Annotated in this window: 104 protein-coding genes, 2 tRNA genes and 1 riboswitch (1 of these 107 running past the window's edge); of the genes, 74 read left to right on the forward strand and 32 right to left on the reverse strand. The window is 69.1% G+C overall.

What is annotated here, in order from left to right; genetic code table 11:
- Positions 1-205: 205 nt before the first annotated feature.
- The 3 genes from C5B99_RS04835 to C5B99_RS04845 all read right to left on the reverse strand — a co-directional run bounded on the left by C5B99_RS04835 (position 206) and on the right by C5B99_RS04845 (position 3,297).
- A complete protein-coding gene (locus C5B99_RS04835) occupies positions 206-1,114 on the reverse strand; it encodes a deoxyribose-phosphate aldolase (protein WP_104240669.1) in 909 nt (302 codons plus the stop codon).
- The gene (gene iolC / locus C5B99_RS04840; protein ID WP_104240670.1) at positions 1,107-2,075 is read right to left on the reverse strand and encodes a 5-dehydro-2-deoxygluconokinase; all 969 of its coding nucleotides are present in this window, start codon (positions 2,073-2,075) and stop codon (positions 1,107-1,109) included. Before iolC ends, C5B99_RS04835 begins: the two co-directional genes overlap by 8 nt.
- A 118-nt stretch (positions 2,076-2,193) precedes the next feature.
- Positions 2,194-3,297: a glutamate--cysteine ligase gene (locus C5B99_RS04845; RefSeq protein WP_181064944.1), complete on the reverse strand. Its 1,104-nt coding sequence runs from the start codon at positions 3,295-3,297 to the stop codon at positions 2,194-2,196.
- Positions 3,298-3,417: 120 nt separating this feature from the next.
- On the opposite strand from C5B99_RS04845, the gene C5B99_RS04850 reads away from it, so the two are divergent.
- The 5 genes from C5B99_RS04850 (at position 3,418) to trmD (ending at position 5,920) form a co-directional block, all read left to right on the forward strand.
- Positions 3,418-3,627, forward strand: a complete 210-nt coding sequence (locus tag C5B99_RS04850; protein WP_104240672.1) for an LPXTG cell wall anchor domain-containing protein — start codon at positions 3,418-3,420, stop codon at positions 3,625-3,627.
- A gap of 144 nt (positions 3,628-3,771) precedes the next feature.
- A complete protein-coding gene (gene rpsP, locus C5B99_RS04855) occupies positions 3,772-4,185 on the forward strand; it encodes a 30S ribosomal protein S16 (RefSeq protein WP_104240673.1) in 414 nt (137 codons plus the stop codon).
- Between the two features lie 2 nt (positions 4,186-4,187).
- On the forward strand, positions 4,188-4,418 hold the full coding sequence (locus C5B99_RS04860) for an RNA-binding protein (RefSeq protein WP_068484100.1): 231 nt from the start codon (positions 4,188-4,190) through the stop codon (positions 4,416-4,418).
- A gap of 1 nt (position 4,419) precedes the next feature.
- Entirely contained in the window at positions 4,420-5,073 is a 654-nt protein-coding gene (rimM, locus tag C5B99_RS04865; RefSeq protein WP_258063072.1) for a ribosome maturation factor RimM, read from the forward strand.
- Between the two features lie 73 nt (positions 5,074-5,146).
- Positions 5,147-5,920 (forward strand): tRNA (guanosine(37)-N1)-methyltransferase TrmD, encoded by a 774-nt coding sequence (trmD, locus tag C5B99_RS04870; protein ID WP_104240674.1) that lies wholly within the window; start codon positions 5,147-5,149, stop codon positions 5,918-5,920.
- Between the two features lie 12 nt (positions 5,921-5,932).
- Here trmD and map read toward each other — a convergent pair whose 3' ends face one another.
- The gene (gene map / locus C5B99_RS04875; protein ID WP_104240675.1) at positions 5,933-6,700 is read right to left on the reverse strand and encodes a type I methionyl aminopeptidase; all 768 of its coding nucleotides are present in this window, start codon (positions 6,698-6,700) and stop codon (positions 5,933-5,935) included.
- Between the two features lie 75 nt (positions 6,701-6,775).
- Between map and C5B99_RS04880 the strand changes: the two genes are divergently transcribed.
- The 9 genes from C5B99_RS04880 (at position 6,776) to dprA (ending at position 15,495) form a co-directional block, all read left to right on the forward strand.
- Positions 6,776-7,339 carry a hypothetical protein gene (locus C5B99_RS04880; protein ID WP_104240676.1) on the forward strand — a complete coding sequence of 188 codons (564 nt, stop codon included), beginning with the start codon at positions 6,776-6,778 and terminating at the stop codon, positions 7,337-7,339.
- Between the two features lie 169 nt (positions 7,340-7,508).
- Positions 7,509-7,859, forward strand: coding sequence for a 50S ribosomal protein L19 (gene rplS / locus C5B99_RS04885; RefSeq protein ID WP_068484112.1), 351 nt, complete (start codon positions 7,509-7,511; stop codon positions 7,857-7,859).
- Between the two features lie 101 nt (positions 7,860-7,960).
- Positions 7,961-8,839, forward strand: coding sequence for a signal peptidase I (lepB, locus tag C5B99_RS19580; RefSeq protein WP_258063073.1), 879 nt, complete (start codon positions 7,961-7,963; stop codon positions 8,837-8,839).
- Positions 8,836-9,489: a ribonuclease HII gene (locus C5B99_RS19585; RefSeq protein WP_258063074.1), complete on the forward strand. Its 654-nt coding sequence runs from the start codon at positions 8,836-8,838 to the stop codon at positions 9,487-9,489. Before lepB ends, C5B99_RS19585 begins: the two co-directional genes overlap by 4 nt.
- A gap of 12 nt (positions 9,490-9,501) precedes the next feature.
- Complete coding sequence (locus tag C5B99_RS04900) at positions 9,502-9,825, forward strand: DUF2469 family protein (protein ID WP_068484088.1); 324 nt, start codon at positions 9,502-9,504, stop codon at positions 9,823-9,825.
- A 73-nt stretch (positions 9,826-9,898) separates the two neighbouring features.
- Positions 9,899-11,986, forward strand: a complete 2,088-nt coding sequence (locus tag C5B99_RS04905; protein WP_104240677.1) for a RecQ family ATP-dependent DNA helicase — start codon at positions 9,899-9,901, stop codon at positions 11,984-11,986.
- 171 nt (positions 11,987-12,157) lie between these two features.
- Complete coding sequence (locus tag C5B99_RS04910) at positions 12,158-12,517, forward strand: YraN family protein (RefSeq protein WP_104240678.1); 360 nt, start codon at positions 12,158-12,160, stop codon at positions 12,515-12,517.
- Positions 12,514-14,145 (forward strand): YifB family Mg chelatase-like AAA ATPase, encoded by a 1,632-nt coding sequence (locus tag C5B99_RS04915; protein WP_104240679.1) that lies wholly within the window; start codon positions 12,514-12,516, stop codon positions 14,143-14,145. The genes C5B99_RS04910 and C5B99_RS04915 overlap by 4 nt, the downstream gene beginning before the upstream one ends.
- A 6-nt stretch (positions 14,146-14,151) precedes the next feature.
- Complete coding sequence (gene dprA / locus C5B99_RS04920) at positions 14,152-15,495, forward strand: DNA-processing protein DprA (RefSeq protein ID WP_146081941.1); 1,344 nt, start codon at positions 14,152-14,154, stop codon at positions 15,493-15,495.
- 38 nt (positions 15,496-15,533) lie between these two features.
- Here dprA and C5B99_RS04925 read toward each other — a convergent pair whose 3' ends face one another.
- Positions 15,534-16,004 (reverse strand): MarR family winged helix-turn-helix transcriptional regulator, encoded by a 471-nt coding sequence (locus tag C5B99_RS04925; protein WP_104240681.1) that lies wholly within the window; start codon positions 16,002-16,004, stop codon positions 15,534-15,536.
- Between the two features lie 65 nt (positions 16,005-16,069).
- Here C5B99_RS04925 and C5B99_RS04930 point away from each other — a divergent pair, with 65 nt between their 5' ends.
- Together C5B99_RS04930 and C5B99_RS04935 are read left to right on the forward strand one after the other, a co-directional pair.
- Complete coding sequence (locus C5B99_RS04930; RefSeq protein ID WP_104240682.1) at positions 16,070-18,211, forward strand: MMPL family transporter; 2,142 nt, start codon at positions 16,070-16,072, stop codon at positions 18,209-18,211.
- 55 nt (positions 18,212-18,266) lie between these two features.
- Positions 18,267-19,172 carry a tyrosine recombinase XerC gene (locus tag C5B99_RS04935; protein WP_104240683.1) on the forward strand — a complete coding sequence of 302 codons (906 nt, stop codon included), beginning with the start codon at positions 18,267-18,269 and terminating at the stop codon, positions 19,170-19,172.
- A 179-nt stretch (positions 19,173-19,351) separates the two neighbouring features.
- Here C5B99_RS04935 and C5B99_RS04940 read toward each other — a convergent pair whose 3' ends face one another.
- Both C5B99_RS04940 and C5B99_RS04945 read right to left on the reverse strand, forming a co-directional pair.
- Complete coding sequence (locus C5B99_RS04940; RefSeq protein WP_146081942.1) at positions 19,352-20,959, reverse strand: hypothetical protein; 1,608 nt, start codon at positions 20,957-20,959, stop codon at positions 19,352-19,354.
- 41 nt (positions 20,960-21,000) lie between these two features.
- Positions 21,001-21,543, reverse strand: a complete 543-nt coding sequence (locus C5B99_RS04945; RefSeq protein WP_104240685.1) for a murein hydrolase activator EnvC — start codon at positions 21,541-21,543, stop codon at positions 21,001-21,003.
- A 305-nt stretch (positions 21,544-21,848) separates the two neighbouring features.
- On the opposite strand from C5B99_RS04945, the gene rpsB reads away from it, so the two are divergent.
- The 11 genes from rpsB to C5B99_RS05000 all read left to right on the forward strand — a co-directional run bounded on the left by rpsB (position 21,849) and on the right by C5B99_RS05000 (position 30,513).
- Complete coding sequence (gene rpsB, locus C5B99_RS04950) at positions 21,849-22,751, forward strand: 30S ribosomal protein S2 (protein WP_104240686.1); 903 nt, start codon at positions 21,849-21,851, stop codon at positions 22,749-22,751.
- Positions 22,752-22,778: 27 nt separating this feature from the next.
- The gene (gene tsf / locus C5B99_RS04955) at positions 22,779-23,609 is read left to right on the forward strand and encodes a translation elongation factor Ts (RefSeq protein WP_104240687.1); all 831 of its coding nucleotides are present in this window, start codon (positions 22,779-22,781) and stop codon (positions 23,607-23,609) included.
- 150 nt (positions 23,610-23,759) lie between these two features.
- Positions 23,760-24,485, forward strand: a complete 726-nt coding sequence (pyrH, locus tag C5B99_RS04960; RefSeq protein WP_104240688.1) for a UMP kinase — start codon at positions 23,760-23,762, stop codon at positions 24,483-24,485.
- 124 nt (positions 24,486-24,609) lie between these two features.
- A complete protein-coding gene (gene frr / locus C5B99_RS04965; protein WP_104240689.1) occupies positions 24,610-25,164 on the forward strand; it encodes a ribosome recycling factor in 555 nt (184 codons plus the stop codon).
- Positions 25,165-25,170: 6 nt separating this feature from the next.
- Entirely contained in the window at positions 25,171-26,355 is a 1,185-nt protein-coding gene (locus C5B99_RS04970; protein ID WP_258063075.1) for a phosphatidate cytidylyltransferase, read from the forward strand.
- 56 nt (positions 26,356-26,411) lie between these two features.
- On the forward strand, positions 26,412-26,972 hold the full coding sequence (locus C5B99_RS04975; RefSeq protein ID WP_374953083.1) for a DivIVA domain-containing protein: 561 nt from the start codon (positions 26,412-26,414) through the stop codon (positions 26,970-26,972).
- A gap of 94 nt (positions 26,973-27,066) precedes the next feature.
- Positions 27,067-27,675, forward strand: coding sequence for a hypothetical protein (locus C5B99_RS19765; protein ID WP_104240691.1), 609 nt, complete (start codon positions 27,067-27,069; stop codon positions 27,673-27,675).
- Positions 27,676-27,754: 79 nt separating this feature from the next.
- On the forward strand, positions 27,755-28,411 hold the full coding sequence (locus C5B99_RS19460; RefSeq protein WP_219819618.1) for a transglycosylase family protein: 657 nt from the start codon (positions 27,755-27,757) through the stop codon (positions 28,409-28,411).
- Positions 28,412-28,541: 130 nt separating this feature from the next.
- Entirely contained in the window at positions 28,542-29,291 is a 750-nt protein-coding gene (locus C5B99_RS19465; protein ID WP_219819619.1) for a transglycosylase SLT domain-containing protein, read from the forward strand.
- Between the two features lie 110 nt (positions 29,292-29,401).
- A complete protein-coding gene (locus C5B99_RS04995) occupies positions 29,402-29,758 on the forward strand; it encodes a hypothetical protein (protein WP_104240783.1) in 357 nt (118 codons plus the stop codon).
- Positions 29,755-30,513 (forward strand): alpha/beta hydrolase, encoded by a 759-nt coding sequence (locus tag C5B99_RS05000; RefSeq protein WP_104240692.1) that lies wholly within the window; start codon positions 29,755-29,757, stop codon positions 30,511-30,513. Before C5B99_RS04995 ends, C5B99_RS05000 begins: the two co-directional genes overlap by 4 nt.
- On the opposite strand, the gene C5B99_RS05005 is transcribed toward C5B99_RS05000, so the two are convergent.
- From C5B99_RS05005 to C5B99_RS05015, 3 genes are all read right to left on the reverse strand, one after another.
- Positions 30,485-31,510 (reverse strand): putative zinc-binding metallopeptidase, encoded by a 1,026-nt coding sequence (locus C5B99_RS05005; protein ID WP_258063076.1) that lies wholly within the window; start codon positions 31,508-31,510, stop codon positions 30,485-30,487. The genes C5B99_RS05000 and C5B99_RS05005 overlap by 29 nt on opposite strands.
- A gap of 58 nt (positions 31,511-31,568) precedes the next feature.
- Positions 31,569-32,615: an AI-2E family transporter gene (locus C5B99_RS05010; RefSeq protein WP_104240694.1), complete on the reverse strand. Its 1,047-nt coding sequence runs from the start codon at positions 32,613-32,615 to the stop codon at positions 31,569-31,571.
- Positions 32,616-32,699: 84 nt separating this feature from the next.
- Positions 32,700-34,196, reverse strand: a complete 1,497-nt coding sequence (locus C5B99_RS05015) for a DivIVA domain-containing protein (RefSeq protein ID WP_181059445.1) — start codon at positions 34,194-34,196, stop codon at positions 32,700-32,702.
- Positions 34,197-34,529: 333 nt separating this feature from the next.
- Here C5B99_RS05015 and C5B99_RS05020 point away from each other — a divergent pair, with 333 nt between their 5' ends.
- Complete coding sequence (locus C5B99_RS05020; protein ID WP_104240696.1) at positions 34,530-36,881, forward strand: hypothetical protein; 2,352 nt, start codon at positions 34,530-34,532, stop codon at positions 36,879-36,881.
- Complete coding sequence (locus C5B99_RS05025; RefSeq protein ID WP_104240697.1) at positions 36,874-37,857, forward strand: tetratricopeptide repeat protein; 984 nt, start codon at positions 36,874-36,876, stop codon at positions 37,855-37,857. The genes C5B99_RS05020 and C5B99_RS05025 overlap by 8 nt, the downstream gene beginning before the upstream one ends.
- 78 nt (positions 37,858-37,935) lie before the next feature.
- Here the strand turns inward: C5B99_RS05025 and glgB are convergent, their stop codons facing one another.
- The 3 genes from glgB to glgX (C5B99_RS05040) form a co-directional block, all read right to left on the reverse strand.
- Positions 37,936-40,140, reverse strand: a complete 2,205-nt coding sequence (gene glgB, locus C5B99_RS05030) for a 1,4-alpha-glucan branching protein GlgB (protein ID WP_104240698.1) — start codon at positions 40,138-40,140, stop codon at positions 37,936-37,938.
- A 57-nt stretch (positions 40,141-40,197) separates the two neighbouring features.
- Positions 40,198-42,264 (reverse strand): alpha-1,4-glucan--maltose-1-phosphate maltosyltransferase, encoded by a 2,067-nt coding sequence (locus C5B99_RS05035; protein WP_104240784.1) that lies wholly within the window; start codon positions 42,262-42,264, stop codon positions 40,198-40,200.
- Between the two features lie 267 nt (positions 42,265-42,531).
- Positions 42,532-44,664, reverse strand: a complete 2,133-nt coding sequence (gene glgX / locus C5B99_RS05040) for a glycogen debranching protein GlgX (RefSeq protein ID WP_104240699.1) — start codon at positions 44,662-44,664, stop codon at positions 42,532-42,534.
- Between the two features lie 120 nt (positions 44,665-44,784).
- Here glgX (C5B99_RS05040) and C5B99_RS05045 point away from each other — a divergent pair, with 120 nt between their 5' ends.
- Together C5B99_RS05045 and C5B99_RS05050 are read left to right on the forward strand one after the other, a co-directional pair.
- Entirely contained in the window at positions 44,785-45,996 is a 1,212-nt protein-coding gene (locus C5B99_RS05045; RefSeq protein ID WP_104240700.1) for a cysteine desulfurase family protein, read from the forward strand.
- Between the two features lie 71 nt (positions 45,997-46,067).
- Entirely contained in the window at positions 46,068-47,945 is a 1,878-nt protein-coding gene (locus tag C5B99_RS05050; protein ID WP_104240701.1) for an ABC transporter ATP-binding protein, read from the forward strand.
- A gap of 1 nt (position 47,946) precedes the next feature.
- Here the strand turns inward: C5B99_RS05050 and C5B99_RS05055 are convergent, their stop codons facing one another.
- The gene (locus C5B99_RS05055) at positions 47,947-49,215 is read right to left on the reverse strand and encodes a CynX/NimT family MFS transporter (protein WP_181064945.1); all 1,269 of its coding nucleotides are present in this window, start codon (positions 49,213-49,215) and stop codon (positions 47,947-47,949) included.
- Positions 49,216-49,291: 76 nt separating this feature from the next.
- Between C5B99_RS05055 and C5B99_RS05060 the strand changes: the two genes are divergently transcribed.
- From C5B99_RS05060 to C5B99_RS05105, 10 genes are all read left to right on the forward strand, one after another.
- Positions 49,292-49,906: a TetR/AcrR family transcriptional regulator gene (locus C5B99_RS05060; RefSeq protein WP_181064946.1), complete on the forward strand. Its 615-nt coding sequence runs from the start codon at positions 49,292-49,294 to the stop codon at positions 49,904-49,906.
- Positions 49,903-51,537, forward strand: coding sequence for an MDR family MFS transporter (locus C5B99_RS05065; RefSeq protein ID WP_104240704.1), 1,635 nt, complete (start codon positions 49,903-49,905; stop codon positions 51,535-51,537). The genes C5B99_RS05060 and C5B99_RS05065 overlap by 4 nt, the downstream gene beginning before the upstream one ends.
- Positions 51,538-51,592: 55 nt before the next feature.
- Positions 51,593-52,783 carry a tRNA 2-thiouridine(34) synthase MnmA gene (gene mnmA, locus C5B99_RS05070; protein WP_258063077.1) on the forward strand — a complete coding sequence of 397 codons (1,191 nt, stop codon included), beginning with the start codon at positions 51,593-51,595 and terminating at the stop codon, positions 52,781-52,783.
- Positions 52,780-53,256 (forward strand): hypothetical protein, encoded by a 477-nt coding sequence (locus C5B99_RS05075; protein ID WP_104240706.1) that lies wholly within the window; start codon positions 52,780-52,782, stop codon positions 53,254-53,256. Before mnmA ends, C5B99_RS05075 begins: the two co-directional genes overlap by 4 nt.
- Positions 53,253-55,631, forward strand: a complete 2,379-nt coding sequence (ligA, locus tag C5B99_RS05080; protein ID WP_104240707.1) for an NAD-dependent DNA ligase LigA — start codon at positions 53,253-53,255, stop codon at positions 55,629-55,631. Before C5B99_RS05075 ends, ligA begins: the two co-directional genes overlap by 4 nt.
- Before the next feature lie 118 nt (positions 55,632-55,749).
- Positions 55,750-58,179: a DUF6882 domain-containing protein gene (locus tag C5B99_RS05085; RefSeq protein ID WP_146081943.1), complete on the forward strand. Its 2,430-nt coding sequence runs from the start codon at positions 55,750-55,752 to the stop codon at positions 58,177-58,179.
- 75 nt (positions 58,180-58,254) lie between these two features.
- Positions 58,255-58,554 carry an Asp-tRNA(Asn)/Glu-tRNA(Gln) amidotransferase subunit GatC gene (gatC, locus tag C5B99_RS05090; RefSeq protein WP_104240709.1) on the forward strand — a complete coding sequence of 100 codons (300 nt, stop codon included), beginning with the start codon at positions 58,255-58,257 and terminating at the stop codon, positions 58,552-58,554.
- Positions 58,551-60,077: an Asp-tRNA(Asn)/Glu-tRNA(Gln) amidotransferase subunit GatA gene (gene gatA / locus C5B99_RS05095; protein ID WP_104240710.1), complete on the forward strand. Its 1,527-nt coding sequence runs from the start codon at positions 58,551-58,553 to the stop codon at positions 60,075-60,077. The genes gatC and gatA overlap by 4 nt, the downstream gene beginning before the upstream one ends.
- Positions 60,077-61,591: an Asp-tRNA(Asn)/Glu-tRNA(Gln) amidotransferase subunit GatB gene (gene gatB / locus C5B99_RS05100; RefSeq protein WP_104240711.1), complete on the forward strand. Its 1,515-nt coding sequence runs from the start codon at positions 60,077-60,079 to the stop codon at positions 61,589-61,591. The genes gatA and gatB overlap by 1 nt, the downstream gene beginning before the upstream one ends.
- Before the next feature lie 86 nt (positions 61,592-61,677).
- Positions 61,678-63,228: a hypothetical protein gene (locus tag C5B99_RS05105; RefSeq protein ID WP_146081944.1), complete on the forward strand. Its 1,551-nt coding sequence runs from the start codon at positions 61,678-61,680 to the stop codon at positions 63,226-63,228.
- A 51-nt stretch (positions 63,229-63,279) separates the two neighbouring features.
- On the opposite strand, the gene C5B99_RS05110 is transcribed toward C5B99_RS05105, so the two are convergent.
- Positions 63,280-65,058 (reverse strand): long-chain-fatty-acid--CoA ligase, encoded by a 1,779-nt coding sequence (locus tag C5B99_RS05110; protein ID WP_104240713.1) that lies wholly within the window; start codon positions 65,056-65,058, stop codon positions 63,280-63,282.
- 62 nt (positions 65,059-65,120) lie between these two features.
- On the opposite strand from C5B99_RS05110, the gene C5B99_RS05115 reads away from it, so the two are divergent.
- Positions 65,121-66,416, forward strand: coding sequence for a DNA polymerase IV (locus C5B99_RS05115; protein ID WP_104240714.1), 1,296 nt, complete (start codon positions 65,121-65,123; stop codon positions 66,414-66,416).
- A 28-nt stretch (positions 66,417-66,444) separates the two neighbouring features.
- Here the strand turns inward: C5B99_RS05115 and C5B99_RS05120 are convergent, their stop codons facing one another.
- The 4 genes from C5B99_RS05120 to glgX (C5B99_RS05135) form a co-directional block, all read right to left on the reverse strand.
- Complete coding sequence (locus C5B99_RS05120; protein WP_104240715.1) at positions 66,445-66,753, reverse strand: DUF2277 domain-containing protein; 309 nt, start codon at positions 66,751-66,753, stop codon at positions 66,445-66,447.
- Between the two features lie 256 nt (positions 66,754-67,009).
- On the reverse strand, positions 67,010-68,800 hold the full coding sequence (gene treZ / locus C5B99_RS05125; protein ID WP_104240716.1) for a malto-oligosyltrehalose trehalohydrolase: 1,791 nt from the start codon (positions 68,798-68,800) through the stop codon (positions 67,010-67,012).
- 49 nt (positions 68,801-68,849) lie between these two features.
- Positions 68,850-71,174 (reverse strand): malto-oligosyltrehalose synthase, encoded by a 2,325-nt coding sequence (gene treY / locus C5B99_RS05130; protein WP_104240785.1) that lies wholly within the window; start codon positions 71,172-71,174, stop codon positions 68,850-68,852.
- A gap of 46 nt (positions 71,175-71,220) precedes the next feature.
- Positions 71,221-73,416 (reverse strand): glycogen debranching protein GlgX, encoded by a 2,196-nt coding sequence (glgX, locus tag C5B99_RS05135; RefSeq protein ID WP_104240717.1) that lies wholly within the window; start codon positions 73,414-73,416, stop codon positions 71,221-71,223.
- A gap of 139 nt (positions 73,417-73,555) precedes the next feature.
- On the opposite strand from glgX (C5B99_RS05135), the gene C5B99_RS05140 reads away from it, so the two are divergent.
- The 5 genes from C5B99_RS05140 (at position 73,556) to C5B99_RS05160 (ending at position 77,697) form a co-directional block, all read left to right on the forward strand.
- Entirely contained in the window at positions 73,556-73,888 is a 333-nt protein-coding gene (locus C5B99_RS05140; protein WP_104240786.1) for a hypothetical protein, read from the forward strand.
- Between the two features lie 24 nt (positions 73,889-73,912).
- A riboswitch (TPP riboswitch) is annotated at positions 73,913-74,022 on the forward strand.
- Positions 74,023-74,073: 51 nt separating this feature from the next.
- The gene (locus tag C5B99_RS05145; RefSeq protein WP_104240718.1) at positions 74,074-74,727 is read left to right on the forward strand and encodes an ECF transporter S component; all 654 of its coding nucleotides are present in this window, start codon (positions 74,074-74,076) and stop codon (positions 74,725-74,727) included.
- Between the two features lie 5 nt (positions 74,728-74,732).
- A complete protein-coding gene (locus tag C5B99_RS05150; protein ID WP_258063078.1) occupies positions 74,733-76,259 on the forward strand; it encodes an ABC transporter ATP-binding protein in 1,527 nt (508 codons plus the stop codon).
- The gene (locus C5B99_RS05155) at positions 76,256-77,128 is read left to right on the forward strand and encodes an energy-coupling factor transporter transmembrane protein EcfT (protein ID WP_146081945.1); all 873 of its coding nucleotides are present in this window, start codon (positions 76,256-76,258) and stop codon (positions 77,126-77,128) included. The genes C5B99_RS05150 and C5B99_RS05155 overlap by 4 nt, the downstream gene beginning before the upstream one ends.
- Positions 77,125-77,697 carry a cobalt ABC transporter gene (locus C5B99_RS05160; RefSeq protein WP_104240720.1) on the forward strand — a complete coding sequence of 191 codons (573 nt, stop codon included), beginning with the start codon at positions 77,125-77,127 and terminating at the stop codon, positions 77,695-77,697. Before C5B99_RS05155 ends, C5B99_RS05160 begins: the two co-directional genes overlap by 4 nt.
- A 27-nt stretch (positions 77,698-77,724) precedes the next feature.
- Here C5B99_RS05160 and C5B99_RS05165 read toward each other — a convergent pair whose 3' ends face one another.
- On the reverse strand, positions 77,725-78,336 hold the full coding sequence (locus tag C5B99_RS05165) for a hypothetical protein (protein ID WP_104240721.1): 612 nt from the start codon (positions 78,334-78,336) through the stop codon (positions 77,725-77,727).
- A gap of 37 nt (positions 78,337-78,373) precedes the next feature.
- Complete coding sequence (locus C5B99_RS05170; RefSeq protein WP_104240722.1) at positions 78,374-78,721, reverse strand: metallopeptidase family protein; 348 nt, start codon at positions 78,719-78,721, stop codon at positions 78,374-78,376.
- Positions 78,722-78,859: 138 nt separating this feature from the next.
- Between C5B99_RS05170 and C5B99_RS19595 the strand changes: the two genes are divergently transcribed.
- Both C5B99_RS19595 and C5B99_RS19600 read left to right on the forward strand, forming a co-directional pair.
- Positions 78,860-79,900, forward strand: coding sequence for a hypothetical protein (locus tag C5B99_RS19595; protein WP_258063079.1), 1,041 nt, complete (start codon positions 78,860-78,862; stop codon positions 79,898-79,900).
- Entirely contained in the window at positions 79,897-80,268 is a 372-nt protein-coding gene (locus C5B99_RS19600) for a GntR family transcriptional regulator (protein WP_258063080.1), read from the forward strand. Before C5B99_RS19595 ends, C5B99_RS19600 begins: the two co-directional genes overlap by 4 nt.
- 45 nt (positions 80,269-80,313) lie before the next feature.
- On the opposite strand, the gene C5B99_RS05180 is transcribed toward C5B99_RS19600, so the two are convergent.
- The gene (locus C5B99_RS05180; protein ID WP_104240723.1) at positions 80,314-80,754 is read right to left on the reverse strand and encodes a cytidine deaminase; all 441 of its coding nucleotides are present in this window, start codon (positions 80,752-80,754) and stop codon (positions 80,314-80,316) included.
- Between the two features lie 72 nt (positions 80,755-80,826).
- On the opposite strand from C5B99_RS05180, the gene C5B99_RS05185 reads away from it, so the two are divergent.
- The 3 genes from C5B99_RS05185 (at position 80,827) to C5B99_RS05195 (ending at position 82,683) form a co-directional block, all read left to right on the forward strand.
- Positions 80,827-81,594, forward strand: a complete 768-nt coding sequence (locus tag C5B99_RS05185; RefSeq protein ID WP_258063081.1) for a class I SAM-dependent methyltransferase — start codon at positions 80,827-80,829, stop codon at positions 81,592-81,594.
- A gap of 65 nt (positions 81,595-81,659) precedes the next feature.
- The gene (locus C5B99_RS05190) at positions 81,660-82,022 is read left to right on the forward strand and encodes a hypothetical protein (protein WP_104240725.1); all 363 of its coding nucleotides are present in this window, start codon (positions 81,660-81,662) and stop codon (positions 82,020-82,022) included.
- A gap of 55 nt (positions 82,023-82,077) precedes the next feature.
- Positions 82,078-82,683 (forward strand): phosphoribosylanthranilate isomerase, encoded by a 606-nt coding sequence (locus tag C5B99_RS05195; protein ID WP_104240726.1) that lies wholly within the window; start codon positions 82,078-82,080, stop codon positions 82,681-82,683.
- A 95-nt stretch (positions 82,684-82,778) separates the two neighbouring features.
- Here C5B99_RS05195 and C5B99_RS05200 read toward each other — a convergent pair whose 3' ends face one another.
- Entirely contained in the window at positions 82,779-83,705 is a 927-nt protein-coding gene (locus C5B99_RS05200; RefSeq protein WP_104240727.1) for a LysR family transcriptional regulator, read from the reverse strand.
- A gap of 72 nt (positions 83,706-83,777) precedes the next feature.
- Here C5B99_RS05200 and C5B99_RS05205 point away from each other — a divergent pair, with 72 nt between their 5' ends.
- Entirely contained in the window at positions 83,778-84,773 is a 996-nt protein-coding gene (locus C5B99_RS05205) for an EamA family transporter (RefSeq protein ID WP_104240728.1), read from the forward strand.
- Between the two features lie 150 nt (positions 84,774-84,923).
- Here the strand turns inward: C5B99_RS05205 and C5B99_RS05210 are convergent.
- Positions 84,924-84,999: transfer RNA gene (locus C5B99_RS05210), tRNA-His, on the reverse strand.
- A gap of 49 nt (positions 85,000-85,048) precedes the next feature.
- Positions 85,049-85,669, reverse strand: coding sequence for an oligoribonuclease (orn, locus tag C5B99_RS05215; protein WP_104240789.1), 621 nt, complete (start codon positions 85,667-85,669; stop codon positions 85,049-85,051).
- A gap of 79 nt (positions 85,670-85,748) precedes the next feature.
- Here orn and C5B99_RS05220 point away from each other — a divergent pair.
- From C5B99_RS05220 to C5B99_RS05230, 3 genes are all read left to right on the forward strand, one after another.
- Positions 85,749-85,821 (forward strand) — tRNA-Arg (locus C5B99_RS05220).
- 52 nt (positions 85,822-85,873) lie between these two features.
- Positions 85,874-87,031 carry a GDSL-type esterase/lipase family protein gene (locus C5B99_RS05225; protein WP_104240729.1) on the forward strand — a complete coding sequence of 386 codons (1,158 nt, stop codon included), beginning with the start codon at positions 85,874-85,876 and terminating at the stop codon, positions 87,029-87,031.
- A 43-nt stretch (positions 87,032-87,074) separates the two neighbouring features.
- Positions 87,075-88,241 (forward strand): hypothetical protein, encoded by a 1,167-nt coding sequence (locus C5B99_RS05230; RefSeq protein ID WP_146081946.1) that lies wholly within the window; start codon positions 87,075-87,077, stop codon positions 88,239-88,241.
- 24 nt (positions 88,242-88,265) lie between these two features.
- Here the strand turns inward: C5B99_RS05230 and C5B99_RS05235 are convergent, their stop codons facing one another.
- Complete coding sequence (locus C5B99_RS05235; RefSeq protein ID WP_104240731.1) at positions 88,266-88,988, reverse strand: CPBP family intramembrane glutamic endopeptidase; 723 nt, start codon at positions 88,986-88,988, stop codon at positions 88,266-88,268.
- Between the two features lie 67 nt (positions 88,989-89,055).
- Here C5B99_RS05235 and C5B99_RS19470 point away from each other — a divergent pair, with 67 nt between their 5' ends.
- The 7 genes from C5B99_RS19470 to nadE all read left to right on the forward strand — a co-directional run bounded on the left by C5B99_RS19470 (position 89,056) and on the right by nadE (position 96,497).
- Entirely contained in the window at positions 89,056-89,640 is a 585-nt protein-coding gene (locus tag C5B99_RS19470) for a TetR/AcrR family transcriptional regulator (protein WP_219819620.1), read from the forward strand.
- 164 nt (positions 89,641-89,804) lie between these two features.
- On the forward strand, positions 89,805-92,465 hold the full coding sequence (locus C5B99_RS05245; protein WP_228497161.1) for an aminotransferase class I/II-fold pyridoxal phosphate-dependent enzyme: 2,661 nt from the start codon (positions 89,805-89,807) through the stop codon (positions 92,463-92,465).
- A gap of 136 nt (positions 92,466-92,601) precedes the next feature.
- On the forward strand, positions 92,602-92,811 hold the full coding sequence (locus C5B99_RS05250) for a heavy-metal-associated domain-containing protein (protein WP_104240733.1): 210 nt from the start codon (positions 92,602-92,604) through the stop codon (positions 92,809-92,811).
- Position 92,812: 1 nt separating this feature from the next.
- Entirely contained in the window at positions 92,813-92,992 is a 180-nt protein-coding gene (locus C5B99_RS05255; RefSeq protein WP_104240734.1) for a hypothetical protein, read from the forward strand.
- The gene (locus C5B99_RS05260) at positions 92,989-95,268 is read left to right on the forward strand and encodes a cation-translocating P-type ATPase (RefSeq protein ID WP_104240735.1); all 2,280 of its coding nucleotides are present in this window, start codon (positions 92,989-92,991) and stop codon (positions 95,266-95,268) included. Before C5B99_RS05255 ends, C5B99_RS05260 begins: the two co-directional genes overlap by 4 nt.
- The gene (locus C5B99_RS05265; protein ID WP_104240736.1) at positions 95,265-95,579 is read left to right on the forward strand and encodes a metal-sensitive transcriptional regulator; all 315 of its coding nucleotides are present in this window, start codon (positions 95,265-95,267) and stop codon (positions 95,577-95,579) included. Before C5B99_RS05260 ends, C5B99_RS05265 begins: the two co-directional genes overlap by 4 nt.
- Positions 95,580-95,675: 96 nt before the next feature.
- Entirely contained in the window at positions 95,676-96,497 is an 822-nt protein-coding gene (gene nadE, locus C5B99_RS05270) for an ammonia-dependent NAD(+) synthetase (protein ID WP_104240737.1), read from the forward strand.
- A gap of 44 nt (positions 96,498-96,541) precedes the next feature.
- Here nadE and C5B99_RS05275 read toward each other — a convergent pair whose 3' ends face one another.
- Positions 96,542-96,826, reverse strand: coding sequence for a hypothetical protein (locus tag C5B99_RS05275; RefSeq protein WP_104240738.1), 285 nt, complete (start codon positions 96,824-96,826; stop codon positions 96,542-96,544).
- A gap of 96 nt (positions 96,827-96,922) precedes the next feature.
- On the opposite strand from C5B99_RS05275, the gene msrA reads away from it, so the two are divergent.
- From msrA to C5B99_RS05300, 5 genes are all read left to right on the forward strand, one after another.
- A complete protein-coding gene (gene msrA / locus C5B99_RS05280; RefSeq protein ID WP_104240739.1) occupies positions 96,923-97,444 on the forward strand; it encodes a peptide-methionine (S)-S-oxide reductase MsrA in 522 nt (173 codons plus the stop codon).
- A 172-nt stretch (positions 97,445-97,616) separates the two neighbouring features.
- A complete protein-coding gene (locus tag C5B99_RS05285) occupies positions 97,617-98,150 on the forward strand; it encodes a single-stranded DNA-binding protein (protein WP_104240740.1) in 534 nt (177 codons plus the stop codon).
- A 49-nt stretch (positions 98,151-98,199) separates the two neighbouring features.
- Positions 98,200-98,655: a DUF6993 domain-containing protein gene (locus tag C5B99_RS05290; RefSeq protein ID WP_104240741.1), complete on the forward strand. Its 456-nt coding sequence runs from the start codon at positions 98,200-98,202 to the stop codon at positions 98,653-98,655.
- Positions 98,656-98,701: 46 nt separating this feature from the next.
- Positions 98,702-100,384 carry an energy-dependent translational throttle protein EttA gene (gene ettA, locus C5B99_RS05295; RefSeq protein ID WP_104240742.1) on the forward strand — a complete coding sequence of 561 codons (1,683 nt, stop codon included), beginning with the start codon at positions 98,702-98,704 and terminating at the stop codon, positions 100,382-100,384.
- A 115-nt stretch (positions 100,385-100,499) separates the two neighbouring features.
- Positions 100,500-100,997: a thioesterase family protein gene (locus C5B99_RS05300; protein WP_104240743.1), complete on the forward strand. Its 498-nt coding sequence runs from the start codon at positions 100,500-100,502 to the stop codon at positions 100,995-100,997.
- Between the two features lie 47 nt (positions 100,998-101,044).
- Here C5B99_RS05300 and C5B99_RS05305 read toward each other — a convergent pair whose 3' ends face one another.
- Positions 101,045-102,019, reverse strand: a complete 975-nt coding sequence (locus tag C5B99_RS05305) for an acyl-CoA thioesterase II (RefSeq protein ID WP_104240744.1) — start codon at positions 102,017-102,019, stop codon at positions 101,045-101,047.
- A gap of 53 nt (positions 102,020-102,072) precedes the next feature.
- On the opposite strand from C5B99_RS05305, the gene C5B99_RS05310 reads away from it, so the two are divergent.
- A complete protein-coding gene (locus tag C5B99_RS05310) occupies positions 102,073-102,789 on the forward strand; it encodes a hypothetical protein (RefSeq protein ID WP_104240745.1) in 717 nt (238 codons plus the stop codon).
- A gap of 77 nt (positions 102,790-102,866) precedes the next feature.
- Positions 102,867-104,213, forward strand: a complete 1,347-nt coding sequence (gene gdhA / locus C5B99_RS05315; RefSeq protein WP_104240746.1) for an NADP-specific glutamate dehydrogenase — start codon at positions 102,867-102,869, stop codon at positions 104,211-104,213.
- Between the two features lie 40 nt (positions 104,214-104,253).
- On the opposite strand, the gene C5B99_RS05320 is transcribed toward gdhA, so the two are convergent.
- Together C5B99_RS05320 and C5B99_RS05325 are read right to left on the reverse strand one after the other, a co-directional pair.
- Positions 104,254-104,706 (reverse strand): globin, encoded by a 453-nt coding sequence (locus C5B99_RS05320; protein ID WP_104240747.1) that lies wholly within the window; start codon positions 104,704-104,706, stop codon positions 104,254-104,256.
- Positions 104,706-105,632, reverse strand: coding sequence for a mechanosensitive ion channel family protein (locus tag C5B99_RS05325; protein ID WP_104240748.1), 927 nt, complete (start codon positions 105,630-105,632; stop codon positions 104,706-104,708). The genes C5B99_RS05320 and C5B99_RS05325 overlap by 1 nt, the downstream gene beginning before the upstream one ends.
- A 108-nt stretch (positions 105,633-105,740) precedes the next feature.
- Between C5B99_RS05325 and C5B99_RS05330 the strand changes: the two genes are divergently transcribed.
- On the forward strand, positions 105,741-106,220 hold the full coding sequence (locus tag C5B99_RS05330; protein WP_374953225.1) for a glutathione peroxidase: 480 nt from the start codon (positions 105,741-105,743) through the stop codon (positions 106,218-106,220).
- A gap of 82 nt (positions 106,221-106,302) precedes the next feature.
- On the opposite strand, the gene pepN is transcribed toward C5B99_RS05330, so the two are convergent.
- Positions 106,303-108,858, reverse strand: a complete 2,556-nt coding sequence (pepN, locus tag C5B99_RS05335) for an aminopeptidase N (protein ID WP_104240750.1) — start codon at positions 108,856-108,858, stop codon at positions 106,303-106,305.
- 83 nt (positions 108,859-108,941) lie between these two features.
- Here pepN and C5B99_RS05340 point away from each other — a divergent pair, with 83 nt between their 5' ends.
- From C5B99_RS05340 to C5B99_RS05350, 3 genes are read left to right on the forward strand one after another with little or no spacing between them, the layout of a single operon-like run.
- Complete coding sequence (locus tag C5B99_RS05340) at positions 108,942-109,550, forward strand: DsbA family protein (RefSeq protein ID WP_104240751.1); 609 nt, start codon at positions 108,942-108,944, stop codon at positions 109,548-109,550.
- Positions 109,550-110,095, forward strand: coding sequence for a ribose-5-phosphate isomerase (locus C5B99_RS05345; RefSeq protein WP_104240752.1), 546 nt, complete (start codon positions 109,550-109,552; stop codon positions 110,093-110,095). Before C5B99_RS05340 ends, C5B99_RS05345 begins: the two co-directional genes overlap by 1 nt.
- Positions 110,088-111,050, forward strand: coding sequence for an Fpg/Nei family DNA glycosylase (locus C5B99_RS05350; protein ID WP_104240753.1), 963 nt, complete (start codon positions 110,088-110,090; stop codon positions 111,048-111,050). The genes C5B99_RS05345 and C5B99_RS05350 overlap by 8 nt, the downstream gene beginning before the upstream one ends.
- Before the next feature lie 29 nt (positions 111,051-111,079).
- Here C5B99_RS05350 and C5B99_RS05355 read toward each other — a convergent pair whose 3' ends face one another.
- Positions 111,080-112,790, reverse strand: the 3' portion of a protein-coding gene (locus tag C5B99_RS05355) for an SCO7613 C-terminal domain-containing membrane protein (protein WP_146081947.1). Its footprint extends 3,785 nt past the window's final position; the window shows 1,711 of its 5,496 coding nt (coding positions 3,786-5,496); the start codon falls outside the window, past its right edge — the gene reads right to left on this strand; it ends in the stop codon at positions 111,080-111,082.

Below are 112,790 nucleotides of genomic sequence, written 5' to 3' on the forward strand. Positions count from 1 at the left end.
CTGCTTGGTGGCGACGCCAAGTGCGGGGTTGAAGACCGGCGAGGTGCGCGCGGGCGTCGAGGTCGAGCAGGCGCCGTCGATCCAGTGCTGGATCGTGGGCAGAGCAGTGTCAGTCATTGATCTTCCTTCGCTGTGGTGCGCCGGCCAGGAGCGGCGCTGGTGGATGCGGCAGCTGCCGCGACGAGAGGGTGTTGGGGGGCCGAGCTCAGCTCGGGGTGTGCACGAGGCTCGCGGCCGTGTCGACGGCGGCAGCGACGTCGCCATCGGCGGGGTAGAGGAGCGTGCGGCCGACGACGAGCCCGCGGACACCGGGGAGGGCGAGGGCGTCGGCCCACTTGGCGTACACCGCCTCCTGGTCGCCGTTCGGCTCTCCGCCGAGCAGCAGCGTCGGGAGTGTCGTCGCCGCCATGACGCGTTCCATCTCGGGGACGACGGGCAGCTTCATCCAGGTCGAGCCCGAGCTGTTGCCGAGGCCGGAGGTGATGGCGATCGAGTTGATGACGGCATCGGGGGAGAGGTCGTTGACGATCCGACCGTCCTTCCACTCGCTCATGAACGGCTCGAGCATGATCGGGAGGGATGCCGCCGCTGCGTCGTCGACGGCGCGGGCGTTGGCCTCGAGCGTCGAGACGGTGCCCGCATCCGCGAGATTCACCCGGACGAGCGTCTTCGCGAAGTCGATGCCGTCGCGAACCATCGAGTCGACGTCGTATCCCGTGAAGCGGTCGTCCATCTCGAAGCTCGCGCCGCGGAGTCCGCCACGGTTCATGGAGCCGACGATGAGCTTGTCGTCGAGCACGCCGAGCAGGGCGAGGTCGTCGATGATGTCGGGCGTGCCGAGCACGCCGTCCACGCCGGGGCGGGACAGGGCGAGCGCGAGCCGGTCGAGCAGGTCGTAGCGGTCGGCCATCGCCATGGCGTCGTCACGGACGCCGAGGGCACCACGTGCCGGATGGTCGGCGGCGACGAAGAACAGTCGGCGATCCTCGGGGAGCAGCGACGAGCGCCGGACGCGATTGGCGAGGGCCGCCCGCAGCGCGGAGGGGCCGTCGGCTCGAGCGTCACGGAGCCGCTCGAAGGCCGCGTCGTCAAGGATCCGGTAGTGCTCAGGCAAGGGAGTTCTCCTTCAGGATCTCGTCGACCTCCGCCGTCGAGGGCATCGCGGTCGAGCATTCGAGTCGCGACGCCACGATGGCTCCCGCGACGTTCGCGAAGCGCAGGATGTGCTCGAGGTCCCACCCGGCGATGAGCCCCTTGCAGAAGGCCCCGCCGAAGCTGTCGCCGGCTCCGAGGCCGTTGACGACGTCGACGAAGTGCGTCGGCACCTCGATGGAGCCCTCTCGGGTCTTCGCCAGCACGCCGCGGGGGCCCTGCTTGACGACCGCGATGTCGACGCCTCGCTCGAGGAGCGCATCAGCGGCGCGCTGCGGCTCGGTCTCGCCGACCGCGACCTCGCACTCCTCCTTGTTGCCGATGGCGATGGTCGACTGCGCGAGGATGGGCTCGATGGCGGCCGTCGCCGTGGCCGCGTCCGGCCAGAACATGGCGCGGTAGTCCAGATCCAGGATGGTGTGGTCACGGCGAGCGCGAGCTGCGAACGCCGCGTGGTGGGCCGCGCGGCTCGGCTCCTCGGAGAGGCCGGTCACGGTCGCCCAGAAGATCCTGGCGTCACGGATCGCGTCGAGATCGAGCGTCTCGGTCTCGATGTTGAGGTCCGGAGCCTTCGGCTGGCGGTAGAAGTACAGGGGGAAGTCGTCCGGGGGGAAGATCTCGCAGAACGTGACCGGGGTCGCAAGCGAGTCGTCGCGGGTGACGAAGTCGCTCTTGACGCCGAGGCGCTCGAGCTCGCGGACGATGTACCGCCCGAAGGGGTCGTCTCCCGTGCGGGTGATGACCGCCGAGCTCAGTCCGTGCTTGGCTCCGGCGACGGCGACGTTGGTCGCGCTGCCGCCGAGGAACTTCCCGAAGGTCGAGACGTCCTCGAGCCCGACTCCGGTCTGGAGGGGGTAGATGTCGACGCCGACACGACCGAGCGTGATGAGGTCGAGGGGCGACGTAGCTGTTGTAGTGGTCATACGGCTCTGTACAACTTTCAGTCCGATGGTGAACGAGGACGAGAGTCAGCATACACCTAATGTCCTGACAAAGTAACAAAGTCTGGCGGAGAGACTTCGAGACGCGCCGAGGGCCGCGTCAGGCCTTGAGCTCGGCGATGAGGGAGTCGACGACGGGCACAAGCGCGCCGTCGTGCTCCTCGGCGACGCGGCGCTGGCGGTCGCTCGACGAGCCGCTCTCGATGATGTCCGCGATCGCTGCGAGCTCGTCCGCGCAGCCCAGATCCTCGGCGACTCGCAGGTAGTCGCCCTGGATGCGCTCGGCGAGCACCTCGGTCACGGGGCGCTCGTTGCCCTCCGCATCCTCGATGATGATGGCGTCGAGCCCGTAGCGCGCGGCGCGCCACTTGTTCTCGCGAACGAACCACGAGGGGAGCCGATCCGTGTCGCGGCCCGCGTCGAGCTGGCGAGACGCGTGCTCCACGATCACGTGGTTGAGCGCGACCATGGCCCCGAGCTCGCGGAGGTTGGTCGCCCCATCCGAGATGCGGATCTCCACCGTGCCCCACTGTGCTGACGGTCTCACGTCCCAGCGCAGCTCCTGCACCTCGTCGACGATGCCCGTGTGCAGCACATCGTGCGCGACGCGCTCGTAGTCCTCCCACGTCTCCATCTCCGGCGGGAGGCCGCCGGTCGGGAGCTGCTGGAAGATCATCGTGCGGTGGGAGCTGAACGTCGTGTCCTCGCCCTGCCAGTAGGGGCTCGACGCCGAGAGCGCGAGCATGAGCGGGTAGTTCGCCAATGCGGCTCGCATGATCGCCGGGACCTTCCGGCAGTCCTCGACCCCGACGTGCGTGTGCACGCCCCAGATCGCCAGCTGGCCTCCCCAGCGGCCGGATCGCTCCGCGACCATGCGGTAGCGCTCGCCGGGCGAGCGCTGCTGCTCGCGCCACTTGGAGAACGGATGCGTGCCGGAGCCGATCACACCGGCGCCGGCGGCATCCGCGGCGCCCAGCAGCTCGTCCCTGAGTCCCCGGAGCTCGCCGACCGCCGACCCCGCCGAGCGGTGCACGCCCGTCACGAGTTCGACGGTGTTCGTGAGGAACTCCTTCGTGAACCGCTCATCGTCGAGACGAGAGATCAGTTCATGGCCGATGCCGGTCAGCTCGCGCGACGCAGCGTCGACGATACCGAGCTCCCATTCGACACCGAGTGTCGAACGCTCTGATGAGGCGAAACGCATGGTTGAAGCGTAGACGCACCAGGGCCCGCGGCGTGTCTGCATTGCGGCCCGATCCGCATTCGCCGCAGGATAGAGGGAGGAGTCGGGCGACGGCACGCGCCGCCCGAGATCGGAGGCCCCATGCGCTACTCGGATGCCCTCGCAGAACTCGCCACGACCGGGGCCCAGGACTTCGTGCCCTACGTCGTCGGCGCCGTTCTCCTCGTCCTCGTGGGTGGGATCATCCTCTTCTTCGTGCAGCGCAGGCAGCGCCGAGCGGAGCGCGCGAATGAGGCTTCGATCGACCCGCAGCGTCGTTCGGGGTCCGGCGACGATTCTGCGGTTGGCTAACTGGCCGAGAATCTGCCAAACTAGGCAGTTGAGCCTCGTGGGCTCGACCCTCTAATCCGGCCCACGGTTCACCATTGAGCTCTGCCGAGTGTGCCCCACGCCCTCCGGCTGTCGTTCGCCGATACACACACCATCAGGAGACACGTGGCTGTCAAAATTCGTCTGAAGCGCCTTGGAAAGATCCGGGCACCCTACTACCGCATCGTCGTCGCCGACTCGCGCACCAAGCGCGACGGTCGCGTCATCGAGGAGATCGGCAAGTACCACCCCACCGAGAACCCCTCGTTCATCGAGGTCGACTCGGAGCGTGCACAGTACTGGCTGAGCGTCGGCGCACAGGCTTCCGAGGCCGTCGTCGTCCTGCTCAAGCTCACGGGCGACTGGGGCAAGTTCACGGGCGAAGGCTCGACCGAGAACCAGGTCAAGGCACCCGAGGCCAAGGCTCCGTTCGTGGCAGACGCCGGCAAGAAGCCGGTCCTCCGCCCGAAGGCTGAGCCGAAGGCAGCTCCGGCCGCCGAGGTCACCGAAGAAGCAGCGACCGAAGAGGTCGAGGCCTAGTCATGCTCGCTTCCGCGCTGGAACATCTCGTCAAGGGAATCGTCGATCACCCCGACGATGTCCGCGTGGACCGCAGCACGGCTGCACGCGGCGAGGTCCTCGAAGTGCGTGTGCACTCCGAGGACCTCGGCCGCGTCATCGGTCGCTCCGGCCGCACCGCCAAGGCGCTGCGTACCGTCGTGACCGCCCTTGCCGATGGCCGCCGAGTCCGCGTCGACGTAGTTGACGACTGAGGTGGCAGGCAAGAAGAAGGGCATCACCGAGCTCCGAGTGGGGCGGCTCACCAAGGCCCACGGCCTCAAGGGTGCCGTCAAGCTCGAGCTCTTCACCGACGAGCCAGCCCGGCGCTTCGTGCCCGGCGCCAGCTTCAGCCTGCAGGTGCCCGCCGAGAGCGAGTGGCACGGCAAGAGCCTGGAGCTCCAGGAGCTCCGCTGGTACAACGGCCACCCGGTTGGATTCTTCGTCGGGGTCTCCGACCGCACAGCGGCCGAGAGCCTCGCCAAGGCGATCCTCTGGGTCGATTCCAACGACGCTGAGGAGCTCGAAGACGACGCCTGGTACGACCACCAGCTCGTCGGACTCGACGTCCAGCGCGAGGGCGTCTCCGTCGGCCAGGTCGTCCGCGTCGAGCACTTCCCTGCACAGGACCTGCTCGTCGTGAAGACCGCAGACGCGGAAGTGCTCGTCCCGCTCGTCAAGGCTATCGTCGCCGACGTCGACCTCGAGGCCGGCATCGTCAGCGTCACGCCCCCAGGTGGCCTCTTCGAGGAGATCGAGGAGTCACCCGCCGAGGCGCCGGCCGAGGCTGCTGCCGACAAGGCCGAGCCCGTCGCTGCCGAGGCCGAGCCCGTCGCTGCCAAGGCCGAGACCAAGACCGAGGCCGAGTAACCGAGCCTCCACCATCCTCACGTCTGCGCGCCCGCGATCAACCGCGGGCGCGCATCCGCTTAAGCTGGAGCCCATGCGCGTCGACATCGTCACCATCTTTCCCGAGTTCTTCCAGGTGCTCGATGTCTCCCTGCTCGGCAGGGCCAGGCAGGACGGCATCATCGACGTCCGAGTGCACGACCTGCGCGACGCGACGACCGACCGGCACCGCACGGTGGACGACACCCCCTACGGCGGTGGCGCCGGCATGGTCATGAAGCCAGAGCCCTGGGGGCAGACGATCGACAGGATCCTCGACGAGGCCGCCGACGCCGAGACGGCTGCCGGCACCAACGCGGCAGCGGACGCCGACGCGGCAGCCCAGGAGGCGGGCGATGGCGACACCAGACCCCTCGTCGTCTTCCCATCACCCGCCGGAACGGTCTTCACGCAGGCGACCGCTCGGCGCTACGCGCTCGAGAAGCACATCGTGTTCGGCTGCGGGCGGTACGAGGGCATCGACCAGCGTGTCTTCGACGACACCGCGCAGCGCGCCAGAGTCGAGCTCGTGAGCCTCGGCGACTACGTGCTCAACGGGGGAGAGGTGGCCGTCACGGCCATGATCGAAGCCTTCGGTCGACTGGTTCCCGGGGTCGTCGGCAACCCGGAGTCGCTCGTCGAGGAGTCGCACGAGGACGGCCTGCTCGAGTACCCGAGCTACACGAAGCCCGCCGTGTGGCGCGGCCGCGAGGTGCCAGAAGTGCTCCTGAGCGGGCACCACGCGAAGATCGCCACCTGGCGCCACGAGCAGCAGATCGAACGCACGCGACGCGTCCGCCCCGAGCTGCTGCCGCCCGAGGCCCGCTAGCAGCTCGGCGCGCTAGCTGCGCGCCGTCAGGACGATCGGGTCGCCATCGGTGATCACGACGGTGTGCTCGCTGTGCGCGCCGCGCGAGCCGTCTGCGCTGCGCAGCGTCCAGCCGTCCGCGTCCTGGACCAGCTTGTCCGTCGTCTCGAGGAACCACGGCTCGATGGCCAGCACGAGGCCCGGCTTGAGCGGCATGCCCCGGTTGGCGCGCCCGCGGTTCGGGACACTCGGCTCCTGGTGCATGGTGCGGCCGACTCCGTGGCCGCCGAACTCGACGTTCACGGGGTAGCCGGCGTTCTTCGCGACCTGGCCGATGGCGTGGGAGATGTCGCCGAGCTTGTTGCCGGGGCGCGCGGCCTCGATGGCCGCATCCAGCGCCACCTCCGTCGTCGCCACGAGGCGCAGGTCCGCCTCACGGGGCGTGCCGACCGCGACGGTGATGGCCGAGTCGCTGACCCAGCCGTCGACCGCGACCGCGAAGTCGAGCGTCAGCAGGTCGCCGTCCTTGAGGGCGTAGTCGTGGGGAAGGCCGTGCAGGACGGCGTCGTTGACCGACGTGCAGATGACCTTGCCGAACGGCGAGTTGCCGAAGGAGGGGTGGTAGTCGATGTAGCAGCTCTTCGCGCCGCGCTTGGTGATCAGCTCGTGCGCTCGAGCATCGAGCTCGAGGAGGTTCGTGCCGACTGCGGCGCTCTGCGAGAGCTCGCTGAGCACCTCGGCGACGAAGCGCCCCGCAGGTCGCATCTCTTCGATTTCCTTCTGGGTGCGCAGCTCGATCATCCGACAATCGTACCGGCGCTCGCGCCGTGAGCGAACGATCTGCCTCCGCTCGGGAACCTCCCGTAGCGTTGGCACATGGGCATCGGCCGACTCGTCTACCGCGCACTCCTCCCCGCGGCGCTCTTCCTCGCCGCCTGGCAGTTCGTGGGGTGGCTCATCCTCGGCGCCCCGGTCGGGCGATTGTTCGTCTTCGGATTCGCGGGTCTCGCCGCCGTCGCCGGGCTCCTCATCCTCTCCGCGAACTTCTGGCTCAGGCCCGACATCCGCGAGTCCAAGGCCCTGCAGCTGCGCGATGTCCCCCTCATCGTCGTGCCCTGGCTGCTCTGGGCGGTCGGAGCCGTGGTTCCCGACGCTCCAGGGCTGTGGGTGCTCGCCGCGGCGTTCCTGTCCATGGTCGTCGCGGGCTCCGTCGCGCGCAGGCGACTGACGGCTGTCGTCCAGGAGCGGCTGGCCGCCGCGCAGACCGCGGGTCCGCAGGCGAATCCGTTCGGCCTGTTCGGCGGCATGCCCGGCATGCCGACCCCGGGGATGCCCGGGGCGTCGGGGCGGGGAGGGTCGCCCGCGGGAGGTGGGGGAGCATCCGGACCAGATGCCGGAAAGGTCATCACCCTCGACCCCGACCCGGAAGAGCGCAGCTGAGCGCACGTTCCGCTCGGCGTTCGCATTGCGGGCGTCTGTCGGGCGTGGTTTACTAGATCCTTGTGCCGCGGCTCGACTCTGCCACAGGGGACGAGAGCACTTCGCGATGCACGCCAACCTCTTCACTGACCTTCGCAGCCGACCTGTGGCGACTGCAGAGAGCGAAATCATGACCAACGTTATCGACGTCATCGACGCAGCATCGCTGCGCAGCGATGTCCCAGACTTCCGCCCCGGCGACACCGTCAAGGTGCACGTGAACATCGTCGAAGGCACGCGCTCGCGCGTCCAGGTCTTCCAGGGTGTTGTCATCGCTCGTCAGGGCGCTGGCGTCCGCGAGACCTTCACGGTCCGCAAGGTCAGCTTCCAGGTGGGCGTGGAGCGCACGTTCCCCGTGCACACCCCGGTCATCGAGAAGATCGAGATCGTCTCCCGCGGCGCCGTGCGTCGCGCGAAGCTCTACTACCTCCGTGGTCGTCGTGGCAAGGCTGCGAAGATCCGCGAGAAGCGCGACAACTAGGCTTCAGCAGTAGGCGAATGGCTCCCCATAGCGGGAGCCATTCGTGTCGATCCGGACGAAACATCACAACCGCCACGGCGGACCGAGCTTGAGGGGGCGCCATGGTCGACGCGAGTGCGCGCGATCGCCGCGCTCCGTCTCACGGACGAGCGCCGCACGAGGGCAGGCACCGCCTCGGTCGCACCGATCGCCCTGCGGGACTGGGCGCGTCCGAGATCGCCGACGCGCCCATCCACGCGACGGGGCTCATCGCCGCTGATGAGCCCGCGCCGGAGCGCACCGGCCGTCTCGGCAAGGCGATGCTCTCGTTCGCGCGCGACCTCGTCATCGTCGCGGTCCTCGCGATCGTCATGTCGATGCTCATCAAGACCTTCCTGCTGCGGCCCTTCTACATCCCCTCCGCGTCGATGAACGACACGCTCGTCGTCGAGGACCGCGTGCTCGTCAACCTCCTCGTCCCGGACATGATCGGCATCGAGCGCGGCGACATCGTAGTGTTCGAGGATCCGGGCGGATGGCTCCCGGTCGTCGCGCCGACGGAGAAGTCCCCGTCGCAGGCCGCGGTCGACGGCGCCCTCGAGTTCGTGGGCCTCAAGCCGGAAGAGACGAGCAACCACCTCATCAAGCGGGTCATCGGGCTGCCTGGCGATACGGTCTCGTGCTGCAACGAGTACGGCCAGGTGCTCATCAACGGGCTGCCGATCGGCGAGCCGTACCTGCTGCTCCAGGACGGGCAGGCGGCCTCCGGGCTGCCGTTCGACGTGACCGTCCCGGAGGGGCACCTCTGGGTCATGGGCGACAACCGCTACAACTCGGAGGACTCCCGGTACCACCAGGACGAGCCGGGAGGCGGCTTCGTGCCCGTCGACGACGTCGTCGGCAAGGCGTTCCTGCTGAACTGGCCGCTCGATCGCTTCACCTTCCTCGGCAACTACCCCGAGGTCTTCGACCGCGTCCCGGAGCGGACGGACCAGGAGTGACACCACCCGTCGACCCAACGCTCGACGTCGAGCGAGAGCTGCTGCTCACCGCCCCCGTCGTCATCGGCGTCGACGAGGTCGGGCGCGGAGCCATCGCCGGGCCCGTCGCTGTCGGAGCCTGCGCGATCGACGCCGCCAGGATCGAGCTCGGCGCCCCGGCGGGCGTCCGCGACTCGAAGCTGCTGAGCGCGAAGCGCCGGCTCGAAGCACGCGCGGGCATCGAGGCGTGGGCGATGAGCGTCGGCGTAGGGTACGCGAGTGCCATCGAGATCGACGAGCGCGGCATCACCGCCTGCCTCGGGGCCGCCGCCAAGCGGGCGCTCGCCGAACTCCACGCGAGCGGGGTCCCGGTCGCGGACGCCGTCGTGCTGCTCGACGGCTCGCACGACTGGCTCTCGCCGTGCCTCTCGACGCCGCTCCGTGTCGTGGTGCGCCCGAAGGCCGACCGGGACTGCACCTCGGTCGCTGCAGCGTCCGTGATCGCGAAGCTAAAACGAGATGCCCTCATGGTCTCGGCGGGTGAGGCGCATCCCGAATACCTCTGGGAATCGAACAAGGGATACGGCAGCGCGGCCCACCTCGCGGCGATCGCCGCGGCGGGCCCGAGCGAGCTCCACCGGCACACCTGGCTTCGCGCCGCGACCCCGTAGACTGGGCGGATCATGGACGACGAGAATTTCGACGATTACGAGCGCGAGCAGGAGCTTTCCCTGTTTCGCGAGTACCGCGACGTCGCGGGGCAGTTCAAATACGTGATCGAGACCGAGCGCCGCTTCTACCTTGCGAACAGCGTGGACCTGGTGCGGCGCGACACCGAGCACGATTTCTACTTCGAGCTCACGATGAAAGACGTGTGGGTGTGGGACATCTACCGTTCCGACCGCTTCGTCAAGCAGGTTCGCGTGCTGACGTTCAAGGACGTCAACGTCGAGGAGACGGGCTCGAAGGAGTTCGAGCTTCCCAAGGAACTCGCGCTCGACGAATAGCGGGCGCGCGGCGACGCGCCGAGTGGACGCTGTTGTCGGTGGTCCGTGGGAGCCTCGTGGAGTGACAGAGACGATGATTCCCGACGCCACCGCATCCGCAGCCACTCAGATCCTGAGGGCGCTTGTCGGCAGAGACGACGCGGTCTTCCACGACGGACAGCTCGAGGCGATCTCGGCGATCGTCGACGAGCGCCGACGAGTCCTCGTCGTGCAGCGCACCGGCTGGGGCAAGTCGGCCGTGTACTTCATCTCGAGCCTCATGCTGCGTGCCCGCGGCGCCGGGCCGACGATCCTCATCTCGCCGCTGCTCGCGCTCATGCGCGACCAGGTCGAGGCCGCGAGTCGCGCGGGCGTGCGGGCGGTGTCCATGTCGTCGGCGAACGCGCACGAGTGGGCGAGCATCCGAGAGCAGCTCGCCGCCGACGAGATCGATGTCCTGCTCGTGTCGCCCGAGCGTCTCAACAACCCGGAGTTCCGCGACACGCAGCTGCCGGAGCTCCTCAACCGCACGGGTCTTGTCGTGGTCGACGAGGCGCACTGCATCTCCGACTGGGGTCACGACTTCCGGCCCGACTACCGTCGCATCGCGTCCCTCATCTCCGGGCTCGGCACCGACATCCCCGTCCTCGCGACGACGGCGACCGCGAACGAGCGCGTCGTCCACGACATCGAGGAGCAGCTCGGCCGCAGCGGCATCCTCACGATCCGCGGCCCGCTCGCGCGAGCCAGCCTCCGACTCGGCGTGCTTCGACTCGGCAACGCTCGTGAGCGGCTGGCATGGCTCCTGCAGCACCTCGATGAGCTACCGGGATCCGGCATCATCTACACCCTCACGGTCGCGGGGGCCGAAGACACGTCAGCGGCCCTCCGGGAAGCGGGAATCCACGCGCCCGCGTACACGGGCAAGACCGACCCAGACGAGCGCGAGCGCCTCGAGGGCGCGCTGAAGCGCAACGAGGTCAAGGCCCTGGTCGCCACAAGCGCCCTCGGCATGGGGTTCGACAAGCCCGACCTCGGGTTCGTCGTGCACCTCGGGGCGCCGTCGTCGCCCGTGGCGTACTACCAGCAGGTCGGCCGAGCCGGTCGTTCGAGCGCGTCGGCCGACGTGCTGCTGCTGCCGGGCGAGGAGGACCGCGCCATCTGGGAGTACTTCGCGACGGTCTCGATGCCGGACGAGGAGCGCGCGCAGGCTGTCCTCGGCGCGCTTGGCGCCTCACCGCGGTCGACGGTCGCGCTCGAGTCGGCGGTCGACCTCCGACGCTCTCGCCTCGAGCTGCTGCTCAAGGTGCTCGACGTCGACGGCGCTGTGCGACGCGAGCAGGGCGGCTGGGTCTCGACCGGCCAGCCGTGGAGCTACGACGGCGAGCGCTATGCCCGTATCGCCTCGGCCCGATCGGCGGAGGCGCAGTCGATGATCGACTACGAGCGCACCGACGGCTGTCGCATGGAGTTCCTGCAACGTCAGCTCGACGACTCGACCGCGGCGCCGTGCGGGCGCTGCGACAACTGCGCGGGTGTCTGGTTCGACTCGACGACGGATGCGGCGGTGCAGGCGAGAGCGGGGGCCGCGCTCGATCGTGTCGGCGCCGACATCGCGCCGAGGCGCCAATGGCCGAGCGGCATGGCGAGCCTGGGTGTCGACCTGAAGGGGCGCATCCCCAAGGAGGAGCAGGCGTCAGAGGGCCGGGTGCTCGCGCGCCTCAGCGACCTCGGCTGGGGAGGTCCGCTGCGTGAGCTGTTCGACTCGGCCGGGCCGGAGACGACCGTGACGGGGCCGTTGCTGCAGGCGTGCATCCGCATCCTGTCCGAGTGGAAGTGGGCGGCCCGGCCGCAGGGAGTCGTGTTCGTTCCCTCGCGCTCGAGGCCCCGCCTGAGCGCCTCGCTTGCCGAGGGCATCGCCGGTGCGGGGCGTCTGCCGCTCCTGGGGTCGCTTGATCTGGTTCGCGGCGGGCCGGCGGGCCAGCCGGGTGGCAACAGTGCGTTCCGGCTCTCCAGTGTCGAGGGACGTTTCTCGGCGGGGTCGCTCGATATCCCGGCGGGGCCCGTGCTCCTCATCGACGACTTCGTCGACAGCGGTTGGACCATGACGGTCTGCTCGCGTGAGCTCCGCCGTGCGGGTGCGAGCGCCGTGCTGCCGCTGGCCCTCGCGCAGCGCGGCTGACCGGGCCGAACGACCGCCGGGGACCCGCGTTCCGGGCCGCATTCCTTCCGGCGTCGGTCGGCGACTCTGCTGACGCTCGTCCTGTGGACGCCCGGCACTCCACAGCGGCTGGTCTCAACGTGGGCGAGCGGTGCGTGGCGGTCCAGACTCCCGGCAAGGGAGGTGGTGCGGATGCGTGCCAAGGATCAGCTGGGGCGGCTCGGGGAGAATCTCGCGACCGCGTATCTCGAGGAGCGCGGCCACGATGTGCTCGAGCGGAACTGGCGGTGCCGCGAGGGGGAGATCGATGTCGTCTCGCGTCGGGGCGGGTTCATCGTGTTCACGGAGGTGAAGGCGCGGCGGTCGACGGCGGCGGGGCATCCGCTTGAGGCGATCACGCCGACGAAGCTGGCCCGTATGCGGCGGCTGGCGGGGCTCTGGATGCTCGCGCACCCTGACGAGCGCGGTGCGATGCGGCTCGACGTGATCGCGGTGATCGCCCCGAGCGATCGCACGCCGACGGTGCAGCACGTCGTGGGGGTGGGCGCGTGACGCAGGGCACGGTCGGCCATTCGGTGGCGATCGCGCTCGAGGGGCTCGGCGGGGAGCTCGTCGAGGTGGAGACGCAGATCAGCCCGGGCCTGCCGTTCTTCAAGCTCGTCGGGCTGCCGGATACTTCGCTGGGGGAGGCGCGCGAGCGGGTCAGGGCGGCGCTGCAGAGCTCGGGATGCCCGCTGCCGGCGAGCCGCGTCGTCACGAACATGTATCCCGCCTCGTTGCGGAAGCACGGGGCCGGCTTCGACCTCGCGATCGCGGTGTCGTTCCTCGCCGCTGCCGGGATCATCTCGGCCGAGTCGCCGACGCGCGCGGTGCACATCGGCGAGCTCTCCCTCACCGGGCAGGTGCGGGCCGTCGTCGGCGTCCTGCCTGCCGTGGCCGCCGCGCGAGCCGCGGGCTTCGATACCGTCGTCGTGCCTGCGGACTCGAAGGCGGAGGCGGAGCTCGTGGAGGACATCCGCGTCGTCGCCGTCACCTCGCTGCGGGCCGTGGCGCTGCACTACGGGGCCGATGCGGACGAGCTCACCGAGGAACTCGAGTATCCCTCGAGCTCGGCAGGGCGGTCCGTCGCGGTGCGGGAGCGCGAGCGCAGCGAGGATCCGACCGGGGCGCTCAGCGCGGGGTCGGCGCTGGATCTGTCCGATGTGGTCGGCAGCGACGCCGCTGTCCGGACCCTCATCATCGCTGCCGCAGGCGGCCACCATCTGCTCATGCTGGGACCGCCGGGCGCGGGCAAGACCATGCTCGCGGAGCGACTGCCCGGCATCCTCCCCGACCTCGAGCCGGAGGCCGCCGTGACCCTGGCCGCGGTGCGCTCGCTCAGAGGGATGCCGCTCGCCGCGCGCCTCGACCGCAGGCCGCCATTCGAAGCGCCCCACCACACCGCTTCGGCCGTCGCGCTGCTGGGCGGTGGAAGCGGCCTGATTAGGCCAGGTGCCATCTCGCTCGCGACGGGCGGGGTGCTCTTCCTCGACGAGGCGCCCGAGTTCGCGCGCCACACGCTGGACTCGATGCGCCAGCCGCTCGAGAACGGCGTCATCGAGATCCATCGCGCCCAGGGTCGGGCGGCCTACCCCGCTGAGATGCAGCTCGTGCTCGCCGCGAACCCCTGCCCCTGCGGAAACCACGGCGACCCCGACGCGGAGTGCCGCTGCGATGCCTCAGCCCCACGACGCTATCTCGCTCGCCTCTCCGGTCCGCTGCTCGACCGAATCGACCTCCAGCTGCGGGTCGAACGCGTCTCGGCCGCCCGGGCCCGACTCGTGGACCACGAGGCGCAGCTGGGCCACGCCGGGCAGGAAGCCGCGCATCCGAGCATCAGCACAGCCACGGCGCGCGGGCTGGTCGAAGAAGCTCGCGGACGCGCCAGGAGGCGACTCGAGTCGACGCCGTGGACGATCAACGCCCGAATCGTCTCGCGGTGGCTGCGCGCCCCAGAGCACCGCCCGAGGCGCGACGCCTACGCACCCCTCGCAATCGCGCTCGAACGCGGGCAGGTCACGATGCGCGGACACGATCGTGTCCTCCGGGTCGCCTGGACCATCGCCGACCTCGACGGGGCGTCGCGCCCGGAAGTCCACCACGTGCACGAAGCGCTGTCCTATCGAATCAGGCTGGGGTAGGTGGAGATGTCAGCACAGGAACCGCAGAGCGGCGCGCACGATCGCGGTACCGATCACGTCCGTCGAGCAGACGGCCAGGCACGCGAGTCGTGGCCCGACCCGGCCGCATTGCGAGACACGCTGGCCGGGGTGAGCGGCGGGCAGGTCGACGATCTCGGCAACGCAGCCGTGCAGGCCCGGATCGCGCAGCTGGCCTGGTCCTGCACGGTCGAGCCGGGCGACGCCACAGCTGGGCTGCTGATCGGGGCGCTCGGCCCCGTCGAGGCCCTGGAAGCGGTCGTTTCGGGGGCTCTGCTCCGGCGGGCCAGGGAGCGCGGTTCGGGCGCTGGAATTCCGTTCGACGAGCTCGCGACGGCAGTCGAACGGTGGCACCACCGCCTCGACCTCGAGCGCACCGCGGCCATCCTGCGCAGCTCGGCGCGACTCGGAGTGCGCGCCGTTCTCCCCGGAGACCGCGAATGGCCGACGCAGCTCGCCGACCTCGGCCCACATGCGCCGTGCGCGCTCTGGGTTCGCGGCTCCCTCGACACGCTCCGCCAGCTCACGCGGTCCGTCGCGCTCGTGGGGGCCCGGGCATCCACCAGCTACGGCGAGGAGGTCACGGTGCGCCTCGCGAGCGGACTCGCCAACCGCGGCTTCGGACTCGTCTCCGGGGGCGCGTACGGCATCGACGCCGTCGCGCACCGGGTGGCCCTCGCCGAGGGGGCGCCAACGGTGGCGGTGCTCGCCGGCGGTCCTGATCGGCTCTACCCGCAGGGCAACCGCGCCCTCCTGGAACGGATCATCGCGCACGGCGCACTTGTCAGCGAGCTCCCGATCGGGCAAGCGCCCACGCGATGGAGGTTCCTGCAGCGCAACCGCATCATCAGCGCCCTTGCCTCGGCGACCGTCGTCGTCGAGGCAGGGCGCAGGTCCGGAGCCGCGAACACCGCTGCCCACGCGCTGACGCTCGGTCGGCCACTGGGTGCCGTGCCCGGCCCCGTCACGAGTGCGGCCTCGGTCGGCTGCCACCGGCTGCTGCGAGAGTCCGATGCGTCGCTCATCACCTCGGTCGACGACATCGTCGAGCTCCTCGGCGATCACCGGGGAAGCGAGCTCGAACTGCCGGACGGAGCCGCATGGCCAGGCGAAGGCGGCCGCGAGCTAGCTGACGGTGATCGCCCTTCATCCAACGCGGTGCGAGCGAGGGACGCCCTCCGAGTCGGCCGGCCTCAGCGCAGCGCTGAGATCGCGTCGGCGGCGGGGCTCACGGTCGCCGAGACGGCGGCGGGTCTGGCGGAGCTCGAACTCAACGGCCTTGCCCGAGAGGGCGCCGCAGGGTGGACCAAGACCACCCAGGCGAGACGCTGAGGAACGGGGGAAGGCGCGGGTGGTGCGCAACGTCCGGGTCAGCTCGGAGGCTGAAGGTGCTCCCGGTAGCTCGCGACGACCCCCTCCAGGTAGCGCACGATGACCGCGCGTTCGGCCTCGTCGAAGTCCTGGGCGACCGAGTCGATGTCCATGATCATCGGCGCCAGCAGGCCGCGGGCCTTCGCCGTCGAATCCTCTTCCGGGAAGACGAGCACACCGCGGCGATCGCTCGGGTTCGGCTCACGACGCACGTGCCCAGCCTTCACGAGCCGATCCACCACGACCGTCACCGCCGCCGTCGTTATGCCGAGGCGGCGTGCGATATCGGACGGGGTGAGGTGACCCGAGGAGATCAGGTGCTGCATCGCCACGAGATCGGTGTGATTGACCTCGAGTTCCTTCGCCACGACGACCTCGTACTCGTCGGAGATCGTGAGGATCTCGCGCAGCAGCGCGGTCGACTCATGCACGCGCGGAAACGCGCGACCCCGTTCATCCCCGGATTGCATGGAACACATCCTAGCGCTAGGTTAGCTAAGCAAATTGATTACTAGTGAATTTAGGCGGTTCGTCCATGCGTGGCATCATCCGATTCATCACCGGCAAGGCAAGCGGCGCGATCGTCATCGCCGTCTTCGTCGTCTTGAGCGGCCTCGCGTTCTTCTGGGGCTCGGGTGAGGGCGGCGACGTCGCGCCGGCCGGAGACCTTCCTGCCTCCGCCGAGTCCGCCAAGGTCGAGGAAGCGCTCGCCACGTTCGAGACCGAGGACAGCAGCGCCGCGATCTTCGTGTTCCACCGCGACGGCGAAGCGCTCACTCCCGACGATCTGGCGGCCGTCTCCGCGGCCAGCTCGGGCATCGCCGACGCCGCGGGCGTCGACGCGTTGCCGCCGGCCTTCCCAGCCGAAGACGGCGAGGCCATGATCCTCACGGTGCCGCTCGACGCGACCACCGACGTCGATGCGCAGTCCGCGCGCGCCGAAGCCATGCGAGCCGCCGCGGCCGACGGGCTGCCAGACGGGCTCATCCCGGTCATGACGGGGCCCGAGGGCTTCGCGGTCGACATCGCCGCAGTCTTCGATGGCGCCAACTTCACGCTGCTCACGGTCACCGTCCTCGTCGTCGCCTTCCTCCTCATCGTCACCTACCGCAGCCCCGTCCTCTGGCTCATCCCGCTCTCCGTCGTCGGGCTCGCCGACGGCGTCGCCGGCATCGTCGCCACCCGGATCGTCGGCGCGTTCGGCTTGACGATGGATGCGTCGATCAAGGGCATCCTGTCCGTCCTGGTCTTCGGCGCGGGCACGAACTACGCGCTGCTCCTCATCGCCAGGTATCGAGACGAACTCCGTATCTCGGCCGACAGGCGCGAGGCCATGGCAACCGCCCTGCGCGGCGCGGGCCCCGCAATCATCGCGAGCGGTGGGACCGTGGCCCTGAGCCTCGCGACGCTGCTGTTCGCCTCGCTCGGCGGAAACGTCGTCCTCGGCCTCGCCTGCGCGATCGGCGTCGTCATCGCCATGGTGTTCGCGCTCGTGCTCCTGCCAGCCACCCTCGTGCTCTTCCCTCGCGGTATCTTCTGGCCGGTCGTGCCACGCGTCGGCGACGATCAGCACGGCAAGGGCTTCTGGTTCAAGCTCGGAACCGGCGTCTCGAAGCGTCCAGCCATCGTCGCGGGCGCCGGCATCGTCGTGCTCATCGCGCTCGCCGCCGTCGCGCCCAGCATCAAGGTGGGGCTCGCTCAGACGGAGCGGTTCACGTCCACGCCGGAGGCGGTCGTCGGGCAGGAGCTGCTCAACGAGCATTTCCCCGACCTGGCAGGCGCACCGGCGGTCGTCGTCGCGAATTCCGGTGCAGCGCAGGCGGTGGCCGATCGTGCCGCCGAGATCGAGGGTGTCGCGTCCGCGTCGGTGGGCGACTCCAGCGGCGAGATCACGCGCATCGATGTCGGGCTCTCCTCTCCTGCGGAGACGGAGGAGGCACTCGCCACCGTCGAGCGCCTCCGCGCGGAACTGTCCCAGGTCGACGGCGCCGACGCGATCGTCGGCGGCCTGGACGCTCAGGCCCTCGACGAGCAGGCCGCCCAGGACCGGGACCAGCTGCTGCTGTTCCCCCTCATCCTCGCGGTCGTGTTCGTCGTGCTCCTGCTCCTCCTGCGGTCGCTGGTCGCCCCGATCCTGCTGCTCCTCACCGTCGTCGGCTCGTTCTTCGCGTCGGTGGGTGCCAGCTGGCTGCTGTTCGAGAACGTGTTCGGCTTCCCAGCTCTGGACACCTCGGTGCTGCTGTTCAGCTTCCTCTTCCTCGTCGCGCTCGGCGTCGACTACAACATCTTCCTCGTCACGAGGGCTCGCGAGGAGGCGGTGAAGCACGGAACGAAGGACGGGATGATCCGCTCGCTCTCGGCGACGGGAGGCGTGATCACGAGCGCTGGGATCCTGCTCGCCGCCGTGTTCGCGGCGCTCGGTGTCCTGCCGCTCATCACGCTCACGCAGATCGGCATCATCGTGTGCGTCGGCGTGCTCCTCGACACCCTCCTGGTACGAACGGTGATCGTGCCGGCGCTCGCCTTCCTCACCGGTGACCGCTTCTGGTGGCCGAGCAAGGGCATCCTGGAAGACCCGAGGCCAGCGCACGCCGAGTCGGCTCATCCTGGCCAGGCGGACGGGGGCTCGCACCACGCGAAGCCTGCGCACGCGAAGCCGGCCCACGCCAAGTCGTAGGCTGCCTGGTCACGCCGCGGCCGTGGTGCCTGGGTTGCGACCTACGATGGTCGGCATGCAGGAGCTCTCGGTCGCGGTCGACGCCTACCTGCGCTCGCTGCGCTCCGAGCGTGGGCTGTCGCCGCGGACTGCGCAGGCCTATGCGGGCGATCTCGGCATCCTGCTCGACTCCTGCGAGCGCGCTGGGATCGACGGGCCGGGCGCGCTCAGCTTGGAGGTCTTCAGGGATCTGCTGTGGCAGCAGACGCAGGCCGGCAAGGCCGCGTCGAGCATCGCCCGCATGGCGGCTTCGTTTCGCGGGTTCACGTCGTGGCTCGAGGAGACCGGCCGCGGCCCGGATTCGGCGCGGCGCCTGAAGAGCCCGAAGGCGGGGTCGACGTTGCCGCGGGTGGTGTCGGCTGACGGAATGCGGGGGATCCTGGACGCGCTCGCCGAGCGAGCGTCCTCGGGCGATCCGGTGGAGCAGCGCGATGTCGCGATCATCGAGCTGCTGTATGCGTCGGGCATTCGTGTCTCGGAGTGCTGTTCGCTCGATGTCGGGGCCGTCGATCTGGGGCGGCGCGTGGTGAGGGTCGTCGGCAAGGGCGACAAGGAGCGAGTGGTGCCGTTCGGGGCGCACGCTGCGAAGGCGGTCGAGCGGTGGCTCGAGGTCGGCAGGCCGGTGCTCGAGCAGCCGCGTTCTGGGCAGGCGCTGTTCCTCGGTGCTCGCGGCGGGCGGTTGGATGCCCGCACCGTGTACGCGCTCTCCCGTGAGGTTCTGGGAGCTGCGCCCGGCGGTGGCCCTTCGGGGCCGCACACGTTCCGCCATACTGCGGCGACGCACCTGCTGGATGGGGGAGCGGACCTCCGCGCCGTCCAGGAGATCCTGGGCCACTCCGACCTGGGGACGACGCAGATCTACACCCACGTCTCCGCGGAGCGCCTGAAGGCGTCGTACCTGCAGGCGCATCCCCGAGCCTGAAGCCGGGGTCGATCTGGCTGGACCCCGGACGGCCGGACGCTGGACGCTGGACGCTGGACGCTGGACGATGCAGGCCGGCAGGCCAGCACACCGGCAGGCCGACACGCCTCGACGGCCGGGTCTGGCCGCCGAGGCGTGCCTGCGTCCTCGCGGATCTGGCTCCGCTGCGTGGAGGCGGGTCAGGCCTGGCGTCGGCGACTCAGCAGTCCCCAGGCGAGCGCGCCGATGCCGATGACAAGCGCTCCGGCGCCCAGGAGCAGGGGCCAGCCGATACCTGCGGCCCCGGTCTGGGCAAGGGTGTCTGGCGAGCTCGACGGCGATGGTTCTGCGGCTCCCGAGCTGGCGGCCGGCGGTGACGCGGGCGCCGTGCTCGGCGCTGGAGTGCCCGCCTTCGCGCTGGGTGCCGGCGTCGTGGACGCCGGCGGCGACGCGGTGGCACTCTGCGTTGCCGTGGGCGTCGTGCTCGGCCTGGAGATCTCCGGAGGGTTCGAGCTCTCCGGAGGGTTCGAGCTCTCCGGAGGGTTCGAGTTCTCAGGTGGGTTCGTGTTCCCCGGAGGCGTCGTCATCGCGGGAGCCGTGGGCGGCGCGGCGCTGACGGGCGGGCTCGTCGGGGCAGAGCTCGCAGGGATCGGAGGAGCGCTCGGGGTCTCGCTCGGTACCGGTGTGGCCGTGGCTGTCGGCGTGGCCGTTGGTGTGCGGGTTGCCATTGGTGTGGGCGGAGTCGTTGGGGTGTGCGTTGCCGTTGCCGTCGGCGTGGGCTTGGGTGTTGAGGTCGGCGTGGCTGTCGGCGTCGCCGTCGGGGCCGGTGTGGGTGTTGGGGCCGGCGTCGCGACGGGCACCCGAGGCACTCGGTCCTGGCCGACAGCCGTGAACTCCCCGGGCAAGGTGCCGCCGCTTCCGCCGAGCAGCTGAGCGCCTGGCGTGTGCAGGACGAGGATCTTCGCGGCCCAGGGCCGAGACGGTGAGGTGACGCTCGCGGTGCCGCTCACCGTGACGGGCCCGCGGTCGAGGGCCGCGGGGCTGACCACGATCGGAGCCGATTCTCCGCCTCGAATCGTCGAGGTCTCGGCGCCGGTGGCGACGAAGGTGGCGCCGCTCAGCACCACTGTTCCCGTGGCTCCGGGTACCTCCGTTGCCAGGGTGACGGTGCCCGTTCTCGCATCTGCCCCGTCGGTCGTGAACGCAAGGCTGCCCTTGAGGTCGACCGGCGCGCTGGCGCCGACCTTCGCCGCATCCGCGCGAATGGCCGCGAGGGTGCTGCCGACGTCTGCCCGCTTCTCCTCGGGCACACGTCCGAGGTAGTGCTCGTCTCCGCTCACCGCATGGCCCGAGTAGCTTTCGGGGGCCGCGAGCGACCAGACGAACATGGCGACGGCGCTGGTCACCGTCGGGTCCGCGGACTGCCCGTGGGTCGAGATGGCCCAGTTCACGCGGGCTGTGTCGTCGTCGCTCATCTGGAACTGCTCGCCATCGACGACGCTTCCTTTCGTCGTCTCATCGAGCGGGCGGGGCAGCCAGGGCTGCAGGCAGTAGACGTTGCGTCCCTCGAAGCTGTAGGCCCCGATCCGTCCCTGTCCGCCGTTCTGGGCGTCGTCGAAGCCGGGGCCGTAGCCGGCTGCGCTCGCGGTCTGCGCTCCGGAGAACAGCAGGAACGACGCGGTCATGGCGAGCATGACGAGGCCAGCTGCGGCGCGAGGAAGTCGAGTGGTCCAGCGCGATGGCGAGTGCGCGGTGCGATGGGCAGTCCCGGCGGGCGAGGGCGGTCGCTGCTGGTGGAGAGGAGACATGTGGTGCCTTTCTGGTGTGGGTCGTGGCGAGCGTCGGCTGCTCATCGGTAGAGAGGAAGCAAGACGGCCGCAGGAGGTCGCAGCACCTCGAACAGCGGGGCGGGGTCGAGGTAGGCGCCGTCGCGTCGAACCCCGAGGTGCAGGTTCCCTTCGGGCGTGTGGCGATGCCCGATGCTCAGCTCTCCGATGCGCTGACCGGTGGAGACGACGTCTCCCGGTCTCAGCTGTGTGACGACCGGCTCGTAGCTGGCGAGCAGGCCGTCGGCATGCTGGATCGAGAGCACCGGTCGGTCGACGACGAAGCCCGCGAACGTGACGGTTCCCGGGGCGGGGGAGCGGACGTTATCGCCCGGTGCCGCGGAGATGTCGACGCCGCGGTGGCCGGCTCCGTACCGGGCGGCGAGGTCGAATCCACGAGCGACGTTCGGAGGCGCTTCCACGGGCCAGCTCCACGTGCTCGAAGCCCCGGCCGCGTGCGGAGCGCCACCCAGAGTCGCGCTGGCCATGAGCAGGAGGAGAATGAGCGTCGCGAGACCGCGCCGGGGGCGGACGAGGGACGCTGGGGACTCCGGGGTGCGGTGCATGGTGTCATCGTGGTGCCCGGTGAGCGGGCCCCTGCGGCAGACGACCACGAGGTGTGGAGGACGCCTGTCCACAGGCTCGGCTGCACCTGAGTCCGTGCACCGGTTCCCTGCGCCACCGCTCCTGTGTAGACTGACGCCAGCAGCCCGCCATGCGGGCTGACTTCGCGTGCCCATCGAGGCGTGCATCCATCGGTCTCCAGCACTTCGGTGCGAGAGCGGATGCGCGCTGGGCACCAGGCTGTGCGGCCGCCGGTCGCAGAGAACAACCGCGCGCAGGAATGCGCATTCGAATAGGGAGAACGACCATGGCAGTCGTCACCATCCGCCAGCTGCTCGACAGCGGCGTGCACTTCGGGCACCAGACCCGTCGCTGGAACCCGAAGATGAAGCGATTCATCTTCACCGAGCGGTCCGGCATCTACATCATCGACCTCCAGCAGTCGCTGGGCTACATCGATGCTGCTTTCGACTTCGTCAAGGAGACCGTCGCACACGGCGGCACCATCCTCTTCGTCGGCACCAAGAAGCAGGCTCAGGAGTCCATCTCCGAGCAGGCGACCCGCGTGGGCCAGCCCTACGTGAACCAGCGCTGGCTCGGTGGCCTCCTCACGAACTTCGGCACCGTCCAGAAGCGCCTCAACCGTCTCAAGGAGCTCGACCTCGTCGACTTCGACGACACGACGCGCGGCTTCACGAAGAAGGAACTCCTCATCCAGCGTCGCGAGCGTGACAAGCTCGAGAAGTCGCTCGGTGGTATCCGCAACCTCTCGAAGACGCCTTCGGCGCTCTGGGTTGTCGACACCAAGAAGGAGCACCTCGCGATCGACGAGGCCAAGAAGCTCGGCATCCCGGTCATCGCGATCCTCGACACGAACTGCGACCCGGACGACGTCAACTACCCGATCCCGGGCAACGACGACGCCATCCGCTCCGTTGCGCTGCTGACGCGCATCATCGCCGACGCAGCAGCTGAGGGCCTGATCCAGCGCCACCAGAAGCCGACCGAAGGCCAGGCCGAGGTCGAGCCGCTGGCTGAGTGGGAGAACGACCTGCTGCAGGGCGACGCTCCTGCCGCTGAGGCCGTCGTCGAGGCTCCTGCTGAGACCGAGGCTCCTGCCGAGGCCGAGGCTGTCGAGGCAGCTGAGCCTGCCGAGGCCGAGCCTGCTGAAGCAGCCGAGGCTGTCGAAGCCGTCGAAGAGTCCAAGTAACTTCAAGCACTAGGGAGAACCCCACACATGGCTAACTTCACCCTCGCTGATGTCAAGGAGCTGCGCGAGCAGCTCGGTACTGGCATGGTCGACACGAAGAAGGCGCTCGAAGAGGCCGACGGCGACAAGGAAAAGGCCGTCGAGATCCTCCGCCTCAAGGGTGCGAAGGGCAACGCGAAGCGCGCTGACCGTTCCACCAGCGAAGGCCTCGTCGCCGCGAAGGACAACGGAAACGGCACCGCGACGCTCATCGAGCTCGCAACCGAGACCGACTTCGTTGCCAAGGGCGACAAGTTCATCGCACTCTCCGAGAAGGTGCTCGATGCTGTGGCCGCCGCTGGCGCGTCGAACGTCGACGAGGCGCTTGCCGCCCCCGTCGACGGCACGACCGTCAAGGAGACCATCGATGGCGTCGCCGCGATCCTGGGCGAGAAGATGGAACTCCGCAAGGTGAGCCTCCTCAAGGGCGCCAACTTCGAGATCTACCTGCACCGCACCTCGCAGGACCTGCCACCGCAGGTCGGCGTCGTCGTGGCGTACGAGGGCGACGACGCGGCTACGGCTCGCGGCATCGCTCAGCACATCGCGATGTTCGACCCGCAGTACCTCACCCGTGAGGACGTTCCTGCCGAGGCAATCGACAAGGAGCGGGTCATCGTCGAGGAGATCTCTCGGAGCGAGGGCAAGCCAGAGGCAGCCCTTCCGAAGATCATCGAGGGACGCCTGACCGGCTTCTTCAAGCAGATCGTGCTCCTCGAGCAGGACTACGCTCGCGACAACAAGCAGACCGTGAAGAAGATCGCTGACGCCGCAGGCGTCAACGTCGTCGACTTCGGTCGTATCCGCGTCGGCGCCTAACGCCAGACGCACACGAATTCGGGGCCGGATGCGCAAGCATCCGGCCCCGTTTCGTGTCCCCGGAGCCCGCTCGAGGAGGTCCGCTGAGACTCGTGCGCGCTCCGCACAAGGTAGGCTCGTGGACGATCAGCGATCCCACAAGGAGCACAAATGTCACCACAGGCCCCGCGCAGACGCGTTCTCCTCAAACTCTCTGGCGAAGCGTTCGGTGCAGGCAAGATGGGTGTCGATCCCGAGGTGCTCACGAGCATCTCCAAGGAGATCGCCGCTGCTGCACGCGACGTGGAAGTCGCCATCGTCGTCGGCGGAGGGAACTTCTTCCGCGGCGCTCAGCTCGCGAACGCCGGCATGGACCGCGCGCGAGCCGACTACATGGGCATGCTCGGCACCGTCATGAACGCCCTCGCGCTGCAGGACTTCATCGAGCAGGCGGGCACCCCCGCCCGTGTGCAGTCCGCCATCGAGATGCGCCAGGTCGCCGAGCCGTACATTCCGCTCCGCTCCAAGCGCCACATGGAGAAGGGCCGCGTCGTCATCTTCGGCGCAGGCGCCGGCCTGCCGTACTTCTCGACCGACACGGTCGCCGCACAGCGTGCGCTCGAAGTCGGAGCAGACGTGGTGCTCGTCGCGAAGAACGGTGTCGACGGTGTCTACACCGCCGACCCGCGCCAAGACCCCAGCGCCGAGCTGCTGCATTCGGTCACCTACCAGGACGCGCTCCAGCGTGGCCTCAAGGTCGTCGACTCGACCGCCTTCAGCCTCTGCATGGACAACGGCATGGACATGCGCGTCTTCGGCATGAGTCCAGAGGGCAACATCGCCCGCGCCATCCTCGGCGAGGACATAGGGACGCTCGTCACGTCGAGCCTCGACTAGTCGAGAGCCCCACCGCAAGCGCCACCCCGCGACAATTTTCGTCAGTGCGCCGCGCCCTCGAGCGTGGCGTGCGCATCCGACCATCTCGGTAGGATGATGCAGAACGCCCTGGAAAGGACACCCCGTGATCAACGACGTGCTCACCGAGACCAAAGACAAGATGGCGAAGGCCGTCGACCACGCGAAGGAAGACTTCTCGACGGTGCGAACGGGGCGGGCGAACCCCCAGCTCTTCACGAAGATCCCCGTCGACTACTACGGCACCGCGACGCCGCTCGAGCAGCTCGCGTCGATCGCCGTCCCCGAAGCTCGTGTTCTCGTGATCACGCCCTACGACAAGTCGGCGCTCAAGGAGATCGAGAAGGCCATCGTGTCGCGGCCGAACCTCGGGGTCACGCCGAGCAACGACGGCAACCTCATTCGCGTGGTCATGCCGGAGCTCACGGCCGACCGCCGCAAGGAGTACGTCAAGCTCGTGCAGACGAAGGCGGAGGAGGCGCGCGTCGCCGTCCGCAACATCCGTCGCAAGGCGAAGACCGACCTCGAAGCGCTGAAGGACGAAGTGGGCGAGGACGACATCGCTCGCGGCGAGAAGGAACTCGAGACCTTCACGAAGGCGCACATCGATCGCATCGACGAGGCTTCCAAGCACAAGGAAGCCGAGCTCCTCGAGGTCTAGTCGCTCGTGTCCACGACTGGGAGTGACGGGGCAGACCCCGGCGAGCGCCTGGACCGCGAGGTCCGGGAGACAGAGGCGGAGTCCGAGGCGCGCGAGACGCCGAGCGCCTTCGGTCCCGCCGCCAGCGAGGGCGGCGGCGCACCAGCGGCCGGAGCCCCCGCGGCTGCTGACGATCTCCCGGTCATGGGCGACGGCGCTCCTGCGCCGCCCCTGGCCCCGCTCCGCCCACCATCGCGGCTGGGCGACACCGGCACGAACATCCTTCACGACCTGGAATCGCGCGCGCAGCAGGCGCGGACCCAGGTGCGGGAGCAGCGCGACAAGCTGCGGGCACGCAACGACGCGATCAACGCCCGCAGTGGGCGCAACCTGTCCTTCGCGATCTTCTTCGGCGTCGTGCTCGGGGCGCTCCTCATCTCGAGCCTCATCTTCATCAAGCAGCTCTTCATCCCGTTCGCGGTCGCTATGGTCATCTTCGCGACGATCGAGCTCGCGAGCGCGATGCGCGGCGCCGGGCGCGACGTGCCGCGCATTCCGCTTGTCGTCGCAGCCGTCGCCATCCAACCTGTCGCCTACTACTTCGACGTCGTCGGGCAGTGGCTCGCGCTGCTGATCGGCGTCTTCGTCGTGACCGTGTGGCGGCTCGTGGAAGCCTCGGTGTCCACCGATCGGCCACCGCGGAAGGCGGTCTGGGCCGACTTCCTGGCCGCCGCGCTCATCCTCATCTACGTCTCGTACCTCGGCTCGTTCACGGTGCTCCTCACCTCGCAGGAGGACGGCCAGTGGTGGGTGCTCGGCTTCCTCATCATCGTCGTGGCCGTGGACGTGGGTGCCTACGTCTTCGGCCTCAACTTCGGCAAGCACAAGCTCGCGCCGAAGATCAGCCCGGGCAAGACCTGGGAGGGGTTCGCAGGAGCCGGCCTCACGTCGATCGTCGTGGGCATCCTCGTCAGCATCTTCCTCCTCGACCAGGACTGGTGGTTCGGCCTGATCATGGGGCCCCTGCTGCTCATCACCGCCACGGCCGGCGACCTGACCGAGTCGATGATCAAGCGCGACCTCAAGATCAAGGACATGAGCTCCTGGCTGCCCGGGCACGGTGGGTTCTTCGACCGCATCGACTCGATCCTGCCGTCGGGAGCGATGGCCTTCGCGCTGTACTTCTGGAGCGCAGACTCGACGCTCTGGTGATGCCCCACCGGGGAGCCGTGCGACATGTTCGCTCGTGATGCGGCAGAATGGACCGCGTGAGCAGCACTTCATTCCCTCTGGCATCTCGTGGCACCCTCGGCTACGACGCCGAAGAGGTCGACCGTGCATTCCGCGTCGCCCGGCAGCGTTACGACAACTTCGACAACGGCACGCAGGGCAAGCGCCTCTCGACGAGCAGCATCCGCCACACGGCGTTCACGATGCGCAAGGGCGGGTACTCCGCCCCGCACGTCGATGCCGCGCTCGAGCGCCTCGAGGACGCCGTCGCCATCCGCGAACGCGACGAGCACATCGACCGGGTCGGCCGTGATGTCTTCCTGCGCGAGACGAAGACGACGGCTCGGGCGGTCCTCGCTCGGCTCCGTCGCGAAGACGGCGAGCGCTTCGATCGCGTCTCCGTCCTGCAGCGTGGATACGACGTCAAGGAGGTCGACGAGTTCTCCAGCAGGCTCGCTGACTTCCTGCGCGGTGGAACCGCCATGTCGCTCCGCGAGGTACGCGGGGTCGCGTTCACGCCGAAGCGCCACGGCTACAAGGAGACGCAGGTCGACCTGCTCATCGACGCCGTGATCGACGTCATGCTCGCCATTCGTTAGGTACACCTGCCACCTCAGCTGAGCCTGAGCGTTGTCAAATCGTGACCTCCCCGTTACGATTGCGTGGTCCCCTCGGCCCATCGGTTGGAGCTCCATGCCGGAAACCACTGCAACTCGCGGAGAGCGTGCACGCCAGCGTCGCAAGACTCGCGCCAAGCGCCGCGCCGCGATCTTCGGCTCATCGGCGCTCGGCGTCGTCGCAGCCGGGGCCATCGCAGTGACCACCCTCACGGGTGCCGGGGCCACAGCCTCGGCTGACGCGTCGCTGAGCCCGAGCATCCAGGAGCTGTCGCAGGAGCAGGCGCAGGCGTACGCGGTCCTCGCCGTCTCGGGGGAGAGCTCGCAGGGGACCACCATCGACGACCGGGGCTCGAGCGTCAGCATCGACGTGGTGCCGACCGACCCTGCCTCGCTCAAGAAGATCACCGAGGAGATGGTCAAGACCCAGTACGGCTGGGGTGCCGACCAGATGTCCTGCCTCGACAAGCTGTGGATGAAGGAATCCGGCTGGAACTACCTGGCCGAGAACGCCGATTCCGGTGCGTACGGCATCCCGCAGTCGTGGCCCGCTGAGAAGCTCGCCACGATGGGCGCCGACTGGAAGACGAACCCGCTGACGCAGATCAAGTGGGGGATCGACTACATCGACCGAGCGTGGGGCACCCCGTGCGCCGCCTGGAACCAGCACAACGGCTCCTATTGACCTCGGACCCGCTGCCCACGACCGCAGCGTCACCTTCGGCTGAAGACCTCGCCACCGCGAACCACCTGGGAGTACCCGCATGACCACCACCGCCATCCGCACCGGCTCGACGCGGGCCTCACGGCCCGCAGGCCTCCGCCGACGTGCGGGAGCCCGCGTGATCGTTCCGACCCTGGCAGGGATCGCGATCGCTGCCCTCGCGGTCACCGCGACCGTCCAGCTGGGGGCACAGGGCGATGGTGAGAGCGAAGTCGTCTCCGTCGCATCCGTCGACGAGCTGACCGCCGCGGGGGCGCAGGGCTACGCCGTGAGCCTCGTCTCCGCAGTGGATGCGGTGCCGGCAGACACGAGTCGTACGAGTGACATCGCCAGCATCGTCGTGGTCACCCCGACGCCGACCCCGACGCCCGAGCCGGAGCCGGAGCCCGAGCCTGAGCCGGCACCCTCGCAGTCGAGCAAGAACTCCTCATCCGGGGGATCCTCGTACAAGGAGGCCGACGTCTCCTCGGACCCGAGCATCGACGCCACGCTGGCCCGCATCGCGCAGTGCGAGTCCGGTGGCAACCCTTCGATCAATACTGGGAACGGCTACTACGGCATGTACCAGTTCTCGCTTCCCACGTGGCAGTCCGTCGGCGGGACGGGCCTGCCCTCCGACGCATCGCTGGAAGAGCAGACAATGCGCGCCAAGATGCTGCAGGCGAAGGCCGGCTGGGGGCAGTGGAGCTGCTACTGACCAGGAAACCGGCCAGAATTCCTGGGCCAAGAGCTGCGGCAGTCGGCGGGCGACTGATGCCGTTTTCGTTGCCATTCCGTGACCATTCCGTTATCCTCGGGGAGTCCCTAGTTCCAACCCCGGGAGATCAATGACCACGTTGCAGCGCACAGGCTCGACGCGAGCAGCGCGTCCGACGGCCGCACGACGCTCACGGGCGAAGATCATCGTCCCCATCGCCGCGAGCACCGCTGTCGGTGCCCTTGCGCTCACGGCCATCCTGCAGGCGGGTGTCGCCGGCGGCGCCTCCCCAGCTCTTGCGATCGCGCCGAGCGTCGCGGACCTGACTGCCGCGGGGGCCCAGGGATACGAGGTCAGCCTCGTCTCCGCCGTCGAGGCGAATGGCGACGCAACGGTCGAAGATGAGGGCACTGCCGCCCCGACTGCGACTCCGCGAGACAACGATCTGGCCGGCATCGTCGTGACGACGCCGACCCCGACGCCGACCCCCACTCCGACACCGACCGAGAAGGAGTCGAGTTCCTCCTCCTCCTCCTCGTCGTCGTCGAACAGCAGCCCCGACTACGTCGCGCCCGACCCGGGCACGTCGAAGGCGGTTGCCGCCGACGTCGTCGCGTCCATGGGCTGGGGTACCGGCGAGTTCGCCTGCCTCGAGAAGCTCTGGCAGCGCGAGTCCGGCTGGAACGCGGCGGCCGAGAATCCCTCGTCAGGCGCCTACGGCATCCCACAGTCGCTTCCCGGCAGCAAGATGGCCACACACGGCTCTGACTGGCGCACGAACCCCGAGACGCAGATCCGCTGGGGCATCGACTACATCAAGGGCCGCTACGGCACTCCCTGCGGCGCGTGGGCGCACTCGGAAGCCAACAACTGGTACTGATCCACTTCTCCTCGAGCCCGCTGGGCCCAGCCTCACGACGCCGCGTGACCTCAGGGTCACGCGGCGTCGTCTGTCAGCTCGGTTCCCACGAGCTTCCTAGAATGGTTGTCATGCCCCGCTCGAACCGATCCCGCCGTCCAAGCGGTGATCCGTCCCCGAGGACGAAGGGCGGTCGCGCGGCGAAGCGGCAGCAGGCTGCCGCCGACCGCGCTGGCGACCAGGCCGACGAGCTCGAGCGTCTCCGCGAGGGCTGGCGCCGCACGGAGGTGCGCCGCGGCGTCTCCTACACCGTGCAGCCGATCTCGGCGGTCCGGGCGGTCAAGGACTACGTGTGTCCTGGCTGCCCCAACGCCGTCGAGGCGGGAGTCGCGCACGTCGTCGTCTGGCGGGCCGAGGGCATCCTCGGAGACGAGCACGCCTTGGCGGCCCGCCGCCACTGGCACAACCACTGTTGGAGGATGGCATGACCGACGCATCGACGGCCGGAGAAGCTGGCGAGTCCATCGAGATCCGGAGCGGAACGGAGCTGCCAGCTCGCCGCGAGGAGATCGAGCTGCACACGAGCGACGGCCTGACCCTCGTCGGGGAGCTGGCGCTGCCCCTCCACCGTGAGCCGGTCGCGACACTGGTCACCCTGCACCCCCTGCCCACCGCGGGCGGGTTCATGGACTCGCACGTGCTGCGCAAGGCATCGCTGCGTCTGCCCGCGCAGGCGGACCTGGCTGTGCTTCGCTTCAACACGCGCGGCACGAGCTCTCCGCGAGGCACGAGCGACGGCGAGTTCGGTGACGGAGAGACCGAGCGCGCCGATGTCGAAGCCGCCATGGCGTTCGTCCGCGAACGCAGTCTGCCGAACCCGTGGCTGGTCGGCTGGTCGTTCGGCACCGAGCTCGCGCTCAAGCACGGCCACGAGCACGCGGACGTCAAGGGTCTCATCCTGCTGTCCCCGCCCCTGCGGCGCACGAGCCAAGCCGAGCTCGACCGCTGGGCGGACGCGCGCATCCCGGTCGTCATGGTCGTGCCAGAGCACGACGACTTCCTCAAGCCCGACGAGGCGGCGCAGCGTATCGCGCACCTCCCGAACCTCGAGCTCGTGCCCGTCGACGACGGTCGGCACCTGTGGGTGGGGGAGAAGCAGACGAAGCGAGTGCTGACGGAGATCGTGCAGCGCACGAACCCGGCGGCGCTTCCGCTCAGCTCGTCGTGGCCGAGCGGCGAGTGATCCGCGTCACGATCCGGTGCATGAAGCCGAGCTTCACCTCGGTCGGAGCGTTCAGCACGAACGGGTAGAGGTCGTTCTGGCCCATCGCTCTGCTCAAGCGGTTCAGGAGCAGCGAGACCTCGTGCCAGTCGGCGAGCACCCGCTCGATGGGCTCCTCCGTGTAGTCGAGGAGCGGGGTCGTCTCCGGCTGCAGCACCACGTTCGAGGCGGCGGCCGTCCAGAGCGATCCGAGGATGTGCAGGTAGTGCGCGAAGGTCTCGGCGAAGTCCTCCCAGGGGTGCATCGTCGCGTACTCGGAGATGTACGACGCCGACCAGCCCTCGGGGGCGCCCAGGCGGTAGTGGCGTTCGAGCGCCTCCCAGTAGCTCGCGCGCTCGTCCCCGAACAGCTCTCGGCACTCGTCGAGGAGCGTCTCGTCGTCGACCAGGATCGACTGGTAGTAGTGGCCGATCTCGTGCCTGAAATGACCGAGGAGGGTGCGGTACGGCTCGCCCAGACGCACTCTGAGCGCTTCGCGGTGCGCATCCAGGGTCTCGGCCAGGTCGATCGTGATGATACCGTTCGCGTGGCCGATCGACACTCGCTGGCCTGAGCTCCGGCTCGAGAGCAGGTCGAACCCGAGACCCCCGTCACGTTCCGCGTAGCTCTCGATGGGGAGGCGCAGGTGCAGGCACTGCGCGAGCAGGCGCCGCCTGTCCGCGTTCGCCTCTGCGAGCTTCTCGAGCGCGAGGGTGTCGTCGGACTCAGGGCGCTTGCGAACGAGCCTGCAGGAGAGGCATGACGAGGTCGCGATGCCGTCCTCCACGAGCCAGTTGCACCGCCAGCTCCGGTTCCCGCATTCCCGCCACAGCCTGCCCTCGACGAGGACGGCTCCGCCGCTGACGTCGACGAAGACCTGCGTCTCGTCGTGGAAGGCGATCGGCGTCGCGCAGGCGTCGCACGACAGCGACTCGAGCATGACGAGCGACGCGCAACGGGGGCACTGGATGCTCTGCACGCCTCGAATCATAGGTGCAGAACGGGCCGTGCAACGCTCGGCCTGCGTCGCCGTGAGGCTAGCGCTCGTTCTGCGCCGGTATCCAGACTTCCTTCACGATGAGGAGGATGGCCGCCGCGATCGGGATCGCGACGAGAGCGCCGAGGAGCCCGAGGAGCGTGCCTCCCGTGAGGGCGGCGATGACGACGATGGCGCCGGGGACCTGCACGGCCGAGCTCATGATGCGAGGGCTGATGACGTAGGCCTCGACCTGCATGTAGACGACGTAGTAGATGGCGGCCATCCACCACACGCTGCTGTCGACGGGCATGAGCGCCAGCTGCAGCACGACGATGATGACCGACGCCGACAGCGTTCCCACGAGGGGGATGAGCGAGCCGAGGAAGGCGATGATCGCGAACACGGCGGGCATCGACGCGCCGATGATGGAGAGGAACGTGAAGGACAGGATCCCGTTTGCGAGGCCGAGCGCCAGCTGCCCGAGGACGAACTTCCCGACGGACGCCGTGATCTGCTCGGTCAGCTCGGCCGTGCGGGCCCGGCGGGAGGCCGGCAGGAGCTGGTAGAAGCCGCGCTTGATGCTGTTCATGCTCGAGACGAAGTAGAGCATGAGGATGAAGACGATGAGCACCCCGAAGAAGGCGTTCACGATGCCGAAGCCGACTTCGAGCACGCCACCGCCGATGGCGGCGAGGTTGTTGCGCAGCCACTCGAGCGCGTCGGTCACGAACTCCTGGGCCTGGAGATCCGGGAAGCGCTCGTCGACCCACTCGATGACGTTCGAGCCCGCGAGGTCGTTCACGATCGACGTGTAGCGCGCCGAGAGCTGCTCGACCTGGCTCGAGATGCTCGGGATGAGCGCCCACACGACAAGACCGAGGGCGAGCGCGGCTCCTCCCAGCGAGGAGATGATCGCCGCCCACCTGGGCCAGCGGTGGCGCTCCAGGAACGCGATGATCGGCTCGAAGCCGAGCGCCAGGAACAGTGCCGCACCGATGTAGGTGAGGATCGTGCTCAGCGAAGCGATCATGCCACCGAGGACAAGAGCTACGAGCACGCCGACCGTCGCGACGAAGCCGAGCCTGAACGGATTCTCGATGCGCATGCGGTGTTCCCCCTGATCGGATCCCGGCCGATGGCCGGGATCCGAGTCTAGACGCGCGGGAGGGGTCGAGATCGCACGCTGGGCCTACCGCTGGCGCGGACCTCCGCGCTTCTGGCTCGGGTTCTGTCCGCCGCCCTGGCCCGCGGCCTGAGCAGGGACCGGCTCGTCCTTCGAGGTGCTCTCGTCAGCGGGCTCGCTTGATGTCTCGGACGTCGCACTCACGTCGTCGGCTGCAGTCTCCTGCTCCTGCTGGGAGCCACCGCTCGAGAGCGCGAAGGCGTGCGCCTCGGCTGCGTCGGTGCCCGAAGCCGCCGCCTCGGTGTCGTCAGCGGCGGGCCGCTTCGTGATCTGCTCGTCGGCCTCGGGAAGGCTGAAGTCGGTACGCGAGAAGGCTCGCTTGAGCTGGTCAAGGTAGCTCTGCACCTGGTCGCGCTCCTCGCGGAGCTCCGAGAGGCGCTGCTCGGCGTTGTCGAGCAGGCTCTGCGTGTGCTGCTCGACCTCCGTGTTGCGCTCGCGCGCCTGCTTGTTGCTCGTCTCGAGCAGGTCGGCCGCCTTGCGCTCTGCCTGGTCCTGCGTCTCCTGCGCGCGGCGACGCGCATCCGCCATGATCTTTCCCGCTTCGCGCCGAACCTGCTCGCTGCGCTGGTTGAGGTCGGCGAGCTGCTCGGTCGCGTCGTCGATGAGCTTCTTCGCTGCTGCCTCCGCCTTGCGGCCAGCGGCCACGAGCTGCTGCTCGAACGCGTTGCGGCGCTTCGAGAGCTCGACATCGAGCTCCGTGCGCTTCGCGTTCATCTCCCGGACGGAACCCTCGCGGAGCGCGTCGAGCTCGCCCTTCGCTGCCTGGCGCTCCGCCTCCTGCTCGTGCTCCATCTGCGTGCGGCGAGCCGCGGCTTCGCGTTCGAAGTCGGCGCGCGCCTTCTCCATCTCCCGCTGCCGCTCGGCGAGGCGAGCGGCGGACTCGGCGATCTCGTTCTCCACGGCCTGACGCTTCGTGGCCAGCTCCTCGTCGACCGACGCGCGCAGCGCGCTGATCTCGAGATCGGTCGAGTGGCGCAGCTCGCGCAGCTCGGTCGTGACCTGGTCCTTGACCGTCTCGATCTCGCGCTCCTGGTTGGTGCGCGTGAGATCGGCTTCCTGCTTCGCGTTCTCCAGGAGGCTGTCGGCCTCCGAGCGGGAATCGCTCAGCACGCGCGAGGCTCGAACATCCGCCTCACGTGTCACCCGCTCCGCGTAGTCGTTGGCTTCCTGGTGGATGCGGGCCGCGTTCCGGTGCGCTTCGCTGAGGATCTTGTCGGCCTCGCGCTGCGCCTCGGCAGTGAGCTTCTGCGCCTGCTGCTCGGCCGTCGCGAGCGTGCCCGCAAGCTTCGTGCCGAGGCCGGAGTAGGTGGGATTGCCGACCTCGTTGAGCTCGGACTCGAGCTGCTTGATGCGGGTCCTCATCGCCGCGATCTCGCGGCTCGCACCGGAGTCCTGGTTGCCGGCCTGGGCGAGCTGCGTGCGCAGTGACCTGATGACCTCGTCGACTTCTTCGCGGTTGTAACCGCGCATCGCCGTGTTGAAGTTGATGTCGTCGAATGCCAAGGACGCCTCCGCGTGAGTCAGGGTGCAGGTGCGCGCCGACCGCCTGCGCACGTCCTGAAGTCTAGACGGCGGCTCCGAACAGCGCCCTGATGAGGCTCGGAATGGCGGAGACATCTCTCCGGAAATCGCAGCTGCTCGGGACGTGACCGCGGGCGCATTCACCGAATTCGGGGGCGAAACCGGCGTATTCCAGGGGAAGTGCGGGCACGGTGCGTTAGATTGAGGGGTCGAGAGTCTCCATGAACCTCATGGAAGACGACGGCACCCTCGCGAGAGGAGCACGTCGAGCGCACAAACGATGCACGGCGCAATCACTCGAGAAGGAGTCACTCAGTGAGATTCATCCTAGCCGCGATCGCATTCCTCGGAAGTGTCGCGCTGCTTGTCGTCGGCTGGCTGCAGGTCACGGAAGCGCGGGCGGCCGACACGGTCGTCGCGACGGGCACGCTGACCCAGGAGTCGCCGTTGCTGGTCATCCCCAGCGACACGCTCATCGAGCACGCTGGCACGCAATCCATCACGATCCGCGGCGATGGCCCCATTCGCGTCGCGATCGGGCGCCAGGCGGACATCGCAGGCTGGGTCGGAACGACGCAGCACGAGATCGTCACCCTCGACGACACGAGCGGAGCTCTCGTCTTCACGCCGGGCGAGGCTTCGGCGGATGAGACGACGGCCCCCAACATCCTCGGCAGCGACCTCTGGTTCCAGGAGTACGAGGGGGAGGGGCAGCTCGAGATGCAGCAGACGCTTCCCGTCGGCTTCGCCCTGCTCGTCCAGTCGGACGGGGAGGCCTCCGCGCCCAACGAGATCTCCATCTCCTGGCCGCTCGACGGACGCGCGCCCATGGCCGGTCCGCTCCTGCTCGGCGGCGGAGTCCTGCTGCTGATCTCCCTCGGCCTGCTGCTCTGGGCGCTGCTGAGCATGCGCCGCCGCTCGAAGCCGCAGCGACAGGCTCGCGAGGAGCTCGCCTCCGAGATCCCGGTCGTCGTGCCCGCCTCTGACGGCGGAACCGCGGCGACGCCGGCGTTCTCCTTCGGAGGCTCAACGCAGGTCGCGGACGACGGGCTCGATTCGTCCGAGGTCGATCCGATCGAGCAGTCGCAGAGCGTCGTGGCCGAATCGGTCCGGCTCTCCGAAGGCGACGCTCGATCCGTCGAGGCAGACCACGACAGCTTCAGGCCGGTCGAGGAGCCCAGCTGGGCGCCACCGGCCACCGTCGACGCGGCGGACCGGCAGCCCCAGGCTGCCGCCTTCCCTTCCTTCCGGGCCCCGAGCGCCGAGGCAGCAGCAGTCAGCCAGGCACCTGGCGCACCCGTTGCTCCGGCGGTCGACGACCCGTTCAGCTGGAGCGGCCAGGAGGAGGCATCGTCTCCGGATGCCGGCGACTCCCCGTCCGAGTCGGCAGCGCTTCCAGCGGACGACGACACGGACAAGGCGGACTCAGGCAAGTCGGACGACGACGACTCCACCGGTGGCGGGGAGCCTCCCGCTGGCGGAGCGCCCGGCCCTGACGCGACCGCACCATCCGGCGACGCGCCCGCTGCTGAGCCTCAGCAGTGGCGTCGACCCCGCGGTCGCGACCGGAGCCAGGCCCCGAAGCGACTCTTCAGGCTCATCCCAGTGCTGCTCGTCGGATCGATCGCGCTCTCCGGATGCTCCGCCGACTTCTGGCCAGAGCAGTTCGGCGGGTCGACGAGTGCGCCGACGACGCCGACGCCGACCTCCTCGATCGACCAGGCGCTCCTCACCGAGGGCGAGGCACTGCCCGCCGTGAACGCGCAGCAGCTCACGGAGATCCTCGACGACGCAGCCAAGCTCGCCCAGGAAGCCGATGCCGCCAACAAGCCGGATGGGCTGGCGCCGCGATTCACCCAGGCCGCCTACCAGGAGCGCGCAGCCGAGTACAAGGCGAAAGCCGCCGACAACGCGCTGCCCGGCCCCGTGGCCTTCCCGACCGGCGAGATCGTCTACGCCGTGCCGCAGGCCTCCGAGGCCTGGCCGAAGTCGATCTTCGTGGTCCGGGAAGCCGGCGGAGAGACGCCAACGGCACCGTTCGGCATGATGCTCACGCAGTCGACGGCCCGCGACGCCTACAAGGTGGCATCCATCGTGCAGCTCACCCCCGACGTGACCCTGCCGGAGGCGGCCCCCGTCGAGATCGGAGCCCCCGGTATCGACGGCCTCGCACAGCCGCTTGTCATCGCTCCTGAGGAACTCGCCGCGGCCTACGCCGACGTCATCAGCAACGGCGACGGCTCGCAGTTCGCCGCGCTCTTCTCTCCCGACGGAGATTCCCTGCGCACCCAGATCGCCGATGCCAGGGCAACGGTCTCGGGCGAGATCGACGCGAACGCGGCGCGGATCGAATTCCAGACGCGGGCGAGCGACGATCCGCCCTTCGGCGTGCAGACGCTCGACGGGGGCGCGATCATCGCGGTCTCCATCGAGGAGGTCGAGAAGCTGAGCGCACGCACGCAGCTCGCGACGCTGAGCGTCCAGGGCCGCACCGCCGCTCTTGCCGGTGCCAGCTCCTCGTCACTCGGGTTCGAGACGCTCTACACCAACCAGCTCATGTTCTACGTGCCGTCTGAAGCGACAGGCGGCGCAGTCCAACTGCTCGGCTACGCCAACACCATGACCGGCGCACGCCAGCTCAACGCCAACGAGGTTACCTATGGCTGAAACCCCTCCACTCAACCCAGCGAGTCTCTACGGAGCCGTCGATCTCTCCTCGCTCGTCCAGCGCGCGAACACGCCGGCGGGTCAGGAGCCCGGCGCTCCGGCAGCCGGCGCTCCAGGACAGCCCACGCAGCCAGCAGCCGGAGAGCCGGTTGCGACGCTGCCGGACGTCGTGGTCGATGCCGACGAGCAGACGCTCGAGCAGTTCATGCAGCTCTCGCAGTTCCTGCCCGTCATCGTCGAGATGCACGCCGCCTGGTCGAGCGATGCGCAGGCCCTCTCGCCCGTGCTCGCGAACATCGTCCGCAGCGCTGAAGGACGCATCGTGCTCGTGCGGGTCGACCTGGATGCGCATCCGCAGCTCGGGCAGCAGCCGCAGGTCATCGCCATCATCGGCGGTCGGCCGCTGCAGCTCTTCTCCGGCAACCCGCCCCAGGAGCAGATCACGCAGATCGTCGGCGAGATCCTCCAGGTCGCTGCCCAGCAGGGGCTCACGGGCCACGTCGCGGTGGATGCGGCACCTGAGGCCGAGGCGGAGGCCCAGGCCGAGCCTGCCGCACCGCCGCTCCCGCCGCTGCACGCTGAAGCCTTCGAGGCGCTCGAGCGCGGAGACTATCCTGCAGCCATCGACGCCTACGAGCGCGCCCTCGCTGAGCGCCCCGCCGACGACGAGGCTCGCGCCGGCCTCGCCCAGGTGCAGCTCCTCGTCCGGCTCCAGGGCAAGACGCTCGAGGAGATCCGGCAGCGAGGCGCCGCCAACGCGGACGACCTCGATGCGCAGCTCGACGTCGCGGACCTCGACCTGTCGGGCGGGCATATCGACGACGCGTTCGACCGCCTGCTGACGCTGTTCCCGAAGCTCGACGCCGAGGGCAAGACGACGGTGCGCGAACGCCTCCTCGATCTGTTCCTCGTCGTGGGCGTGGCAGACCCCCGCGTGGGGGCTGCACGGGCACGGCTCACGAACCTGCTGTTCTGACCTGAGCTGGCGAACAGAGCGAGGCCCGGATGCGATCAGATCGCATCCGGGCCTCGCTCCGTTGAGCCTGCGGGTCTCCTAGCCCTCGAACTTGAGCCAGACTGCCGCGAGCGGCGGGAGGGTGATGGCCGCTGACTGCGCGAAACCGTGGGACGCGACGTCCTCGGTCGTGACGGAACCGTAGTTGCCGGCCCCCGAACCCGCGTACGTCTCCGCATCGGTGTTGAGCACCTCAGACCAGCGTCCGGCGTGTGGCAGGCCGAGGCGGTAGCCGCCGATGGCCTGGTTCGAGAAGTTGAAGATCATCGCGACGTCCGGAGTGCCGTCGAAACCACGGCGCGCGAATGCGAGGACGCTGTTCGCTGCGTCGTCGCCGCTGAGCCACACCATGCCGGACGAGTCGTCGTCGAGCTCCCAGAGCGCGCCCTCGTGCTTCGCGAGACGGTTGAGGTCTCCGACGAGACGCTGGACGCCCGCGTGGCCGGGGTTGTCGAGCTCCCACCAGTCGAGGCCGCGGGACTCGCTCCACTCGGTCTGCTGCGCGAACTCCTGCCCCATGAAGAGCAGCTGCTTGCCCGGGTGGCCCCACTGGTACGCCAGGAAGAGGCGCGTGCCGGCGAGCTTCTGCCACTCGTCGCCTGGCATCTTCGAGTACAGAGACCCCTTGCCGTGGACGACCTCGTCGTGGCTGATGGGAAGCAGGAACCGCTCGCTCCACGCGTACACGAACGAGAACGTCAGGTCTCCCTGGTGGTGGGAGCGGTAGATGGGGTCGCGCTCGACGTACCTGAGGCTGTCGTTCATCCAGCCCATGTTCCATTTGAGGCCGAAGCCGAGGCCGCCCCATTCGGTCGGCTTCGTGACGCCAGCCCAGCTCGTCGACTCCTCGGCGATCATGGCGATACCGGGGTAGAGCTTGTAGGCCGTCGCGTTGACCTCCTGCAGGAAGGCGATGGCCTCGAGATTCTCGCGCCCGCCGTGGATGTTCGGCACCCACTCCTCGCGCGAGTAGTCGAGGTAGAGGATGGAGGCGACGGCGTCGACGCGCAGCCCGTCGATGTGGAACTCCTCGAGCCAGTACAGCGCGTTGGCGACGAGGAAGTTGCGCACCTGGGAGTCACCGAAGTTGAAGACCTTCGTGCCCCAGTCGAGCTGCTCGCCGAGCCGAGGGTCGGCGTGCTCGTAGAGCGCCTGGCCGTCGAACTCGGCGAGGCCGAAGCTGTCCTTCGGGAAGTGGCCGGGCACCCAGTCCATGATGACGCCGTAACCGGCCTGGTGGAGCCGGTCGATGAGGTAGCGCAGGTCGTCGGGCGAGCCGAGGCGGGAGGTCGGCGCGTAGTAGCCGGTGACCTGGTAGCCCCACGAGCCGCCGAAGGGGTGCTCCGAGAGCGGCATGAACTCCACGTGGGTGAACTCGAGGCCGTCGAGGTACTCGACGAGCTGGTCGGCCAGCTCGCGGTAGCCGAGTCCGGGACGCCAGGACATGGCGTGGAGCTCGTAGGTGGTCATGGGGCCCGTGTGCGGGTCCTTCTGCGCCCGGGACGTCATCCAGTCGCCGTCGCCCCACTCGTACGTGCTGGGGTTCGCGATGACCGACGCGGTCTGCGGCGGCTGCTCCGCGTGCAGCGCCAGGGGGTCTGCCTTCTCGACCCAGTCGCCGGAGGCGGTGCGGATCTGGAACTTGTAGGTCTCGTGCGGCGTGACGCCTGGCACGAAGAGCTCCCAGATGCCGAGTGCGTCGAGGCGGCGCAGGGCGTGCGCCCGGCCATCCCAGCCGTTGAACGAGCCGATGACGCGCACGGCCTGGGCGTGGGGTGCCCAGACGACGAACGAGGTGCCCCAGACGGCGGAGTGGGTGCCCCAGTGCTCGCGGTGGTGGGCGCCGAAGACATGCCAGAGGCGCTCGTGGCGCCCCTCGCCGAAGAGGAACTGGTCGACCTCGCCCACGACGGGGAGGAAGCGGTAGGGGTCGTCGACGATGTGCGGAACGCCGTCGCTGTAGACCGTCTCGATGCGGTAGTCGTCGAGGCCGTGCTCGTGCACGCCCTGCCAGATGCCGTGGGCGAGATGCTGCAGCTCGACCCGCTCGCCGCTGGACTCGAGGATCGCGGTGACGCGCTCCGCGAGGGGGCGACGCGCTCGGATGAGCGTGCGGCCGTCTTCCTGCAGGTGCTGCCCGAGGATCGCGTGGGGGCCGGAGTGCGTGCCCTCGGCGACCGAGCGCAGCTCACCCTCGGGAACGCCGATCGGTGCGGGAGCGGCGGGCTTGAGTTCGTCGGTCATGGTGTTTCCGTTCTCGAGATCGTCCGGTCGCGCCGCCTGGCGCGACCGGACGACGGGTCAGAGTGCCGAGTGCCTGACGCGCAGGATGTGCGCGGGGAGGGTGGATGGGTCGAGGCGCACGTAGTTCGCGCCGCCCCAGACCCATTCGTGCCCGCTGAGGAGGTCTTCCACCCCGAACTCCGTGTCGGACGCGAACCCGAACTTCGTCTGGTCGATGTAGACGGTCGCCTCCTCGATACCGGAGTGGTTGAGGTTCACCGCGACGATCACCGTGTTGGAGACGCCGTCGGCGGCGTACTCGGCGGGCAGGTGCTTGGAGAAGACGAGCACGTTCTCGTTGTCGCTGAACTGCACCTCGAAGTTGCGCAGCTGCTGGAGCGCCGGGTTGGCGCGGCGCAGCTCGTTGAGCTTCGTCAGCAGCGGAGCGAGGGAGTAGCCGCTCGCTTCCTGGGCCGCCCAGTCGCGCTGCTTGAACTCGTACTTCTCGTTGTCGATGTTCTCTTCCGAGCCGGGGCGGGCCACGTTCTCGGCGAGCTCGAATCCGGCATAGACCCCCCACAGCGGGGAGGAGGTGGCGGCGACGATCGCTCGGATCTTCGCGGCGTTGCGCCCACCCTTCTGCAGGTACTCGGTGAGGATGTCCGGTGTGTTGACGAAGAAGTTCGGGCGAAGGAAGTCGCTGGACTCCTTCGATACCTCGGTGAGGTACTCCTCGAGCTCCGTCTTCGTGTTGCGCCAGGTGAAGTAGGTATACGACTGCTGGAAGCCGGCCTTCGCGAGCGCGTGCATGATGGCGGGTCGGGTGAACGCCTCGGCGAGGAAGATGACCTCGGGGTGCTTGGCGTTGACCTCGTGGATCAGCCACTCCCAGAACTGCAGGGGCTTCGTGTGCGGGTTGTCGACGCGGAAGATCTTGACGCCGAGGTCGATCCAGTACTCGACCGTGTCGAGGACCTCCGCGTACAGGCCGTTGCGGTCGCCGTCGAAGTTGATCGGGTAGATGTCCTGGTACTTCTTCGGCGGGTTCTCGGCGTAGGCGATGCTGCCGTCTGGCAGCTGCGTGAACCAATCAGGATGCTCAGCTACCCACGGGTGGTCGGGGGTCGCCTGCAGGGCGAGGTCGAGGGCGAGCTCCATGCCGTTCTTCTCGACCTCGCTGACGAAGTACCGGAAGTCCTCGACGGTGCCCAGGTCGGGGTGGATGTCGCGGTGGCCGCCTTCTGCGGACCCGATCGCCCACGGGGAGCCCGGGTCTCCAGGCTCCGTCGTGAGGGAGTTGTTCGGCCCCTTGCGGTTGGTGTGCCCGATCGGGTGGATCGGCGGAACGTAGAGCACGTCGAAGTTCATGGCTGCGACCGCAGGCACTCGCTCGGCAGCGGTGCGGAACGTGCCGGAGGTCCAGCTGCCGTCCGCCGCCTGCCTGGCGCCCTCCGAGCGGGGGAAGAACTCGTACCAGGCCGCGTTTCCGGCCAGCGCGCGGTCCACCTGGATGCTGCGCTTGGCCGAGCGCGTCACGAGGGAGCGGACGGGGTGCGCCTCGACGACCTCGAGCACGTCTTCGGCGAGCAGCGAGGCGAGGCGGAAGGAAGCGGACCGGGAGGTGAAGCGCGACGCGGTCGCCGCGTCCCGCAGCACGGCACTCTGATGCGCGGTGAGCTCAGGATTGGTGGCCGCACGGTCGACGACCATCGCGCCGAGCTCGAGCATGACGTCGACATCGATGCCTGCGGGGATCTTGATCTCCGCGTTGTGCTGCCAGGTCGCGAAGTCGTCGTTCCAGGCTTCGACCCACCACTCGTGGGTGCCGGCGGCGGTGACCTGCGCCTCGGCGAGCCACGAGTCGGTGCCCTTCGGGCCAGGCTGCATGCGGATGCGCGTGGCCTCCGCGCCGGGCTCGGTGAGCACGAGCTCGACGCCGATGATGTCGTGTCCCTCGCGGAAGGCGACGCACGAGAAGGGCACGACATCGCCCACGTACCCCTTCGTCGGGAAGAGGTTGTCGACGAGCTGCGGCTGCAGGTCGAGGATGGGGATGCGGCCGATCACCGGGACGTAGCCGGAGCCCGGGAAGGCGTCGCCGGTCGGCGGGAGCGCCGTCGCGACGGCCGCGGCTGCGGCCGGCATCGCCGCTGGAGCCTTCGGCTTGCGCGCCCTTGGCGCCTTGTCCGAGGAGGGCTCGGGTGCTGCCGCTGCGCTCACTGGCGCGTCCTGCGCCGCTGGGGCAGGCTTCGGCGAGGTGCTCGCTCGCTTCGCGGCTGCCCGACGTGGGCGGCTCGGTGGAATCTGGTCGTCTGACGCTGGTGTCGTTGCCACATCCGAACGCTACCAACACCCACCCGCATCGGGGCTGTTCGCGTGTCACGGAATGCGAACGACCCCCCACGCCGTGGGCTAGATGTGGTGGTGTCCCGGCTCGACGTCCACGGTGTAGACCTGCACGGAGGGTCCCTCGAGACCGGTGAGCTGACCTGGGACGAGCACGCGACTGGCGCTGAGCGCCTCGTCCGGGTGCTCGTGCGTCGAGTCCCAGAGGAGCCGGTACCCGGTGATCTCGTCGACGGCTGGCGCGCGGAGCGCCGCGTCGTCCTCGCTGCCGTGCACGACGAGCAGGAGCCGGTCGGTGAGCATCCGCACCCCGTCGACGAGCTCGGCGTCGCCCGTGAAGTCGGCATCGGCTTCCGGGATGTAGGCGTCCAGCAGCACCTGCAGGGTTCGCCCGCCCGGCCCCTGCCAGGAGCCGTCGCCCATGGGGTTGCCGAGCGCGTCGAACCACCGGCGCCTGGTGCCGTGCTCGCTGAGCGCGTGCCCGTGGTTGAAGCTGCTCGGACGCAGCACCTGGTGCTGCGCACGCAGCTCGATGAGCCTGCGCGTGTGCGCGAGCTGGGCGAGCTGGACCTCGCTCAGCTCCCAGGAGAACCAGGTGAGGGGCGAATCCTGGTTGTACGGATTGTTGTTGCCCTTCTGCGACCGCGCGACCTCATCGCCGGCCGTCAGCATGGGCACACCTGCGCTCAGGAGCAGAGTGCCGAGGAGGTTGCGCATGGAGCGCCTGCGCAGCGCTTCGATGTCGTCGCGGTCGCTTGGCCCCTCGACGCCGAAGTTCCAGGAGCGGTTGTCGCCGGTCCCGTCGCGGCCGAGCTCGGCGTTCTGCAGGTTGTGCTTGACGTTGTAGGAGACGAGATCGCGAAGAGTGAAGCCGTCGTGGGCCGTCACGAAGTTGACGGAGGCCAGGGGCCCGCGGTCGTCGCTGAACATGTCGGACGAGCCGGCGAGCGAGGTGCTGAACGCGCCAGCACCCTCGGGATGCACGCCGGAGCTGCGCGCCTCGGCGATGTCCCTGACCCAGAACGAACGTGCGTGGTCGCGGAAGCTGTCGTTCCACTCCGACCAGTCCTCCGGGAAGTTGCCCGTCTGCCAGCCGCCCATGCCGACGTCCCACGGCTCCGCGATGAGCTTCGTGTCGGCCAGGCGGTCGTCGCGGACGATCGCCTCGAGCAGGGGGTGATGCGTCTCGAAGGCATGGTGCGCATTTCGGCCGAGCGTCGCCGCCAGGTCGAAGCGGAAGCCGTCGATGCGGAACTCCTCCACCCAGTACCTGAGCGAGTCGAGGATGAGCTCGCGCACGATCGCCTCCGACGTGTCGAGCGAGTTGCCGCAGCCGGTCTGGTCGATCGGGTTGCCGTGCATGTCGTGCCGGTAGTACGTGGCGTTGTCGAGGCCGCGGAACATGGACGTCTCGTCGCCGCGCCCACCCTCGGAGGTGTGGTTGTAGACGACGTCGAGGTACACCTCGATGCCGGCTGCGTGCAGGTGCTTGACCATGCCCTTGAACTCGCGCGCGATCGCGTGCGGGCCAGCCGCACGGGCGGCGGGGGAGGCGTAGTCGGCATGCGGGGCGAAGAATCCGAGCGTGTTGTAGCCCCAGTAGTTCGCCATGCCCTGGCGCCGCAGGAACGACTCGGACGCGAACGCGTGCACGGGAAGCAGCTCCACCGCCGTGACGCCGACCGATTGGAGGTAGGCGATCGTGTCCTCGTGCGCGAGGCCGGCGTAGCTGCCACGCAGGTCTTCCGGCATGTGCGGGGCGAGCTGCGTGAATCCCTTGACGTGCGCTTCGTAGACGACGACGTCGCGGAGGGGGAGGAGCGGTGCTCGGACCTGGCCCCAGTCGAAGGGCTCGGACTCGACGACCTGGGCGGTCCAGACCGGGACGGCCGGGCTGCCGACGTTCGCGACCTGCCTGGCGTACGGCTCGACGAGCAGCCGATGCCTGTCGAAGGCGTTCGTTCCGCTCGACGGCCCGTCGGCGCGCACGGCGTACCGCTGCCCGTTCACGAGCTCGGCGCATTCTGCCTGCCAGACGCCGCCTGGCATGCTGGCCATCTCGATGGTCCGCGTGACCGTGCCGTCGGCGGCCACGAGGCACAGCGTCATCGAAGTCGCGTGCATCGAGAACACGCGGAGGCGCGCGATTCCCTGGCGGTGGGTCACGCCGAGGTCTGAGCGGGTCTGGGAATCGGGCATGAGGCCTAAACTGTTCGAATCGAGCGGCCGGGCGCCGTCCGGCGGCTTCCTGGTCACATGCGTGCGTCCTGGTGCGCACAGATCGCGCAAGTCTATGTCGAGAGTGAGGCGAGGAGCGAAATGGCCGTTTACCTCGACCACGCCGCGACGACGCCGATGGTGCCGGAGGCGAGGGCTGCGCTGCTCGCGGGACTCGAGCTGACGGGGAATCCGTCGTCGATTCACGGCCACGGGCAGGCAGCGAAGCGGATGCTCGAGGGGGCACGAGAGCGCGTCGCAGCCGCGCTCGGCGCGGACCCCATCGAGGTCGTGTTCACCTCTGGCGGCACCGAGGCCATCAACCTCGGCGTCAAGGGCCTCTACTGGTCGCGGCTGCGGCAGCGGCCGACCCGAACGCGCATCCTGGCGCCTCGAGGTGAGCACCATGCGACGGTGGATGCGCTCGAATGGCTCGCCGCGCACGAGGGAGCGGTCATCGACTGGCTGCCTGTCGATGCAGCAGGCCTCGTCGATCTCGAGGTCGCGGCAGCACGGATGCGCGAGCACGCCGACGAGATCGCCCTGGTCACGGTCATCCTCGCGAACAACGAGGTGGGCTCCGTGCAGCCCGTGCGTGCGCTCGCCGAGCTCGCGAACGAGCAGGGGATTCCCGTGCACGTCGACGCCGTCGCGGCGTTCGGGCACATTCCCGTCTCCCTCCGCGATCTCGGCGTCGCGGCGCTCAGCGTCTCCGCGCACAAGATCGGCGGACCCGTCGCGATGGGGGCCCTCGCCCTCGCGCGCGCCCACACGGTCGAGGCGCTGATCCACGGGGGAGGGCAGCAGCGGGGCGTGCGCTCGGGCACGCAGGACGTACCGGCGGCGCTCGCCTTCGCGGCGGCCACCGATGCCGCGATGACGCGTATGGCTGCGGAGGGGGCGCGCCTCGACGGCCTCGCGCTGCGGCTCTCGGAGGGCCTCGACCGCATTCCGGGCGCGCAGCTCCGAGGGGCACCGCTGGACGGCGCGCTCGTCGATCGCGGCGTGGAGGTCAGGGCGCGGGTGCCCGGGAACGTCCACGTCACCTTCGACGGCTGCCAGGGCGACTCGCTGCTGTTCCTGCTCGACATGGCAGGGTTCTCGGTCTCGACGGGCTCGGCCTGTCAGGCCGGCATCGCGGAGCCCTCTCACGTGCTGCTCGGCATGGGCCTCGACGAGCGTGCGGCGCTCAGCGCGCTCCGCTTCACGCTGGGCGCCTCGACGTCAGCTGCGGACATCGACGCCCTCCTCGCAGTGCTGCCGCGGATCGTGGAGCAGGCGCGCACCGCCGGTTTCTCGGACCGCGCCGTCTAGTTTCGAGTCGTCTCCGCTGAGCAGGCCTCGGCTCTCGCCTCAGTGTCGGCGGATGCGCCTACGCTGACGCCATGACGATGCGAGGCGCTGGAGGCGGGCCCCCTGCCGGAGGTCGCGTGCGCGATGAGTCCGTGCTCCGCGCGGCGAACGAGCAGGCCCCACAGATCGACGACCTGTGGCAGCGGGTCATCCGACTGTTCTCGCCGTACCGGCGGAAGATCGCCATCGCGCTGGCGCTGGTGCTCGTCACCGCCGCCATCTCGGTGCTGCCTCCGCTGCTCACCGAGCAGGCGTTCGATGTCGGCCTCTTCCCGCCCGATGGAGCTGGGCCGAACATCGGCGAGCTGTGGAAGATCGTCGGGCTCATGGCGCTGCTGTGGGTCGCCTCGAGCGCGCTCGGGGTCGTGCAGACGTACTTCACGGCCAGCGTCGGCAACTCGGTCATGGGCGACCTCCGCGTGCGGCTCTTCGAGCACCTCCAGCGCATGGAGCTCGCGTTCTTCACGCGCACGAAGACCGGCGTCATCCAGTCCCGCCTGCAGAACGACGTCGGTGGCGTCGCATCCACGCTGCAGTCGATGATCACGAGCGTCGTCGGGAACATCGTCACCGTCCTCGCAGCCGTCGTCGCGATGGCGCTGCTCTCGTGGCAGCTCACGATCATCGCCTTCGTGCTCATGCCAGCGCTCGTCTGGGCGCAGCGTCGGGTCGGCCAGGTGCGTGCCCGGATCGCGACGAAGACGCAGGAGTCGCTCTCCGAGATGACGGCCATCACGCAGGAGTCGCTGAGCGTCTCCGGCATCCTGCTCGCGAAGTCGTTCGGTCGCGAGGAGGCCGAGGGGCAGCGGTATCGCGCTGAGAACCTCAAGCAGATCGGCCTCCAGGTCAAGCAGACCATGAGCGGCCAGAGCTTCTTCGCGTTCGTGTCGATCGTGTTCTCGCTCGTTCCCGCGGCCGTCTACATCGTCGCCGCGTACCTCATCACGGGTGGCGTCGATCTCACGGCCGGGGCGATCGTCGCCTTCACGACGGTGCAGACGAGGCTCACGATGCCGCTCATCGGACTCATGCGGATCGGTCTCGAGGTGCAGACGTCGAAGGCGCTCTTCGCCCGCATCTTCGAGTACCTCGACCTGGCTCCCGCCATCACGCCGTCGCCGGCGCCGACGCCCCTCGACGAGTCGAGGCTCGGCGAGGTGACGTTCGATCACGTGTCGTTCAGCTACCCGGACGCGGAGACCGACGCGGCCCCCACGCTCGACGACGTCTCGTTCACGGTCCGTCCCGGTGAGTTCGTCGCGTTCGTCGGGCCGAGCGGTGCCGGGAAGACGACCATCGGCTACCTGGTTCCGCGGCTCTACGAGGCGTCATCCGGAGCCGTGAGGTTCGCCGGCACCGACGTGCGAGACCTCGACCACGACGCGCTCATCGCCAACACGGGCATCGTGAGCCAGGAGAGCTACCTGTTCCATGCGTCGATCGCAGAGAATCTGCGCTTCGCGAAGCCCGAGGCGACGCAGGCGGAGATCGAGGATGCGTGCCGGCAGGCCAACATCCACGAGACCATCTCGAAGTTCCCCGACGGGTACGAGACGCTGGTGGGGGAGCGCGGGTATCGGCTCTCCGGCGGTGAGAAGCAGCGCGTCGCCATCGCGCGAGTTCTCCTCAAGGACCCGGCCGTCCTGGTCCTCGACGAGGCGACCAGCGCTCTGGACACACGGTCGGAGCGATTCGTGCAGCGTGCGCTGGACGCCGCATCGCGGGGGCGCACGGTGCTCGCCATCGCGCACCGCCTCTCGACGGTGAAGGACGCCGACGTGATCTGCGTCCTCGACGAGGGCCGCATCGTCGAGCGTGGCAGCCACGCAGAGCTCATGGCCGGCGGCGGGCTCTACGCCGCGCTTCACGAGGAGCAGCGCACCGACGTCGAGCCAGAGCTCGAATCCTGATTCAGCGGGCCAGCTGGATCTCGTCTTCGATCTTCCACTTGCCAGCAAGCGCGGGGGCGAGTGGGATGACGCCGAGGGTGAGCACGGCGAGGAGGCCAAGCGGGATCGACCAGTTGCCCGTCGCCGTGGCCAGCACGCCGACCGTGAACGGCGCGAGGGCGGCGAGGGCGTAGCCGACGAGCTGGACGAAGCCGCTCAGGATAGCCGACCCGCGCTGGCCCGATGCGCGAAGGCCGATGAGCGTGAGGCAGATGGGGAAGATCAGCTGCCCGAAGCCGATGAGCAGCACCCAGACGACGGGGGCTGCCGTCGGGGCCAGGATGAGGCCCAGGTAGCCGAGCGCGAATCCGGCCGCCGCGGAGATGAGCGGCCACGTGGTGCCGAGGTGCTTGATGACAAGCGGGGTCGCCAGCGAGAGCGGGATGCCCATGGCCGCGAACAGCGAGAGGTAGCCGGCCGCGGCGACCGTGTCAGCGCCCGCCCGCTCCTGCAGGATCGTTGGGAGCCAGCCGAAGCAGCAGTACGCGTTCATCGACGAGATCGCGAAGGTCGTGGCGAGCGCCCATGCCCGCTTGGAGCGCCAGATGGAGCGTGCGGGCCGTGCGGGCTTGCCGTTCGGCAGCGTCACGGCGCCCGTCGTCTCGGGCACGTGTCCGCGCGCCGCTCGCACCTGGGCGCGAACGAGGAGGATGAGCCACGGCACGGCTGCCGAGGCTGCGACGATGCCCCACATCGAGAGCGAGGTCCGCCAGCCGGAGGCCAGGGCGACGGGCGCCGCGAGCAGCGGAGGCAGCATCGTGCCGAGCGCGACGACGATCGCGTAGGTGGAGGTCATGACCGGGATGCGCGACCGGAAGTACGTGACGACGACCGGCGGCAGGAGGATGTTGCCGATGCCCATGCCGAGGAGGGCGATGCCGCTGCCGCCGAGGAGGGTGGGGACGTCGGGGGCCGCTCCTCGGAGCAGGTGGCCGGCGATGATGGCGGCCAGGGCGAGGACGATGAGCAGCTCGAGGCGCACGCGACGCAGCAGCCACGGGGTGACGAGGCCGGCGATCGCGAACGCGACGGGAGGCAGCATCGTGAGGAGCCCGGTGGTGGCGCCCTGGAGCGGGAGGTCGACGGAGATGAGATCGAAGATCGGCGAGGCGTTGGTGACGGCGGTCCTCAGGTTCAGTGCGAGGAGCACCAGCGCGAGGACGGCGAGTGCCGTCCAGAACCACGGGGACCGTGCGCTGCCAGAGGGGTTCGGAGCGGGGAGAGTCGACACGAGGTGCCACTGTACCCAGGACCTGCACAGGAAACTTGCACTTGTGAAACTTTGCACTCATGCATATTCTTGAGTGGTGTCGAACCCAGCCCTCTCCCTCCGCGAACGCAACCGCATTGACTGCTGGCACGCCATCCACGATGCCGCTGCCGACCTCACGATCGAGCGGGGCCTCGACGAGACCACGATCGACGCGATCAGCGATCGCGCCGGCGTCTCACGCCGAACCTTCTTCAACTACTTCCCGAGCAAAGAGGATGCGGTGCTCGGCATGCAGGCACCGACCCTGCCCGACGGCGCCCTCGAGGACTTCCGCGCAAGCGGGGGTGACTCGTTCGGCCGCACGATGCGGCTCATGCTGGCCGTCCTCGATTCGGCGATCCCCGACCACGACGACTTCCCACGGCGGCGCACGCTCGCCGACCAGAACCCAGTGCTCGAGGAGCGCCTCAGGCGCCACATCAGCGCGGCTGAGGACATCGTCCTCGCGATCCTGACCGAGCAGGACGGCGACAGCTCGACCGAGCCGCTGCCTGACGGCATCGAGTCCGCCAAGGCACTCCTGTCGCTCGCCGCCACCATCCTGCGCTTCACCAGCCGGAACGACCCCCACGGCATCCTGGTCGACCGGGAAGCCGCCATCAACCGCTCTATCGACGTATTCAGGAAAGCGATCTCAGAATCCCTATGACGACTCCCCCCAGCATCGATTCGCAGGCCCGCGCCGAGACCGGCACAGGAACCGGCGCGAGCGACGGCGCGCGCGCAGCGAGGCCCGCGGCTGGCGCGACGACCGGCACGTCCCACAAGCGGAGCATCGTTCCGCTCTTCCTCGGCCTGATGGTCACGATGCTCATGGCATCGCTCAACAACACGGTCCTCTCCAGCGCCATGCCGACCATCGTGGGGGAGCTCCACGGAGTCGAGCACATGAGCTGGGTCGTGACGTCGTTCATCCTGGCGTCGACCGTCATGATGCCGGTCTACGGCAACCTCTCCGACCTGTTCGGACGCAAGCCGCTGCTGCTCATCGCCATCGGGCTGTTCATCGCCGGCTCGGTGCTCGGCGGCCTGGCTCCCTCGATCGAGCTGCTCATCGGCGCGCGCATCGTCCAGGGGCTCGGCGGCGGTGGCCTCATGATCCTGTCGCAGGCCGCCATCGCCGACGTCGTCCCCGCGCGCGAGCGTGGCAAGTACATGGGGGTCATGGGCGCGGTCTTCGCCTTCTCCTCCGTGGCTGGCCCGCTGCTCGGTGGCTGGTTCACGGAAGGGCCGGGATGGCGCTGGGTGTTCTGGATCAACCTGCCGCTCGGTGCTCTTGCGCTGCTGGCGACGATCTTCCTCCTCCGTCTCCCCAAGCGCCCCGCGCAGGAACGCACTCGGATCGATGTCAGCGGCATGGCCCTCATCTCCCTCGCGACGACCGCGCTCGTGCTCGTCGGAACGTGGGGCGGGTCGCAGTACGCGTGGACGTCGCCGACGATCCTGCTGCTCGCAGCGCTTGCCGTCGTCTCGGCCACGGCGTTCGTCTTCGTCGAGCGCGGTGCCGCCAACCCGATCATGCCGCTCGGCATGTTCCGCGACCGCAACTTCATCCTGACGACGATCGCCAGCCTCTCCACGGGCGTCATCATGTTCGGCACGCTCGGCTACATGCCGACCTACCTGCAGATGGTGACGGGGTCCGGACCAACGGTGTCCGGCCTGCTGATGACCCCCATGATGGGTGCGCTGCTGGTCACATCGATCCTGAGCGGCCAGTACGTCTCGCGCACGGGGCGCTACAAGTGGGTCCCCATCGCGGGGTCCGCCGTGCTCGGTGCCGGGCTCCTGGTGCTCTCGTTCGTCACGGTCGACAGCCCGGTGTGGATGATCTGCGTCGCCCTCGGCATCATGGGAATCGGACTCGGCGGGAGCATGCAGCTGCTCACGCTCATCGTGCAGAACTCGTTCCCCGCTCGCATCGTGGGCACCGCGACGGCGGCCAACAACTACTTCCGCCAGGTCGGCGCGACGCTCGGCTCCGCGGTTGTGGGCTCGGTCTTCGCAGCGCGGCTGACGCAGATGGTGGCCGACCGTCTTCCGGACGGGGCAGCCGCCGAGGACGGCGCGAGCTCCTTCACGCCGGCGGCGATCGCTGAGCTGCCCGATCAGCTCAGGGCCATCATCGTCGGCTCTTACAACGAGGCGCTCATCCCGATCTTCCTCGCGCTTGTGCCCCTGACGGTCATCTCCATCATCGCGCTGTCCTTCCTGAAGGAGAAGCCGCTCGCGACCGGTGCTGAGCCGGCCACGACGACCTCGGCGACGCACATCGGCTGACCCCAACCTGTTCCGCACACGGGGCGGTGTCGGAGGCCCGACGTACACTTATCCGGTGAAAGTTCTAGCCGCCATGAGCGGCGGGGTCGATTCCGCCGTCGCAGCAGCCCGAGCCGTCGAGGCCGGGCACGAAGTCATCGGCGTGCACCTCGCGCTCTCCCGAATGCCAGGCACGCTCCGCACGGGGTCTCGAGGGTGCTGCACCATCGAGGACTCGATGGACGCCCGTCGTGCCGCCGACCTCCTCGGCATCCCGTTCTATGTGTGGGACTTCTCCGAGCGGTTCAAGCTCGACGTCGTCGATGACTTCATCGCGGAGTACAGCGCCGGCCGCACGCCGAACCCCTGCATGCGCTGCAACGAGAAGATCAAGTTCGCGGCGCTCCTCGAGAAGGCCATCGACCTCGGGTTCGATGCCGTGTGCACGGGGCACTACGCCACCCTCGCGACGGGCGAGGACGGACTCGTCGAACTGCACCGAGCGAGTGCTTGGGCGAAAGACCAGTCGTACGTGCTCGGCGTGCTCACCCAGCAGCAGCTCGAGCACTGCTACTTCCCGCTCGGAGACACGCCCTCCAAGGATCTCGTCCGTGCGGAGGCCGCCGAGCGCGGAATCAGCGTCGCGCAGAAGCCCGACTCGCACGACATCTGCTTCATCCCAGACGGCGACACTCGGGGATGGCTCGGTGACCGCATCGGCACAGCCACCGGCGAGGTCGTCGACAGCGCCGGCGCGAAGCTCGGCGAGCACGACGGAGCGACGGCCTACACCGTCGGCCAGCGCAAGGGGCTTCGGCTCGGCGTTCCAGCCCCCGACGGGAAGCCGCGGTTCGTGCTCGAGATCCGCCCGAAGACCAACGAGGTCGTTGTGGGGCCGAAGGAGGCGCTCAACATCGCGGAGATCGCCGGCCAGCGGATGAGCTGGACGGGCGCCGCGAAGACGGAGGCCGACGGCGCGTTCCGCTGCGACGTCCAGATCCGCGCCCACGCCGATCCGGTCCCCGCCACCGCGCGTGTGAGCACGAGCGCCGCGAGCACGCGTGACGACGCCACCATCCCGGGCGTCGAATGGAGCGTGGTCGTCGACGAGCCGCTTGTCGGGGTCGCACCAGGCCAGACTGCCGTGGTCTACGTCGGCACGAGCGTGCTCGGCCAGTTCACGATCGACCGAACCGTGAGCGCCGTGCAGGAGAGCACCGCGCAAGATGGCGTTGCAGGCAGCGCAGACGGGAAGGAGGCGGCATGAGCAAGCAGGCTGAGGGCTCGGTCCTGAAAGACGGCGAGGCGATGGACATGCTCACCGACCGAGCGGAGCGCTGGGCGGCGAAGTACAAGAACCTCTCCGACTCGGAGCGCTGGCGCAGTGACTACGACGAGCACTTCGACGCGCCAGCCCTCCAGCTCGCGAAGCGCTGCACCCTGGAGGCGCGCCCGTTCGGAGCGAAGGACTGGATCCTCGCCCTCGTGCTCTGGTTCCTCATCGGCGGCACGGTGTTCCTCGCCTCGAACTTCCTCATGCAGCTCGAACCCACCTGGCAGATCGTGTTCGCCGTCTTCGCCGTGCTCATCGCCGTCGTCGGCATCGTGCAGAGCTACCTCGAGACGACCAGCGAGCGGCGCGCCGCCAAGCGCCTCGCGGGCAAGAAGGACTGGCTCCTCTCCGTGAGCCGCAAGGCCGCGATGGCGACCCTGAGCTCCCGTGCAGGAGCGACAGCGTGACGAGCTTCGAGGATGCACGGGAACGCGTCGCCGAGGTGCGGGAGCTCGTCGCCGAGTACCAGGCGGCGTACTACGAGCGCGACGCGCAGCTCGTCTCGGACGCCGAGTACGACACGCTCGTCCGCGAGCTCGACGAGCTGGAGCGCGAGCATCCCGAGCTGCAGTCGCAGGACTCCCCGACGCAGACGGTCGGCGGCGGCGTCGCTGACGGCCTGCGGCCCATCGAGCACGCGGAGCGCATGCTCTCCCTCGACAACGTCTTCTCGATCGACGAGCTGCGCGAGTGGTGCGCCAAGACGGAGGCGGCCGCGGGCCGCCGAGTCGCCTGGCTCACGGAGCTGAAGATCGACGGCCTCGCCATCGCCCTGCGCTACGAGCACGGCAGGCTCGTCACCGCGGCAACTCGCGGTGACGGTCGCACGGGCGAGGAGGTCACGCAGAACGCGCTGCAGATCGACGGCATCCCCGAAGCGCTCTCGGGCGAGGGGCACCCGCCGATCGTCGAGGTCCGAGGTGAGGTCTTCATCCCGGTCGCCGCGTTCACGCAGCTCAACGAGTTCCAGGCGTCGCTGCGCCCCCGTGCCGTCGACGAGTACCGGGCGAGGTGGGAAGCCCGGCCCGCCGCGACGCGCGGTGAGTTCGACGAGCAGGCCGAGCTGGAGCGGGCCACGAAGCGATTCCCCGACTTCGCGAACCCGCGCAACGCGGCCAGCGGGGGCCTGCGGCAGCAGCTCGAGAAGAAGAGCGGCCTCGAACGCGAGGCCGGCGAGCTCCGACTCCACTCGCTGCGGATGTACGTCCACGGGATCGGCGCGTGGCCCTCACCACCGGTCGATTCGCAGAGCCAGGTCTACGAGCTCCTCGCCGGATGGGGCCTGCCCGTCACCCCGTACGCCAAGGTCGCCGAGGCGGTCGACGACGTCGTCGACTTCGTCGAGCACTACGGGGCCGAACGCCACTCCGTCGAGCACGAGCTGGACGGCATCGTCGTGAAGGTCGACGAGCTCGAGCTGCACGACGAGCTCGGCATGACCAGCCGCGCGCCGCGCTGGGCCATCGCCTACAAGTACCCGCCAGAAGAGGTGCACACGAAGCTCCTCGACATCGCAGCGAGCGTGGGACGCACCGGGCGCGTCACGCCCTTCGCGATCATGGCACCCGTCAAGGTGGCGGGCAGCGTCGTGCGGATGGCGACCCTCCACAACCAGGACGTGGTGCGGGTCAAGGGCGTCAAGATCGGCGACACGGTCGTGCTGCGCAAGGCCGGGGACGTCATTCCGGAGGTGCTCGGGCCGGTGCTCGAGCTGCGCGGCGACGACGTGCGCGACTTCGTCATGCCGAGCGATTGCCCGGAGTGCGGGACCCCGTTGCGTCCCATGAAGGAGGGCGACGTCGACCTGCGCTGCCCGAACGCCCGCTCGTGTCCTGCCCAGGTCCGAGGCCGAGTCGAGCACATCGGCTCGCGCGGGGGACTCGACATCGATGCGCTCGGCGAGGTGACCGCCGCAGCGCTGACCCAGCCGACGGTGCCCGAGCTGCCTCCGCTCGAGACCGAGGCTCGGCTCTTCGCGCTCACCCTCGAGGAGATCGTCCCCATCGAGGTCGTCGTCCGCGACTCGGAGACGGGAGAGCCCAGGACCGACGATGAGACGGGCGAGCTCATCCGACGAGCTCCGTTCCAGAAGGTCTCACTCGTCTACCCGCCGGGCTCCGAGGAGATGACGCCCGCCGAGCGGCGCAAGGCCGGCATCAAGAAGGACTTCAGGCTCGTCGAGCCTTCAAAGCAGGCGACGACCCTCCTCGAGCAGCTCGAGGTCGCCAAGACGAAAGACCTCTGGCGTCAGCTCGTCTCGCTCAACATCCGCCACGTCGGCCCCGTTGCCGCGCGGGCACTCGCGGACTGGTTCGGTTCCCTCGAGGCGATCGAGGCGGCTCCCGCCGAGGAGCTCGCCCAGGTCGAGGGCGTCGGCCCGACCATCGCGGACGCGATCGTCGAGTGGCTCGCGGAAGACTGGCACCGTGACATCGTCGAGGCCTGGCGCGCTGCCGGTGTGCGTTTCTCGACGCCGGACCATCCGGGCCCCGGCGCGCGGACCAGCACCGAGGGACCGCTCTCCGGCCTGAGCGTCGTGGCGACGGGAACCCTCGAGGGGTTCACGCGGGACGGCGCCAAGGAGGCGATCATCGCCGCCGGAGGGAAGGCCGCTGGCAGCGTGTCGAAGAAGACCGACTTCGTCGCGGCAGGGCCCGGAGCGGGCTCGAAGCTGACGAAGGCCGAGGAGCTCGGCATCCCCATCCTCGACGCAGACGGCTTCCGCCTGCTCCTCGAAGGTGGACCCAGCGCGGTCGAGCACCTGCGAGCCGACGCGGAATGAGAGCTCGGCGCGCACCGGCGACAGGAAGCGGACTCCGAGGCGGCGGACCGGTCGCTCGGCTACAGTGTGCAGGCCGTGGCAATGGCTCGCCGCGGGGGAACGGGGAACCATGCTCAGCGTGAGCTTGCAAGATCTGGCGGACGACGCCGCCATCCTCCACTTCGACGCGCACGCGCAGCTCACGGAGCAGCTCGGCGACGCCGGATGGGACGTCGACCTCACCGCCCCGTCGATCACGTATCAGACCCAACCGGCCGCGACGGTGCTTCCGGTGCAGCTCATCGGCAGCGTCGCGCAGAGCGCCGGCACGTGGATGTGGGGCTGGAACAACGTCAACGGCTTCCCGGAGCAGGCCATCGAGCTTGCCGGCCGGGTGCGCTCGTTCGTGCTCGACGGCGGGCCAGAGCAGCTCTCCTCGTCGGTCGTGAAGACCGAAGAGGCGTCTCCGCTCCACCTTGTCCTCGCGGCCAAGGCGCTGACGCGCTCCCGCGACAGCGTCGTCGTCGAAGCGGCGCCCGGCGTCCAGGTGCATCTCATGGTGCAGGCGGGGCCCGACGCGACCACGACCGCAGAGCGCGCGACGCGCGCCATCCTCGACGCCGTCGACGCGGGTGTCCTGAGCGACCACGTGCGTGCCCTGCACTCCTACGCGGCGCGGACGCACTCGCAGCTCCAGCGCACGGGAGCCGCCAGCTACGAGCTGGCGACCGGCGACGGACTGGTCGAGATCACACTCGACGACGCCCAGCAGGTGCTCGTGGTGCGCGTGGCGCCCGCCGCCGCGGTCCCGACCGGAGACGACAGCGCTCCCGAGGCCGCAGTCGAGCCTGCGCCCGTCTCGGAGCCCGCGCCGATTTCGGAGCCTGAGCCCACTACGGAACCCGACCCCGCTCGGGAGCCCGCGCCTCTCTCGGATCCCGCGCCCGCTCCTCATCCCGGTGTCGAGCACACCACCGCAGCGGACCCCCACCCGGCTTCCGAATCGGCCGCGGACACCGCCTCCTCTTCGCTGACCGCCCCATCGGCCACCCTCGACTCGCGCACCGAGGGCGAGCAGGGCCCAGAGGCCGAGCTTTCATCGGAGAGCCAAGCGCCGGCCGAGCTGCACGTCAGCCCCACCGCCTCCTCGACCGCCGCTCCGCCGGTGCATCCTCGCGAGGCGCCGTCGTTCGAGGCCCAGCAGCCCGCGCCCGTCCCGGTCGTGCCGCCGGCGGGGCTCCCGACTCCGCCTCCGCCCGTCGTGCCGGCTTCAGCTCCGTACGTGCCGATCCCGCAGCGCCGGGATCAGCCGAGCGCGGCGTCGGCGTCGCAGGCGCCAGCAGCATCCTCGGCTACTGCCCAGCAGCAGGCGCCGAGCGCGCCCTGGCAGCCCTTCGACGCCTCGCCCCGATGGGAGCGCACACCAGCATCCGCCGTCGCTCCTCCCAACGGCGGACCTCCGCCCGTGCCAGCACCTGCGCCTGGTGAGGGCGCGGCCCAGGGGTTCCTGCCGCCGCACCTGGCCAACCCACCGCAGGTCGCTCAGCCGACGCAGTTCGGGCAGCCGAGCAACCAGGGCCAGCCTCCTCGTCAGGGCTGGCCGCAGCCCGGCGCCCAGCCCGGGCCTGGCCAAGGCCAGGGAGCGTGGCAGCAACCTCAGCCGCAGCAGAATCCCGGACAGGCCTACCCGGCGGGGCAGTCATTCCCGGGCCAGCAGGCGCCGGGACGGCAGTTCCCCGGCCAGCAGGCGCCGGGGCAGCAGTTCCCAGGGCAGCAGTTCCCGGGTCAGCAGTTCCCGGGCCAGCAGGCTCCAGGTCGGCAGTTCGCGGGCCAGCAGAATCAGGGTCCCCAGGGTCAGGGGCAGCCTGGCTCGGCAGGCGGCTACCAGCCTCAGGGTCCATGGGGTGCAGCGCGCCCCGGACAGGGCCAGCAGCCAGGGCCGCAGGGCCAGCAGGGACAGCCGCCCCAGGGGCCGCCACCGCAGCAAGGTGGCTCCTGGCAGGGGCAGCAGCCGGCAGCCGGCAACGACTTCGGTCGCGCGCCGTCCCAGCAGCAGCGTGACCCACGCCAGGGACAGCCGCAGTATCCGGGCCAGCACAACCAGGGTCAGCAGTATCCGGGCCAGCCCAACCCGGGCCAGCCCAACCCGGGCCAGCCGTACCCCGGCCAGCAGCAGCCGGGCCAGCCGTACCCGGGCACTCCCTACCCTGGCCCGGCCGGGGGCTTCGATCCCCGCCAGCAGGGCGCCCCGCAGCAGTTCCCGCCGACGCGCGGCGCGCAGCAGAACCCGCAGCCCGGCGGATGGAACGGCCAGCCTGCGCGCACGCAGCCCCAGCACGGCCAGCCGCCGTACCAGGGCCAGCCGCAGACTCCAGGCCAACCGCCGTACCAGGGCCAGCCGCAGTACCCGGGGCAACAGCCCGCTCAGCCGGGGCAGCCGCCCTACCAGGGGCAGCCGCAGTACCCGGGGCAGCAGCGCGCCCAGCCGGGGCAGCCCGGATACGACCCCCGCTGGCAGGGCAATGGGCCATCGTCCCAGCCTCCCCAGCAGCAGCCACCACGCCAGTAGCCACGGATGGAGCACGGCCGCGTCAGCACGCGGCCTAGACTTGTCCAGCCCTGGCCGACTCACTATCGGAGACGAATGACCGACATCACTGCCGCCGACGTTGAGCACCTCGCTCAGCTCGCGCGCATCGACCTCGCCGAAGGCGAGATCGAGCGCGTCACCGGCGAACTCATCGAGATCCAGCACCTCATCCAGAAAGTGCAGGAGGTTGCGACGCCTGACGTCCAGGTGACGACCCACCCGATCGCCATGCACAACGTGACGCGAGCCGACGAGGTCGGCGAGCCGCTGGACCGCGACGCCGCACTCGCGGGTGCCCCGGACAGCGATGGAACTCGCTTCCGCGTGACCGCGATCCTGGGGGAAGAGCAGTGAGCACCGACATCACGCGCCTGAGCGCGACCGACCTCGCCGCGGCGATCGCCGACGGCAGCATCAGCTCCATCGAGGCGACCACCGCGCACCTCGAGCGCATCGAGGCAGTCGACGGAGACGTCCACGCCTTCCTCCACGTCGACGCCGACTCCGCACTCGCCGCAGCCGGACGCGTCGACGCGAAGCGCCAAGCGGGGGAGCAGCTCTCGCCGCTGGCCGGTGTCCCCGTCGCGGTCAAGGACAACATCGCGACCAAGGGCACCCCGACGACCGCTGGCTCGCGCATCCTCGAAGGGTGGGTGCCGCCGTACGACGCGACCGTCGTCGAGCGCCTCCGCGACAACGACCTCGTCATCATCGGCAAGACCAACCTCGACGAGTTCGCGATGGGCTCCTCGACGGAGCACTCCGCCTACGGGCCGACCCATAACCCGTGGGACCTCGAGCGCATCCCAGGCGGGTCCGGCGGCGGTTCCGCCGCTGCCGTCGCCGCCTACGAGGCGCCGCTCGCGCTCGGCACCGACACGGGCGGGTCCATCCGTCAGCCCGCATCCGTCACCGGAACCGTCGGCATGAAGCCCACCTACGGTGGCGTGAGCCGCTACGGCGCGCTTGCGCTCGGCTCGTCGCTCGACCAGATCGGGCCGGCAGCACGCGGCGTGCTCGACACCGCCGCACTGCACGACGTCCTCGCCGGTCACGACCGACGCGACTCCACCTCCCTCACGGGCGAGTGGCCGTCGTTCACGCAGGCGGCACTCGCGGGACGCGCGGACGACTCCGTCCGTGGCCTGCGCATCGGCGTCCCCAAGCAGATCGCCGACGGAGCCGGCTTCGAGGCCGGCGTCACGCAGCGATTCCAGGAGGCGCTCGCAGCCCTCGAGGAACGCGGCGCGATCATCTCCTGGATCGAGACCCCGCACTTCGAGTACGCCGTGGCTGCGTACTACCTGATCATGCCAGCGGAGGCCTCCAGCAACCTCGCGCGCTACGACTCCGTGCGCTTCGGCCTGCGGGTCACCGACCCCTCGGGGACCACCGTCGAGCGAGTCATGTCCGCGACGCGCAGCAAGGGCTTCGGCGACGAAGCCAAGCGTCGCATCCTCCTCGGCACGTACGCGCTCTCCGCCGGCTACTACGACGCGTTCTACGGCTCCGCGCAGAAGGTGCGCACACTCGTGCAGCAGGACTTCGCCGCCGCGTTCGCCGAGGTCGACGTGCTCGCAGCACCCACCTCGCCGACGACCGCCTACAAGCTCGGCGAGAAGGCGGAAGACCCGACGGCCATGTACCTGGCCGACCTCACGACGATCCCGGCGAACCTCGCCGGCGTCCCCGGCATCTCCGTTCCGGGCGGCCTCGCGCCGGAGAACGGCCTGCCCGTCGGCATCCAGTTCATGGCAGCCGCTCGGGACGACGCGCGCCTCTACACGGTGGCCGCGGCACTCGAACAGACTCTCGAAGACCGCTGGGGTGGGCCCCTGCTCTCGCAGGCCCCCCAGCTGAAGGCAGGTGCACGCTGATGGCCAAGCCAGAGCTCATGGACTACGACCGCGCTCTCGAACTCTACGAGCCCGTCATCGGTCTCGAGGTGCACGTCGAACTCGGCACCAAGACCAAGATGTTCTCCGACACCCCGAACCACTCGGGCAACGAGGTCGGCGGAGAGCCCAACACCAACATCGGGCCCGTCGACCTCGGCCTCCCGGGCACCCTGCCCGTCGTCAACGAGCAGGCGGTCCGCTACTCGATCGCACTCGGGCTCGCCCTCGGCTGCGAGATCGCTGAGGTCTCGGGCTTCGCGCGGAAGAACTACTTCTACCCGGACAACCCGAAGAACTACCAGATCTCGCAGTACGACGACCCCATCGCGTTCGACGGCGAGGTCGAGGTGGAGCTGGAAGACGGCACCGTGTTCCACGTGCCCATCGAGCGCGCCCACATGGAAGAGGATGCAGGGAAGCTGACCCACGTGGGCGGCTCCACCGGGCGCATCCAGGGCGCCGAGTACTCCCTGGTCGACTACAACCGCGCTGGCGTCCCACTCGTCGAGATCGTGACGCGGCCCATCTTCGGCGGCGAAGCGCAGACGCCGCAGCTCGCAGCGGCCTACGTCTCGACGATCCGCGACATCGTGCGCGCCCTCGGCGTCTCCGAGGCCCGCATGGAACGTGGCAACCTCCGCTGTGACGCGAACGTCTCGCTGCGTCCGCGCGGTGAGGAGAAGCTCGGCACCCGCACGGAGACGAAGAACGTCAACTCCTTCCGGTCCATCGAGCGGGCCGTCCGCTACGAGATCCAGCGCCAGGCCGCGCTCCTCGCAGCAGGGGGCAGCATCACGCAGGAGACGCGCCACTGGCACGAGGACACGGGACGCACCTCGTCCGGTCGTCCGAAGTCGGATGCCGACGACTACCGGTACTTCCCGGAGCCCGACCTGATGCCGCTGCGCCCGAGCCGCGAGCTGGTCGAGGAGCTGCGCGCCACGCTGCCGGAGGCACCCGTCGCTCGCCGCCGCCGCCTCAAGGCGGAGTGGGGCTTCGCCGACCAGGAGTTCCAGGACATCGCCAACGCGGGCCTCCTCGACGTCGTCGACGCGACCGTCGCCGCCGGCGCCACGGCTGCCGGTGCGAAGAAGTGGTGGATGGGCGAGCTCTCGCGCATCGCCAACGACCGTGGCGTGCAGGCGACCGACCTCGCGACGCCGGCGCAGATCGCGGAGCTCGACGGGCTCATCACGGCGGGCACCGTCAACGATCGACTCGCGCGAGACGTGCTCGAGGGTGTGCTCGCAGGCGAGGGCTCACCCGCGGAGGTCGTCGAGTCACGCGGACTCGCCGTCGTCAGCGATGACGGTCCGCTCATCGAGGCCATCGACGCTGCCCTCGCGCAGCAGCCCGACGTGCTCGCCAAGATCCGTGACGGCAAGGTGCAGGCCGCAGGCGCGGTCATCGGCGCCGTCATGAAGGCGATGAGGGGCAAGGCGGACGCGGTACGCGTTCGCGAGCTCGTGTTGGAGCGCGCGCAGAACTCGTAGGACCCACGTCGTACACCGAGGAATTGTCGGGCACGACTGAGGTGCCTCTGTGGCTCTGGCGCTAGCGTCAGAGCCACAGAGCCTCGGTGAACGGAGCAGTGAGTCGTATGGGCAAGAAGTCGAACAAGAAGTCAGGCAAGAACACGCCGGTCGAGCGACCCGACGCCACCCAGGGCGGCCCTCGGGCGAAGGTCAAGAAGGAGCGCGTGCAGCCGCCAAAGACGGTGCTGCGGCCGGCTTCCCTCGGAGACGTGGCCGCGCCGTCAGCTGCCGATCCCGTCGCCGCGGCAGAGCCCAAGGGCAAGAAGCAGCACGCCGAGTCCGCCACGAAGACCACGTCGGCCAAGAAGGCCAAGTCGGACAAGAAGAGCAAGTCGGACAAGAAAGATAAGTCAGACGAGAAGGCCAAGTCTGACAAGAAGGCCAAGTCAGACGAGAAGGCCAGGTCTGACAAGAAGGCCAAGTCAGACGAAAAGTCGAGGTCGGGCAAGAAAGCCAAGTCGGACAAGAGGGCCAAGTCTGACAAGAAGAGCGAGACCGGCAATCCCGGCCGCGAAGCCAAGCAGGTCGGCAAGAGCTCCCTCGAGGAAGACTCGTCTGCCGAGAAGCCTCGCGCGTCTGCTCCGGACGACGGGCTCAGCACGCCAACGCAGCCAGGAGCGAGGAAGCCGGAGGCGAAGACGCCAGGCAGACCCGCTCCCGCAGCTGGCAAGCAGAAGCCGGGCAAGGCCGAACCGAGCGCGCGTGAGCGCACCGTCCGCGACGCGGCGCTGCTCTCCGACGAAGGCGACGAGGCGCACGGCTTCGCGCGTCTCATCCGCGCCATCCCCGGCATCGTCGCGCTTGTCGAGCAGCATGACACCTCCGTGCACCGTGCAGTCTTCGATACCTACGTGACCGCCGTCGTCGAGTTCGGCGTCGACGCGGCGGATCTCTCTCCCATCGACATCCGCACGGTGGCCCCCGATGCGCCGACGAAGGACGAGAGGCCCACCAGGTCGTCCGGCCGGAGCGGCTCCGGTGCCGCCAGCGTCGGGTCGGGGGTGGAGGCCAGCGCCAGACGCGCGCGCCGCCCCTCCGGGATCAACAGCGCCAAGGACCCGGAAGCCGTCTCGCCCTCGTCCGTGACCGGTGCGCCGGGGCGAGTCGAGGATGAAGCGGCAGGGCCAGGACGGGTGCGAAACCCAGGCTCGTCCGTGCGCGCGTCGACTCGAGTCCGTGCTGGTCAGGGGCGAGCGTCCGCTGCGGGGCGAGCCGGCGACTCAGCTCCAGACAGTCGCGGTGGGAGCACCAGCACTCCCATCGCATCCCGCACGAGGGCGGGTGCGCGCGGCGCCGCGTCGAGCCGATCTCGTGCCGCCTCGCAGGCGAAGCGCAGTCTCGAGGACCTCGCGTCCGACCTCAAGCCGACGAACAACGGGCAGCGCATCGCGATCGCGGTCGCCGCCATCCTCAGCGCCGATGGTGAGGTCACGGCCGCGGAGATCGCCAACGCATTCGAGCGCATGACGTGGCGTGTCCCCGTCAACGTCGCCGCGTCGGTCCGGCAGGCAGCACGAGCGGGTCTGGTCGAGCTCGAAGGCCCCACGGGGACCCGCCTGAGCGAAGACGGCGAACGGTACGTCGCAGGGGGCTGATCGCCTCCCGAGGCTGCGGCCCGCCCGTGCGTCGCAGGGGCGGGCCACCCGCTATTTTCCGGTCGTGTCGGAGGCTGACTCGGCCGCCGCTCCGCCATCCGCATCCGGAGCAACGCTGTCATCGGCTGGCGCAGCTGTCGCGTTGCGGTTCTGCTGGAGCGCATCCCGCACCTTCTTGCGCAGCACCTTGCCGATGAGCGACTTCGGGAGCTCCTCCCACACGACGTAGGAGCGAGGGACCTTGTGCTCCGAGAGTCGCTCGCGAACGAATGCGCGGGCCGCTCCCTCGTCGAACGTCGCCCCCTCGTCGAGCACCACCACTGCGGTGACCACCTCGGCACCCCCGCCGCGCTTGATGCCGACGACGGCAACCTCGGCGATACCAGGGAACTCGGTGACGACCCGCTCGACCTCGGAGGGCGAGACGTTGAAGCCGCCCGTGATGATGAGCTCCTTCTTGCGGTCGACGACCGTCACGAATCCATCCTCGTCCTGCACGACCAGATCACCGGAGCGCACCCAGCCGCCCTCGATGAGCACCTCAGCGGTCTCCTGGGGGCGGTTCCAGTAGCCCTGGAAGGTCTGCGGCCCCCGGATGAGCAGCTCGCCGACCTCGCCGAGCTCCACCTCCGTGCTCGGGTCGCTGGGGTCGGTGACCTTGATGTGCGTGGAGGGGAAGGGGATGCCGATGGTGCCGGTCTTGCGCTTGTCGGTGAAGGGGTTCCCGAGCGCCACGGGGGAGGTCTCCGTGAGGCCGTAGCCCTCGACGAGCTGCCCGCCTGCGACAGCCTCCCACCGGTGCACGATGCCGTCGTTCAGCGTCATGGCGCCGGAGATCGCGTAGATGACGCCGGAGAGGTCGAGCTTGCCGTCCTTCGCGACGCGAGCGAGCCTGTCGTACATGGGCGGGACGGCCGGGATGAACGTCGCCGGCGACTTCTTGGACGCCTCGATGACGAGCTCGGGGTCGAACGTCGGGAAGAGCACGGCCTTCGCGCCGACGCTCACGGAGTAGATGACCGACAGCAGCACGCCGAACGCGTGGAACATCGGGAGGACGCCGTAGATGGTCTCGTTGCCTGCCGTGAACTCCGGCATCCACGCCGCGCCCTGACGGGCGTTGGACCACAGGTTGCGGTGCGTGAGCATGGCGCCCTTGGGGTTGCCGGTCGTCCCGCTCGTGTACTGCAGGCTCGCGAGATCCTCCGGTCCGGGCGTCGGGATGCTCGCGTCGAGGAGCTGCTGCTTCGCGAGCTTCTCGAACGGCACCGTCCCCGGAGCCTTGGCGCTGAGCTTGGCGCGCGACGCGCGCGCCTTGGCGATCGGCAGGCGCAGCAGCAGCTGCGTCTTGAGCGGCATGCCCTTCGTCACATCGACGGCGATGACGTGGCGGATGCCAAGGCTGTGGGGGAGGGACTGCACGGTCGGGGCGGCCTTGTCCCAGGCGATGACGATCTCGGCACCGTGGTCTTCGAACTGGGTCCGGAGCTCATCGCGCGTGTACAGCGGGTTGTGCTCCACGACGATGGCGCCGAGGCGCAGAACCGCGTAGAAGGCGACGACGTGCTGCGGCGCGTTCGGCATGATGAGCGCCACCCTGTCGCCTCGCTTCACCCCGATGCGGCGCAGGCCCTGCGCGAACCGCAGCACCTGGTCCTGCAGCTCCGAGAAGGTCGTCTGGGCGCCGAAGAACTCGATCGCGGGCTTGTCGGGGAAGCGCTCGGCGATCTCCGCGAGCATGTCCGGGAGTGATCCTGTGGGGACTTCGATGTCCTTCGGGGTTCCGGGTGCGTAGAAGGCGGTCCAGGCGCGAGACTCGTTCAGCTGCATGCGCAGAGTCTATTCGCGCAGAGCGTCCAGCAGATGTCGGTGGGGCGACGCACAATGGATGCATGACCAGGAAAGACATGGGGGCGCGGCAGACGGGTGCGGCGTCCGACCGCGACGCGTCCGCGAGCATCCTCCATGTCGACATGGACGCGTTCTTCGTGGCCGTCGAGCTGCTCGAGCGGCCCGATCTCGTCGGCAAGCCGGTGATCGTCGGTGGCACCCGGGAGCGGGGCGTGGTGTCGAGCGCCAGCTACGAGGCGAGGGCCAGGGGCGTCCGGAGCGCCATGCCGATGCATCAGGCGATCGCCCGCTGCCCGGAGGCGGTGGTGCTGCAGGGCAACATGGGCAAGTACCGTGATGCCTCGCAGCAGGTCATGGAGATCTTCCGCGAGTTCACGCCGCTCGTCGAGCCGCTCTCGATCGACGAGGCGTTCCTCGACGTGTCCGGCGCGAGCCTGCTGTTCGGCTCGCCGGGTGAGATCGCGGCGAGCCTGCGCGCGCGGGTGAAGGCGCAGACGGGGCTGACCTGCTCCGTGGGTGCCGCATCCACCAAGTTCGTGGCGAAGCTCGCGTCGGGAAAGTGCAAGCCGAACGGCATGCTCGTGATCCCGCACGAGGAGACGATCCCGTTCCTGCACCACCTGCCGGTCGGCGCGCTCTGGGGTGTGGGCGAGAAGAGCGAGGCGAAGCTGCGCGGCATCGGCATCCACACGGTCTTCGACCTCGCGCACACGCCGGGGCCCGTGCTGGAGCGGGCGGTCGGCAAGGCGGGGGCGGGCAAGCTGCACGCACTCGCGTGGGGGAGGGACGAGCGGGGAGTCGAGGAGGCGAGCCGTGAGAAGTCGATCAGCCACGAGCAGACGTTCCTGGAGGACGTGACCGACTTCGTCTTCCTGGAGCGCGAGGTGCGGGCTCAGGCGGATGCGGTGGCGACGCGCCTGCGTCGCGCGGGGCTGCAGGCGCGCCAGGTCGGCATCAAGCTGCGCTGGTCCGATTTCTCGACGATCACACGCTCGCACACGCTTGCCGAGCCCAGCGATGTTGGCCACTCGCTGTACCTCGCTGCGCGGGAGATGCTGCGCGCGGCTCTCGTGCCGCCCAGGCCGGTGCGCCTCATCGGCGTGCGTGCTGAGCGGCTCGTGGAGGCGGGGAGCTCGGGTCAGCTGTCGCTCTTCGGGGCGGAGGAGGACGACGACTGGGAAGCGGCGGAGCGCGCCGTCGACCAGGCGGTCGCCCGCTTCGGGAAGTTCGCGCTTCGACCGGCGTCACTGCTCGGCCGCGGGGAACGCAGCGACGGCACGGTCGGCATCAGCGAACGCGCGAACCGCAAGCAGGACGAGGCCCCGAACCAGCACTGAGACAGCGGGCTCGGCCGGGTGTGCGTGCCTAGGATGCCGCCTTTGCGCCGCTTGTCGTGGTGGCGCCCGCCTCGCGTGCTGCGACACGGGCCTCCACCTCGGGGCGACGCAACGGCGGCACGGTCTTCGGCGGCTGGCGCCGTTCCGGGAGGTCCTCGAGGAGGTGCTCGGTGATGTGCGCGATCTCGCGGACCGCCTTCTCGAAGGCCTCGCGCGTGCGCGCGGTCGGGTGCGTGATGCCGGAGACCTTGCGCACGTACTGGCGGGCGGCGGCTTCGATCTCGTTGTCGTTCGCGGCTGGTTCGAGCCCGCGCAGCTCTGTGATGTTTCTGCACATGCGCGTCAGGGTACGCCGAGGCGCTGCAATCACCAGGCGAACAGCGCCCCGCTCCGGTCTTCCCCGCCCCGGTTCCGGGCTCGGTTCGCGATGACTGTGTCCAACTTCAGTGCAGATCCTGGCGGTTGTGCCGGTTTCTGGTCGGCTGCGTCCGAATGTGCACTGATGTTGGTCAGCGCGGGCCGCCGCCGACTCTGCGGCGCCCCGGGCGGGCTACCGGTGTTCCCGCCGGCAGCTCCGGGTAGCCGGTCAGAAGCTAGCTGACGCGAAGGACGGCGGCGCTCTCAGCTGGAAGGCGGAGCGGGACGGCGGACGCGCCCACCGGTGCGCCCGTGACGGTGCCGGTGGTCTGGCCGAGCGTTGCCCGTGCATCCGTGGAGAAGAGCACCTCGGTGGCTCGGTCGACTCGAAGCTCCCGCTCGTCTGCCGAGAAGTTCACGGCGATGACGAGACCGCCTCGCGTGATGACCAGCGTGCCGTCTTCCTGCGACGCCTCGACGCTGCTCGCATCGATCCAGGGCGTGGTGATGTCCGCCTCCCGCCTGCGGAGTGCGATGAGCTCGCGGTAGGTCTCGAGGAGCTGGGCGTGCTCCGGCTTCTCGAGCTCGCTCCAGTCGAGCTTCGACCGCTCGAACGTCGCAACATCCTGCGGGTTCGGAACGACGGCGGCGTCCCAGCCCATGCGCGCGAACTCGCCGATACGGCCCTCCGTGGTCGCCTTCGCCAGCTCCGGCTCCGGGTGGGAGGAGAAGAACTGGAATGGGGTCGTGGCGCCCCACTCCTCGCCCATGAAGAGCATGGGAGTGAAGGGCGAGGTCAGCTCGAGCGTGGCCGCGATGGCCAGCTGGCCGGGGGAGAGCGTCGCCGTGAGGCGGTCGCCGATGGCTCGGTTGCCGATCTGGTCGTGATTCTGCGACGAGACGACGAGCCGCCAGGCGCGCGTGTGAGCCGGCAGGGGGCGACCGTGATGGCGCCCTCGGAAGGTCGACAGCGTGCCGTCGTGGAAGAACCCCTTCTCGAGCACCTTCGCGAGGGCATCGAGACCCTCGAAGTCGGCGTAGTAGCCGCTGGTCTCCCCGGTCAGGTTGACGTGCACGGCGTGGTGGAAGTCGTCCGACCACTGGGCGTCGAGTCCGTAGCCGCCTGCCTCGTCCGACGTGATGAGGCGTGGGTTGTTGAGGTCGGACTCGGCGATGAGGGTCAGCGGGCGACCGACGTGCGCTTCGAGCTCGGCGACGTCCCGGGCCAGCTCCTCGAGGAGGTGCACGGCGCGGTCGTCGATGAGGGCGTGGACGGCGTCGAGCCGGAGCCCGTCGACGTGGAAGTCACGCAGCCACATGGCCACGTTGGCACGGATGAACGCGCGAACCTCGTCAGAGTTCTCCCCGTCGAGGTTGACGGTGTCGCCCCACGCCGTGGCGTGGTGATCGGAGAGGTAGGGCCCGAACTTGCCCAGGTAGTTGCCGGAGGGGCCGAGGTGGTTGTAGACGACGTCCTGGATGACGCCGATGCCACGCTCGTGGCAGGCCTCGACGAAGCGCTGGTAGGCGGCCGGTCCGCCGTAGCCCTCATGGACGGCGAACCAGTCGACGCCGTCGTAGCCCCACCCGTGGGTGCCGCTGAACGCGTTGACGGGCATGACCTCGACGAAGTCGACCCCGAGCTCCTGCAGGTGGTCCAGGCGGTCGATCGCCGAGTCGAGCGTGCCCTCGGGGGTGAAAGTGCCGATGTGCACCTCGATGATGACGGACCCCGCGAGCGGGCGGCCGGTCCAGTCGCCGTCCACCCACGGGTGCCGGTCGGCGTCGAAGGTGCGCGAGAGGCCGTGCACGCCGTCCGGCTGCCACCGCGAGCGGGGGTCCGGGATGGGGGTCGTGTCGCCGTCGACGAGGTAGCCGTAGTCGTGGGTGTCCTCGTCGAGCTCGAGCGCCGCGTCCGGTACCCACCAGTCGCCGTCGGTGCGCCGCATCGGCAGCTCGGTGCCGTCGAGGTGCAGAGTCAGCGTCTCGGCGTGTGGTGCCCAGACATCGAAGCGGGAATCGCGCACGGGGAAAACTCCTTGGTGGGAAGCGAGGTGGTGTGGATGCGGGTGCCGGCTAGGACCTGGCGAGCAGCGCCACGGGGTACTGCTGCAGGAGCGCGGCGAGCGGGACGTCCTTGCCGCCTGTGAAGACGGCTGCGGTGAGCTGGTCGATCCACTCGCCCTCGGGGAGGGGGATGGTCGTGCCGATCCATCCGCCGCCCTGCTCGAGGCCGATGGGGAGACGCGTGCCGATCGTGATGGCACCGCCCCGCGAGAACGCGAGTGCGTGCTCTGCCGCCGGCCCGTCGGCGGTGATGCCCTCGTACTCGGTGAAGAGCTCCGGTCGGCTGCGGCGCAGGCGCAGGCAGGCCGCGGTCACGAGCAGCTTCGCGGCACCGGAGTCGTCGATAGCGGGGACCGCCCCGTGCAGGATCGCGTCGAGCGCCGCAGTGCGCGACGAGTAGTCGACACTCTGCCGGTTGTCTGGGTCGACGAGGGTGCGCGTCCACAGCTCCGTGCCCTGGTAGACGTCGGGGATGCCCGGCATCGTGAGCTGCACGATCTTCGCGGTCAGCGAGTTCGACCAGCCCGCCTCCTGCGTCTCGGCGACGACGTTCTGGACGACGTTCGACGCGACGGGGTTGTCGAAGACGGCGTCGACGGCCGCGTGCAGCTGCCCCTCGAACGTCTCGTCCGGGTTGGTCCAGCTCGTGTGCAGGTCCGCCTCGCGCGCGGCCTTCTCGAGGTAGTCGGTGAGGCGCTCGCGGGATGCGGGCCACGCACCGACGATCGCCTGCCAGGTGAGCTGCGCGAACGCGTTGTCATCGATGGGGGCCACGTTCTGGAGCTCGGCGACGCTCTCCGCCCAGAACTCGGGGACCTCGCTGAGGGCGGTGATGCGTGCGCGAGTGTCCTCGCCGCGCTTCGTGTCGTGGGTCGACAGCGTGGTCATGGCGTCTGGCCAGTCACGGGCGCGTGCCGTCTGGAGCTCGTGGAACCGCTCCGGGGTGATGGAGAAGACGTTCGGGTCGCCGCCGACCTCGTTGAGGGAGGTGAGGCGTGCGTAGCGGTAGAACGAGCGGTCTTCGACGGCCTTCGCCATGATCATGCCGGTGGTCTGCTGCAGACGCAGCGCGGCCTCGGCTTCTGGCGCCTCGAGGAACGGCAGGACGCGGGCGATCGACGCCGCGAGGTCCGGTCGCTGCTCGGTGGCGGCCCTGGCCGCGTCGGCGAGGTGGTTCGCGCCCGTCGGAAGGTAGCTGCGGTACACGCTGAAGTGGGCGGCGATCTCGGCGACGGAGTCCTCGATGAGGTCGTCCTCGAGACCCGTCGCACGCAGTTCTCGCGCGATGCGGCGGATCTCGGCGTTCAGTGACACGTCGGCCACGGCGCGCTTCGCCTCGTGGATGAGCTGCTCCCAGTCGACCGGGTCGCCGTCTGCTCCCGCCGCGAGCTCGTCGAGCGGCTCCTCGGCGTCGGCGTCGACGAGCACCCGGTCAATCTGGCCGAGCGCGTCGTAGCCGGTCGTCCCTGCCGTGCGCCAGTCGGCGGGCAGCGCCTCGTCGCCCTCGAGGATCTTCTCGACGAGCACATACGCTCCGCGCGTTCGGTCGGCGAGGTGGCGCAGGTAGCCGCCCGGGTCGCGGAGTCCGTCCGGGTGGTCGATCCGGAGCCCGTCGACGAGGCGGTGCCGCATCCAGTCGAGGATCTCCGCGTGGGCTTCCTCGAACACGTGCTCGTCTTCGACGCGGATGCCCGCGAGCGAGGTGATGGTGAAGAAGCGGCGGTAGTTGAGGCGACTGTCGCCTTGGCGCCAGTGGATGAGCTGGTAGTGCTGGTTGTCGAGCACTTCCCGCACCGATGCGCCTTCGGGTGCCGAGCCTTCCGCGAGCGGGTACTCGGTGGAGTGGTAGCGCAGCACGCCGGCCTCGGTGTCGACGGTCACGTTGCCGATCGCGTCGCCCCGCTCCCTGGGCATGTCGTCGTCGCCGACGGTGGGGATGAGGAGCTTGCCGCCGCCCGCCTCCCAGTCGATGTCGAAGGACTCGGCGTGCGCGGCCTGCTGGCCGTGCTCGAGCACATCCCACCACCACGGGTTGTCGCGTGGTGTGCCGACTCCCATGTGGTTCGGGACGATGTCGACGAGCACGCCGAGGCCCAGCTCGCGGGCCTTCGCGGAGAACCGCTCGAGCCCCTCGCGCCCGCCACGTTCGTCGTCGACCCTCGAGGGGTCGACGACGTCGTAGCCGTGCGTGCTGCCTGGGGTCGCCTGGAGGATGGGCGAGAGGTACACCCATCCCACGCCGAGCCGCTCCAGGTAGGGCAGCTGCTCGGTCGCGGCGTCGAGGTCGAACTCCGACGTCAGTTGGAATCGGTACGTGCTGGATGGGATGCGCATCATGGTCTCCGTGGCGCGAGGTGCTTCTGAGATGGCTCTGGCGGGGTCAGCTGCCGAGGGGCGGCCGCGTGATGATGGGGATGGGGGTGGTCATCGCGGCGACGGAGGCGGCGACCGAATGGTCTGGCTTCTCCTTGAGCTCGGCTTCGCGCAGCACGACGAGCGAGCGCGGCTCGAGTGGGATGGTTGCTCCCGGCTCGACGGCCTCGAGGTCGGTGTGCATGCCGGAGGTGTCGATGACGATGTCCCAGTGGGAGGTGATCTCGACGCTGGGGATGGTCGCCTCGACGACCGTCTCGCTGGCGTTGAAGTAGACCATGAAGCTCACATCGGTGATCTCCTCGCCCCGCTCGTCGCGTCCGGCGATGGCGTTGCCGTTGAGGAACATGCCCATCGACTTCACGAACTCGGCGTTCCAGTCTTCGGATGCCATCTGCGTGCCGTCGGTCGAGAGCCACACGATGTCGGGCAGCGCGGATCCCTCGGCGCGCTCCTCGACGCGGCCGTTGAAGAAGCGGCGTCGACGGAACGTCGGGTGGTCGGCGCGCAGCTGCGCGACGGCCCGCGTGAACTCGACGAGCGGCTCGTCTGCGTTCTCCCAGTGGACCCAGCTGATCTCGCTGTCCTGCGCGTAGGTGTTGTTGTTGCCGTTCTGGGTGCGCCCCAGCTCGTCGCCGTGGAGGAGCATGGGCACGCCCTGGCTGAGCAGCATCGTCGCGATGATGTTGCGCTGCTGGCGGGCCCGCATGGCGTTGATCTCGGGGTCGTCGGTGGGGCCTTCGACGCCGAGGTTGTAGGAGCGGTTGTGACTCTCGCCGTCGTTCCCGTTCTCGCCGTTGGCGTCGTTGTGCTTCTCGTTGTAGGAGACGAGGTCTCTCAGCGTGAAGCCGTCGTGGGCCGTGACGAAGTTGATGGAGGCGAAGGGGCGGCGTCCGGAGTGCTCGTACAGGTCGGCGGAGCCGGTGATGCGGCTCGCGAATTCGCCGAGGGTCGATGGCTCGCCTCGCCAGAAGTCGCGCACGGTGTCGCGGTACTTGCCGTTCCACTCTGTCCACTGCGGTGGGAAGTTGCCGACCTGGTAGCCGCCGGGGCCGACGTCCCACGGCTCGGCGATGAGCTTCACCTGCGAGACCACCGGGTCCTGCTGCACGAGGTCGAAGAACGTGGACAGCTTGTCGACGTCGTGCAGCTCGCGCGCGAGGGTGGAGGCGAGGTCGAAGCGGAAGCCGTCGACGTGCATCTCGGTGACCCAGTAGCGCAGCGAGTCCATGATGAGCTGCAGCGAGTGCGGGTGGCGCATGTTGAGCGAGTTGCCGGTGCCCGTGTAGTCGGTGTAGTAGCGCTTGTCGTCGTCCTCGAGCCGGTAGTAGGCGGCGTTGTCGATGCCGCGGAAGCTGAGGGTCGGGCCGAGGTGGTTGCCTTCTGCCGTGTGGTTGTAGACGACGTCGAGGATGACCTCGATGTTGTTGGCGTGCAGCGTGCGCACCATCGACTTGAACTCCTGCACCTGCTGGCCTGCCGTGCCCTGGGAGGCGTAGTCGGCGTGCGGGGCGAGGAACGAGATGGTGTTGTACCCCCAGTAGTTGCGGAGCCCCTTCTCGATGAGGGTGCTGTCCTGCACGAACTGGTGCACGGGCATGAGCTCGATGGCGGTGACGCCGAGGCGCTTGAGGTGCTCGACGATCGCGGGGTGCGCGATGCCGGCGTACGTGCCGCGGATCTCCTCTGGCACATCCGGGTGCAGCTCGGTGAGCCCCTTGACGTGCGCCTCGTAGATGAGGGACTCGTTGTAGGGGATGCCCGGCTTCCGGTCGCCAGCCCAGTCGAAGTAGGGGTTGATGACAACGCCCTTCATCATGTGGGGCGCTGAGTCGAGGTCGTTGAACGAGTCGGGATCGCCGAAGTTGTAGCTGAAGAGCGACTGGTCCCAGTCGATCTCGCCCGTCGTCGCCTTCGCGTACGGGTCGAGGAGGAGCTTCGCCGGGTTGCAGCGGCTTCCGTTGACGGGGTCGTAGTCGCCGTGCATCCGGTAGCCGTACTGCTGGCCGGGCTGCACGTGAGGGAGGTAGGCATGCCAGACGTGCGCATCCTGCTCGTAGAGCCTCACCCGCTCCTCGTTGCCGTCGTCATCGAAGAGGCACAGCTCGACCTTGTGGGCGGCCTCGCTGAAGATCGCGAAGTTGGTGCCACTTCCATCGAACGTCGCTCCGAGGGGGTAGGCATTTCCGGGCCACGTTTTCATGCACGCTCCTATTGCTTCATCGAAGAACATCGCGTGTGGATGCAGGCACTAAAGCTACCAAAGGGTGGGAGCGCTCTCGCCCGCAAGCACACAGGACTTCTCCTGGTTGGCAGGCATGTCGACGACCTACGCTGGCCGCATGACGAACCTCACACAGAACCTCACGGACTCGGTCAAGAAGCTCGGCGTCACCCTCGCCTACGGCGAGAAGGTGGAACTCGGCAAGTCCACGATCCTTCCGGTCGCTCTCGTCTCGTACGGCTACGGCGGTGGTGAGAGCACTGAGGAGGGTCAGGAGAACTCGTCAGGCGGCGGTGGCGGCGGGGTGGCCGTGCCGGTCGGCGCGTACGTGGATGACGAGTTCGGCACGAGCTTCCGGCCGAACATCATCACGCTGCTCGTCGTGTCGATTCCGCTGGTGTGGACGGTCGGGCACGCGCTCCCGCGTCTCATCAAGGCGCTCAAGAAGTAGCTCAGGCGCGGTACGGCCTATACTCGGGGGTGTTCACGGGAGTCCGGTAGTCCGGGCTGAGAGGAAGGCTCAAGCCTTCGACCGTCAAACCTGATCTGGGTAATGCCAGCGCAGGGAGGCACATCTCCGAGCAGGGTCGCCCACGGCTCTGCGCCCGTGCACTTTCACTCGAAAGGGCACACAGCATGACAACTTCCCCGACTCCATCTCCGACTGCGGCAGCGCAGGTTCCGGCTCAGGCGAAGGCGCCGAAGAGCCGCTTCCGCTGGCGGGTCATCGACATCGTCACGGCGGCCGTCCTCGGTGTCGCGACGGGCCTCATCTTCATCTTCTGGAACAGCGTCGGCTACCTGTGGTTCACGACGATGGACGCGTTGACGCCGGGCTTCGGTGGCATCGCGGTCGGCATCTGGTTGCTCGGTGGCGTGCTGGGCGGGCTCATCATCCGCAAGCCGGGGGCTGCGCTCTTCGTTGAGGTGCTCGCGGCGTGCGTCTCCATGCTGCTCGGCAGCCAGTGGTCGATCGAGACCGTCTACTCGGGTATCGCGCAGGGCCTCGGTGCTGAGCTCATCTTCGCGCTCTTCCTCTACAAGCGCTTCGGTCTGAGCGTCGCGATGCTCGCGGGCGCTGGTGCTGCCGTCGCCGCGTGGGTGCTCGAGCTGTTCCTCAGCGCGAACATCGAGAAGGGCCCTGAATTCCTGACGATCTACCTGGTCGCTGTCGTGGTCTCGGGTGCGGTGCTGGCGGGAGTCGTCGGCTGGCTGCTCACGCGAGCACTCGCCGCGACCGGTGCGCTAAACCGCTTCGCGGCGGGCAGAAGCGCGAAGCGAATCGGCTAGCGGTCGTGGGCGCGAGAGTCGAGGCGAGGGGGTGGGGCTGGCGCCACGCCGATCGGGCGAAGCTGGCGGTCAGCCAGCTCGACCTGACGATCGAGCCCGGAGAGGCCGTGCTGCTGCTCGGGCCGTCGGGGGCGGGCAAGTCCACGCTCCTGGCGGCTCTTGCCGGGGTGCTCGGCGACCACGAGGACGATGGCCAGGAGCTCGGCTCGCTGCTGGTCGACGGCAGGCATCCGACGGATGCGCGCGGCGCGGTGGGGCTGGTCCTGCAGGATCCGCAGGCGAACACGGTGCTCGCCCGAATCGGCGACGACGTCGCGTTCGGCTGCGAGAACCTCGGTGTGCCGCGCGCCGAGACCTGGGTTCGGGTGCGCGAGGCGCTCGACGCCGTCGGGCTGCGGATGCCGCTCGACCGCTCGACCGCGCAGCTGTCCGGCGGTGAGCGCCAGCGCCTCGCGATCGCGGGCGTGCTCGCGATGCGGCCGAACCTCATCCTGCTCGACGAGCCGACCGCGAACCTCGACCCGGCTGGTGTCGAGGAGGTTCGCGAGGCGGTTGTGCGTGCCGCGGAGGTCACCGGCGCGACGCTCATCGTCATCGAGCATCGGGTGGATGTGTGGCGTTCGAGCGTCGACCGGGTCGTCGTACTCGGCACTGAGCAGCACCTGCTCGCCGACGGTGCCCCTGACGTGATCCTGGAGGAGCAGCGGGAGTCGCTCCTCGCGGCGGGTGTGTGGATAGGCGGCCACGAACCCTCGGTTCCCCGGGGCGAGCGCGCCCCGGGGGAGGACCTGCTCGTCGCCGACGGCCTCGGGTTCGGGCGTGCCGACCATCCGCTGCACACGCAGTTCGGGGCGACGCTGCGGGCGGGGGAGTCGACGGTGGTGCTCGGGCCCAACGGCGCGGGCAAGACGACGCTGGCGCTGACGCTTGCTGGCCTGCTCAAGCCGGTCGCGGGCGACGTGCGTGCGAGCAGTGCCCTGCGTGAAGCTGGCGAAGACGCTGACCGTCGACGGGGTGGCTGGACGCTCGGCGGGTTCCGCGCGGCGGGCCCGGTCGGCCCGCATCCGTCTGCCTGGCGTTCCCGTCAGCTGCTGACGAGGATCGGCACGGTCTTCCAGCAGCCCGAGCACCAGTTCGTCGCGGGCACGGTGCGGCGCGAGCTCGAGGTGGGACCGGATGCGGTGGGGCGCGGCAGACGCGAGACGAGCGAACGCGTCGACGAGCTGCTCGCGGCGCTGCGCCTCTCGCACCTCGCGGAAGCGCACCCCTTCACGCTCTCCGGCGGTGAGCAGCGTCGCCTGTCCGTCGCGACGGTGCTCGCGACGGCGCCTCGGGTGCTCATCTTCGACGAGCCCACCTTCGGACAGGACCGCAGGACCTGGACGGAGCTCGTCACGATCATGTCTCGCCTCGTCTCCGAGGGGCACTCGCTGGTCTCCGTGACCCACGACGAGCAGCTCGTGCGTGTGCTCGGCGACCAGCGCATCCGCATCGAAGCCCACGACCGAAAGAACGAGCAGGTGCCAGCATGATCGGCAGCGGCGCGGGCGTCGCCTCGGCGGATTCCTGCCCGGCATGGTCGGCCACATCGCCCCAGGTCGATGCCGACGGCGTGCCGCTCGAAGTGCTCCCCGTCGGCGGACGGTTCCTCGACCGCGTGAACCCGGTCACGCCGTTCCTGGCGGCGGTGCTGTACTCGATTCCCCTGCTGACGACGCTCGATGTCGTCTCGGCGGCCGTCGCGCTGACGCTCTCGCTCCTCGCCTTCGGCGTCGCCGGAGTGCGCCCCATGGAGGTCCTGCGATCGAGCTGGATCCTCCTCATCGCCGCCCCCGTCTCCGCCACGAGCATGCTGCTGTACGCCAAGCCCGGCGGGGCGAGCTACGGGCAGTTCCTCTACGCGAACATCACCGACAACTCCATCCAGCTCGCGATCGCCGTCGGCGTGCGCGTGCTCGCGATCGGCGTGCCGACGCTCGTCGCGTTGAGCCGCATCGACCCGACCCGCCTCGCCGACGGTCTGGCGCAGGTCGCGCACCTCCCGGCGAGGTTCGTGGTGTCGGCGCTCGCGGGCATCCGCCTCTTCGCCGTGTTCCGCGACGACTGGACGGCGATGAGCCAGGCGCGCCGCGCTCGCGGTCTCGGCGACTCGGGTGCCATCCGACGGTTCATGACGATGGCGTTCGCGCTGCTCGCTCTCGCGCTGCGACGGGCTGGGACACTGGCGACCGTCATGGAGGCTCGCGGCTTCGGCGCCGAGGACATCACGCGGACGTGGGCTCGCCCCTCACGTCTCGACTGGCGGGACCTCGTTCTCGTGCTTGCGGCAGTGGTCATCGCCGGCGCGGCTATCGGAGTGGCCGTCGCGGCGGGGTCGTACCGGCTCGTGGGCAGCGCGTGAGCGGGGTCGCGGCGCTGCTGGACCGCGTGCTCGCGGATGCCCGCGGCTCGCGCCCGGTCGTGATCATCGACGGCGGGTCGGGCTCGGGCAAGACGACGCTCGCGGGGGAGCTGCTGGCGGAGTTCCGGGCGCGCGGCTTCGAGAGCGCGCAGCTGGTGTCCCTCGACGACGCCTACCCGGGCTGGGGTGGCCTCGCTGCCGCCTCGCAGGCGGTGCACCGCGACATGCTCCATCCCGAGCAGCTGGGGCCTCCGCACCGCCCCGGCTATGAGAGCTGGGACTGGGCGGCGGATGCGCCCGGTCCGTGGCGCGAGCTCGACGGCTCCGCGCCGCTCATCGTCGAGGGCTGCGGTTCGCTGTCGCACGAGAGCGCGCCCCTCGCGACGACGAGCGTGTGGATAGAGCTCGACGAGGCCCACCGGAAGCCGCGGGCGCTCTCGCGTCCTGCAGACATCGGCGTCTTCGAGGAGTTCTGGGAGATGTGGGCGGCTCAAGAGCGCGAGCACTGGCGACGCAATGCGCCGTTCCTGCTCGCCGACGTCATCATCGAGGCCGCGCCCGGCGCGTGACGGGGTTTCGCGGCGGGAGCAGTGCCGTCAACGCGGGCCGGTGCCCGTCTGGTCTGAGCTCTGCCGGCGGCGAGCGCGCACGTAGCGCACGGTGAAGATCACGGCGATGACCAGCCCCACCAGCGCCGCGAGCAGCCAGATGCCACCGACGATGAGGCCGTAGACGGCGTCGTCGTAGTCGATGCTGGTGCCGGGACCGGCGTCGAGGGAGAGGCCGGTGCCGATGCGGTCGGCGACCGGCCGCAGCAGGAGACCGGCGAGCGCGCCGACTCCCGTCGCGAGGGGGATCGCGAATGCCCACCCCCAGAGCACGGAGCCGAACGTCGGACCGGCCGCGCCTGCTGTGCGACGAGCGGCCTGGATGCTCCGCGCCCCGAGCAGGATCAGCACGACGAGGCCGGCACCTGCCGAGACGAACATGGCCCAGAACGCGAACGCGGAGAGCAGCGTCTGCCCGGTCTCGACTAGCGGTGGGATGGGCCCGACGGCGTCGACCGTGATGCTCGCGGCAGCAAGCGCCGAGAGCAGACCGGTCACGGCCATCCACAGTGCGAAGGCTGGTGCCGCCAGGACGAGGACGATTCCCCAGAAGAGGCGTCCTGGCCGGAGGGGCCCGCGGGCTGGTGGCGTCTGCTGCATCCGGGAAGCGTACCGGGGACGCGCGACTCGGGAGGCTCTACGCCCAGCCGAGCTCGTGGAGCTGTGCGTCGTCGATGCCGTAGAAGTGCGCGATCTCGTGCACGAGCGTCGTGTGCACCTCGTCGCGGAGGGTCTCCTCGTCGTCGCAGATCGACAGGAGCGGTTCGCGGAACAGCACGATGCGGTCGGGCAGCTCGCCGAAACCGTACTGGCCGCGATCCGTGAGCGCGAACCCCTCGTAGACGCCGAGCAGGTCGAGCGAGCCGTCCTCTGGCCGGTCCTCGACGACGAAGATCACGTTGTCGAGGCCGTCGACCATCTCGTCCGGCAGTTCATCGAGCTCGTCGACGACCAGGGCCTCGAAGTTCTCCCGCGACATCTCCATCCGCTCATTGTGTCGCAGGGCGGCTGGACAGGGACCGGCGGCGAACCGAACTTGCACTGCGAGCGCAGTACAAGTTGTGCTAACTTCGCATCACAATATTTTGTCCGCACCGCGCGAGCGGCACCTTCGGAGGCATGAGTGATCGACCCAATTCTCAACTTCATCCGCAGCCTCTCTTCCGGGGTGCGGGAGTTCCTGCCGCTGGAGGTGGCCATCACCTTCGGCTTGGTCCTGTTCGCCGTCTCGTGGGTGAGGCCGCGCCGAATCGTCGCGCTCCCTGATTCGGGTTTCAGGCGGACGGTGCTGCTCTGGTGCGGGGTCGGTGGCTGCCTCCTCATCGTGGCCGTGGCGACGCTCACGAGCGCCCTCGCTACCGCTGGAGGAGGATCTGACGTCTCCGGTTTCGATGGATGGTGGCGTCGGCCCGCTCCACTCGTCGCCGCGATCGTGGTGGTCGCAGTGGCCGGTCTGGCTCTGCGTTCGGTCCCGCTGACCGCTCCCGGTACGAGGGCCCTCGCGCCTCGGAGACGCTGGAACGCCTTCGCTCCCGGTCTGTGGCTCTGGGCGGTGCGATTCTCAGCCGTGCTGATCGCCGTCACTGCGCTCTGGCAGATCCTGATCGCCGTCTCGGCACCGCCAGAGGGCCCGTTCTTCGGCGACGTGGCTCGCTACACCACGCTTCCCATCTATTCGCACTTCAACGGCAGCTTCGGGTACCTGGCGGGTGCCGGCTGGCCCAACCACCTGGCCACGCTTGCCACGCTTCTTGCCGCGGCGGGTGTCTTGGTCTGGGTGCTGAAAGCAGACGCGAACCGCCCCGAAGCCCTTCCCGCAGCCACGCTCAAGACCCATCGCGATGCGACCGCGCGCGTGCTGACGCTCATCGTCCTCGCGGGACTGGTCACCACGTTGGGTGCTGTCTGGATGCACGTCGGCTCCACGAGCACGATGACGGTCGGTCTCGACGAGCGCTGGGTGTCAGCGGAGGTCTCCTACCCGCAGCTCTACATCGAGGGGGGCTTCAGCGCGCTGTCGTACCCGATGAACGTGACCGGGTATCTGCTCCAGGGGGTTGGGGTCGCGCTCGCGCTCAGGCTCGCGGTGGACACCGTGCGTGCTGCCACGGCGCGGCCTGCCGCAGCCGCAGCGGGGGCATCGGTCTCGGCGGCCGCGCGTTGACCGCGTCAAAGTCTGCCGAGGATCTCGCGGAGTTGTTTCGGGGTGCTATTCGATCTGGCGTTCTGGGTGACGGCGAGAGGCTTCCCACGGTGCGGCAGACCGCACGCGACTTCGAGGTGGCGCAGGCAACGGCGGCAAAGGCGTATCGCTCGCTGGAGCGGGAAGGGCTCGTTGTCACTCGCACTGCGGCGGGGACGCGTGTGGCTCCCGGGGCATCACGCGCACCTCAGGCGGTGATCGAGCACATCCGTTCGCTGCTGGATGCGAGCCGTGAAGCCCGGGTGCCGCTCGATGACGTCGTTGCGATTCTCAGAACTGTCGCCGCTCAGGAGTCAGGCAGCCGCGACGGTTTGCGCGAACCTGAGTGACACCGCGGGTTCTTCGCCTCGACCCCCAGGTGAGTTCACGCGTCTCTAGACCTGCGCTGAGGCGTGGTCGTAGGCGAGGGGGAGGAGCTCGCGCGCGATCACGCTGATCAGGCCGTCAGGCCCGGGCAGGATCACCCGAATGTCGGGGTAGTGGTCGGCGAGCACCTGGCGGTCACGCCCGCAGGGGCTCATCACCCCGCGGCCGTGGTTCGCGACGGCGACGATGTGCGTCAGCTCGAGGGCACCAGCGGCGCGGGCCGAGCCGAGCGCCACCAGCTCGGCGCAGGGCCCGCCCGTGAAATGGTGCAGGTTCACGCCGACGTGCACCCGGCCGTCCGCCGCGCGCACGGCAGCCCCTACCGTGTGGATGCCGTCCTCATCCGGCCCAGCATCCGTCGTCGCATCGATCGTCGACCGGGCGGCTTCGACGAGCTCGAGCTCGCCTTCCGAGACGGGCCGGGCGGATGCGAGTTCGAAAGCGGTCATGACGCGAGCCTACGAGGTGTCCTCGAGAGGGCCTCCCGGCTCGATACGCGCGCGCCTCGCTAGGGTGCCCCTGTGACCGATGACGAATGCTCCCGCCCGCAGGAGTGGCGAGCTGCGCACGCCGCCGCCATGGTCGGCTGGGACTTCTCCGCCCTGGACGGGCGCATGACCGCCGACGAACCCCACTGGGACTTCACCGCCGAGTGCCGTGCCGCGATGGCGACTGCCACGCGCATCGCCGACCTCGGCACGGGAGGGGGCGAGCGGCTCATCGAGCTCATCGACGACTTCGGTGCCGCCGCCGAGTCCCTGGCCATCGCGGCAACCGAGGGGTGGGAGCCGAATATCGAGATCGCGAGGCGGAACCTGGCGCCGTTCGGTGTGGACGTGCACCGCTACGACTCCGAGGCGGGTGACTCCCTGCCGTTCGAAGACGCGTCGCTGGACCTCGTCGTGTGCCGCCACGAGTCCTTCGACGCCGGGGAAGTCGCCCGTGTGCTCGCGCCGGGCGGCCGGTTCCTGACCCAGCAGGTCGACGGACGGGAAGCGCACGAGCTCCGGGAGTGGTTCGGCGGCGACCCGCTGCACGACGACGTGACGCTGGCGAACGCGAGCAGCGAGGTGGCAGCCGCCGGGCTCCGCATCGAGCTCGCCGACGAGTGGACTGGGCGGATGACGTTCGCGGATGCTCGTGCGCTGGTCGAGTACATGGCCCTGGTGCCGTGGGATGTCCCAGGCTTCGAGGTCGACGCCAACATCAGCACGCTGCGTCGCCTCGACGCAGCGCGGCCGATCAACGTCACGCAGCGGCGGTTCCGACTGGCCGCAGTGCGCGACTGAGCTGCTCGACGCGCCAGAGCGTCCGCTCGCTGGCGTGGTGCGACGCGGCCCGCGAGAATGGGGCCATGATCGACGTCTTCGGGGAGACCCTGACCCATGAGACGGTCGCGCAGTTCGCCTTCTGGGGCATGGTGCTCGGCGTCGGAATCGCGCTGCGCATCGTCCGCTCGGTGCGGCCGCGCCTGCTCAACCGCACGCGCTGGGGAGTGCTGACCGCCGCCATCCTCCTGCTCCTCGTCGCTCTGAGCATCGTGAACCTGTCAGCCTCCGTCGTCCCCTCAGTGGTGTCGAGCTTCCTGCTCGTCGCGCTGGGGGCAGCCGGCGCCGGTGCCCTCGTCGCGCTCGCGGTCTTCTCCCTGCTCGAGTTCATCGCGCCCAAGCGGGGTCGCGACCTGGTTGCGGCTCCCGCGGGCGCTCCGCGGCGCTGACACCTCATGGGGGAGCGAGGCGACCTCTTCTGCATCCACGTCCTAGGATGCTCGCGTGTACGTGAAAGTGTGTGGCCTGGATTCTGTCGAGTCGGCGGCGGTTGCTGTCGAGAGCGGAGCCGACGCGGTCGGCATCGTCATGAGCCGCACGAGCCCGCGCAGGCGTTCTGCGGAGGAGGCCGCGAAGATCTTCGGTTCCGTTGCGGCGGGCGTCGATCGGGTGCTGGTCGTGCACGACATGTCGGCCACGGATGCGGCCGAGATCGCGGGAGCGGTCGGCGCGAACGTGCTGCAGTTGCACGGCTCCTACTCGGGCGACGAGGTTCGAGCTGCCGGCACGATCTTCCCGCGGATCTGGCGAGCCACCTCGCTCGCCGACGACCCTGAGCTGCGCGTCGGCGCGTTCGGTGAGGAACTCCTGCTGCTGGATGCGCCGAAGCCGGGGTCTGGCGAGCGCTGGGACCTCTCGGAGCTCGTCCGGCGTCGCCCCGAGGGGCGCTGGCTGCTGGCAGGCGGCCTGCACCCGGGGAATGTGGCCGAGGCGATCGGCGAGGCGGGGCCCTGGGGTGTCGACGTGTCGAGCGGGGTCGAGTCGAGCCCGGGCGTCAAGGACCACGCCCGGATTCGCGCCTTCGTGGAGTCAGCGAAGCGCGCCGGCTGACCGCTCGTGGCCCGATCTGCTGTCCAACTTGCGTGATGAAAGCCACCCCTGTCGCCGCATCGAGCATGCACTTGGGGTCCGATCACTAGAGCTGGTCAAGGGCGCGGTGGGTCGACCTCCGCGAACTCCGCCTCCAGGTCGGCGCCCGCGGCGGTGAGGTGGTCGAGGACGGTTCGCACGGCGAAGCGCGCCTGACGGTCTGGACGCGCGATGGCGACGATGCTGCGCACGGACCGCACGCCGTCGAGCGGGCGCAGCACCACCCCTGGGCGCGGGCGAGTCGTGAAGCGCGGCAGCAGCGCGAGCCCCGTGCCGGTTGCGACCAGCGCTTCCACGAGCCGGTTGTCGCGGAGCCGCTGCACTCGATCGAGGTTGGTGCTCGTGGCGTTCTCGACGGCGATCAGGATGCTGTCGAACGGGTAGCCGACGGGCACACCCACCCAGGTGGTGCCGAGCAGATCGCCAGGGACGAGGTGGTCGAGGTGCGCCAGCGGATGCTCGGACGGCAGGGCGACGTCGATCGGCTCCCGGGCGAGGACTCGCGTGTGCAGGTGCTCTGCCCCGCGCGGGACGTCTCCCGTGAGGCTGTGCCCGATGACGATGTCGGCGTCGAGGGTTCGCGCTGCGTACTCGGACTCGGCGAGGTCGAAGTCGTCGAGGTCGAGCTGGATCGCCGACCCGGCCGTGCGGCGGAGCAGGCCGGGGACAAGCGCCTCGCTGGCGCTCGGGAGCGCGCCGATCGAGACGGTGCCGCTCGGCTCGCCGAGGCTCGCCTCGAGCTTGGCCTGCACCTCGGCGAGCGCCCGGCCCACGTCGTCCGCGCCGTCGGCGAGGATCCTCCCGGCCGCGGTGAGGCGCAACCCTCGGGAGAACGGCTCGACGAGGCTCGCGCCGAGCTCCCGCTCTGCGGTCCTCAGCTGCTGTGAGAGGGCGGAGGGGGTGCGGTGCGTGGCCTCGGCCACCGCCGCGAGCGTGCCCCGCAGCGACAGCTCGCGAAGCAGCTCGAGGTGGCGAAATTCCATGTAGGGAGCCTACAGTTACCGGTCACGGATCATCACTGGTGCTTCAGGGTGAGCGCGCCGCACACTGATCCCGTGCCTCCTCGCCATGTCGCCCTCGCCTGCCTCGTCGCAGTCCTCTGGGGCGTGAACTTCCTCGCCATCCACGCCTCGCTCGAGCAGTTCCCGCCGTTCTTCCTCATCGCCCTGCGCTTCGGGCTGCTCGCGATCCCGACGATCCTGTTCATCCCGCGCCCGAACGTGAAGCTGCGGTGGCTCGTCGGGTACGGGCTCGGCTTCGGCACCCTGCAGTTCGTCGGGCTCTACCTCGGTATGGCGGCTGGCTTCCCCACGGGGCTCGCGTCGCTCGTGCTGCAGATGTCGGCGCCGTTCACCGTGCTGCTCGGCGCGATCTTCCTCCGCGAGAAGCTCACGACGCGTCGTGTCATCGGCATCGCGGTCGCGGTCGGCGGCCTGCTGCTGGTCGGTGTCGCCCGGGGCGGCGCCGGAAGCTGGTGGCCGTTTGTGCTCGTGGTGATCGGCGCGTTCGGCTGGGCCATCGGCAACATCTCGAGCCGACTCGCCGAACCGCCGAAGCCCCTGCACCTGACGATGTGGATGGCCGTGGTGCCTCCCATCCCCATGCTCGCCGTCTCGCTGCTCGTGGAGGGGCCCGAGCAGATCTGGGCGTCGCTCGCGACGGCGTGGACCGCCGCGGCGGTTCCCGCGTGGGTTGGGCTCGTCTACACGATCGTGCTCGGCACGGTCCTCGGCTCCGGCATCTGGGTGTGGCTCATGAAGCGCCACCCGGCGGGTGTCGTCGCACCGTTCTCGATGCTCGTCCCCGTGGTCGGCATCTCGACAGCGTGGCTCGTGCTGGGGGAGCGGCCCGGCCCGCTCGAGCTCGTCGGCGGCGCGATCGTGCTCTTCGGGGTCCTCTGGGCGAGCCGCATGCCGGCCACAGCGCTCGTGCCGGCCCCGGAACCGAGCATCCCGGAGTCACCCGTCGCCGAATCGCTTCCCCTTGAGCCGCCTCGTCCCGAGTCGCCTCTCCCGGACTCACCGAAACTCGAGGCCCCCGCGCCTCGTTAGAAGCACGCGGGAGGCGCAGATTCCCGGCACTGGGAACCTGCGCCTCTCGCGTGGATGCGGCCGGACTGTCTTCGCACAGACCTGGCCCAACGACGAAGGCCCCGAGTTCTCCAGCACTTGCAAGTGCAGGGAACTCGGGGCCTTCCAATATGGGGTGAGTAACGGGGCTTGAACCCGCGGCCTCCTAGACCACAACCAGGCGCTCTACCAGCTGAGCTATACCCACCATGTCTGTCGCACGCGTGCTCTCGCTCGCCTGCGACTACGAGAGTCTATTACAGATTTTGGGCGAAGTCGTTCACCACTTCTGCTGCGACCTCTCGAAGCTCCTCGCTGGTCGGTCCGGGCTCGGGCACGAGCACCGCCTTCCGGTAGTACTTGAGCTCGCGGATCGACTCGAGAATGTCGGCCTTCGCGCGGTGGCCGCCGTCCTTGTCGGGGGAGTGGAAGTACACGCGGGGGAACCAGCGGCGCGACAGCTCCTTCAGGGTGGAGACGTCGACGTTGCGGTAGTGGAGGTGCTGGTCGACCTCCGGCATGTACTTCGCGAGGAACATGCGATCGGTGCCGATGGTGTTGCCCGCGAGCGGCGCCGTGTTGGGCACGGGGACGTGCTTCTTCAGGTACGCGAGCAGCTGCGCCGTCGCGGTCTCGAGGCTGGCGCCGTTGGGGATCTCCTCGATGAGCCCTGACGTGGTGTGCATCTGCGTCACGAACTCACCCATGTTGGCCATGGCTGCGTCACTCGCCGAGATCACGATCTCGAAGCCCTCGTCGAGGATGTTCAGGTCGCTGTCGGTGACAAAAGCGGCGACCTCGACCAGCTCGTCGATGGACGGGTCGAGGCCTGTCATCTCGCAGTCGATCCAGACGAGACGTTCCTGAGCAATAGGCATGAGGGACATCGTAGTGATTCCCCGGGTTTCGTGGCGGCCAGTGCACCCTTTCGTGGCCCGCTATGCTGGCTGGGATCGCGCCCCAGTAGCTCAGTGGATAGAGCAACGGCCTTCTAATCCGTCGGTCGCAGGTTCGAATCCTGCCTGGGGCACCCTTCTCCGCAGCTCCTCGGCCCGGCCGACTTCGATTCCGGAGGCACTCCCGTGAACGTCACCCCGCTCTCTCCCCAGTTCGTGCGCGGCGCCGCGGACCTCGAGCAGACCGACCGGGGCGTTCGGCCCCACCGGCTGCCCGAGGCCGTCCGGTCGCAGTTCCCGGATCCGCAGCTGCTCCTGGTCGAGGCTCAGCCCTCGGGTGTTCGCGTGGTCTTCGATACGGCGGCCGAGAGCGTCGCGCTCGAGCTGCACCCCACGAGATCCGCCTACGCCGGCATCGAACGTCCTCGCGGGCGCGTCGATGTCTTCGTCGACGGCACGCGGCTCGTCAGCGACGAGCTGACGGGTGGCGACGCCGTCGAGGTCGACCTGCAGACCGGGGCGACGTCGTTCCACGCCGGCGCGACGCACACGACGACGATCTCGGGGCTCGCGGCGGGCGAGGTGAAGCGAGTCGAGTTCTGGCTTCCGCACAACGAGTCGGTCGAGCTGGTCGAGCTGCGCTCGGACGCACCGCTTGAGCCGGTCACGTCGGCGGGCCCGGTGTGGCTGCACCACGGCAGCTCCATCAGCCACGGTTCGAATGCGTCCGCCCCGAGCGACATCTGGCCGGCCGTCGCGGCCCGGCGAGCTGGCGTCGAGCTCCTGAACCTCGGGCTCGGGGGCAGCGCGATGGTCGACCCGTTCCTCGCCCGCGTCCTGCGGGACACGCCCGCGGACTTCATCAGTGTGAAACTCGGCATCAACGTCGTGAACGTCGACGCGATGCGCATCCGGGCGTTCGTGCCCGCCGTCCACGGCTTCCTCGACACGATCCGGGACGGGCATCCAGACACCCCGATCGTGCTCATCTCGCCGGTCTTCTGCGGCATCCACGAGCACACGCCGGGCCCCGGCGCGCTCGACCCGGAATCGCTCAGGGTCGGACGCGTGAAGTTCCTGGCCACGGGAACCTCGGGGGACGAGTCGCAGGGGCGCCTCACCCTCAGCGTGATCCGGCGCGAGCTCGCCTCGCTCGCCGAACGCCGTGCTGCCGACCCGAAGCTGTCCTTCCTCGAGGGCACCGAGCTCTACGGCGAAGCGGATGCGGAGCTGCTGCCGCTTCCCGACGACCTGCACCCTGGGCCCGAAGCCCACCAGCTCATGGGCGAGCGCTTCGCGGCATACGCGTTCTCACCCTCCGGTCCGTTCCGGCCGTCGTCCTGAGCGCAGCAGGCGCGTCTCCGAGGCGCGCCTGGCACGATGAAGCATGCCCTCTCGACTGCGGATGATCTTGGACGCGCTCACGCTCTCCGAACGCGATGCGCCGGTCCGGTCGCTGGTCGAGGCGTTCGGCGGCGCCCCTGCCTGGGTGTCCGAGGTGCTGGTGGGGGAGCCGGCAGTGCGGTCACGGCGGCTGCGGTTCGCCTCTGGTGGGGAGCTGATCCTGCAGGACGACGCGCTCGTCGCTGTGATCCTGCACACGGTGCCCACCGCCCACTCGCCATCGGCGATCGACCTGTCCGAGTGGCTCGAGGGCGCCCACAACGCGGCGACGCTCGACGACCTCAAGAAGGTCATCGCCGGACGCCGCCGCTTCGCCGGGCTCGGTACCCCCTACTTCGAGCTCGACGACGGATACGCGCGGGCGGAGTTCCGCGACCGCCGCGGCTGGAATGACCCAGGCAACCTCGTTGCGCTCGTCTTCACATTCGAGCAGCCGGGCCTCGTCGTCCGCCCTGAAGACGATCTCTGCCCCAGTTGCAGCGGCCTCGTCGTGCGCGACCGGGTCGGTGCCTGTGACCTCCAGACCACCGTCGACGCGATCGCGGAGGCGCTCGCGGCCGGCTTCCTCCAGGAGAGCGCCAGCTGGGTGCGCCTGTCGGATCTTCGCCCCCTCCACGCCTCCGGCCTCATGGAGCGGGTCGAGAGTCAGCTGACCTGCCTCACGTGCCGCCGCATCCTCTGCGTCACGCTCGTTCGTGGCGGCACCCCGGTCCTCAGCCACCTCGCGTTCGACCAGGCGCGGCGGCACCGGCTCGGCGCGATCCCGCCGGTCGAGCAGTGGGGCGACGCGGCACGCATCGCGGAAGAACGAGACGCCATGCGCTACGTCGACCACGAGCCCGGGCGCTGGTTCCTCGTCGCGCAAGGCGAGCGGCTGTACCTCGACGCGAGGTACGTGGTGACGAACATGGTCGACGACTCCGCCCTGATCTGCCTCGACGAGGACGAGCTCGAGCAGTACCGCCTCGCGGGTCGCACGTACCTCAGTGAGCTCGCAGAGCGAATCCACAACGGGTCGCCCCACCGTGAGACCTCGCCCTACTTCTCCCGTGATCTCCGGCGAGGTCCGGAGGGTGTCGCTTATCGCGAGGCGGTGAGTCGGGCCATCGTCAATCACACGTGGCTGGCGGTGCACCGCCAGCACGGCTAGCTCGCCGCGCCATCGGCTGGGGTCTCAGAGCTTCGCCAGCACGGTCGGGATGAGGATCGGCGCGTTGATCAGGAAGTGGAGGAGCATCGTCGCGACGAGGTTGCGACGGATGAGGGTGAACGCGACGAGCGCCAGGGTGCCGACGAGCTGATGGAACAGCCAGCTCGGCCCGAAGAACACCACGTGGGGCGCGATGAAGATCACGAGGCTCAACGCCGCGCCGATCCACCGCGAGTGCAGGAGCGATCCGAGGCGCTCCTGCAGGTAGCCGCGGAAGGCCACCTCCTCCGTGACGGCTGCGGTGACGATGAGCAGCAGGACCCCGGCGATGCTCATGCTCGTGATCGTGGCGACACCGCTGTTCTCCTCCTGCGGGGCCACGAGGCTGGCGATCCAGGACCACGCCATGACGCCCCCGAAGGCGTAGAAGGCCCACTCGATGTCCTTGCTGGTGGGCTTCGTGATGAGCAGCGAGGCAAGCCCCCGACGCTCGCCCCAGAGCACGAGTGCGATCAGGAGGAGCGCCCCGAGCCATTTCCAGGCGTTGCTCGACGCGGGTCCCGCCATACCCAGTCGGAGGTCGATGCCTGCCAGTTCCGGAACCGGCGGGCCGTTGTAGACGACCCAGAACAGCAGGAGCCCCGCGAGGAAGATCCAGCCGTCACGCGTCCGCGGCTCGAACGTCGGCGTGCCGATGCCGCCGCGCGCGGCGTGCCTGTCGATTCGCTCCTCCGTCGTTTCGCTCATGCTCTAGAGTAGACACTCTAGAGTGAACGCTCTACATCGGTTTCGAGAAGGTGGCGGGAGGCAGCGGATGGCGGCACGCACCGGAGGAACGCGCACGGCGATCATCGAGGCCGGCTCCCAGCTCATCGCCGAGCTCGGCTACGCGGGGGCGACGACGGCACGGATCTGCGCACGCTCCGGTGTCTCGTCCGGGACCTTCTTCCACCACTTCCCGACGAAGCTGCACCTTCTGGTCGGCATCCTCGAGGCGGATGCAGCGCAGTCGCGCACCCGGTTCGCAGCGCTCGCGGAACGCGCCCCGGACGATCCGCGAGGTGCGCTGCTCGCCTGGCTCGACCTGCTGCTCGAGGAGGCGAGCGATCCGCGCCTCGCCGGTTTCGTCGCCGGCCTGAGTGCAGCACCGAGCGACGAGCGCGTCGAGCAGCTGCTCGAGGAAGTCGCGTCGGGGCAGCAGGGCGCGCTCGAGGCGATCATCACGGCGGGGCAGCGTGAGCGGCTGTGGCGCTCGGATATCACGGGTGACCGGCTCGCCCTGTGGGTCGGGGTGGTCGCCGACGGAGTCCTGACGCGCAGCGTCGAGGATGCGACCTTCGACGCATCGGGCGCAGCTGACGAGCTGCATGACCTGATCCGCCGCTACCTGGCGCCCTAGGCACGGTTCGGTCGCAATTCGTCGCGTGGCCGAGAAGCGTCCGGTGCTCTGGAAGAATGGCGAGCGTGACGAGCTTCGATGCCGCAGGTCTCCACGATTCCGCCAACACCGCGATCGACGCTGATCGTCGCGCCTCCGGTCACAGCCTGGAGCGAGATCCGGGCATGCCGACCAGCACCTGGCGCCTGCGCAGCGACGCGTGGGAGTACCTGCGCTTCGCGATCAAGCGCCTCGAGTCGGGGCACGAGACATCGAGCATCCTGGATGCAGACGGCGAGATCTCGCGAAACCTCCGCGCCCTCGAGACGCTCGAGCTGTACTGGGCGGGCTTCGGGCAGCGCTACGTCGCAGAGATCCGCGAGTCGCTCGACAAGGGCGAGTACTCGACGGCCCTCGAGCGCATCGGCCGGGTCGTGAGTCGGCTGCGGGGCACGAGCATCCCTGCCGACCATCGCGAGGACCGCCTCGACGAGGCGGAGCGTGCAGAGCTGCAGGACGACGCCGACCCGCGTCCTCGCTTCGAGGTGCTGCTCGTCGACGAGACGACCACCGCCGACCGGGACGCGCTGCGCGCCGACATCCTCAAGCTCCGCAGCGCCGCGGACGCCTTCGTGTACGACTACGTGATCGTGCCGTCCGCGGACGACGCCGTCGCGGCCGTGCTCACGAACCCGAACATCCTCGCCGTCATCATCCGCCCCGGCTTCAGCGACCGCAGCCAGCAGCGCCTCAGCCGCGACATGCGCGAGACCATCGACCTGGCCCACGTCGACTCGGCCGGGACCACGGCGACGTCGCGCTCGAGCCTCGCCTCGGTGCAGCGCGTGCTCGGGCTCGCCGACACGCTCAACACCCTCCGTCCTGAGCTCGACCTGTACCTCGTCGCGGGCGCGCACATCGAAGACCTCGCCGGCGTGCTCACGAGACGCTTCCGCCGCGTGTTCCTGCGCGAGGATCAGCTCGAGCTGCACCTGTCGCTGCTGCGCCGCGTCTCCCACCTCTACGACACCCCGTTCTTCACGGCCATCCAGGAGCACGCCCGTCGCCCGGCCGGTGTGTTCCACGCCCTGCCGATCTCGCGCGGCGGGTCGGTGGTCACCTCGAAGTGGATCACGGACCTCGTCGACTTCTACGGCCTCAACCTCCTGCTCGCCGAGACGAGCGCCACCTCGGGCGGCCTCGACTCGCTGCTCGCCCCGGTCGGAGCGATCAAGAAGTCGCAGGAGCTCGCGGCCCGAGCCTTCGGGGCGAAGCACACGTTCTTCGTCACGAACGGCACCTCCACGGCCAACAAGATCGTCCACCAGGCGCTCGTCTCTCCCGGCGACATCGTGCTCGTCGACCGCAACTGCCACAAGTCGCACCACCACGCGCTCATGCTCACCGGGGCCCGCACGGCCTACCTCGAGGCCTACCCGCTCAACGAGTTCGCCTTCTACGGGGCGGTGCCCCTCGACCGCATCAAGCAGCTCCTCCTCGACTACCGCGCGGCGGGGCGCCTCGACGAGGTGCGCCTCGTGACGCTCACGAACTGCACCTTCGACGGCATCGTCTACGACCCGGAGCGGGTCATGGCGGAGTGCCTCGCCATCAAGCCTGACCTCGTGTTCCTCTGGGACGAAGCCTGGTTCGCGTTCGCCGCGTTCCACCCCATCACCCGCCGCCGCACGGCCATGGCGGCCGCGAAGCACCTCGAGGATCGCCTGGCCACCACCGCGCACGCGACCGCCTACCAGGAGCAGCGCGCTCGCCTCTTCGACCCTGAGACGGGCGAGCCTGCTGCCGACGAGGTGTGGCTCGCCGAGCGGCTCCTGCCTTCCCCGGATGCACGGATCCGGGTCTACGCCACGCAGTCGACCCACAAGACCCTCACCGCGCTGCGTCAGGGCTCGATGATCCACGTCTACGACAAGGACTGGTACCGAGAGGCGGAGGAGCCGTTCCACGAGGCGTACATGACGCACACCTCGACGTCGCCGAACTATCAGATCCTTGCCTCGCTCGATCTCGGGCGACGCCAGGTGGAGCTGGAGGGGTTCGAGCTCGTCCAGCGTCAGCTGGATCTGGCGACGAGCATCGCGCAGGCCATCGCGCGTCACCCGCTGCTGCGCCGCACCTTCCGTGTGCTGTCCGGCCACGATCTGATCCCGGCCGAGAATCGCGCCAGCACGAGACCCATGCCCCACCGAGACGGGTTCTCGACGATGTGGCAAGCGTGGGAGGAAGACGAGTTCGTCGTCGACCCGAGCCGGATCACGGTGGAGATCTCGCGCACGGGTGTCGATGGTGACACGTTCAAGCACGAGCACCTCATGGATCGCTACGGCATCCAGGTCAACAAGACGAGCCGCAACACCGTGCTGTTCATGACGAACATCGGCACCTCCCGCAGTTCCGTCGGCTACCTCATCGAGGTGCTCGTGAAGCTCGCGGAGCGCTTCGAGGAGGAGTCCCAGGCGCGGGAGATCGACGGCGAGCGCCCCGCGCCCGCGCCGATGCCGCCGCTGCCCGACTTCAGCGCATTCGCGCCGGAGTACGCCTCAGCCGACGGGCTCCCGGACGGCGACCTGCGGACCGCGTTCTTCCGGGGTCAGCGCCGGGCGAACATCGAGCACCTCAGCCACGCCCAGCTCGCCGAACGGGTCAAGGGCGGCGCCGCGCCGATCTCCGCGGGCTTCGTCACGCCCTACCCGCCAGGGTTCCCCGTGCTCGTGCCAGGGCAGCTCGTCACCGACGAGGTGCTCGACTTCATGGCCGTCCTCGATACGCGCGAGATCCACGGCTACGACCCGCTGCGCGGCTACCGGATCCTGCGCGAAGACTGATCTGCGCGCACCTCGGTCGGCGACTCTCAGCCGTCGCAGGATTCTGGATCTGAGCCTGGGAATACCTGCCAGGGGTATACGGTTGCACACACCGTACATACCCCCAGGGGGCACTGCCCCGGCAAGGAGATCCAGGATGACCACCACCACATACCAGGTCACGGGCATGACCTGCGCCCACTGCGAGCGCGCCGTCACTCAGGAGGTCAGCGACCTCGCGGGCGTCGCGAGCGTCGACGTCTCGGCCGAGACCGGGCGCCTCGTCGTCGAGAGCGCAGAGCCCCTCGACGATGCGGCCGTGATCGCCGCCGTCGATGAGGCCGGCTACGCAGCGACCAGGGCCTGACGTGAACGTGCCGGTCAAGCTCAGCCTCTACGCCGCGCTCCTCGCGGCGGTCTTCGGCGCGGCCTTCTTCACGGCGCAGCTCGCCGTCGACGCGGGCCCGGCTGACGACTGGCGCCCACAGATCCATCAGACCCCAGACGAGCAGTCCGAAGCCCCCGAGCACGGAGAGGGAGAACGATGAACACGACGACCGACATCGAGCTCGAGATCGGCGGCATGACCTGCGCCTCCTGCGCCATGCGCATCGAGAAGAAGCTCAACAAGCTGGACGGCGTCACCGCATCCGTCAACTACGCGACCGAGAAGGCCCGCGTCAGCGCACCGGATGGGCTCGACCCGCAATCCCTCATCGACGAAGTCGAAAAGACGGGCTATACCGCCGCGCTGCCGACTCCGGACGCGGCAGAACCGAGCCAGGGGTCTGCGGAGGCTGATCCCGAGCTCGCGAGCCTGCGCCAGCGACTCATCGGCAGCATCGTCCTCTCCGTCCCCGTGATCCTGCTCGCCATGGTCCCCGCCTTCCAGTTCACGTACTGGCAGTGGGCCTCGCTCGCACTCGCGGCGCCGGTCATCGTCTGGGGAGCCTGGCCCTTCCACAGGGCGGCCTGGATGAACCTCCGCCACGGCAGCGCGACGATGGATACGCTCATCTCGGTCGGCACGCTCGCCGCCTTCGCGTGGTCGCTCTACGCGCTCTTCCTCGGCACGGCGGGCGAGGCGGGCATGACGCACCCGTTCGAGTTCACCATCGCCCCCTCCGACGGCGCGGCCAACATCTACCTCGAGGTCGCAGCCGGCGTCACGATGTTCGTGCTCGCCGGTCGCTACTTCGAGAAGCGATCCAAGCGACAGGCCAGTGCGGCCCTCCGTGCTCTCCTCGAGCTCGGCGCGAAAGACGTCGCCGTCCTGCGTGGGGGAGCGGAGACCCGCATCGCGATCAGCGAGCTGCGCGTCGGCGACGAGTTCGTCGTGCGCCCCGGCGAGAAGATCGCCACAGACGGAGTCGTCACGGGTGGCCGCTCCGCCGTCGACGCCTCGATGCTCACCGGAGAGTCCGTCCCCGTCGAGGTCATTGAAGGCGACCGGGTCGTCGGTGCGACGATCAACGCGGGTGGGCGCCTCGTGGTTCGCGCGACGAAGGTCGGCGGCGATACCCAGCTCGCGCAGATGGCGAAGCTCGTCGAAGACGCCCAGACCGGCAAGGCCGAGGTCCAGCGACTCGCTGACCGCATCTCCGGCGTCTTCGTCCCCATCGTCATCGTCATCTCCGTCGCGACGCTCGGCGCCTGGCTCGGCGCCGGCTTCCCAGCCGCGGCTGCCTTCACCGCGGCTGTCGCCGTGCTCATCATCGCCTGCCCGTGCGCGCTCGGCCTCGCGACCCCCACGGCGCTGCTCGTCGGCACCGGACGCGGCGCGCAGCTCGGCATCCTCATCAAGGGCCCAGAGGTCCTCGAGTCCACGCGCCGAGTCGACACGATCGTGCTCGACAAGACCGGCACGGTCACGAGCGGCAAGATGGCCCTCGTCGGGGCGTGGAGCGCGGATGGCGTCTCGAGAGGTGACCTCCTCAGGCTCGCGGGGGCGCTCGAATCCGCGTCGGAGCATCCCATCGCTCGCGCGCTCGCGATCGGGGCCGCAGCAGAGGTCGGCCCACTGCCCGCCGTCGACGCCTTCCAGAACCACGAGGGCACCGGAGTGCAGGGCATCGTCGATGGCCACCTCGTCGTCATCGGACGCGAGCAGCTGCTTGCCGACTGGGCTATAGACCTGGGTGAGGAGCTGGCGACTCGCAAGCGCGAGGCCGAGGCCCTCGGGCAGACGACCGTCATCGTCGCCTGGGACGGTGAGGCGCGGGGAGTGCTCTCCGTGGCCGACACCATCAAGCCGACGAGCGAGCGTGCCATCGCCGAGCTGCGCCGCCTCGGGCTCGCCCCAGTGCTGCTGACCGGCGACAACTCCACCGTCGCGAAGCAGGTTGCGGCCGCAGTCGGCATCGATGAGGTCATCGCCGAGGTGCTGCCGCAGGAGAAGGTCGATGTGATCCGCCGCCTGCAGGGTGAGGGGCGCGTCGTCGCGATGGTCGGAGACGGCGTCAACGACGCAGCGGCACTCGCCCAAGCCGACCTCGGTCTCGCCATGGGAACGGGATCGGACATCGCCATCGAGGCTGCCGACGTCACGCTCGTGCGCGACGACCTCCTCGCCGCGGTGGATGCGATCCGCCTCTCCCGTCGCACGCTCGGCACCATCAAGGGCAACCTCTTCTGGGCGTTCGCCTACAACGTCGCGGCAATCCCGCTCGCGGCGCTCGGCATGCTCAACCCCATGCTCGCAGGCGCGGCCATGGCATTCTCGAGCGTGTTCGTCGTCGGCAACAGCCTTCGGCTTCGGGCCTTCCGAGGCCTCGAAGCTCCGAGCGCCACCCCAGAGCACACACCACGAAAGGCAGCATCATGAGCGAGATCACCGAAGCGGGCGGCCACGCCCATCACGGCTACATCGAGGACAAGAGCAGGTACCTCACGCGACTCAAGCGCATCGAGGGGCAGGCGAGGGGCATCCACCGGATGGTCGACGAGGAGCAGTACTGCATCGACATCCTCACCCAGATCTCCGCGATCACCTCCGCCCTCGAGAACGTCGCGCTCGGCCTCATGGACGACCACCTGAAGCACTGCGTCGCCGACGCCGTGCGGCTCGGGGGAGCCGAAGGCGAGCAGAAGCTCAAGGAAGCCTCCGATGCCATCGCCCGCCTCGTGCGCAGCTGAGCGGTCTCGTTCCGGGTCGCGGCGGCGACACTCTGGGTGCTTGCCCCTGAAAATGACTCCCCACCGAAACAGGCGCTCGCTAGGATCGGTCGCACCATGAGCGCACAACAGGAAATCATCACGGCCCTCGGCGTGAAGCCGGTCATCGATCCAGCGGCGGAGATCCGGGATCGAATCGCCTTCATGCGCGACTACCTGCTCGCAAGCGGCTCCAAGGGGCTCGTGCTCGGCATCAGCGGCGGCCAGGACTCGTCTCTGCTCGGCAAGCTCGCCCAGCTCGCCGTCGAGCAGGTCCGCGCGGAGGGTGGCGAGGCGACGTTCGTCGCGGTCCGCTTGCCGCACGGCATCCAGGCCGACGAAGACGACGCGCAGCTCGCGCTGGACTTCATCGAGCCGGACGAGCGCATCAGCTTCGACATCAAGCCAGCGACCGACGGTCTCCAGCATGCCTTCCTGCAGGCCATGGGCCGTGCCATCACCGATTTCAACAAGGGCAACTCCAAGGCCCGCCAGCGCATGGTCGCGCAGTACGCCATCGCGGGTGAGCGCGGCTTCCTCGTGCTGGGCACCGACCACGCGGCCGAAGCCGTGACGGGGTTCTTCACGAAGTACGGCGACGGCGGCACCGACCTCAATCCGCTCGCGGGGCTCACGAAGGGCCAGGGCCGCCTGCTGCTCGAAGAGCTCGGTGCTCCGGAGAGGCTGTACGTGAAGGCGCCCACCGCCGACCTGCTTGATGACACCCCCGGGCAGACCGACGAGGCGAACCTCGGTCTCAGCTACACCCAGATCGACACCTACCTCACGGGTGGGGAGGTCGATGCTGAGACAGCAGCCCGCATCGAGGCCCTCTACCGGAAGACCGAGCACAAGCGGCAGCTGCCGGTGCTGCCCACCGATACCTGGTGGCGAGCCTGAGGATTCCCGGCCACGACGCCTCCTCGGGATGAGGGCGGCGCTGCTCAGAGGTAGCGGAACGCCTTCACCGCCTCGGGGAAGTCGGAGAATTCGTCGAGCGTGAGGAACGTGGTGGTCGTGCGGCTCATGCGGGTCGCGGCATACACCACGCCCGAGCCGCGCGGGTGCTCCTCGACGTAGCCGCGCACTGCTCCGTTGGACCCTGTGATGCGCCACCGCGCGGCGTGGACCTGAGTGGCGGTCAGCTCGGCGAAACGCTGGGTGAATGGTCCGGTGCGGGGCGCCAGAACGGGAGCTTGCGTGGGCTGGGTCAGCTGCGTCGTGAACATGAGGTCAGGCTAGGAGCGACCACCGACATTCTTCGTCCGGTGCCGTGTTCGCGCAGGGCTCAGCCAAGTTCTCGCGCACCGGCGTAGCCTGGCCGCATGACCGAATTCGTGCTTGCAGGTGGCTGCTTCTGGTGTCTCGATGCCGTGTACAGGAACGTCAAAGGCGTCAGCGACGTGATCTCCGGCTACACAGGTGGTGAGCACCCGAAGCCCGACTACGAGCTGGTGTGCACCGGCACGACCGGGCACGCCGAGGCGGTGCGCGTCGTCTTCGACGAGGACGTGGTGCCGGCTGATGTCATCCTCGACATCTTCTTCACACTCCACGACCCCCGCCAGCTCAACCGACAGGGGAACGACGTCGGCACCCAGTACCGCTCCGCGATGTACTACGCCGACGACGCCCAGCGGGAGCTCTTCGAAGCCGCGCGCGACCGTGCCGACGAACTCTGGGGTGGCGGCATCGTCACCGAGATCTCGCCGCTCGGCCAGTACTTCGATGCCGAGGACTACCACCAGGACTTCTTCGCGAAGAACCCCGGCCAGGGCTACTGCAACTTCGTCGCCGTGCCCAAGGTCAACAAGGTGCGGTCGAAGTTCACGCAGTACATGCTCTGATCTCCCGGCACTCTGCCGACAGGGCGCCTGTGCACGCGATGCCGTGCACAGGCGCCTTTCCCATGGGCACGATCGTCTCCTCCCAGCTCGACACTGGTGCCACGATCCGGCGCGGAGCTCCCGGCACGAGCGCCGCGCCGGATCGCATCGCAGCCAGATCCAAGGGGGAGACATGCACGACCACATCACGCTCATCGGTAACCTCGGCAGCAAGCCGGAGCTCACGACGACGCCGAGCGGGCAGCTCGTCGTGAACTTCCGCATCGCCACCAACTCTCGTCGCCTGAACCGGGCGACGAACAGCTGGGAGGATGTCGACCCCAACTGGTACGACGTGGCCGCGTGGGGAGACCTCGCGACGCACGCGGAGAAGTCGCTCGAGAAGGGACAGCGGGTGATCGTCGTCGGCAAGCTCCGGATGCGCAGGTTCGACTCGCAGAACGGGCCTCGCACGAAGCACGAGGTGGTGGCGGATGCGCTCGGTCACGACCTCACGGCGGGCTCCTCGACGTTCGCGAAGCGTCTGCGCGTGCGCCAGGATGAGGGCGGCGCTGACCAGCGGCAGCGAGTCGGCGGGGCCCAGGGGCAGGGAGGAATGCAGGCCGAGGCCCCGCCGGAAGCAGATGAACCGGCGCCAGCACCCGACGAGGTGGAGTGGCACAAACCGCCCGTCTCCGACGAGAGCGAGTACCAGCCGCCCTTCTGAGCGCCTGGCCACCTACACTGGTGACCGCCCCGTCCGAGAAAGGTCACGAATGCGCCGTTTCGCTCTCATCGCCCCAGTGACTCTGGTGGCGGCGCTGGCGCTGGCGGGATGCTCGTCGCAGGAGGCGCAGCCCCCGGCTGAGACGACCGCGGCCGCCGAGGCGACGCAAGCGCCACCCGCGGCCTTCGTTCCCGGCGGAACGGCGAGCGACAACAAGCCGATCTTCGACGAGACGAACCTGCAGACGATAGCGAGCAATGGCTCAGCGAGCTCCGTCGAACTCGTCGACGGGCTCACCGCGACCGGCTTCGACAAGGCCGCCATGGAGGTCACGTTCGACCGCACGAACGTCGATCTCGAAGCCGACTACATCATCGTCTCCGTGAAGATCGGCGAGGAGTGCCTCGTCGGCCAGCGCGGCCCGCGCGGCTACACCTCGGACATCGTCGCCCCCGTCAGCACGGGCAAATGCCTCATCGGACTCACACAGCCCATCACCTGGTAGCGGAGCGCCGCGCGCCGAGTGCCAACCAACTCCTAGACTGGAACCCATGGCCGAGTACATTTATCAGATGATCCGCGCCCGCAAGGCGGTCGGAGACAAGCTCATTCTCGACGACGTGACGATGTCGTTCCTCCCAGGTGCCAAGATCGGCATGGTCGGCCCCAATGGGGCCGGTAAGTCCACGATCCTCAAGATCATGGCTGGCCTCGACACCCCGTCGAACGGCGACGCGACCCTCAGCCCGGGCTTCACGGTCGGCATCCTCATGCAGGAGCCGGAGCTCGACGAGTCGAAGACGGTTCGCGAGAACGTCGAACTCGGCGTCGCCGAGACGAAGGCGAAGCTCGACCGCTTCAACGAGATCTCCGCCCTCATGGCGGAACCCGACGCCGACTTCGATGCGCTCATGGAAGAGATGGGCACCCTCCAGGAGTACATCGACCACGTCGATGCCTGGGACCTCGACTCGCAGCTCGAGCAGGCGATGGACGCCCTCCGCCTCCCACCGGGAGACGCCGACGTCAGCGTCCTGTCGGGTGGTGAGAAGCGCCGCGTCGCGCTCTGCAAGCTCCTGCTCGAGAAGCCCGACCTGCTGCTCCTCGACGAGCCCACGAACCACCTCGACGCCGAGAGCGTGCTCTGGCTCGAGCAGCACCTCCAGAAGTATCCAGGCGCAGTCATCGCCATCACGCACGACCGGTACTTCCTCGACCACGTCGCCCAGTGGATCGCCGAGATCGACCGCGGCCGCCTCCACGGCTACGAGGGCAACTACTCGAGCTACCTCGAGAAGAAGCAGGAGCGTCTCAAGGTCCAGGGCAAGAAGGACCAGAAGCTCGCGAAGCGCCTCGAAGAGGAGCTCGCCTGGGTGCGCACCAACGCCAAGGGCCGCCAGGCGAAGTCGAAGGCGCGCCTCGCCCGCTACGAGGAGATGGCTTCCGAGGCCGAGCGCACCAGGAAGCTCGACTTTGAGGAGATCCAGATCCCCGCAGGCCCCCGCCTCGGCAGCATCGTCCTCGAGGCGAACAAGCTGAAGAAGGGCTTCGGCGAGCGAGTTCTCATCGACGGGCTCAGCTTCTCGCTGCCCCGCAACGGCATCGTCGGCATCATCGGACCGAACGGCGTCGGCAAGACGACCCTCTTCAAGTCGATCGTCGGCTTCGAAGAGCTCGACGGTGGCGAGCTCAAGATCGGCGAGACGGTCAAGCTCTCCTACGTCGACCAGTCCCGCGGCGGCATCGACCCCGAGAAGAACGTGTGGGAGGTCGTCTCCGACGGCTTCGACTACATGCAGGTCGGGAACGTCGAGATCCCGTCACGGGCCTACGTCTCCACCTTCGGGTTCAAGGGACCAGACCAGCAGAAGAAGGCAGGCGTGCTCTCCGGTGGTGAGCGCAACCGCCTCAACCTGGCGCTCACCCTCAAGCAGGGCGGCAACCTGCTGCTGCTCGACGAGCCCACGAACGACCTCGACGTCGAAACGCTCTCGAGCCTCGAGAACGCGCTGCTCGAGTACCCCGGCTGCGCCGTGGTCATCACGCACGACCGGTGGTTCCTCGACCGCATCGCCACGCACATCCTCGCCTACGAGGGCACCGAGGAAGACCCGAGCCACTGGCACTGGTTCGAGGGCAACTTCGAGGGCTACGAGGAGAACAAGATCGAGCGCCTCGGCCCAGACGCGGCGAAGCCGTCGCGGATGACCTACCGCAAGCTCACGAGGGACTAGTCCCACCAAGAACCCCGGGGTCGCACAGTGCGACCCCGGGGTTTCCTCGTCCCACCCCGCCAGACGACGTCGGCTCGCGCCGGCGGCAAGCAGACACGAAGGACCACCGACTCCGATGCGCTTCCACGTTCCCACGCTCCTCCGCTGGAGCGACCTCGACGCCTACAACCACGTCAACAACTCGCGTGTGCTCACCCTCCTCGAGGAGGCCCGAGTCCGCGCGTTCTGGAACATCGGCGCATCCAACGACGACGAGCGCCCCCTCGCGATCATCGACGCGGCCGCGGAGGGTGGCGACACGCTCACCCTCATCGCCCGCAACGAGATCGAGTACCTCGCCCCGATCCCGTACTCCACGAAGCCCCTCGACGTGCAGCTGTGGATCTCCAAGATGGGCGCCGCTAGCGCGGAGGTCGACTACGAGATCTGGAGCCCCGAAGACGCACAGCCAGAGGGCGGCGAACGCACGAAGTACGTCATCGCGTCCTCGACGCTCGTGTTCATCGACGCGGCGACCCAGCGGCCGCGGCGCATCAACGACCGCGAACGCGACGCCTGGACCGCCTACCTCGACGAGCCCCTCACGTTCCGCGGCGGCCGCAGCAACGCCTGACCGGGCGCGGGGTGCCACGGAGCCTCCCCGGCCCCCGGCGCAGCGGTTCAGCTGCGCTTGCGGCGAACCATGCCCTCCTGGGCCACCGTCGCGACGAGCGCGCCGTCACGCGAGAACAGCTGGCCTCGCGAGAGGCCACGCCCGCCGCGCGCGACCGGGGAGTCCTGCACATAGAGCAGCCACTCGTCAGCCCGCGCATCCCGATGCCACCACACGCCGTGGTCGAGACTCGCAGCTCGCAGCCCCGGCGTCGACCAGGTCAGGCCGTGCCCACGCATGATGGGCTCGAGGATCGAGTAGTCGCTCGCGTACGCGATCGCCGCGCGGTGCAGCAGCGGGTCGTCCGGCATGCGCTCCACCGCCTTGATCCACACCGCCTGCGCCGGCGTCTGATCGGCGGCGGGCTCGAGGTACACGGGCCCGTTGACGTGCCGCATCGTGAACGGCCGCTTCATCAGCCAGTACGCGGCGAGGGACTCCGGCGCCTCAGCGCCGAGCGTCGCCTTCACCGTCTCGAGGAGATCGGCCTCACTCGGGAGGTCATCCGGATCGGGGATGCCCTCCGGCATAGACACCTCGTGCTCGAACCCATCGTCCACGTCCTGGAACGACGCGATCATCGACCAGATCGGCTGCCCGCTCTGGAACGCGCTCACGGCGCGCGTCGTGAATGAGTTTCCGTCGTGGATGCGGTCGACGGCGAACGTGATCGGCAGCTTCACGTCGCCGGGGCGCAGGAAGTAGCCGTGCATGGAATGCACGGGTCGCTCGCCCGACACGGTCCTGGCGGCCGCCACCAGCGACTGGGCCGCCACCTGGCCGCCGAACACGCGGCCGTGGGGCATCCATTGGCTCGGACCCGTGAAGATGTCGTCACGAGTGCGGGCACCCGTGTCGGTGAGGTCCAGCGTGTGCAGGAACGCTTCGAGCGGCGACAGCGCCTCCAGGGCGTCGAACGAGAGCGGCGCCGACTGCTGCGGCGCGGGTGAGTGCGAGGGCGACTCGGGAACCAGATCTGCCATCTCAGCAGTCTAGGGACCCGCTGCCCCCGGAGAACTGAGTAGGTTAGAGGGCAATGTCTCCCGTTCTCCGCATCCCCGATCTGCACGCCGCACGCGACCTCGAATCGTTCCTCGGTCGAGCCGGTCGCATCGAGGACGGGGCCGTGCGCATCGTGCAGGCCGGCACGGTTGCCGCGTTCTGGGTTCCCGTGCTGCGACCGCAGGGACTCCTCGACACTTCGCCGCTCGTGCTCGGCGTCCGCGCGCTGCGAGCCGAACTCGAGGGGGCGGCTGACGACGACGTCCACGCGGGAGCGTTCGATGTGACCGTCCCCCTGCGGGGCCTCCTCGATCGCCTTGCTCGCCGTCGGACGGCCGGCGGTGACGCCCCGTCAGGGGAGGCGGATGCGGCCGTCGGGTTCGACCTCGCCGTCCCGCCGGAGCGCCTCCGCGAATCGTGGGCGGGCATCGCGGCACCGACCGGAGGCTGGACCCAGGCCGGGGCGCTGTCGGCGGCCACGCTCATCGCCGCCGCAGACCAGGGCATCGCCGAAGTCGCCGATGCCGTGCCGGGCAACCTGGGCACCGCGCTGGTCGAGCGCGTGCGCACGGAGGTCTGGACGCGCGTGATCGACGAGCAGAGCGGCCTCACGAGCGGAGCCGCCTTCGCCGCCCTCAGCCTCGGCTTCCTGCGCTCGGGTGAAGAGACCCGCATCCTCACCGCCGGAGCCTGGCTCCGACTCGAGACCACGCAGGGCAACGTGCTCCTGCGATCCAGCTCGGCACGCTGAACGCTGCCGTCGCCCACTGAGCGAGTCGATCGCTCAGCACCCGCGCACCCTGTGCGCCGCACCCCCGGAGGAAACCCATGGACCGCAGCATCGAACGGCTCAAGAAGGACATCTTCGCGAGCAACGCGGGGGAACCGGAGTTCCATCAGGCAGTGACCGAGGTGCTCGACACGCTCGGTCCAGTGCTCGAGCGCCACCCCGAGTACTTCGAGCTCGCGGTCATCCGCCGGCTGAGCGAGCCGGAGCGGCAGATCATCTTCCGTGTGCCGTGGGTCGACGACAACGGGCACGTGCAGGTGAACCGCGGCTATCGCGTCGAGTTCAGCTCGGCGCTCGGCCCCTACAAGGGCGGCCTGCGCTTCCACCCGTCGGTGAACCTCGGGATCATCAAGTTCCTCGGCTTCGAGCAGATCTTCAAGAACGCGCTCACAGGCATGCCGATCGGCGGCGGGAAGGGCGGCGCCGACTTCGACCCGCGCGGGCGCAGCGACCGCGAGATCATGGCCTTCTGCCAGTCGTTCATGTCCGAGCTGTACCGGCACATCGGTGAGCACACGGATGTGCCTGCCGGCGACATCGGCGTGGGCGGGCGCGAGATCGGCTACCTGTTCGGTCAGTACAAGCGCCTCACCAACCGCTTCGAGGCCGGCGTGCTGACGGGCAAGGGCATGACGTGGGGCGGGTCGCTGGTCCGACCCGAGGCGACTGGCTATGGGACGGTGCTATTCGCGCAGGAGATGCTCAAGACCAAGGGCGACGACCTCGACGGCAAGGAGGTCGCGGTCTCCGGTTCCGGCAACGTCGCGATCTTCGCGATGGAGAAGGCCGTGGCCCTCGGAGCGAAGGTGGTCTCGGCCAGCGACTCCTCCGGTGCGGTGTACGACCCTGACGGCATCGATGTCGAGGTGCTCAAGCAGCTGAAGCTCGTCGAGCGGAAGCGTGTCGGGGCGTACGTCGACCGCGTGGGCGGGCGAGCGGAGGCGCTGTCGAGCGCCGCCGCGATGTGGCACGTTCCCGTCGACATCGCACTGCCGTGCGCGACGCAGAACGAGCTCGACGGGGATGCTGCCGCGGCGCTGGTCAAGAACGGCGTGCGGGTCGTCGCCGAGGGGGCGAACATGCCGTGCACGAAGGAGGCTGCTGACCGGTTCCGGGCGGAGGAGGGTGTCCTCTTCGGCCCGGGCAAGGCCGCCAACGCCGGCGGTGTCGCGACGAGTGCGCTCGAGATGCAGCAGAACGCGCAGCGCGACTCGTGGACGTTCGAGTACACCGAGGCGCGTCTCGCGGAGATCATGCGCGACATCCACACGCGCTGCAGCGAGACGGCGGAGGAGTACGGGAAGCCGGGCGACTACGTGATCGGCGCGAACATCGCCGGCTTTTCGCGGGTCGTCGACGCGATGCTCGCGCAGGGCGTCGTCTAGCCGCGGCTGCGTCGGGCGACCACGGCCGTTCGGGCCGGGCTCAGGAGGCGGACTCGGCTCCGGGGCTCGGCTCGAAGGTGTTCACCATCGCGGTCGCCGCGCGGTCAAAGTAGTCGGCCATCTGCTGGCGGTGGATGGGGGAGAGATCGAGCTGGTCCATGGCCGCGTGCATGTGCCGAAGCCAGTGCTCTCTCGCCTCCGGGTTGATATGGAACGCGTTGTGGCGCATCCGGAGCCGCGGATGTCCGCGTTCTGCGCTGTACTCGCTCGGCCCGCCGAAGTACTGGGCGAGGAAGTGGCCGAGTCGCCAGGTCGCTCCCTCGAGGTCGTCCTGCGGGTACATGCGCCACATGAGCTCGTCGTCGCGCACCCCCTCGTAGAACGCGTGGGCCAGCTTGTCGAAGGCGGGCATGCCGCCGATCTCGTCGTAGAGCGTCGGCAGGGCAGAGCCCCCGCCCTCTGAGGCTCGGAGGTGGATGGGGTTGTTCGTCATCAGGCGGCTCCTCCGGCCGTCGGCTGTCCGTCAGCCCCATCGAGCACGATCGCCTTCAGGGACGGCAGGTTGATATCGGCCGACTTTAGCGCGTCCTGAGTGCGGGCCCGCAGCTCTCGCTCCACTTCCCAGCGCGTGCCGGGGCGGACGCGGATGGTGAGGCGCAGGACAACAGCGTCTGAGGAGATGGACTCCATGCCCCACATCTCGGGAGTGCCGATGAAGTAATCCATCCAGTCCGGGTCTTCGGTGAGCTCCTTCGCCGCATGGAGCATGACCCGCTCGACGTGCGCGCGGGACGTCTCGTAGGGAACCGCGAGGTCGAACACGATGCGGTTCCAGCCCTGCGAGAAGCTGCCGACGCGCTGGATCTCGCCGTTGCGGACGAACCACAGTGTGCCCTCGACGTCGCGGATCTGCGTGATGCGCACGCCGACCTTCTCGACGACACCCGTCGCCTCGCCCATGTCGATGACATCGCCGACGCCGAGCTGATCCTCCATGACCATGAAGAGGCCGTTGAGGACATCGCCGACGATGCGCTGCGCGCCGAAACCGAGACCGGCACCGACGGCCGCGCTCAGCAGGGAGAGGGACGCGAGGATGCCCGGATCGATCTTCGCGATGATCATGACGATGAGGATGACCACGATGAGGACGTTGACGATGTTCGTCAGCACCGACCCGATCGTGCGCGTGCGCTGCACCGTCCTCACCGCTGCGAGCGGCGAGCGGACCGAGATGGCCTGTGTGTCCGTCACCCCGCGCTTCTTCTTGACGCCGCTCACGATCTGCTTCACCGAGCGGTCGATGAGCCGCAGCAGGATCCACCGGAACACGAACGCCCCGAGGATGTAGAAGACGATCGTGATGGGGATGTCGAAGGGGGCGAGCGCGGTCGTGAGGGAAGTCCAGAATTCTGCCATAGCGCCTCGAGTGTAGGCGGATGCGCCTATCCGTCTCGTGTGAGGCACGTCCGAGCTGCGTCGATACGGAATAGGCGGGCGCCTGCTCCGGTTGCCACACGTATGAGCCTGAACGTGAACGACATCGAAGTCACCACCATCGACGGCGAGGCCAAGAAGCTCGCCACCTACGAGCCGGTGAAGCTCGTGGTGAACGTCGCCTCGAAGTGCGGCCTCTCGGGGCAGTACGAGAAGCTCGAGGAGCTGCAGCGCCAGTACGGCGCGCAGGGCTTCACGGTGCTCGGATTCCCCAGCAACCAGTTCCTGCAGGAGTACTCCGACACGGACAAGATCAAGGAGTACTGCTCGCTCACGTGGGGCGTCAGCTTCCCCATGTTCGAGAAGGTCAAGGTCAACGGCCGGTCGCAGCACCCGCTCTACGCGGAGCTGACGAAGACTCCGGATGCGAACGGCAAGGCCGGCCGCGTGAGCTGGAACTTCGAGAAGTTCCTCATCGGACGTGACGGCAAGGTCACCCGCTTCCGCCCGACGACGGAGCCGGACGCTCCGGAGGTCGTCGCGGCGATCGAGGCGGCACTCGCCGAGTAGCGCCTCGACCCGCAGCACACCGCCGGCTGCAACGCGAAGAGGTCGCCTCCCAGGGGGAGGCGACCTCTTCGCGTTGCCGTGCTTACTCTGCTTGCGCGTCGCGCTCTTGAGCGGCGAGGGCGCGCACCACTCCGGCGCGGCCTTCGATGATCAGGCGGCGGAACGCGGGCGCCGCCCCCTCGTTGTTCGCGAGCCATTCGTCGGCGGCGTCTCGGACGCGTGCCGTCGCGAGGCCTGCGGGGAAGAAGCCCTCGATGAGGGTCTCCGCGATCTGGAAGCTCCGGTCGGCCCAGATCGTCGAGATGTGACCGAAGTAGCGGTCGACGAACGGCTCGAGGAGCGCCTCGTCGGCGACTCGGTCGAAGCCCGCGACGGTGGCGCGCACGATGGCGTTGGTGGCGTCAGAGCGATCCATGACGGACGCCCAGGCCGCTTCCTTGCCCTCGGCCGTCGGGATCGCCGCGCGGGCATGTGCCGCGCTGCGCTCGCCGTCCGCCGTGCGGTCGGATTCGAGCCTCGCCGCGATCTCGGACTCGCCGGCGCGGCCGCCCGCGACGAGCGCGTAGAGGAGCTCCCAGCCGAGGTCGGTGTCGATGTCGAGGCCCTCGAGCTTGAACGTGCCGTCGAAGAGCGCGGCGACGGCATCGAGCTGCGCTGGGCTCTCCGCGAGAGAGGCGAACGACTTGACGAAGCTGAACTGCGCGTCCGATCCCGCCTCAGCCTGCTTGGCCAGCTCGAAGAGCTCGTCGGTGACGACCTCGACGATCTCGGCCCGGTCTTCCGGCGCCGTGTAGAACTTGGCTGCGGAGATGAGCTGGCCGAGCACCGTGCGGCGAGTCGTCGACTCGGTCTCGGTGCCGATGACGCCGAGAACGGTGCGGATGAAGTCGCGTGCGCGCAGCTCCGCATCCCGGGTTGCGTCCCAGAGCGAGCTGACGACGAGGGAGCGGGACAGGGGAGCACGCAGCTTCGGGAGATGCTGCTGCACCGTGGCGACCGAGTGCTCGTCGAGACGGATCTTCGCGTAGGCGAGGTCGTCGTCGTTCACGATGATGAGGTCCGGGAGCGCACCGCCCACGAAGCTCGGCACCTCGGTCCGCGCGCCGTCGACGTCGAGCTCGAAGCGGTGGATGCGCACGAGCTCGTCGCCCTGCACGTTGTAGAGGCCGATCGCGAGGCGGTGCGGACGGATGGTGGGGTGCTCGGCGGTCGCCGTCTGCTCGATGGCGAACGACGCGAAGTTCCCCTGCTCGTCCAGCTCGTAGACGGGGCGGAGCGTGTTGACTCCGGCAGTCTCGAGCCACTTGGCGCTCCACTCGGTGAGGTCGCGGCCACTTGTGGTCTCGAGCTCCACGAGCAGGTCGCGCAGCTCCGTGTTGCCCCACGCGTGCTTCTGGAAGTACGCGTTGATGCCGGCGAAGAACGCTTCGCGGCCGACCCAGGCGAAGAGCTGCTTGAGGACCGATCCGCCCTTGGCGTAGGTGATGCCGTCGAAATTGACCTGCACGTCGTCGAGGTCGCGGATCTCTGCGACGATCGGGTGCGTGGAGGGCAGCTGGTCCTGCCGGTACGCCCACGACTTCTCGCTGGCGTTGAAGGTGACCCAGTTCTCGGTCCACTCGGTGGCCTCAGCGGTCGCGAGCGTCGAGATGAACTCCGCGAACGACTCGTTGAGCCAGAGGTCGTTCCACCACTTCATGGTGACGAGGTCGCCGAACCACATGTGGGCGAGCTCGTGGAGGATCGTGACGACGCGGCGCTCGCGCACCGCATCCGCGACCTTCGACCGGAACACGTAGGTCTCCGTGAACGTGACGCACCCGGCGTTCTCCATGGCGCCCGCGTTGAACTCGGGCACGAAGAGCTGGTCGTACTTCGTGAACGGGTACGGAACCCCGAAGGCCTTCTCGTAGTACTCGAAGCCCTGCTTCGTGGTGCGGAAGATGTTGTCGGCGTCGAGGTTCGGCGCGAGCGACGTGCGGCAGTACACGGCGAGCGGGATCGTGCGTCCGTCGATGGAGGTGAGCTCATCGCGCACGACCGTGTACGGGCCGGCCACGAGCGCCGTGATGTAGCTCGAGATGCGCGGCGTCGTCGCGAAGTGCCAGACGGCACGCTCGCCGTCGATGGGCTGAGGCGCCTGCGACGGCTCGTTGGAGATGACCTGCCACGCCGCGGGGGCCGTGACATGGAACGTGAAGTTCGCCTTCAAGTCCGGCTGCTCGAACACCGTGAACATGCGGCGGGAGTCGGGCACCTCGAACTGCGAGTAGAGGTACACCTCGCCGTCAGCGGGGTCGACGAAGCGGTGCAGGCCCTCGCCCGTGTTCATGTAGATCGCGTCCGCGTCGACCGTGAGCGTGTTGTGCTCGGCGAGGTTCGGCAGCTGGATGCGCACCCCGTCGTTCACGGCGGCGACGTCGAGCGCCTCGCCGTTGAGCACGACGCTGTGCACCTGGCGTGTGATGGCGTCGATGAAGGTGGACGAGCCGGGAACCGCCGAGAACGTGACCGTCGTGATCGAGCGGAACGTCTCAGGACCCGTCGTGAGGTCGAGTGCGACGTCGTAGTGCTCGACGCCGAGCACAACTCCTCGACGCTCGACCGACTCAGCGCGAGTCAGGTTCTCTCCGGGCATTCCAGCTCCTTTGGTGTGAGGGAGCCCGGAGGTTCCGGGCTTGCGGCGCGGCCAGCCTAGTCCTGCCGAGTAGGCTTATGCGTATGCCCGCACCGATCAAAGTAGATTTCTGGTTCGACCCGATCTGCCCATTCGCCTGGATGACCTCGCGATGGATCGACGAGGTCGCTCGCCATCGTGACCTCGACATCACCTGGCACATCATGAGCCTCGAGCTCCTCAACGAGGAGAAGGACATCCCGCAGTCGTACCGCGACATGCTGCAGGGAACCTCTCGCCTCGGCCGCGTCGTCGCCGGCGTCGAGCAGGACCTCGGCAACGAGAAGGTCAAGGCGCTCTACGACGCGCTCGGCACGCGCATCCACCCGGGTGGCCGCAAGGACCGCGACGAGGTGCTGCAGGAGGCGATCACCGAGCTGGAGATCCCCGAGTCGATCGTCGAGCGCGCCGACGCCGGCGAGTTCGACGAGCGCTACCGCGCGAGCCACCTCTCCGGCATGGAGCGTGTCGGTGACGAGGTCGGAACGCCGATCATCGCCATCGACGGCGTCGCCTTCTTCGGCCCCGTCGTCTCTCCTGCGCCGAAGGGCGAGGAGGCGCTTCGCCTGTTCGACGGCGTCGTGATGGCCGCGTCGGTCGATGGCTTCTTCGAGCTCAAGCGCAGCCGCACCCGCGGACCGGTGTTCGACTGATGCGCATCCACGTGGCGACGGATCACGCTGGACTGGAGTTCTCGCAGCAGCTGCAGGAGCACCTGCGCGATCAGGGTCACGAGGTCGTCGACCACGGCCCGTCCGAGTACGACGCCCTCGACGACTACCCGTCGTTCTGCATCAACGCCGCGCAGGCTGTCGCCAACGACTGGGCCAACGGCTCGAAGTCGCTCGGCGTCGTCTTCGGCGGATCTGGCAACGGCGAGCAGATCGCGGCCAACAAGGTCACGGGTGTGCGTGCGGCGCTGGCGTGGAGCGACGCCACGGCGCAGCTGGCGCGCGAGCACAACAACGCGAACGTGATCTCCATCGGCGCGAGGCAGCACGAGATCGTGGATGTGCTGCGGTTCATCGACATCTTCATCGCCGAGCCGTTCCCGGGAGAAGAGCGCCATCTGCGCCGTATCTCGCAGCTCGCCGAGTACGAGCAGACCGGCAAGATCGCCGGGAAGTCGGTGCTCGGCGCCGTCGGCACCGTCGTGCCGCCGATGGTGGAGTCTGAGACGCCGGCGGGGAATGCCTGAGGGTCACTCCGTCCACCGAATAGCCCGCCAGTTCACTGCGAACTATGCGGGGCGTGTCGTCGCGGCGTCATCGCCGCAGGGGCGCTTCGTCGAGGGTGCTGCCGAGATCGACGGCCGCGAGATGGTCGAGACCTTCGCGGTCGGCAAGCACATGTTCTCGCGGTTCGAGGGCGGCGTCTGGTTGCGCGTGCACCTCGGCATCTACGGTGCCTGGGATTTCTCCGGTCAGGTCTCGACGACGCTCGGGCAGACCGGCGAGTACTCGCGCAAGCGTCCCGGCGTGACGATCGAGGACTCGCGGGGTGAGACCTCGCTCTCGAGCATCGGGGCCCCGAGGCGCACGCGATTGAAGATGGCCGAGGCTGAGCGCGAGCAGGAGCTCTCGCAGTGGCCGCCGGAGCCCGTCGGGGCAGTGCGGCTGCGGCTCCTCACCGCGGAGACGTGTGCCGACCTCCGTGGTCCGACCGCGTGCGAGCTGATGACGGGCGACGAGGTCGCTGCGCGCATCGAGAAGCTGGGCCCGGACCCGCTCGTCGACCGCGGCGCGAAGGCGGAGGCGCGCTTCCTCGAGCGTGCGCGGGGCAAGCGCACGCCCATCGGCATCGTGCTCATGGATCAGCAGATCGTGAGCGGCATCGGCAACGTGTACCGGGCCGAGATGCTCTACCGGGCGGGCATCAACCCGCACACGCCGACCTCGCAGCTCACCGACGAGCAGCTCAGGGAGCTGTGGCGCGATTGGACGAAGCTGCTCAAGATCGGCGTCGAGGTTGGCCAGATGATGACGATCGACGGGCTTCGCGGGAAGGCGAAGGCGGCGGCCCTCGAGAACCGCGAGGACCGGCACTGGGTCTACGGCCGTGCCGGGGAGCCGTGCCGTGTCTGCGGAACTCCCATCGCCCTCGAGGAGATGCAGGCCCGCAAGCTCTACTGGTGCCCCGGCTGCCAGCTCTGACGTTCTTCGCGAGCTGACAGCCGGCGCGCTCACCTGAGCGAGCGGATGGACGCGGCGGCGCGTTTCGCGTCGCGCAGTCGCGCCTCGTACGTGGTCGCGATGACGACGAGCACCGTGCCCGCGAGTGCGAGCCACGCCCACCAGGGGACGACGCCGGCGACGACGGCGAGCTGCTGGCGGAACGCGGTGACCGCGTGGAGCGCGGTGATGATCGCGCCGAAGACGAGCGGCGCCTGGAGGCGACGCGTGGCTCCCCAGACGGTGACGCCGACCGCGCCGAGGCCGAGGGCGATGAGACGCCAGGGCGCCGGGTCGGCGAACTGCGCCAGGTAGCTCGGGACCAGCAGCAGGGCCAGGCCCGGGGTGAGCGCGGCCCAGCTGCGCAGCGCGGGGCGCTTGTCGAGGAAGAACAGGCCTCCCGCCAGCAGCGTGGCGCCGAGGGGTGCCGTCGCGAGCTCGAGCCAGGGGGCCGGGGTCTCGGTAGCCACGACGCCGATGATGGCGACGAGGGCGGCGGCGGAGAACGCGAGGACGGGGACCCGCAGCGAGGGCCGAGCGCCGGGCGCGGATTGCGTTGGCGCCAGAGTGGGGAGCAGCTCCGGGCGGACCAGGCTCGCCAGCGTGACGGCGCAGAGCACCAGGACCCAGGTGAGTGCGACCTGCTGGCCGTTCTCGACCTCGCGTCGCAGGACGCTCGGGAGGGCGGAGAGCACCAGCGCCGTGATGGCGAGGGGCACGAGCACCGTCGAGGCGAGCGCGGCGAGGCGCGGGTTCTCGAGCTGGTGCTGGCGCCGCCACAGCGCGCTCGCGAAGAGCAGCACGAAGCAGGCAGGCAGGACACCCCAGAGCGGCAGGGTGACCGGGGTCAGGGGGCCCTGCGCTGCGATGACCAGGGCGGGGCCGAGTACGGCGGCCGAGATCGACGAGCCGACGCCGAGCGCGTTGGCCGAGGCGCGCATCCGGGGTGCAACGGGCGCGACCGTGCAGACGACGACCAGCGCGAGGGTCAGGATGGCGAGTGCGAGCTCCGGCACCGAGAGCGACAGGATGCGGGCGCCGGGTTCCTCGAGGGGCTGCGCGACCGCGGCGATCGCGCCCGCACTGAGCCAGATGCCGGGTGCCGCTGCCAGCCACAGGAGGCTCTCGACGCTTGGCGGACGGGGCTCGTCGCCGAGACGGCCGGTCGCGGCAGTCGCGGTGCCGGCTGCGAAGAACACGAGGAACGCTCCGCCGAAGGCCACGAACAACGAAGAGCCGTCCCAGTTCCCGAGCACCTCCCAGACCCACGCGAGCGCGAGCACCGGCACGCCGAGGTAGCGGAGGATCGCGTACGGCGAGCGCGCCCCGACGTGGAGGCTCGCGACGATGGCGGCGGCCGCGAGCAGGGCGACTGCGGTCGGAAGCGCGCTCCAATCGGCGAACCCTTCGACTCGGGCGCGTGAGGCTCCCGCTGCCAGGGGGACGCCGGCCAGCGCCGTCAGGAGGCCGAGCGCGCGCAGCGCGATCCCGTCTCCTCGGCGCGTTCCCTCGGGAGCCAGGAGCACACCGGCCAGGGCGGTGAGCGCTCCGATGACTCCGGCTGCGGCGGCGATCTGCACGGGGGAGAGGCTTTCGACTCCGATGGCCTGCACGTGGTCGACGAGCAGCCAGGTCGCGAGGACCGTGGTGGCGTAGCTGGCGAGTCTCACGAGCAGGTTCGGGGCGGAGAGCACTCGGGCGATCACGACGATGGCTGCCGCG

Origin of the sequence: Pseudoclavibacter sp. Z016 (assembly GCF_002931215.1) — a bacterium.
Lineage (GTDB): Bacteria > Actinomycetota > Actinomycetes > Actinomycetales > Microbacteriaceae > Pseudoclavibacter.

What these genes read in the sequence shown, in the direction of transcription:
- gatB (WP_104240711.1), top strand. Translation starts at nt 60,077, where the DNA reads ATGGCCAAGCCAGAGCTCATGGACTACGACCGCGCTCTCGAACTCTAC.
- C5B99_RS05300 (WP_104240743.1), top strand. Translation starts at nt 100,500, where the DNA reads ATGCGCTTCCACGTTCCCACGCTCCTCCGCTGGAGCGACCTCGACGCC.
- iolC (WP_104240670.1), bottom strand. Translation starts at nt 2,075, where the DNA reads ATGACCACTACAACAGCTACGTCGCCCCTCGACCTCATCACGCTCGGT.
- glgX (WP_104240699.1), bottom strand. Translation starts at nt 44,664, where the DNA reads ATGCCCGATTCCCAGACCCGCTCAGACCTCGGCGTGACCCACCGCCAG.
- C5B99_RS05340 (WP_104240751.1), top strand. Translation starts at nt 108,942, where the DNA reads ATGCCCGCACCGATCAAAGTAGATTTCTGGTTCGACCCGATCTGCCCA.
- C5B99_RS05260 (WP_104240735.1), top strand. Translation starts at nt 92,989, where the DNA reads ATGAACACGACGACCGACATCGAGCTCGAGATCGGCGGCATGACCTGC.
- C5B99_RS05170 (WP_104240722.1), bottom strand. Translation starts at nt 78,721, where the DNA reads ATGGAGATGTCGCGGGAGAACTTCGAGGCCCTGGTCGTCGACGAGCTC.
- C5B99_RS05035 (WP_104240784.1), bottom strand. Translation starts at nt 42,264, where the DNA reads ATGCCGGCCGCAGCCGCGGCCGTCGCGACGGCGCTCCCGCCGACCGGC.
- C5B99_RS05120 (WP_104240715.1), bottom strand. Translation starts at nt 66,753, where the DNA reads ATGTGCAGAAACATCACAGAGCTGCGCGGGCTCGAACCAGCCGCGAAC.
- gatC (WP_104240709.1), top strand. Translation starts at nt 58,255, where the DNA reads ATGACCGACATCACTGCCGCCGACGTTGAGCACCTCGCTCAGCTCGCG.
- C5B99_RS04845 (WP_181064944.1), bottom strand. Translation starts at nt 3,297, where the DNA reads ATGCGTTTCGCCTCATCAGAGCGTTCGACACTCGGTGTCGAATGGGAG.
- C5B99_RS05045 (WP_104240700.1), top strand. Translation starts at nt 44,785, where the DNA reads ATGGCCGTTTACCTCGACCACGCCGCGACGACGCCGATGGTGCCGGAG.
- C5B99_RS05165 (WP_104240721.1), bottom strand. Translation starts at nt 78,336, where the DNA reads ATGCAGCAGACGCCACCAGCCCGCGGGCCCCTCCGGCCAGGACGCCTC.
- C5B99_RS05310 (WP_104240745.1), top strand. Translation starts at nt 102,073, where the DNA reads ATGTCTCCCGTTCTCCGCATCCCCGATCTGCACGCCGCACGCGACCTC.
- trmD (WP_104240674.1), top strand. Translation starts at nt 5,147, where the DNA reads ATGCGCGTCGACATCGTCACCATCTTTCCCGAGTTCTTCCAGGTGCTC.
- C5B99_RS19470 (WP_219819620.1), top strand. Translation starts at nt 89,056, where the DNA reads ATGGCGGCACGCACCGGAGGAACGCGCACGGCGATCATCGAGGCCGGC.
- C5B99_RS05155 (WP_146081945.1), top strand. Translation starts at nt 76,256, where the DNA reads ATGATCGGCAGCGGCGCGGGCGTCGCCTCGGCGGATTCCTGCCCGGCA.
- C5B99_RS05140 (WP_104240786.1), top strand. Translation starts at nt 73,556, where the DNA reads ATGACGAACCTCACACAGAACCTCACGGACTCGGTCAAGAAGCTCGGC.
- dprA (WP_146081941.1), top strand. Translation starts at nt 14,152, where the DNA reads ATGTCAGCACAGGAACCGCAGAGCGGCGCGCACGATCGCGGTACCGAT.
- C5B99_RS05025 (WP_104240697.1), top strand. Translation starts at nt 36,874, where the DNA reads ATGGCTGAAACCCCTCCACTCAACCCAGCGAGTCTCTACGGAGCCGTC.
- C5B99_RS04910 (WP_104240678.1), top strand. Translation starts at nt 12,158, where the DNA reads ATGCGTGCCAAGGATCAGCTGGGGCGGCTCGGGGAGAATCTCGCGACC.
- gdhA (WP_104240746.1), top strand. Translation starts at nt 102,867, where the DNA reads ATGGACCGCAGCATCGAACGGCTCAAGAAGGACATCTTCGCGAGCAAC.
- C5B99_RS19765 (WP_104240691.1), top strand. Translation starts at nt 27,067, where the DNA reads ATGCCGGAAACCACTGCAACTCGCGGAGAGCGTGCACGCCAGCGTCGC.
- C5B99_RS05325 (WP_104240748.1), bottom strand. Translation starts at nt 105,632, where the DNA reads ATGGCAGAATTCTGGACTTCCCTCACGACCGCGCTCGCCCCCTTCGAC.
- C5B99_RS05110 (WP_104240713.1), bottom strand. Translation starts at nt 65,058, where the DNA reads ATGCAGCTGAACGAGTCTCGCGCCTGGACCGCCTTCTACGCACCCGGA.
- lepB (WP_258063073.1), top strand. Translation starts at nt 7,961, where the DNA reads ATGGTCGACGCGAGTGCGCGCGATCGCCGCGCTCCGTCTCACGGACGA.
- C5B99_RS04925 (WP_104240681.1), bottom strand. Translation starts at nt 16,004, where the DNA reads ATGCAATCCGGGGATGAACGGGGTCGCGCGTTTCCGCGCGTGCATGAG.
- C5B99_RS05345 (WP_104240752.1), top strand. Translation starts at nt 109,550, where the DNA reads ATGCGCATCCACGTGGCGACGGATCACGCTGGACTGGAGTTCTCGCAG.
- C5B99_RS05065 (WP_104240704.1), top strand. Translation starts at nt 49,903, where the DNA reads ATGACGACTCCCCCCAGCATCGATTCGCAGGCCCGCGCCGAGACCGGC.
- nadE (WP_104240737.1), top strand. Translation starts at nt 95,676, where the DNA reads ATGAGCGCACAACAGGAAATCATCACGGCCCTCGGCGTGAAGCCGGTC.
- pyrH (WP_104240688.1), top strand. Translation starts at nt 23,760, where the DNA reads ATGTCACCACAGGCCCCGCGCAGACGCGTTCTCCTCAAACTCTCTGGC.
- C5B99_RS05235 (WP_104240731.1), bottom strand. Translation starts at nt 88,988, where the DNA reads ATGAGCGAAACGACGGAGGAGCGAATCGACAGGCACGCCGCGCGCGGC.
- C5B99_RS05265 (WP_104240736.1), top strand. Translation starts at nt 95,265, where the DNA reads ATGAGCGAGATCACCGAAGCGGGCGGCCACGCCCATCACGGCTACATC.
- C5B99_RS05000 (WP_104240692.1), top strand. Translation starts at nt 29,755, where the DNA reads ATGACCGACGCATCGACGGCCGGAGAAGCTGGCGAGTCCATCGAGATC.
- C5B99_RS19460 (WP_219819618.1), top strand. Translation starts at nt 27,755, where the DNA reads ATGACCACCACCGCCATCCGCACCGGCTCGACGCGGGCCTCACGGCCC.
- C5B99_RS05250 (WP_104240733.1), top strand. Translation starts at nt 92,602, where the DNA reads ATGACCACCACCACATACCAGGTCACGGGCATGACCTGCGCCCACTGC.
- treY (WP_104240785.1), bottom strand. Translation starts at nt 71,174, where the DNA reads ATGCGCATCCCATCCAGCACGTACCGATTCCAACTGACGTCGGAGTTC.
- C5B99_RS05245 (WP_228497161.1), top strand. Translation starts at nt 89,805, where the DNA reads ATGCCGACCAGCACCTGGCGCCTGCGCAGCGACGCGTGGGAGTACCTG.
- C5B99_RS04995 (WP_104240783.1), top strand. Translation starts at nt 29,402, where the DNA reads ATGCCCCGCTCGAACCGATCCCGCCGTCCAAGCGGTGATCCGTCCCCG.
- C5B99_RS04930 (WP_104240682.1), top strand. Translation starts at nt 16,070, where the DNA reads ATGCGTGGCATCATCCGATTCATCACCGGCAAGGCAAGCGGCGCGATC.
- C5B99_RS05320 (WP_104240747.1), bottom strand. Translation starts at nt 104,706, where the DNA reads ATGACGAACAACCCCATCCACCTCCGAGCCTCAGAGGGCGGGGGCTCT.
- C5B99_RS05145 (WP_104240718.1), top strand. Translation starts at nt 74,074, where the DNA reads ATGACAACTTCCCCGACTCCATCTCCGACTGCGGCAGCGCAGGTTCCG.
- rplS (WP_068484112.1), top strand. Translation starts at nt 7,509, where the DNA reads ATGACCAACGTTATCGACGTCATCGACGCAGCATCGCTGCGCAGCGAT.
- C5B99_RS05290 (WP_104240741.1), top strand. Translation starts at nt 98,200, where the DNA reads ATGCGCCGTTTCGCTCTCATCGCCCCAGTGACTCTGGTGGCGGCGCTG.
- C5B99_RS04935 (WP_104240683.1), top strand. Translation starts at nt 18,267, where the DNA reads ATGCAGGAGCTCTCGGTCGCGGTCGACGCCTACCTGCGCTCGCTGCGC.
- C5B99_RS05050 (WP_104240701.1), top strand. Translation starts at nt 46,068, where the DNA reads ATGACGATGCGAGGCGCTGGAGGCGGGCCCCCTGCCGGAGGTCGCGTG.
- C5B99_RS05285 (WP_104240740.1), top strand. Translation starts at nt 97,617, where the DNA reads ATGCACGACCACATCACGCTCATCGGTAACCTCGGCAGCAAGCCGGAG.
- C5B99_RS04945 (WP_104240685.1), bottom strand. Translation starts at nt 21,543, where the DNA reads ATGCACCGCACCCCGGAGTCCCCAGCGTCCCTCGTCCGCCCCCGGCGC.
- C5B99_RS05230 (WP_146081946.1), top strand. Translation starts at nt 87,075, where the DNA reads ATGCCCTCTCGACTGCGGATGATCTTGGACGCGCTCACGCTCTCCGAA.
- C5B99_RS05190 (WP_104240725.1), top strand. Translation starts at nt 81,660, where the DNA reads ATGATCGACGTCTTCGGGGAGACCCTGACCCATGAGACGGTCGCGCAG.
- orn (WP_104240789.1), bottom strand. Translation starts at nt 85,669, where the DNA reads ATGCCTATTGCTCAGGAACGTCTCGTCTGGATCGACTGCGAGATGACA.
- C5B99_RS05350 (WP_104240753.1), top strand. Translation starts at nt 110,088, where the DNA reads ATGCCTGAGGGTCACTCCGTCCACCGAATAGCCCGCCAGTTCACTGCG.
- C5B99_RS04880 (WP_104240676.1), top strand. Translation starts at nt 6,776, where the DNA reads ATGGGCATCGGCCGACTCGTCTACCGCGCACTCCTCCCCGCGGCGCTC.
- C5B99_RS05200 (WP_104240727.1), bottom strand. Translation starts at nt 83,705, where the DNA reads ATGGAATTTCGCCACCTCGAGCTGCTTCGCGAGCTGTCGCTGCGGGGC.
- tsf (WP_104240687.1), top strand. Translation starts at nt 22,779, where the DNA reads ATGGCTAACTTCACCCTCGCTGATGTCAAGGAGCTGCGCGAGCAGCTC.
- C5B99_RS04900 (WP_068484088.1), top strand. Translation starts at nt 9,502, where the DNA reads ATGGACGACGAGAATTTCGACGATTACGAGCGCGAGCAGGAGCTTTCC.
- C5B99_RS05115 (WP_104240714.1), top strand. Translation starts at nt 65,121, where the DNA reads ATGACCAGGAAAGACATGGGGGCGCGGCAGACGGGTGCGGCGTCCGAC.
- msrA (WP_104240739.1), top strand. Translation starts at nt 96,923, where the DNA reads ATGACCGAATTCGTGCTTGCAGGTGGCTGCTTCTGGTGTCTCGATGCC.
- C5B99_RS04940 (WP_146081942.1), bottom strand. Translation starts at nt 20,959, where the DNA reads ATGTCTCCTCTCCACCAGCAGCGACCGCCCTCGCCCGCCGGGACTGCC.
- C5B99_RS05275 (WP_104240738.1), bottom strand. Translation starts at nt 96,826, where the DNA reads ATGTTCACGACGCAGCTGACCCAGCCCACGCAAGCTCCCGTTCTGGCG.
- glgX (WP_104240717.1), bottom strand. Translation starts at nt 73,416, where the DNA reads ATGAAAACGTGGCCCGGAAATGCCTACCCCCTCGGAGCGACGTTCGAT.
- C5B99_RS19465 (WP_219819619.1), top strand. Translation starts at nt 28,542, where the DNA reads ATGACCACGTTGCAGCGCACAGGCTCGACGCGAGCAGCGCGTCCGACG.
- C5B99_RS05010 (WP_104240694.1), bottom strand. Translation starts at nt 32,615, where the DNA reads ATGCGCATCGAGAATCCGTTCAGGCTCGGCTTCGTCGCGACGGTCGGC.
- C5B99_RS04860 (WP_068484100.1), top strand. Translation starts at nt 4,188, where the DNA reads ATGCTCGCTTCCGCGCTGGAACATCTCGTCAAGGGAATCGTCGATCAC.
- C5B99_RS05075 (WP_104240706.1), top strand. Translation starts at nt 52,780, where the DNA reads ATGAGCAAGCAGGCTGAGGGCTCGGTCCTGAAAGACGGCGAGGCGATG.
- C5B99_RS05305 (WP_104240744.1), bottom strand. Translation starts at nt 102,019, where the DNA reads ATGGCAGATCTGGTTCCCGAGTCGCCCTCGCACTCACCCGCGCCGCAG.
- glgB (WP_104240698.1), bottom strand. Translation starts at nt 40,140, where the DNA reads ATGACCGACGAACTCAAGCCCGCCGCTCCCGCACCGATCGGCGTTCCC.
- rpsB (WP_104240686.1), top strand. Translation starts at nt 21,849, where the DNA reads ATGGCAGTCGTCACCATCCGCCAGCTGCTCGACAGCGGCGTGCACTTC.
- C5B99_RS04905 (WP_104240677.1), top strand. Translation starts at nt 9,899, where the DNA reads ATGATTCCCGACGCCACCGCATCCGCAGCCACTCAGATCCTGAGGGCG.
- C5B99_RS05180 (WP_104240723.1), bottom strand. Translation starts at nt 80,754, where the DNA reads ATGACCGCTTTCGAACTCGCATCCGCCCGGCCCGTCTCGGAAGGCGAG.
- ettA (WP_104240742.1), top strand. Translation starts at nt 98,702, where the DNA reads ATGGCCGAGTACATTTATCAGATGATCCGCGCCCGCAAGGCGGTCGGA.
- C5B99_RS04850 (WP_104240672.1), top strand. Translation starts at nt 3,418, where the DNA reads ATGCGCTACTCGGATGCCCTCGCAGAACTCGCCACGACCGGGGCCCAG.
- map (WP_104240675.1), bottom strand. Translation starts at nt 6,700, where the DNA reads ATGATCGAGCTGCGCACCCAGAAGGAAATCGAAGAGATGCGACCTGCG.
- pepN (WP_104240750.1), bottom strand. Translation starts at nt 108,858, where the DNA reads ATGCCCGGAGAGAACCTGACTCGCGCTGAGTCGGTCGAGCGTCGAGGA.